Raw genomic sequence first — 115,343 nt, forward strand, 5'->3', positions numbered from 1 at the left:
CCGACGACGGCGCGTGGCGACCGTCGACGGCGCGCCGCGGGACGCCGTCGAAGGTCAGGACGAAGGTCCTGCGAGGCCGGGACGTGCGGCCGCGCGGACGGGGGACTCCGCGCGGCCGGAGCCGGCCGCCGCGGCGCTAGCCTCGGGACGTGGCCCGACGTCCGCCCGGCTGGGTGCCGAACCAGCACGGCGCGTGGCCCATGCTCCTGCTGCCGTTCGTGGTCGGCACGGTGCGCGGCGTGCAGGACCGCGCTCAGGCTGTGGGCGTCGGCGCGGCGCACCGAGCGGTCCGTCGCCGCGGGCGGCGCCCTGACGGTCGCGGCGTCGCTCATGACGGTCGTCGCCGACGCGGCGTGCCGGCCCACGGGTGCGTCCGTCCTCGCCGTCCCGGCCGTCGTCTGGCTGGTCGCCGCGCTGCTCCTCGCGTACCTGCTCGGCACGGTGCTCTACGTCAAGACGATGATCCGCGAGCGCGGCATGCTGTCGTACGTCGTCGCCTCGGTCGCGTACCACGCGGCGGTCACCGTCGCGGCGGGCGTCGTCGCCGTCGTGCACGACCCCACGTGGTGGTGGGCGACGGCGTTCCTCGCCGCCGCGACCGCGCGGGCGGCGCTCCTGCCGGGCCGGCCGCTGAGCCCGAAGGCCGTCGGGATCGGGGAGATCGTCGCGACGGTGCTGCTGCTCGCCGTCGCGCTCGTCGTGCGGTAGCCCTGGGCATTCGCCGGCCCGGCCCACCTCCTGCTGCTCGCGCGTTCCCAGGGCGTTCGACGTCGACGCGGCCGTGCAGCGCTCGTCGCTCGTGCGGGAGACAGGGCTCAGCGGTCGATCGCCGCGGCGATGACCCGGGCGCTCACGACGGCGCCGTCCTCGCGGGCGTAGGCGTCGCGCACGCGCCCGGCCGCCTCGCGGAACCGCGGCTCGGTGAGAAGGCGCGTCACGGCGTCGGGCAGGGCGGTCGTCCCGGCCTGCTTCGGAGAGAGCGCGACGGCGTTGCCCTGCCGGACGCAGACGTCGACGTTCCACATCTGCTCGGGCTGCAGCCCCATGCCGACGAACGGCACGCCCGTGGCGCACGCCGTCTGGACGGTGCCCTGCCCGCCGTGCAGGACGGCGGCGTCGACGAGCCCGCCCAGGCGGTGCGCGGGGAGCAGGTCGGTCACATGGACGTTCGGGGGCAGGACGTCGCCGTCGCGCAGGTAGTGCGCGACGGGCGCGACCACGTGGACGGGGAGATCGCCGAGCCGTCGCGCGGCGGCGAGCGTGAGGTCGCGGCTCGCCGACGACCCGAGCCCGAGGTAGACGAGCGGCTCGGGCCGCGCGGCGAGCTCGTGGACCACCTCGGGGAGCGGAGTGTCGAGGTGGGCGAAGATCGGCCCGACCCGCTCGTACCCGGCCGGGAGCGCGTACCCCTCCAGCTCGGACGGCATGACGGTGAGCAGGTTGCGGTCGGCCTCCAGCAGCGACACGACCGTCCGCAGCGGCGGGACGCCGTGCGCGCGGGCGACGGTGGTGAACGCGTGCGGGGCGAGAGGGGCGTGGTTGTACGCCCACCGCAGCGCGGTCGTCGCGACGCGGTCGAGCGTCCGTGCGGCGCGTCCCGTGCCGCGCACGAGGCCGAGGCGCGCCGTCTGCTCCACCTGCGGCCGAGTGAGGGCGAACGGGACGGGGTAGAAGAGCGGTACGTGCTCGGCGCGGGCCGAGATCATGGACGTGGGGTTGGTGCCGATGACGACCGCCGCCGCCTTCACGTCGCGGATCAGCGCGCGCTCGGCGTCGACGCGCGCGGCGACGAGCTCGGCGGTGAACGGGTTGCGCAGCGTCCGGCCCTGGTCGAACCGCAGTGCGAGCGCGCGCTCCTCGGGCGTGAACGCGGGGTGCTGGGGCCGGTACTCGAACCCGGCCTCGGCGACGAGGTGGGCGAAGTCGTCCTCGTAGCCCATGAACACCGGCGTGTGCCGGGCGGGAAGGGCGCGGGCCACCTCGATCATGCGCGTCACCTCGGCGAGGTTGAACGTGATCGGGCAGAACACGACGGCGGCCACGTCAGTCCCTCTCGGTCGGGCGGGTCGAGGGCGCGACGGCGTCGCGCAGCATGGCGAGCGCCGCGCGCGCGGCGTCCGCGCCGGCGTCGCCCTGGGCGAGGGCCCAGGCGTCGACCGCGAGGAGCGCGGCGAGCGCGACGTCGGTGAGCAGGTCGGGCGGGACGTCGTCGCGCAGCACTCCGAGCTCCTGGCCCCGCTCGACGTAGGCGCGGGCGCCGGCGGTCCAACGGTCGCGGAGCGCGCGGAGCGCCGCGTCGGGCTGTGCACGGTGGGCAAGGAGCCCGAGCGCGCGGGCCTCCGGGTGCACGGCGAGCGAGCGCTCGAGCCCCGCGGCCGCGCGGGTCAGGGCGTCGAGATAGGTCCTCGCGGTGAGCGTCGTCGGGTCGGGCAGGGCGAGTGCCTCGTCCACGAGCGTCGCGAGACGGGCCAGGAGGTCGTCGTAGAGCGCCCGCTTGTCACCGACGTGGTGGTACACCGAGCTCTTGGCGACGCCCGACGCCTCGACGATCCGGTTGAGCGACGCACGCTCGAAGCCGAGACGCGCGAACTCCTCCGCGGCGGCCTGCCGTAACCGCGCGCGGGCGGCGGGGTCCATCGGGGCGCGTGGGCGGGACATGCGCCGGACCGTAGCATTCCTGGACCGTTGCGGTCTAGGAATCGGCGCCTACGAGAAGGAGCCGCCGCTAGGGTGGCGCCGTGACCGACCACCGCACCGACCCGCCCGTCGCCGCCGACGAGGTGGCCACGCTGCGCGGCTTCCTCGACTTCCACCGCGACACGCTGCGGTGGAAGACGTCGGGCCTCGACGCAGCCGAGCTCTCCCGCCGCGTCCCGCCGTCGTCGATGACGCTCGGCGGGCTGCTCAAGCACCTCGCGTTCGTCGAGTCCCAGTGGTTCTCGCAGGTGCTCCTCGACGAGCCGCTCCTGGCTCCCTTCGACACCGCCGACTGGGCTGACGACCGGGACTGGGACTGGACGTCCGCCGCGGGCGACTCCCCGGCGGAGCTGCGCATGCTCTTCGACCGCGCCGTCGCGGCGTCGGACGCGATCCTCGACGACGCGCTCGCCGACGGCGGCCTGGACCGGCTGAGCGCGCGGCCCGACCGGCAGACGGGGGAGCGGTGGAACCTGCGCTGGATCCTCGTCCACATGATCGAGGAGTACGCGCGGCACAACGGTCACGCCGACCTGCTCCGCGAGGCGATCGACGGGACCGTCGGCGAGTAGCGCCCAGCCGCTACGTCGCCGAGTGCAGGCAACGGTCGCGGTCGGCTGGGCGCAAGCATCTCAGGCACTCTGCGGATCTTGCCGGGTCGACGGTTGCCCTCGGCTCCGGTGCCCGGGACGATGGCCCGCGTGACCGCTCCCGAGCAGCCCTCGTCCGTTCCCTCTCCGCGCCGCCCGCGCGTCGCGACGGTCGTCCTCGCGTCGCTCGTCCTGGTCGGGGTCACCCTGCTGGCCGTCGCGGCCTGGGTCGCGAGCCGCCCGACGTCGTCCGGGTGGTTCGCGTACGCGCCGCTGTCCGGGACCACGTTCGTCCCCACCGGGGCGTACCCGCTGGGCACTGCGGCGCTCCTCGCCGGCGCCGGAGCGCTGCTCGTCGGGGGCGCGATCGGGTTCGTCCTGGGTCGCCGCAGCGGCCCGGCCGCGGTGAAGGGCTCCGCGACGACCGCGTCCGGAACGTCGGGACCCGGGGGAACCGCGGGATCCGCCGGCGACGAGGCGTCGGCCGGATGAGCGCGAGCGACGACCTCGTCCTGCTCGACCTCGACGGCACGCTCACCGACTCCGCCCCCGGCATCCTCGCGTCGGTGCGGCACGCGTACGGCGTGCTGGGGCTCCCCGTCCCCGCCGAGCCGCTGCTCCGCGGATTCGTGGGGCCCCCGCTCGGGGAGTCGTTCACGGCGCACGGTGTGCCGGTCGACCTCGTGGCCGACGCCGTCGCTGCCTACCGCGACGTGTACGCGGCCGGGAAGCTGCTCGACAACGCGGTCTACCCGGGGATCCCGGAGTGCCTGACGGCGCTCCGAGGCGCCGGGCTGCGCCTCGCCGTCGCGACGTCGAAGCCGGAGCCGATGGCGCGGCGGATCGTCGAGCACTTCGGGCTCGGCGCGCACCTCGACCGCGGCCTCGACGACGTGTTCGGCGCGACGCTCGACGGGTCGCGCAGCACCAAGGGCGACGTCGTCGCGCACGCGCTCGCGTCGCTCGGCGCCCCGCGTCGCGCGGTCATGGTCGGCGACCGCGAGCACGACGTCCTCGGAGCCGCGGCCCACCAGATCCCGTGCGTCGGGGTCGCCTGGGGATACGCGCGCCCTGGCGAGCTGGCCGCGGCGGGGGCGACGGTGGTCGTCGGGACACCCGCCGAGCTCGTGACGCTCCTGCTCGACCGGGAGCTGCCCGCCGCCTGACGGACCTACGCTCGCCCGGGCGGCGCGGAAGCCGGGGCGGGCGCCGGGACGCGGCCGACGGTGAGGGGCGATCTTCAGGCGCGCGCGAGCACGACGACGGGCGCGAGGAGCCCCGCCCGGGTCGCGGCGACGTTGTTGCTGATCCGCGTGACGAACTCCTGGCCGAACACGACCACGAGGCCGTCCTGCCCCGGGCCTCCGGCCGCGGCGAGCGCTGCCCGGCGGTCGTCGACCCGTAGCACGTCGAACCCGGCCGCCGTCAGCGCGTCCGTGTAGGCGTCGGGGGTCTCGACGAACGACGACCCGGCGTCGACCGCCCACGGCATCGGGAACGGCAGGTCGCCGACGCCGACGCGCATCTGCTCGTACAGCCCGAACGGGCCGCCGGGTCGGACGACGCGGTGCACCTCCGCGAACAGGGCGGCCTTGTCGGGCACGTTCATGCCCACGTGCACGAGCATCGCGCGGTCGTGCGACGCGTCGGCGCACGGGAGCCGGTCCCCGTCACCCAGCGCGAACGTCACGAGGCCGGCGAGGCCGGTGCGCCCGGTGAGCTCGCGTGCCGCGTCCACGAAGTCCGGGCTGACGTCCACGCCCGTGACGGAGCAGGCATACCGGTGGGCGGCGAGCCGCGCCGGTCCGCCGATCCCGCACCCGACGTCGAGCAGCGAGACGCCCCGCGCGAGGCCGAGGAGGTCGAGGAGCGCCGAGGTCGCGGCGGCGCCTCCCGCGTGCAGCTGGTCGTAGGGGGACAGCGCGTCCACGGTCACCGGCCCGGCGTCGGCTCCCGCCGCGGCGAGGATGCGGGCGGCGAGGTCCGTCCCGGCGTAGTGCCGCCGTACCTGGTCCGTCGTGGCCATGGCGGCCTCCGTGCTCGTCGCGCACCCACCTGCGGGTGCTCTTTCGACGGTACGCCCGTCGACGCCACGTCGCTCGCGTCCGTCGGCCCGATCCGTTCGAGCCGGTTGACCTTGACGTAACGTCAACTTCTAGCGTGGTTCTCGTTGCCGCACGAGGCACGACCACCGAGACGCCGACAGCACGGGAGGAGGCAGAGATGCACCCGCCAGGGACGACGAGCGAGCGCACGGCCGACTGGTCCATCCAGGAGGTCGCGCGCCTCGCCGGCACGACGAGCCGCACCCTGCGTCACTACGACGCGGTGGGGCTGCTGCGCCCGAGCAGGGTCGCGTCCAACGGCTACCGCCACTACGACGCGGACGCGCTCGTGCGTCTCCAGCGGATCCTGCTCCTGCGCGACCTCGGCCTCGGGCTCCCCGCGATCCAGGAGGCGCTCGACGGGGCCTCGGACGCGGGGGCCGACGGACCGCCGTCGGGCGCCGCCGCGCGTGAAGCGCAGGTGCGCGCCCTGCGCGGCCACCTCGAGTGGCTCCGGGCGGAGCGGCAACGGCTGGCGCGGCAGATCGCGTCGGTCGAACGGACGATCACCACGATGGAAGGAGGTGGCGAGCTCATGGCGGACGACATGTTCGACGGGTTCGACCACACGCAGTACAAGGACGAGGTCGAGGCCCGCTGGGGCAAGGACGCGTACGCACGGAGCGACGCCTGGTGGCGCGGGCTGTCCGACGACGAGCGTGCCGCATGGCAGACCCGCACGCGCGAGCTCGGTGAGGACTGGACCGCTGCGGCCACCCGCGGGGTGGACCCGGCGTCCGAGGAGGCGCAGGCGCTCGCGCGCCGCCACGTCGAGTGGCTCGGCGGCGTTCCCGGCACGCCGGGTGCCGGCGCCGCTCCGGTCAAGGAGTACGTCGTCGGGCTCGGCGAGATGTACGTCGCCGACGAGCGGTTCGCCAAGAACTACGGCGGGGTCGAGGGCGCCACGTTCGTGCGCGACGCCCTGCTCGTCTACGCGGACGCCCACCTGTAGTCGGCGCCCGGGCCGGGACCTCCGGCCCGGGCACGAACCGCGCGACGTCACTAGCCTGGGACGTGGCGGGACACGGCGCCCCGCCCGCTCGCCAGGAGGCAGCCCATGGCCACGACGTCGACGTCCACCGGCCCGGCCACGACCCGCAACGTCGCCCTCGTGGGGCACAGCGGATCGGGCAAGACCACCCTCGCGGAGGCGTTCCTCCATCGGGCGGGCGCGATCCCGCGGGCCGGCTCCGTCGCCGAGGGCACGACCGTCTGCGACCACGAGCCCGAGGAGGTCGCCCGCGGCATCTCGGTCAGCCTCGGCGTCGCACATCTCGACTGGCGGGCGCCCGACGGCGTGACGCACCAGATCACCCTGCTCGACACGCCCGGATCGCCGGACTTCGCGGGCTCCGTCGACGCGGCGCTCGCCGTGGCCGACGTCGCGCTCGTGGTGGTGAGCGCCGTCGACGGGGTCCAGTCGGGCACGGAGGAGGTCTGGCGGCGCTGCGACGAGGCGGGGATCCCCCGCCTCGTCGTCGTCTCCCAGGAGGACCGCGCGCGGGCGAGCTTTCGCACCGTGCTCGGCGCGCTGCGCGGCGCGCTCGACGCGCCGTTCGTGCCGCTCGAGCTCCCGCTCGGCGAGGAGCAGTCGCTGCACGGCGTGGCCGACGTCCTCACGGAGCGCGCGCGGGAGTACGACGGCGCCGGGCGCACCCACGAGGAGGACGTCCCCGCGGACGTGCGCGACGAGGAGCACGCGCTGCACGACGAGGTCGTGGAGGAGATCGTCACGCACGACGACGACCAGCTCGAGGCGTACCTCGCGGGCGACGGGCCCGGTGCCGCGGACCTCGAGCGCACGCTCGCGCACGAGGTCCTCGCGGGCGAGGCCGTGCCCGTGCTGCTCGCCTCCGCGGTGACGGGCGTCGGCGTCGACCGGGTGCTCGACCTCGTGTGCGAGCTCGGTCCCTCGCCGGCCGACCGGGCGGCCGTCGTCGCGCTGCCCGACGGCGCGGGGTCGGGCGGCGCCGACGGCTCTCCCCAGGCGGGCGCGACGACGGAGGTCACTGCCGACCCCGCGGGGGACACGCTCGTGCACGTCTTCCGGACGGTCGTCGACCCGTTCGTCGGGCAGGTCTCGGTCTTCAAGGTGCTCTCCGGGTCCGTCGCGACGGGCGACCGCCTCGTGAGCACCGTGACCGGTGAGGAGGACCGCGTGCACGGGCTCTTCCGGCTGCGCGGGCGCGAGCACGTCGCCGTCGACCGGGTGGTCGCGGGCGATATCGCCGCCGTCGCGAAGCTCTCGGCCGCCTCGACCGGGACGTTGCTGGCGGCGCGGCGCGCGCCCGTGTCCGCGCGCGACCTGCCCCAGCGGCCCCCGGTGTACGCCGTCGCCCTGCGGCCCGTGTCGCAGTCCGACGACGACAAGCTGTCCTCCGCGCTCACCCGCCTGCGCGCCGAGGACCCGACGCTGCACGTCGACCTCACCGGGTCGCAGGCCGTGCTCGGCGGGCTCGGGGACACCCACCTCGCCGTCGCGGTCGAGCGGCTGGAACGCTCGTTCGGCGTGCGCGTCACGACCGAGCCCGTCCAGGTCGCGTACCGGGAGACCATCACGCGCGCCGTCGAGGTCGAGGGCAAGGTGAAGAAGCAGTCGGGCGGGCACGGGCAGTTCGCCGTCGTGCAGCTCCGGGTGTCCCCGCTCCCGCGCGGCGAGGGGTTCGCGTTCGTCAGCTCCGTCGTCGGCGGGTCGGTGCCGCGCCAGTATCTCCCCGCCGTGGAGCGCGGCGCGCGCGAGGCGATGGAGGGCGGCGGACCCCACGGCTACCCGGTCGTCGACCTGCGCGTCGAGGTCGTCGACGGCAAGGCGCACTCCGTCGACTCCTCCGACATGGCGTTCCGCACCGCGGGCGGCGTCGGGGTGCGCGAGGCGCTCGCGGCGGCGGGCACCGTCGTCCTGGAACCCGTCTCCGCGGTGTCCGTGACCGTCCCGTCCGACGCGCAGGGCGACGTCATGGGCGACCTCTCCGCACGCCGCGGCCACATCACCGCGACCGACTCCCTGCCCGACGGCCGCGTGCGCATCGACGCGCTCGTCCCCGAGGCCGAGCTCGCTCGGTACGTCCTCGACCTGCGCTCCCTCACCGGCGGGCGCGGGTCGTTCACGGCCGTCCCCGACCACTACGAGGTCCTCCCGGGCGGCGTCGGGGCGAGACGCTAGCCGATGCCCTCGTGCAGGTGCGAGCGGTCGGCCTCTGAGGTCGCCTCAGGGTGACGCTCGATGCCCGTCCGGGCGTGGTACGGGCGTCGCGCGCCCTCGGACCGCGCGCACGAGCGTCCCGACACCGACGAGCGCCAGCGCAGCGAGCACCGCGCCCCCGAGCCCCGCCCCGGTGAGCGGCAGGCCGTCGGCCGGGGCCGCGGCGTCGGCCGGGGGCGCCCCGGGTTGCGAGGGTTCCGCCGGGTCCCCCGGTCCCGGCGGCTGTGGATGCGGCGGCACGACGTGGGTGGTCGTCCGGCAGTCCGGCGCGCTGTCGGCGCAGGCCTCGGCCCCGTCCGCGGTGACCGCGTTGGTCAGGGTGACGTCGGTGGCGTCGTCGTCGACCACGACCTGGTAGGTGAGCGTCGCGGAGGGGTCCAGGAGCGGGACCGTCCAGGTGAGAGTCGTCCCGTCCAGGGCCGCCGTGCCGGCGCTCGCCTCGACGCTGGCCTCGACGAGCGTCGCGTGGGCGAGCACTCCCGAGAGGTCGTCGACGACGACGAGGTCGTGGGGGCGTTCCGCACCTCCGCCCAGGTCTGTCGCCGAGAGGGTGTAGGTGATCGTGCTCCCCGGCGTGACGCGGGAGCCGGGCTCCGGGTCGCTCGACTTCTCGACCGTCCAGGTCGATGGCTCGGCGACGTTGCGGAACGTGCAGATGATCCCGGCGAGGGGGTCGACGGTCACGGTCGCGACCGCGCGCGGGGTGGGCCCCGCACCGCACTGGATCCCGGCGAGGGCGTAGCCGTCGGGCGCGTCGGGCGCAGCGTTCTCGGAGAGCTCGTACACCGTGCCCGGTCGGACGAAGAACCGGAGGCCGAGCGGGGACGAGGTGCCGGGGACCGTCACGGGCTCCAGATCGGCCGGGAGGTCGTCGCCGACGGGTGTGGCCGTGAGTGACCATGCGCTCGGCGGCGCCGGCGACCCGTCGCCGTTCTCGACGACCTTGCGCAGCGCGAGCTGTGCGGTCCGGTTCACGATCTCGCAGGACGTGTGCTGCCCGAGCGGGGGTACGACGCCGCCGGTGAGACCGTCGACGACGGCGTCGAACACCGTGCCGTCGGCACTGACGGTGCGGCAGTACGCGGAGCCGGTCGAGCCGGGGTACTGGGAGCTGTCGCCCCGGAGGTCGTTCTGGACGTACCAGGGAGGCCCACCGGCCTCCGTGATCTCGTAGGGCACGTCGGGGGTGACCTCGACCTCGGTGACAGCGGGAGTTCCTGTCGCACCGCTGATGACCCCCGGTGCGGTGCCGTCGGGTCCGGTGGCCGTCAGGGTCCACGCTCCGGGGCTGGTGGCCCCGCCCAGCACGGCCTTCGAGAGCGTGAGCAGCGTGGGACACGTGAGGGTGTTGGTGACCGCGACCGTCGTCTCCGGTGCCGTGAGCGTCACGTCGTAGAAGGCGCTGACGGCCGGCGGAGCGCCCGGATCGCCGGGGTCGCGAGGGGCCGCCGGGAAGTCGTCGCCGACGGGCTGCCCGTTGATCGCGGTCACCGTCGCACTGTCGAGCGTGCACAGATCGAGCGACCCGACGTCGACCGTCTCGGCCAGACCGACCGTGTCGCCCTCGTTGAAGACCCGAGGTGGGCTCGGAGCCCACCCCGCGGTCGTGGGCGGGCGGACCCCCTCCGTGTCCGGAGGGTCCAGCCACAGCTCGGCGGAGAGACCGGGTGGTTGCTCGCCGTTCTCGAGCTCCACACCGTTGACCACCCATGTCTTGCTGACGCTCAGGCTCGCACGCGGGGCGGGCGCCTGGTTGTAGATCACGCAGCTCACCGCGCTCCCGGAGCTCATCGGGAACGAGAAGCCCGGGCTCTCGGCGTCTCCCGTGTTCGAGACCTCGAGGGCGACACCCTCCGGCTGGTCCGCGGTCCTGAGCGTGCAGACGGCGTTGGATCCCGCCACGGGGACGACCGTGTGACCCGGTTGCTGCGCCTCGGTCACGGTGACCGTGGTCTCGCCCGGAAAGTCCTCGAGGGGGAAGTTGACGGCGCCCGTGCCGTCGTCGGTGGTGGTCTGGGTCCCCGGGAGTCCGCCGATGTCGGGTGTCGAGTCGGCGGTGAACGTCCACCCCGGTCCTGCCGGTGCGGCGTCGTCGAGGGTGCCGCCGGGCGGGACGATCGCCTTGACCACGGAGAGCGAGGGAGCGCACTTGGCGAAGACCAGCTCACGGAGCGCGGCGCCGGCCTCGGCGAAGCCTGTCCGGTAGAAGTCGGCCGTCTCCGCGTTGCCCCCCGTGAACTCCTCGGTGCCGGACAGCGACGCGAGGTTGAGCGCGGCCTGGTCGCTCGCGACGCCGGAGCCCACGCCGACGGACAGCACACGCGTTCCCTCCGCCTTCAGCGCGTTGGCCGAGAAGATGCCGTTCTCCAGCTCACGGAAACGGGTGTTGGACCCGTTGCCCTGGTTGGGGTCGCCGTAGTAGGTGGGGTTGCCGTCCGTGATGACGACAGTGAGGTCGTAGGTCTCGCTCGCCTCGGCCACGGCCGCCACGCCACGGTCCCAGTTGGTGCCACCGCCCACGCCCCAGCCTGCGTACAGCGCCTTGAAAGCCTCGGCGTCCGCCGTCGTCGAGATCGGGAAGTGTCCGGGGTAGTTCGCCGAACCGTCGGCGGGCGAGACGCGGGAGAACGTGAACAGCGACATGCGCGACGGCGTGCCCGTGAGGGCGTCGACGAACGTGTCCGCCGAGGCCTTGAGGTCCGGCAGGTTCGCTCCCACCGACCCCGACAGGTCGAGGAGCAGCGCGACGTCGAGCCCGCACCGGCCGGGCAGCGGCGGATTGGCGCGCGACTGCTGCCAGACGCCGCTCGAGGCGTTTCGCGTCTGGCTCTGGGACACCATGAAGGTCGACGTACCTCCGGGTGAGCCCGACGTGACGACCTGGTCCGCGTACACCGCGGGGGTCTGGAACTCGTACCGGGTGGCCTGGGCCGAGCCGCTCAGCGTCGTGCTCAGCGAGTCGTTCGGGTACCAGCCGGGCGGGACGCCGACCTGGCGGACGAAGAAGCGGACGCCGCAGTTCTCGCCACCTCCCGCGCACGTGCCGGTCGGTCCCCGCTGTGCGTCGGGCACGACGAAGCTGCAGTCGCCCTCGGCGTCGGAGGTGCACGTGCCCCACTCCTGCGTGACCGGCGCGACGCCACCCGCGCCGCGGAAGAGCTGGAGGACGACGCCGGGCAAGCCTGCCACCGTGTTGACCCCGGTCCGGTCGCCGCCAGCGCGCACGCTGACGACCGCCTGGTTCACCGCGGGATCCGGCACCGCGGCCTCAGCGCGCGGTCCGGCGCCGGGCGCAGCCACCCAGGCGAGCAGGACGAGCAGGACGAGAGCCACCACCGTGCCGTGCGCGCGAGCCGCAGCCATACGATCTCCGATCGCCGGCGCCCGGCACCCCCGTGCACCGGGCTCCCGGCCTCAAGTGTCACCCGCGCTCGACGACCGCTCAACCGCGAGCCGGCGCCTGCACTTCGCCCCGCGGGAGCGTGCCGGGGCGACGCGGAGCGCTCGCAGGGCTCCCAGGTGCAGGGACGCTCCGGTGACCTGCGTCCGCGGCACCCGCGCCTTGCGCCCCGACCCGGATCCCGGTCGCGGTGGTCACCATGTCGCGGCGGAGGAAGCTGATTTCTGTTTGCGCGCACGAGGCGTTCGTGCGCGATCACCCGCCGTCCGTCCGAGGCGTCGGCTAACCTGCTCGCGATGTCAGCCTTCGGTGTCCTCCTGGTGGTCGGCGCGAGCGTCGCCGCGCTCGGTCTCATCTTCTGGCTCGTCGGCTTCGCTGTGGGCCGGGGTCGCCGGCGCGGCTGGGTACGGACGACGGGCACGTGGACCAGGTTCGAGACCCGTCTCGTGCGGTCGAGCCGGGTGACCTTCAGGACGCCCGACGGGCAGGAGCATCACGTCTACCCCGCCATGAACGCGACGTCCGTCCGCCCGAACGGCACCGTCCCGGTCGCGTACGACCCCGGTCACCCGAGCCGTGCCGTGATCGACACGTTCTACCACCGCGGAGACGTGCTGAAGACGATCGGCGCGGCCCTCGTCGGGCTGGCGGTGCTCACCGTCGTCGTCGCGGTGGTCGTGCTGCGTCCGGCACCGTAGGAGGCCGGCCGGACGGCCGAGCCCGCACAGCGGGTGCCACTCGTCACGGCGCGACATCGCTCAGCGTCTCTCGACGTGGGGACCACTGCCGCGGTGCTTGGTACGGATGGCGTCGATGAGCTCCCGGCCGTCGTCGTCGAGGGTGGTGGCTCCGCCGACGAGGACGAGGGTGGTGAGGAACAGGGCTGCGTCGCGCAGGAAGGCGACGTCGTCGCCGTCGTCCGGCCCGACGGCCAGGCTCATGGCGTCGTCGATGACGGCCCGCTGCTCGGGCGTCATGGGGCCGAGCGAGTCGATGTACGCGCCGACGTCGAACGGCTCGCTCACCTGGCCCCTCCCCCCAGAGGTCGCCATCGTCGCGATGGCCAGTTCTGCTGATCGTGCGGTCGTGCTCACCGGATCTGTCTCCGTGCCGAATGCTCCACGCACCCGTCGGTACGGCGACGCCGACGGGCGCGTGCGCGACCGCTTCTCGGGTGTGGCCGCACATTCACACCGTACGTAGTTGGACGGGTGTCCAGTACTATCACGAGCGTCCGGTGTCGGGTTGTTGCAGGTAGAGAGGGTGTCAGCCGGGCGCGGTGATGCATGCCACGACGCAATTTCACCCGGCGTTCCCCAGCAGGTTCATCAACGCGCGGTCACGTCTGGTCGAGGGCGTCGGTGGTGGTGTCGGCGTGCTGGTCGAGGGTGAGGTGGCGTAGTGCGGTGGCGGCGTCGAGGACCTGGGTGAGGTGGTGGTCGCGGGCGGCGTGGATGGCGCACCACACGAGCTGGCGGGCGAGGGCGTCGTGGGTCTGGGTGAGGTGGGCCTGCTCGGCGCGGCGCATGGCGCGCACGAGTGCGGCGAACGCGGCGTCGCGGGGTGTGGGTGCTGGGTTGGTGCGGTGCAGGGTCAGGGCGGTGGTGGTGCGCACGTCGACGGCGTGGCGTAGCAGGTCGTAGCGGCCGGCGGCGGTTGCGGCGGCTCGGGGTCGGCGTCGGTGGGCGGGGCGTAGCAGGAGGTAGGTGTGGAAGTTCTGGAGGTCGTCGGTGGTGAGGTCGGGGGGCAGGACGGTGTCGATGCGGCGTGTGGTGCCGGTGAGCAGGGGGGCGACGTCGTCGGTGGGGGCGAGGGGGCCGGTGGGGTGGGTGTCGCGGGTGCGGACGAGGGTGGCGTAGCCGAACGGGGTCGGGACGATGATGCGGTGGACGTCACGGTGCATGGTGGCCTCACAGGGCAGGGTGTGCGCGTCGACGGTGACGGGCGCCGGGACGAGGAAGCTGGGTGCCGCAGGTGCGCGGTAGCGGCGGTGTGGGGGTGGGGTGGCGGCCCGGCGCCCGGGCTTCTTCAGGCGCTGGGCCGCCGCCCCGTGGGGTGCCGGTTCGTGAGCGAGGGGCGGGCACGAACCGGTGTCGGGTGAGGCCCGCCCGCTGGTGGTGGGCGGGCCTCACGAATGGTCAGGGCACGGTCAGCTGGGTTGGCCGGTCGCCCCGCCCCCGTGGTCCGGGGCGACCGGCCATGCCTCAGCTGATCGTGGTGCGGCGGTTGCGGGCGACGACCAGCACGATCGCGCCGAGCAGGAGCAGCAACGCCGCCCCACCGGCGACCCAGGCGAGGGTCGCACCGGTGGTGGCGAGGGCCCCGCCGGGCTTGCCGGGCTTGCCCGGGGTCCCGGGCTTGTCCGGGGTGTCGCACGCCTCGGCGGTGTCGGTGAGCCCGTTGTGGGCGATGCCCGCGGTGTTCGCGAACCCGCCGTTGCCGTCGCTGCCCGGTGCGGGGCAGGCGAAGGTGGACTCGTTCACCGCGCCCGCGTCGAGGCTCGCGACGACCTGCACCTGGTAGGTGTGGGTCGCCCCCGCGGGCAGGCCCACGCCGCTGGCCACGACGTTGGCCGGGTCGCCCTCGGCGCCCTGACCCGTCCACGTGGACGACGCCGTGACGCCCTCGGGCGTCGCGGTCACCGTCGCTGTCTTGACCGTGATGCCCGCGCCGTAGCGCAGACGGTCGGTCAGGTCGTAGACCCCTGCCGTGGCGCCGTCGTTGCTGGCGGTGATGGTGTAGTTCACCGTCCAGGTCCCGTCGGCGTTCTTGGCGGGCTTGCCGTCCATGACCTTGGTGATGTCGATGGAGGGCACCGGGGCGCAGTCCGTGTCGGTCTGCGTCCCACCCGTCTCGTCCGTCAGCGTGGCCGCGTTGTTCAGACCCTGCTCCAGCGTGTTCGACCCCGCCGGAACCGTGCACGCAGGCGAACCGGTCCCGTCCTCGTCCACGTCGCCGTCGGCGAAGTGCAGGGGCACGTTCGCGACCACGGTCACGCGGTAGACGTGCGGGGCATACCCGTCGTCGTCCAGACCCGCGATGGCCACACCGGTGGCGATCCGCTGATCGCCGTCACCGTCGAACCCGCTGTTAACAGTCACACCCTGCGGGCCGGTGACGTTCACCGAGTCCACGGTGATGACCGGGGCGAAGAGCAGCTCGTCGTCCAGGTCGTACGTGGTCGCCTCGGTGCCGACGTTGCCCACGGTGAGGTCGTAGACGACTTCCCACTTGCCATCCCCGACGGGCTTGGCCGAGACCAGGGCCTTGTCCAGGGTCGGCTTGCCGGGACGCACGCACTCGTCGTCGGAGTCCTCGATCCCGTTCCAGCCGATGCTGGCGACGTTGTTCAGGCCACCCGGCACCGTGGAACCGTCACCGGTGGTGCAGGTGTCAGTCTCGGGGATCTCGACGTCGGTCAGGTCCGCGGAGTACCGGACCGTGACCGTGTAGGTGTGCACGACCGGGGCGGTGCCCGCGCCGTCGATCGGCTGACCCGTCACGACCCGGACGTCGCCGACACCGTTGAAGCCGGGGTTGATCCCCACCGACGCCGGAGCATCGGTGACGACGTCCTGGATCCCGACGATCGTGACCCCGTCGCCCGGGGCCAGGGTGTCGTCCAGGTCGTAGATCCCGGCGCCCGGGCCCCGGTTGGTCGCCGTGACCTCGTAGACCACGTCGTAGACACCGTCCTGCCCGGCCACGGGGGTGACCGCACCCGACAGGGACTTGGTGATCTCGATCAGCGGCAGCGGCGCGCAGTCCTCGTCCTCGGACGTCTCGCCGTTGTGCTCGAGCTCGACCGTGTTCGCCAGCCCGCCGTTCTCACCGGACCCCGGTGCAGGGCAGGTCAGGTCCGCGGGGGTGACAACGTCCAGGTCGAGAGACACCACGACCTGCACCTGGTACGTGTGCGTGCCACCGGCGTCCAGGTTGACGCCACCGGCGATCAGGTTGGCCGCGTCCTTGATGTCACCGCCCTGACCGGTCCACCCGGCCTCGGCCGTGACCCCTGCCGGCGTCGTGATGACGTCGGCGGACTCGACCGTGATCCCGTTGCCGTACCGGAGCTGGTCGCGCACGTCGTACTCGCCCGCGGCCTGGCCCGTGTTGGTCGCGACCAGGTCGTAGGTGATGGTCCACGTCCCGTCACCGTTCGGCGTCGGACCGTCCGAGATCGACTTGTCGATCCCGATCAGGGGCAGGGACGCGCACGCGTCGTCCTCGGCGATGATCCCGTTGTGGTCCAGGCTGACCGAGTTCGCCAGCCCACCCTTGTCACCCGACCCGGGGGGCGGGCACTGCAGGTTCACCGGATCGATCGTCGCCTCGTCCATCTCGACGACGACCTCGACCTGATAGGTGTGAACCCCACCGGCGGCCAGCGTCACGTCGCCCGCGATCAGGTTCTGCGGCGACCTCTTGTCCGGGCCCAGACCCGTCCAGGAGCCCTCCGCCGTCACCCCGGTCGGAGTGGTGACGACGTCGGCGGAGACGATGTCGATGCCGGTGCCGTAGTCGAGCCGGTCGAACACGTCGTACTCACCTGCGTCACCGCCCACGTTCTCCGCGACGATGTCGTACGTGATCGTGAACGTGCCGTCACCGTTCGGGGTCGGGCCGTTGCTGATCGTCTTGTCGACGGTGATGTACGCGATCGTGATGCACGCGGTCGCCTCGTCGGTCAGGTCGTTGTGCTCGACCCCGGCCGCGTTCGACAGGCCACCGTTGTCGCCCTCACCGAGCGCGGAGCACGGCGTGATCACCGGCACCCCGGTCACACCGTCGGCGATGCCGACGATGACCTCGACCTGGTACGTGTGGCTACCACCCGCAGGCAGGGCCACACCGGAGGCGATCACGTTCTCCGCCGCACCCTCGGCACCCAGACCGGTCCACGACGCGTTCGGCGTGACACCGGCCGGCGCCGTGACGACGCTGCCAGAGACGACCTCCAGGTCGCCGTCGGCGGTCATGCGGTCGGTGACCTCGTAGGTGCCCTCGACCTCGCCGTCGTTGGTGGCGACGATGTCGTAGGTCACCGTCCAGGTCCCGTCCCCGTTCGGGGTCGGGCCCGCGGACACGGTCTTGGTGATGTCGATCGACGGGATCGGCGCGCACGCCTGGTCGTCCTCGACCTCACCACGACCATCGGTCAGCTGGGAGGTGTTGTTGAACCCCTGCTCAGCGTCCGAACCCTCCGCGGGGCACGCCGTCGGCGCGTCCGAGCCGGAACCGGCGCCGTCGAGCTGCAGCGGGACGTCCGCGACCACCGTCACCTCGTAGTGGTGCGCCGCATACCCCGCGTCGTCGTTGCCCAGCAGGGGCACGTTCGCCGCGATCACGACATTGCCCTGACCGTCCCACGCCGGCGACGCCAACGTCACGCCCGCCGGTGCGGTCGTCACCTGTGCGGAAACGATGCTCGCCTCGGGGGCGAAGCGCAGCGTGTCGTCCAGCGAGTATGACGTCGACGCGGTTGACGTGTTGGTCACGTCGATCCCGTACACGACCTCCCACTGACCGTTGCCGATCGGCGTCGCCGAGAGCAGCGTCTTGACGTGGGTCGGGTCGCCGTCCACCTCGAACCCGGCCGGGTCACAGTTGATCGTCGGCGGCACCTGGGAGTCAGCGGGGACGTCTGCGGACGCGCACGCCGTGTTGACGAGCGTGTCGGGGGTGGAGGCGTCGATGACGATCTCGAACTCGTGCGACTGCGACTGTCCGGGATCCAGCGAGACGATCGGGAAGGACCCGAGGCCAGGCTGCTGGTCGTCGGTGACGTCGATGCCCGTGAGCGTGCCCTGACCGGTGTTCGTCACCGTGATCCGGTAGCGGACCGTGTCCCCCACCCTGAACGACGGGTAGTCGGTCACGTCGTTCGCGTCACGCCACACACCATCGGCGTCCAGGATCTCCTTCTTCAACGCCGCCGAGTAGTAGTTCGCGACCGTGATCGGCGCCGACGTGCGCATCACGAGCTCGGTGTGCTCCGCGACCGCCTGCGCCCGGTTGACCAGGACGTCACCGCCCTCGACCCCGTCCGTCGCGATCCGCACCTTGAACTGCTGCGTCGCCCCCGGGGCCAGCTCGGGACCGACCACGCGGATCGCCGTGGCGTCGGGGCTGTACGTCGTCGACCAGATCGACGACGGCGTACCCGGCGCACCGTTCTGCGGGTCCTCCGGGTCGTCTGACAACGTCGCCGGGTCCTCGGCCGTGTAGTACACCGTCGCACCCGCCACCGCGTCCACGCCCTCGAGCGTGTAGTCGCCGGTGAAAGCCGTCCCGCGACCGTCACCGTTGAACGGCAGGATGTCGATCGTGTCCGTGAACGCCTGCGACAGCGGGTCGAACGAGCGCAACGTCACCGTCCACGACCCCTGACCGACGCCGTCACCGGCGAGGTTCGGGATGAACGGCGTGTCAGCCGACTTCCCGATCGCGGTGTAACCGTTCGTGCTCACGGTGACCTGTGCCGTGTCGCTCGCCTCTCCGCCCGCGTAAGTGGCGTTGGCGGTGTTCGTCAGGATCGAGCCCGGGTCGACCGAGCTGTCGGCGACGGCCTGGTACGACAGGGGCACGTTGGTGTTCGTCGGCACGCCGTCCAGCGTCCAGGTGAGCACCTGCTGGCCTGACCCGTTGGTCGTGATCACCGGGGCCGGCGTGGCTGACCCGGCGACGTAGGTGACCCCCAGAGGGAGGGTGTCGATCAGCTCGTAGCCGTCAACGGTGGGCGGAACACCACCCGCACCGTTGGCCGAGTAGGTGAGCGTGTACGTGATCGGCTCACCCGGGCGCACAGCCGCGCGGTCCACGCTCTTGTCCACGGCCGGACTCGCGCTGACCACACGCAGGATGTCACGCAGCGACGTCGTCCGGGGGTAGCGTGCGTCGTCGATGTCCTGGATGGTCGGCACAGTGTTCCAGTTGAACCATGACCCGTTGACCATGGGTGAGCCCCACGACCAGATGTCCTGTCCGGCGGGTGCGTCGTCCTTGATGCGCGAGACCGTCTGGAGAGTTTCACGGGTACGCGGGTCCGCGATCGCCGCGGAGAAGGGGTAGATCGCCCGCACGGCCTTGACGGTGGAGAGGTCTGCCGGTGGGGTGGTGACCCAGCCGCCGCCCCCGGTCATCGAGTTGCCCCCCGTGGCGCAGGAGAAGCTGTTGGGGTCGTACGTCGCAGAAGTCGGGTCCACGGAGGGGTCGTTGCCGACGTAGTACTGCAGCGGGTACAGGGAGGTGTCGATGTCGGTCGGTGTCACGCTGACGAACTCGACGTAGCGGGTATCGAGTACCTCGCACACGCCGTAGAGCGACGTCGGAGTCGTACCCGGGTAGGACCGGACATCGATGCTGACGACCTGCCGCACCTCGGTGCCGGGGGAGACACGGTAGCTGTCGTCCCAGGCCGTGCCGCCGGCTCCCGTGTACCCACGCTCCCAAGCGGCGCTGTAGGCGCCAGGGAACTGGATGGCCTTGCTGGTGGTGTTGTTGCTCGGGTCGTCGGTCGCCGAGTCCCCGCTACCGGGTGCGACGTAGGTGGGCGCGTTCGACGTCAGGGTGGTGCCGGTGTTCGTGGTCGTCGCGATGCGGAAGGTGACCTGACCGCTGGCGACCGCCGACGCGTCGGAGCGCATCGGGTTGCCCTGCGAGTCCCGTGTCGGCACCTGAGCGAGGGAGTAGTCGATACCGGTGAGGGTGAGCGTGAACTGACCCGGGACGCCGGTCGGCGTCAGCGTGCACGAGGAGACGAACGGCGCCGTCTGATCGGCCGGGTGGCCACCGCCCGACCACGGGTGCCCCGGTGCGACCCCGGTGGTGAACGCCGAGCACGCACCGGGAGCGATCGAGACGGCCGACCCGTTCTGCGTGGACACGTCGATCGTGTACGACACCGAGTCGGGTCCCGCCTCGGACTCGTCCCCGAGGAAGAGCGTCCACTGGTAGTCGACGTCGACGTAGCCGGTCCCGAAGCTGAGGTTCCCCGTGGGAGTCCCCCAGGCCATGTCCATCGAGAACACGTTCTGGATCTCGATCGGCGTCAGCTGTGTCGAGCCGCCCTCGATCGTGCCAGAACCGGTCAACTCAGCGCCCGTGGGGCCGTCTGCCTTGATCGGTGTCTGCAGCACGTGGGCCGTGCCCTCGTCCTGGGTGCCGATGTTGCACACCATCGTCTTGCCGTCGGCCGAGATGCTCGAGGGCGGTGTGACGCCGGTGACGAGACAGGAGTCCGGCAGCTCCGCAAACGTGCCGTTGTCGATCGTGAGCGTGAAGTTCACGTTGTCAACCGGGTCGTTCGACGGTGCGGCCTGGTCGTCGTTGACGTTGACGCGCCACTCGGCGTTGACGACGTCACCGGTGCGTACCGTGGTCGGCGTCCCGTCGGCCCACCGGCCTTCGATCTCGTACACCGTCGCCGCCGCGGCGGGCAGCGCGGCCGAGGCCGCGATACCGGTGCCGGCTGTCGCGAGCGCGACGGCACCGGCGACGGCGCGCTTCCACGTCCGTGTCCGGTGCCTCGGTCGGGCGTGGCGTGCTGTCCTCGTCCCGGCGCGAGACCAGCGCCGAGGGGCGCTGTCGGCGCCCGTCGTGCTCCATGGTCGTGGTCGCATGAGCTCCCCATCGGTTCCGTGGCGCGCGCCCCTCGCGCGCTCGTCAATACCCCATGTGACCCAGGCGACAGCGGTCCGTGAAGGAAACGTGACGGAACCTCATCAACGGATTCATCCGTTCTGAGCAGAATTCACCCGTGCGTGTGCTCGTTCACACGTGGGGGTGGACCAGAGTTGATCTGGTGAACCCACCGCTCGGCGCTCAGCGCCGCGGCACGACGATCGGTGCGCCGCCGCCAGGGTGGTCGACGACCTCGACGGGGTAGTCGTAGACGCCGCTCAGCAGGTCGGCGGTGAGGACGTCGCGCGGGCCGCCGTCGGCGACGACGCGCCCGCAGGCGAGGACGGTGACCTGGTCGGCGTACGCGGCCGCGAGGGAGAGGTCGTGCACGACGACGACCACGGCACCGCCAGCGGCGCCGTGCGCCCGGGCGAGCTGGAGCACGAGCTCCTGGTGCTTGAGGTCGAGGGCGGCGGTCGGCTCGTCGAGCATGAGGAGCGCGGTGCGCTGCGCGAGCACCCGCGCGAGCGCGACGCGCGCCTTCTCCCCGCCGGACAGCGACGTGAAGTGTCGGTCGGCCAGGTGCTCGACGTCGGTCGCGGCCAGAGCCTCGGCGACCGCCGCGTCGTCCTCGTCCTCGAAGGGGGTTCCGCGCCAGGGCGAGCGTCCCATGCGCACGACGTCGACGGCGGTGAACGGGAAGCTCAAGGAGACCTGCTGGAGCATGACCGACCGCCGCAGCGCGAGCTCGGTCGGGGTCCACGCGGCGAGCGGGCGCCCGTCCACGGTGACGTCCCCGGCCTGGGGGCGCAGGTCGCCCGTGAGCACGGCGAGCAGCGACGACTTCCCCGCCCCGTTCGGGCCGAGCAGCGCGCGGACCTCGCCCGCGCGCACGTCGACCGACACGTCCCGCAGGATCGGCGCCTCGCCGAGCGTGAGCGACACGCCGTGCGCGGCGGTGACGACCTCGCCGGGCGCGGCCGGCCCGGGGAGGCGGGACCGCCGTCGGGCACCGGTGACCGCGGTGCGGAGGGAGCCGAGGAACGACGAGCCCTCGTGGCGCAGGTCGCTCATGCCCAGCCTCCCTGGCGCGAGCGCGTGCGGCGCAGGAGGTAGAAGAAGAACGGCCCGCCGACGAGCGAGGTGATCATGCCGAGCGGCAGCTCGACGTTCGCGACGGCGCTGCGCGCGAGGAGGTCGGCGGCGAGCAGCACGACGGCGCCGCCCAGTACGGACGCGGGGACGAGCGTGCGGTGGCTCGGCCCGCACACCATGCGCACGAGGTGCGGCACGACGAGCCCGACGAACGCGATGATCCCCGTGAACGCGACCCCGGCGGACACGAGGAGCGCGACGAGGACGATGACGAGCTGGCGCAGCCGCTCGACGTCGACCCCGAGGTGCTGCGCGGCGCGCTCGCCGAGCGCGAGCAGGTCCATCCTGCGGCGCACGAGCATCGCGCCCGTGACGCCCAGGACCGCGATCGGCAGCACGACCGCGACGGACCGCCACGTCGCGCCGCCGAGCGACCCGAGCTGCCAGAAGACGATCTGCTCGCGCGCGGCCGGGTCGGCGACGAACGTGAAGAACGCGAGCATCCCGCCCGCGAACGCGTTGACCGCGATGCCCGTGAGGACGAGCGTCACGACCTCGGTGCGCCCGCCGGCGCGCGCGAGCGCGTAGACGACGAACGTCGTGACGAGCCCACCGGCGAACGCGGCCGCGGCGACCCACGTCCCGGGCACGAGCGCGCCCGCGGTGACGATGACCGCGCACGCGCCCACGGCCGCGCCCGACGAGACCCCGATGACGCCGGGCTCGGCGAGCGGGTTGCCGAACACGCCCTGCATGAGCGCGCCCGAGCACGCGAGCGCCGCGCCCACCACGATCGCCATGACGACGCGTGGGAACCGCACGACCCACAGCGCGTTCTCGCCCTGCGGGTGCGACGGCATCGGGCCCCAGTCGAGCCCGACGTGGTGCGCGAGCGAGCCCAGTACCTCCGCGGGCGACACGGGCACCTGACCCGTCATCCCGGACACGACCGTGAGCACCGCGAGCGCGACGCCCAGACCGATCATCAGCCAGCGCGCGGCGCGGCGGCGCTGCTGCCCGACGGCGGGCCCCACCCGGGCGGGCCGACCACCGGGGCGCGGGGTGCCGTCGGGCACGGCGACGCCGGGACCGGGCGCGGCCTCGGGCGTGCCGAGGGGGCGGGTGGCGGGCGCGCTCACGACGCCGGGAGCTCCGGTGCGGGCACGCCGTAGAACGCCTCGACGAGCGACGCGATCGTGGAGCCGGTGCGCGGGCCGAACGTGAGCAGGCGCGAGCCGTCCATGTCGACGACGCGGCGCGCCTCGCCCGCGGGCGTCTGCGCGAGGCCCGGGATCGCCATCATGGCGTCGAGGCCGCCCATCGACTCGAGCCCGTCGGTCATGACGAGGTAGGCGTCGGGCGCGGCGCTGATGATCGCCTCGCTCGTGACCGGTGCGTACTGCTGCGTGAGGCCGATCGCGGTCCCGGCGTCCTCGCCGCCGATCTCGCGGATCAGGTCGTCGGCGCCCGAGCCGGGCCCGAAGAGCATCTTGATGTTGGAGCCGCGCAGGTAGAGGAACGCTACGCGCGGCGTCCCGGTGTCCTGCGGGACGGCGTCGAGCGCCGCGCAGATCTGCCGGTCCGTGCGCTCGACGAGCGCCTCGCCCTGCTCGGGCACGCCGAGCGCGGTCGCGACGGCGCGGATCCGGTCGTCGACCCCGTCGAGCGTGCGGGCCTCGTCGAAGTACACGACGGGGATGCCCGAGCTCTCGAGCTGGCCCCGCACGTCGTCGGTGAGGATCGTCGCGTCGGTGAGGATCACGGACGGGTCGAGCCCGAGGATCGCCTCGACGTCGAGCGCGTGGCCCGCTCCCGTGACGACGGGGACGTCGGCAGCCTCGGGGAAGCCGGTGGGCAGGTCGCGCCCGACGACGTTGTCGCCCAGGCCCAGGCTGTAGACGATCTCGCCGAGCGTCCCGTACAGGTCGACGGGGACGATGCGGCTCACGTCGGTGATCTCGACCTGGCGCCCGTCGACCGAGTCGACCGTCACCGGGAGCTGCGGGGCGGGCGCCTCGGCGACCGGGTGGATCGCGTCGTCGGCGAACGTCGCCGTCGCCGGTCCGGTGGGGAACGACGCCGGGTCGACGTCGGTGCCGCCGCCCGCGGCCCGCGACTCCTCGAGCGTCGTGCACGCCGGCGCGCCGGTCGTCGCGTCGGCGGTCTCCGTCGGCGCCGCCTCGACCGGCGCGGCGTCCTGGCTCGCCTCCGCCGACGGCGTCGCGGGCGGCTCGTAGGGGAGCGGCGAGCACGCGGCCACGAGCCCCAGCACGACGGCGGCGCCCGTCCCGGCCAGCGCCGACGCCGCCCGCCGCGCCCGACCGGGTGCGGTGCCTGCCGGACCCGAGCGCGACGTCGTCCGGCTCGTCGGCGAGCCGAGGTGCAGCACGGAACGGGCAGCGTGAGGCATGGGAGTCTCCAGGAAGGCGGTGCGCGGGAGGGCGCGACCAGGCGAGATCGTCGCCCGCCCCAGATAAGACGAGCCTAACCTGACTTGAAGGCGATCCCCGACCGTCTCACGAGTAACGCACCTCACGTGAAGGGCGCCGACCGGACCCGGCCGACGGAGCGGAAGTCCCGACTACCGCGAGGTAGAACCGCAGTCACCCGAGAGAGAACGCTGGTCGCGCGAGGTAGAACCGTGGTTACCACCCGCTCCGAACACCCGAGCCGACCGGGCGCCGTCGGGCACAAAGACCCACGGTTCTACTTCGCGTGACCACGGTTCTACTTCGCGCGACCAGCGTTCTACTTCGCGCGATCGGGTTCCCTCGGCGTTAGGGGTGGACGGCACCGAGGTCGGCGAAGAGGTCGCTGTTGAGGCGGAAGGCGTGCTTGGCCTCCGCGACGGTCTCGTCGAGCTGCTCGGGTGTGAGGACCAGGCCGTCGAGGCGCTCGCGGTAGACGTCCTTGAACGGCTTGGACTTGGGGATCTCGACGAACGTGTAGAACGCGAGGCCGTCGCCCGACAGGCCGTAGTGGCGCTCGAGCATGCGCTTGATGATCTGTCCGCCGGAGAGGTCGCCGAGGTAGCGCGTGTACGCGTGCGCGGCGTACGCGGGCAGCGACGTGCCGACGGTCCGCAGCCGCGCGACGTAGCGCTCGGTCGCGGGGTGGATGGTGATGCGCTCGGCCCAGTCGGCACCGACGAGGAACGTGAGGTCCTTCTCGATCTCCGGCGTGCGCGTGAGCTCGTCGAAGACGAGCGTGGAGCCCTGGGCGTCGGCGCGCATGTGCGCGCTCGCGTCCTCGAGCGCGCCGTAGACGGCCCACTGCTGCGCGGCGAGGTCGGCGTACGCCGCGACGTCGAGCCGCCCGGACATGAGCCGCTCGACGAACCCGGAGCTCTCCGCCTGCTCGTGCTCGGGGCGCGTGCCCTCGCGCAGGCGCTGGGACAGCGGCACGGTCTCGTCGGCGCGGTCGAGGTCGTGGGTGAGAGCAGTCACGGGTGGCTCCTGCGGGTAGCGTCGGGTCAGGGCGCCCGTCCTGACGTCCTGTCATGACGATGCGTCAGGAACTCTAACGCACTCAGGTGAGGCTTGCCTATCCTCTGTCCGGGATCTGGTCGACGTCCTCGGGGTCCGGGAGGCCGGTGAGGAACCGGAAGCCCAGCAGGGCGACCAGGGTGCCCAGCCCGCCGCCGACGACGAGCGGCGTCGTGAGGTCCGTGCGGGCCAGGAGCCCGCCGAGGAACGACCCGAGCGGCATGACGCCCCACAGGAGCGTGCGCCACGTGCCGTGCACCCGGCCGAGCAGGCGACCGGGGATCATCGCCTGGCGCAGCGACATGACGAGCACGTTCCACACGGTGACCGCGCCGAACCCGACGGCGAGGAGCACGGCCGCGACGGCGACACCCCCGTCGGGCAGGAGCGGCACGACCCCCAGGAGGACGAGCGCGACGGGCGTCACGAGGTTCGCGACGGCGATCGTCCGGCCGGTCCCGAAGCGCTCCTTCGCGGGGTTCGCGACGGCAGCCGCGACGAGCGACCCCGCCGCCCCGACGAGCAGGAACGTGCCGTACCAGCCCTCGGGGACGCCGAGCACGTCGAGGACGTAGAGGACCGTCGTCGCGGTCGCGGCGGAGAAGCACAGCCCGACGACGACGGACAGGATCCACAAGGGCCGCAGCGTCGGGTGCGCCCACAGGTAGCGGAACCCGTCGCCGAGCTGACGGAACCACGGCGGGGCGGGCTCGGCACCCTCGACGGCCGCGGCGCGGTGCTCGCCCGCCGCGACGGCGGGCAGGAACAGGGCGAGCGCGCCCGCGACGGCGTACGCGGCGGCGCCGGTCCCGAGCGGCACGACGACGGCGACCGCGAACAACGCCGACGTGAGCGGCGCGGAGAGGAAGTTCTGGACGGTGATCTCGCCCGCCTCGATGCGCGAGTTCGCGCGCGGGAGGTCGGCGGGCCGCACGATCGAGGGCAGCACCGCGCGGATCGCGCCGTCGTAGACGGTCTCCAGGGCGCCGTAGAGGAACACGACGGCGTAGAGCCACCAGATCGTCAGCGTGCCGGTCGCGGCCAGGGCGACGAGCCCGAGGGCGAGGAGCGTGCGCGCGCCGTTCGCGAGCGCGAGCGCGTGTCGGCGGTCGATGCGGTCGAGGAGGACGCCGGCGGGGATCGCGAAGAACAGCCAGGGCAGGAGCGAGACGGCGGCGACGCCGGACACGAGGAACGGGTCGTCGGTGAGCCGCGCGGCGAGCAGCGGCGACGCGACGCGCGCGATGCCGTCGCCCAGGCTGGAGCTGAGGTTCGCGGTGAAGACGTTCCGGAACGGCACGCCGAGGCCGCCGCGCACCCGGGAGGGGGCGTCGGGCGGCCTGCGGCGGCGGAGGGTCGGCACCTCCCGAGGCTAGGCGACCGTTGCCGCGGGCATCGCGCTGTTTCCGTCGCTTCTGCTCGGGGGAGAAGGGCCGGCGGCCGGGGCGGGCCGGGTCAGCGCGTGAGCGCGGGCGAGGTCGCGTCGGCCCCGACGGCGCGCAGCACGAACGCCTCGGTGGCCTCGATCGCCTGCTCGCGCGCGGCCGGGTCGTCGGGGACGAGCCGGCCGGACAGGCACGCGTTGACGAGCTGCACGGTGGTGTCGATGTCCTGCTCGGGGAACTCCCCGGCCTCGATCCCCGACGCCACGATGCGGCGCAGGATCGCCTCGACGAGCTCGGCGTGCTCGCGCAGGCGCTGGCGCGTCGTGCGCGAGAGCACCGTGCGCAGGTCCGGGCCGGGTGCGAGGTGGAAGATGCGCTTGAGCTGCGCCTGCTGGCGGATGTAGGTGCGGAGCTGCTCGACCGGGTCGTCGACGTGCTCCAGCGCCCGCTCGAGCGTCCCGACGTACTGCTCCGTCTCGTGGGTGATGAACCCGAGGAGCAGCGCCTCCTTGTCGGGGAAGTGGTTGTACACCGCGGTCCGGCCGACGCCCGCGGCGGCGGCGATGTCGGCGAGCGAGATGGCGTCGAAGCCGCGGTCCATCATGAGGGTCGAGAGCGCCGCGAAGAGCTTCTGCCGGGTCTGTGCGCGGTGCTCGTGGAGGGACCCTCCGATGATCTTGGGCATGCTGACATCATAGGGCGGTTGTGTCAGAACGCTAATCCGTCGACCGGGGACCGCCGGGGTGACGCGCCCTCCTGTGCGCGCTGCGCCGTCTGGCACACTGCCGCCATGGACACGACCGCCTCGCCCGACGGCGTCCCCGGGAGCGCCCCCGACCCCGACTTCCCGCCCGTCCCCGCGGACACCAAGGACTGGACGTGGGTCATGGAGCGTCCGTGCCCGGAGTGCGGGTTCGTGGCGGGCGAGGTGACGCCCGACCGCGTGGGCGCCGCGGTGCGCGACGCGGTCCCGCGCTACGTCGCCGCGCTGGGCCGCGAGGACGTGCGCGTCCGTCCCGACCCCGCGACGTGGTCCGTGCTCGAGTACGCGGCGCACGTGCGCGACGTCTTCTCGGTGTTCGACGTCCGAGTGCAGTCGATGGTCGAGGGCGACGACCCGCAGTTCGCGAACTGGGACCAGGACGCGACGGCGGTCGAGGAGGACTACGCGCACCAGGAGCCCGACGCCGTCGCGCGCGAGCTCGCGATCGCGGGCGAGCGGGTCGCGGGCCGCTTCGACGCGCTCGTCCCGGACCAGTGGGAGCGCCCCGGGCGGCGGTCGAACGGATCCGTGTTCACGGTCCGCACGCTCGGTCAGTACTTCGTGCACGACGTCGTCCACCACCTGCACGACGTCGGCGCCTGACCGGACGCGCGGCACCCGGCGGCGCCGCGCCAGGAGACGCACGGTCGTGACACGGGCGTAACATCCCGGCATTCCGGACCCCCTACGGTCCGGTCATGGACGCCACCGTCGCCGGCCTCGTGCCGGACGCGCACGCAGGAGCGCACCTCCTCGCGGTGCCTCGTTCCCGCGGAGCGGCGCGTACGCCCGTGGACACCCTGGCGCGAGCCTGGTTCCCCGATGCCGCGTGGACGACGCCCCCGGGCGGCGGGGGAGCGACCCGCCCGATGGTGGGCGCGAGGTTCCGTGGCGTGGTGCCGGACGGCGTCGTGGCGCCGGGCGAGCTCCGGCTCGCCGAGGGCGCACGCGTCGTCGGGCCGTTCCCGCTCACGCCGCCGCAGACGCAGGCGCTCGACCTCGCGAGCGGGAGCGCCGAGGTGTTCGCGCTGCACGTCGACGCCTCGGCGCCGCGCGGTGCGCCGGTGCCTCTCGCCGACGACCGCGACGGTCTCGCGCGGGCCTTCGCCGCCGGGCTGCCCCAGGGTCTCGAGCTCCAGGTGCTGGGCTGGGCCGTCGCGGCGGCGCGCCGCGTCGGGGGCGCCGTCGTCCCGGACGGCCGGACGGTGCTCACGCCGGACCCCGCCTCGGGGGTCGACCTCACGCTGTACAGCGCCCAGGTCCTCGGGCCCGACGACGCGCTCGGCGTCCTGCGCACGACGGTCCCGAGCGCGCGCGTCGTCGCGGTCCACCCCCGCCCGGACGGCCTCGCCGAGTACGTGCTGTCGGGGGAGACCCCGTACGACGGCGCGGTCCGCCTGACGGCGCAGCGCGTGCCGCAGGTGCCGCTCGCCCTCGGCGCGCTCGACTGGCGCGAGCACGGCCCGCACGCCTTCCGTCTCACGTGGGTCCCCACGGACCCGTACGAGCTCGAGGTCGAGCACCCGTCGGGACTGCACGTCATCGCGCGCTCGCGGGCCCGGGTGCTCGTCGCGCGCCTCGCGGCGATGCTCCAGGGGCGCCTCGCGGGCACGCTCGTCGACGACGGCGGGTTCGTGGTGCGCGACCTCGACCTGGACGAGCGGCTCGCGCCGGCGGCCACGCCGACGACGCACTTCTGGGTCTGACGGACGGGGCGTGCGCACGAGGCGCGCGGCGCCACCGAACCGGGCGTGTCGACCGGGCGAACTGTCCACAGATTTCATCCACAGGGTTGTGGGTTCCGTGGGAATGGCGCGGGGCCGCCTGTGGACGAACCTGTGGCCTTCGTGACCGGCCGAATGACATCGGTGGGAACCCTTGCAGGCCCTCCGGGTGAGGACTACAAACGTGCCTAACGGCCCGGACGGGCGCACACGGACGACGGAGTTCCGGCACGCATCACGCAGGGGTCTCACGGCCCCGCCAGGAGCCCACGGCATCCGGAGCGAACGCGAGGGCACGGCCGACCGGAGAACGGTGGACGACCCGCGACCCCCTGCTGCGGGCTGCGCGCGACGGCGCAGGCTCCGACCGGACCCGGAAGGCCGACCGCGATCGGCGTCACGTGCCCGCCCGGGACAGCCCGGGCCGGGCGCGACGACGCCGGGCCGCCACGTCGCGAGCGGCGCCCCGACGGGCCACGTGCCCGACCGCCCCGGGGTCGCGCGGACACGGCGAGGCCCCTCGGAATCCTGCTCCGAGGGGCCTCGTCGCCATTCTCCCGCGAGGGCGCCGTGCCGCGAAGACCCGTCCGCGGGCCGGAGGCCGCTCCCGCCCGGCAGGCCTACGCTCGGGGCATGAGCAACCTCGAGACCCGGCCCGAGGAGCGCGTGTGCTCCGCCGGTGCACTCCACGGCGCGGAGGCCGGCGGTCCGCCGGTGGTCGAGATCCTCGAGCACCGGGACGTCCCGCTCGGCGGTACGCGGGCGATGCGCGTGCGGCGCACGATCCCGCAGCGCGCGCGCTCGCTCGTGGGGGCGTGGTGCTTCCTCGACCACTACGGCCCGGACCCGCTGCCCGCGATCGGCGACGGGGCCGACGGGATGCAGGTGCCGCCTCACCCGCACACCGGCCTCCAGACCGTCACGTGGCTGTTCGCCGGCGAGATCCTGCACCGGGACTCCGTGGGGTCGCTCCAGACCGTCCGCCCCGGCGAGCTCAACCTCATGACCGCGGGGCGCGGCATCTCCCACTCCGAGGAGTCGCCGCGCGGCGTCCGCCCGCCGGTCCTGCACGGGGTGCAGCTCTGGGTCGCGCTCCCGGGCGACCGGCTCACGGACCCGCCCGCGTTCGAGCACCACGCCGACCTGCCGGTCGCGGACGACCAGGGGGCCCGGGTCCAGGTCTTCCTCGGGAGCCTGCGTGTGGCGGGCGCGGAGCTGCGCTCGCCCGCCACGACGTACTCGCCGCTCGTCGGCGCGCAGGTCGACCTGGAGCCGGGCGCGCGCGTCACGCTCGACGTCGACCCGGCGTTCGAGCACGGCCTGCTCGTCGACGACGGCGCGGTGCGCCTCGAGGGCGAGCCCGTCCCGCCGTCGTCGCTCGGGTACGTCGCGCCGGGGCGCGCGACGCTCACGGTCGAGGCCGGCCCTGACGGGCCCGCGCGGGTCGTGCTCGTGGGCGGCGAGCCGTTCGGCGAGGACATCGTCATGTGGTGGAACTTCGTGGGGCGGTCGCACGACGACGTCGCGCGCGCCCGCGCGGACTGGCAGGCGCAGCTCGTGGTCACCGGAGGAGAGGGTCCGAACCACGGCGGGACCCGGTACGCCGACGGCGCGCGCGACGGGCGCTACGGCGAGGTCGTCGGGTACGACGGCGGCCCGCTGCCCGCGCCCGCGCTGCCCGACGTCCGCCTGCGCCCCCGCACCCGTCCCGCGGGGCGCCAGTAGACTGCCGCGCATGGCCAAGAACACCACGCCCGACTTCGTGCTGCGCCCGTTCGAGGGGCTGCCCGGCGAGACCGACTGGGTCGCGATGCGCGAGGTCGTGCCCTCGGCCACCGCGACCGCCCGCACCACCGCGGAGCACGGCGCTCGCGACGTCACCGTCGTCACCGTCCTGCCCGCGGGCTGGGCCGCGCTGCACCGTCAGGACGGCGCGATCCTCCTCGCGGTCCAGACGCTCGCGGGCTCGGGTGACACGAGCCGCGACCTCGCCGCCGCGCTGCTCGAGGCGATCGACGCCGAGCCGGGCACGTCCATCGAGATGAGCGCGCTGCCCGACGCCGGCCCGCGCCTCCAGGACGTCCTCGACCTCTCGGTCCCGTTCGACGTCACCGTCCACGAGGACTTCGCGTTCTGGCTCGACCCGGCCGAGGAGATCACGCCGGACCTGCGCGCGTCGCTCGACCAGGCGGCCGAGTCGATGGTGCCCACGGTCAAGCTCGACGCGGTGCCCTCGGCGTACTGGTGCCGCATGTCGCGCGAGTTCCTGCGCTGGGCGCGCCCGGAGCCCGAGGACGCGCTCATCGACGCGATCTCGCGCCTGCACGCGCGGCGCGAGTCCGGGCTCGCGGACGGCAAGTTCGTCGGCGCCTTCCGGTCCAGCGGCCTGCTGGTCCCCGTGTGGGAGCTCCCGCGCGGCACGGAGGCCGACGAGCTCGAGGGCCCGGTCGCGGAGCTCGACGCGCGCCTCACCGAGGCGCTCGCCGTGACGGAGCCGCTCGACGCGAACGAGCGTCGTGCGCGCGCGGGGATCGTGTCGCGCCAGGTGACCCTGCGCTGACGGTCCCGCCTGCCCGACGACGGCCCGCCGGCACCCTGTCGGCGGGCCGTCGCGTCTTGTAGGATCCGGGGGACCTGGGAACGCAGCCCGGTCGTCCTGCGAAGATCCCGAGCGGATCCGCTGGTGGAACGACGACACTTCTGCGGCCAACTCTTTGCACTACTAGGCTGGACGGCGTGAACGCGGACCATCGGTCGACTGAGTCGGGGAACAACACGGGCAGTGCTCCTCCAAGTGCCCCTGCGGGCGCGGCGAGCACGCCGCCGACGTACCTCTCGGCGTCCGGCACGCGGGCACGGACGCCCCGCCCGGTGGTCGGGGACGGCCGGACCGGACGCGCGGTGCGGCAGCGCGTCGCCGTGATCATCCCGGCGAAGGACGAGACGCGGCGCATCGCCGCGACGGTCCGCGCCGCCAAGGCGATCCCGCACGTCGACCTCGTGCTCGTCGTGGACGACGGGAGCGAGGACGACACCCAGCACGTCGCGCGCGAGGCGGGGGCCGTCGTCGTGCGCCACTCGCACAACCGTGGCAAGGCCGCGGCCATGGAGACCGGCGCGGCCGTCGTCGCCATGCGCGACGCCGCCGACCGCCCCCCGCGCCTCCTGCTCTTCATCGACGGCGACCTCGGGGAGACCGCGGTGAACACCGCGCCGCTGGTCGCGCCGGTGCTCGACGGGTACGCCGACCTCGCGATCGCGCTGCTCCCGCCGCAGCCGGGCGCGGGCGGCCGGGGGATCGTCGTCGGAGCCGCGCGCCGCGCGATCCAGTCCCTCACGGGGTGGACCCCGACGCAGCCGCTCTCCGGGATGCGCTGCCTCACGCGCGAGGCGTTCGAGGCCGCGACCCCGCTCGCGCGCGGCTGGGGCGTGGAGACCGGCATGACGATCGACCTGCTCCGCAAGGGGTACGTCGCGGTCGAGGTGCCGTGCGACCTGCGCCACCGCGCGTCGTCGAACGACCTCAAGGGCCAGCTCCACCGCGCGGCGCAGTATCGCGACGTGCTGCTCGCGGTGAACGCGCGCAAGATGCGCTCCGCCGTCGACCGCGTGCGCGCGGGCGACCACTAGCCGGAGCGGCGGCTCGACGGCGGAGCTCAGGGCTTCGGCGCGCGGACCATGCCGTGCACGACGGGGCCGTCGTGCACCTGCGTGGTCGCGGTGCGCAGGAAGCCCAGCCGCTCGTAGAAGATGACGTTGCGCGCGTCCGACGTCTCGAGCGCGACGGGCGCGTCCCCGAGGGCGGGGTCGCGCAGCGCGGCCCGGCACACCGCGCTGCCGAGCCCGGTGCCCTGGCGCGACGGCAGGACCCCCACCGTCGCGAGCACCCAGGCGTCCGGGCGGGGCGGCGGGAGCTCCGCGGCGGCCACGGCCTGCAGGCGCGGGCCGTGCAGCGCGGCGACGCGCTCCTGGACGTCCCCGGGGGGAGCGGGGGCGTCGGGCGGCATGAGCGCGGCGACGGCGTCCACCGGCTCGTGGACGACCACGATCCCGTGCGCGAGGGCGTGCTCGAGGTAGATCTCCTGGAGCGCGGTGAGGCGCTCGGGGTAGCCGTCCTCCGGGACGGCCCAGCGGGTCCAGGGGTAGTCGTGGAACGCGGCGGCAAGGGTGCGAGCCGCGGCGGGCACGTCGGCGGCGGTGGCTCGACGGAACGTCGGCGTCATGGTGCGGTGCCTCTCGGGGTCGGGTCGGGCTGCGGCTCGATCGCGCCGGTGCGGGCGATCTGCTCGAGGGTGCGCACGTGCTGCCGGAACGCGTCGAGCCCGCGGTCGCTGATGCGGACCCACGTGCGCGTCCGGCGCCCGGCGGCCTCCTTGCTGATCTCCACGAGGCCCGCGTCGGCGAGCGCGGTGAGGGCCTGGGAGAGGGACGAGTCGCTCAGCTCGACCAGGTCGGCCAGGAAGCGGAAGTCCGCGCTCTCGACGTTCGCCAGGGCGGCGAGGATCGAGAAGCGGACGGGCGAGTGGATGAGCGCGTCGAGGCCCTTGCGCGGGTGGCTCATCGGCGTGCGCTCGCGAAGGCGCACGCCGCGAACGGCGAGGCGGCGACGACGCCGGCGAGGACCCACCAGGCGGGCGACGTCGCTCCGACGAGCTGGAGCGCCGGGTCGAGCATCGCGAAGTAGAGCACCACCCAGGCGATCAGGGCGATGCCCATGTCGCGCACCCAGTGCCGCGGGGCCGTGCGGTGGTTGCGCGCGACGGCGGACCACAGCAGGGCGAGGACGACCACGAGCACCGTGGTGGCGGGCCACCACGGTGCGTCGAGGACGTCGACCGCGATCGTGTAGGCGAGGGCGACGACGGCGTGCCCGACGCTGAGCCAGGGGTACCAGCGGGTCGCGCGGTGGGCCTGGGCGGCGACCTCCTCCGCCTGGCCGAGCTGACGACGGGCCTGCTCCGGGGTCATGGAGTTCTGGATCATGTAATCACTTTAACACTCATAAAGTGATTACTGTCCACCCGCCGCGGTCTCCTCCCGCATCTCCTCGAGCGGGCGGTTCGCCGTCTCGGGCAGCGCGCGGAGCACGAGCACGAACGACGCGGCCGCGAACACCGCGTAGAGGGCGTAGCTGCCGGGGAGCGACAGGTCCCGGAGCGAGGGGAACGTGAGGTTGACGGCGATGCCCGCCGCCCAGTTCGCGGCGGCGGCGAGCGACGCGGCGCGGGCGCGCAGCAGGTTGGGGAACATCTCGCCGACGAGGATCCACACCACCGGACCCCACGAGACGGCGAAGGCCACGACGAAGACGTTCGCCGCGACCAGGGTCACGACGCCCCACGCGTCGACGAACACGAGGCCGTCCGCGGCCTGCCGCGCCTGGGCGAACCCGGTCGCCATGACGGCCAGGGCGGCCGTCATGCCCACCGATCCCACGAGCAGCAGGCGACGCCGCCCCACGCGGTCGACGAGGAAGATCGCGACGACGGTCGCCGCGACGTTGACGAGCGACGTGAGGGCCGAGAGCCAGAAGGCCTGCTGCTCGCCGAAGCCCACCTGCGCCCACAGCGACGTGGAGTAGTAGAAGATGACGTCGATCCCCACGAGCGCCTGGAGCGCCGCGAGCGTGATCCCCAGCCAGACGATGGGCTTGAGGCGGCCCGGGCCGGAGAAGAGGTGGGACCACGCCGGTCGGGCCTCGTGGAGCGTCCCCTCGATGGTCGCGACGCCCAGCAGCGCGTCGCCCTCCGGGACGCGGTGGAGGCGCCGCAGCGTGCGGGCGGCGCCGTCCCGGTCGCCGCGCATCACGAGGTACCGCGGCGACTCGGGCAGGAGGACCGCCGCGACGACGTACGCCAGCGACGGCACGACCGCGACGAGGAACATCCACCGCCAGGCGGGCAGGCCGAGGGCCAGCTCGGCCTCGGCCCCGCCCGCGGCGCGGACGAGGAACGCGTTCGAGACGAGCGCGGCGAAGATGCCCAGGACGATCGACATCTGCTGCGCCGTCGCGAGCCGCCCACGCAGCCGGGCGGGCGCGATCTCGGCGATGTAGAGCGGGGCGACGACGGACGCCATCCCCACCCCCACGCCCCCCAGGAAGCGCCACAGCGCGAGGGTCGGGCCGTCGTGCGCGACGGCGCACAGCACCGACGTGGTGACGAACAGGGTCCCGGCGACCATCATGAGGCGCCGTCGTCCGAAGCGGTCCGCGATCGTGCCCGCGGAGAAGGCGCCCACCGCCGCGCCGAGGAGCGCGCTCGCGACGATCACGCCGACGAGCGCGCTCCCCACGCCGAGCTCGGCCTTGAGGGCGTCGACGGCGCCGTTGACCACGGCCGTGTCGAAGCCGAACATGAACCCGCCGAGCGCCGCCCCGACGGTCGACGCGACGACGAGCGGGGTGAGGGCGCCGTGGCCGAGGCGGCCCGTCGCGGCGTTCACGGCGTGCCCCGGCGGCGGGTCGTCGGGATGGAGGTCTGCGTCATCGGAGGTCCTCTCGGAAGGTGTCGACGGGGTGGGCGATCGTGCTGAACAGGGCGTTGGCGGCCTGTCGCGAGTCGAGCCGCGTGTGCTGGACGACGACGGGCGCCGACGCGAGGACGACGGCCGAGTAGTCGGTGCCGTGGGGCACGGGCTCGGGGTCGTCGAGGTCGTTGAGCGTCACGTGGCGCACCCGCTCGGCGGGCACCACCACGACGTACGGGCCGGCCGGCGGGCGGTCGGCGAAGTAGAGCCGGATCTCGACGTGCGCGTCGTCGGGACCGGCGTTGAGCAGGCACAGGCTCTCGTGGCTCGCGAGCGTCGGGTCGTCGCCCGTGCCGTACGGCGGGATCCAGCCGTCGCCGATCGCCCAGCACGTCGCCCCGACCCGGGGGCGACGTTCCGGGGCGTCCGGCGCGCTCATACGCTGATCGACGACTTGGCGAGGACGCCGCCGTCGCACCCGACGAGCGACCCGGTCGTGTACGACGAGCGGTCCGACAGCAGCCAGAGCACGGGCTCGGCGATCTCCTCGGGCCGCGCGAGCCGACCCAGCGGGACCTCGTGCTCGATCTGCGCGCGCGTGGCGGCGACGTCGGCGGCCGGCACGTTGGCCCACATGAGCGGGGTCTCCGTCGGGCCGGGCACGATCGCGTTCACCCGGACGCCGTGGCGCGCGTAGTCCACCGCGAGGGTGCGGACCATGGAGGAGATCGCGCCCTTCGACGCGCCGTAGGCGGTCGCGCCGCCGGCCGCGAAGCCGACCGACGCGGCAGGGGACCCGCACAGCACGACGCTCCCGCCGTCGCCGTCGATCATCGTGCGCAGCACCTCGCGCACGACGAGGAAGGTGCCCGTCACGTTGACGTCGAGCACGCGGCGCCACCTGGCCGGGTCGAGCTCGTGCGCCGCCCCGCCCACGTCGATCCCGGCGCCCGCGAAGAGCCCGCGCAGCGGCGGCCCGGCGTCCGCGACCGTCCCGACCGCCGCCGCGACGGCGGTCGCGTCGGTCACGTCGAGCACGTGCGCGCGCCCGTCCCCGCCCGCCTCCCGGACGAGGTCGACCGTGGTGGCGGCGCCGTCGGGGTCGAGGTCGAGCACGTGCACGAACCAGCCGTCCCGTGCCGCGCCCACGGCGACCGCGCGGCCGATCCCCGACGCCGCGCCCGTCACGACGAGCGACCGGGGGCTCATGCCGCGCTCCCGAGCAGCGCGTCGACGTCGCAGTAGCGCGCGAGGCGCTCGCGGTCGAGCGTGACGCCGAGGCCGGGCCCGTCCGGGATCGGGAGCATCCCGTCCGCGTCGAGCGTCCAGCGGTCGGTCGTCAGGTCGTCGATGTAGGGCGAGCCGGTGACGTACTCGACGAGGTCCGTGTCCGGCAGGGCGGAGGCGAGCTGGAGGTCGGTGGCGAGCCCGACGGCGGTGTTCCACCCGTGCGGCACGAGCTTGACGCCGTGGTCGTGCGCGGACCACGCGATGCGCCGCAGCTCGCTCGTCCCACCGACCTTCGTGACGTCGGGCTGCACGATGTCGAGGGCGCCCCCCTCGATCCACGGCTGGAACGCCTGGCGGCGCGTGAGCACCTCGCCGCCCGAGATCGGCACGGGCGAGCGCCGGCGCAGGTGCGTGTAGTCCTCGATCGCGTCCGGCGGCAGCGGCTCCTCGAACCACGCGACACCGTACGCGTCGAGCATGCGTGCGGTGCGCAGGGCCCACTTGTAGCCCTGGCTCCACGCGCTGTCGCTGCCGCCCGCGTCGACCATGAGCATCGCGTCGGGACCGACCGCGTCGCGCGCCGCGGCGACGATGCGCTCGTCGAGCCGCTCGTCGACCCGGCCGAAGGGGCCCCAGCCGATCTTGAACGCGGTCCACCCCTCGGCGCGCAGCGCGGTGAGGTGGTCGCGCAGCGCGTCGGGCTGGTCCATGAGCAGCGAGGCGTACGGGCGCACCCGGTCGCGGTACCGCCCGCCGAGGAGGCGCCCGACGGGCTGCCCCGTCGCCTGACCGAGGAGGTCCCACAGCGCGGTGTCGACGCCGCTGATCGCGTGCGTGATCGACCCGCCGCGCCCCATCCAGAACGTCGTGCGGTGCAGCCGCTCGCTCGTGCGCTCCGGCTCCAGAGCGTTCGCCCCCAGGAGCAGGGGCCGCAGGACGTCGAGCGCGCCGCGCACGAGGTCTTCGGTGGTGAACACGCTCCCGACGCCCACGAGTCCCTCGTCGGTGTGGACGGCGACGAGGGTGTGCACGACGTCGTCCTGGCGCAGCTCCTCCTGCCAGCCGCCCTCGGGGGTGGCGCCGCGCAGGCCGGCGGCGGTGATGGCGGTGATCCTCATGGGTGTCCTCTCGTCGGTGCCGTGGACCGCGACTCTAGGTCGCGCGGTGGTAGATGGTCAACCATCGGCCATCCATTAGGATGAATCCCTCCCGACTGAGAGGGTCGCCGTCGTGCACGTCCTGCCCGCATCGCCGCCCGAGTCCCGGCGCGACTGGGTCCTGCGCCACCTGCGCGAACGCATCGCCTCCGGCGACCTGGCCGCCGGGGACCGCCTCGTCGAGCGCGACCTCTCCGCCGCCTACGGCATCAGCCGCGGCCCGGTGCGCGAGGCGATCATGGTGCTCGAGCAGGAAGGGCTCGTCGTCTCCCACCCGTACCGCGGCGCCGTCGTGGTGGACATCTCCCAGGAGGAGATCGCCGAGATCCTCGTCCCGGTGCGGACCGTCATCGAGAAGGTCGCGTTCCGGTCGGCGGCGCGCGCGCAGGACGCCGCGCTCCTGGACGCGCTCGACCGCACGGTGGCCGCGATGGAGCGCGCGGCGGACCCGCTCGACGCCCGTCGCCTCGCCGATCTCGACCTCGCGTTCCACGAGGCGGTGATCGCCGCCGCGAGCCACACGCAGTCGCTGCAGATCTGGCGGCTCATCCAGCCGCGCGTCCGGGCGTACTTCGTCCGCGACGCGCCGCACCACGAGGACCCGCACGCCGTCGTCGAGCAGCACCGGGACCTGCTCTCGGCGCTGCGGTCGGGAGACCCGGACCGCGCGGAGCGCGCGGTCGAGGAGCACATCGCCGTCTACCTGCAGCCCTGAGCCGCATCCCTGCCGGTGGTCCCGGTCCGGGCCCGGACGCACCATGGGAGGACGGGGCACGGCGTCGTGACCCGGCGGTGCGCGGTCACGCGTGCCGCGCCGACGACGACGGGGGCAGCGCGATGTGCACAGGGATCAGGTTCTCGGACGACCAGGGCAGCGTGTACCTGGCACGGAACCTCGACTGGACGAGCGGTTACGGGCAGCAGGTCGTGGTGACGCCCACGGGCTACGCGCCGCGGTCGCCGTTCGGCGCGGTGCGCGCGATCGAGCACGCCGTCATCGGCATGGGCATCGTGGAGGAGGACACCCCGCTCTACTTCGACTGCGGCAACGACGCGGGCCTGGCCGTCGCGGGGCTCAACTTCCCGGGGTACGCCGCCTACGCGCCTGGGCCGGTCGACGGCGCGGTCAACGTCGCCGCGTTCGAGCTCCCGCTGTGGGTGTGCGCGCAGTTCGCGAGCGTGGACGAGGTCGAGGCGGCCCTGGCGGACGTGGTGGTCGTCGACCGTCCCATCAACGAGAAGTACCCCAGCTCGATGCTGCACTGGATCGTCGCCGACGGGCAGCGCGCGATCGTGCTGGAGCACACGGCGGACGGCCTGCACGTGTTCGAGGACGACGTCGACGTGCTCACGAACCAGCCCGGGTTCGACTGGCACCACGAGAACCTGCGGAACTACCTCAACACGTCGCCCGAGTTCCCCGAGGACACGGTCGTGGGCCGAGCCCACCTCGCCCCGTTCGGGTCGGGCTCGCACATGCGGGGGATCCCCGGCGACTACTACTCGCCGTCCCGGTTCGTCCGGGCCGCGTACGTCAACTCCCACTACCCGACGAAGGGCACCGAGGAGGAGAACGTCAGCCGCGCCTTCCACACGCTGCAGCAGGTCGCGATGGTCGACGGCTGCGCCGCGATGGGGTCGGGCGAGTTCGAGATCACGGTTTACACCGGGCTCTTCTCGTCCCGCACGTCGACGTACTACTGGAACACGTACGAGGACCCGGCGATCCGGAGCGTGGCCCTGGGCGAGCACGCGTCGGACGGCTCGGAGCTCGTGCTCGCGTAGGGGCCTCGGGGACGGGCGCCGACGTGCGTCAGCGGCCGAGCCGCGCCGCGGCCCGCCGCACGGTCTCCTCGCGCGTCGCGCGCGCCCACCCCCGCATCATCTCCACGCGCTCCGGGTCCGTGTCCGCGCCGTCGGGCGAGCCGGAGTCGAAGGGCGGCGCGGGCTCGTACTCCATCATGAGCTGGATGCCGCGAGCGACCTCGGGGCCGCACAGCTCGGCCGCGACGGTCAGGGCGAAGTCGATGCCGCTCGTCACGCCCCCGCCCGTGATGACGTCGCCGTCCCGGACGACGCGGGCCTTCTCGGGGACCACGCCGAGGAGCTCCAGCATCGGGTGGGAGGCCCAGTGCGTCGTGGCGCGTCGTCCGTCGAGGAGACCGGCCGCGGCGAGCACGAACGAGCCGGTGCACACGCTCGTCACGTACCTCGCTCCGGCAGCCTGCCGGCGCACGAAGTCGAGCGCGACCTCGTCCTCCAGCAGATCGAACGCCCCTTGCCCTCCGGGCACCATGAGCACGTCCGCCTGCGGGGCATCGTCGAAGGTCACCGTCGGCAGGAGGGAGAGCCCCGAGTCGCTCTCCACGGGCTCGACGCGGTGCCACGCGAGATGGCTCACGGCGCCGGGCACGCGCGCGAAGACCTCGAAGGGCGCGGTCAGGTCGAGCTGCGTCACCCGCGGGAACAGCACGGAGACGAAGCAGGTGCTCCCGGTCATGGCGCCACGCTCCCGACGCGCGACGCGGAGCCCGCCGCCCCGGTGCGTTCGTCCGGATCCTCGCCCGTGCCCTCGCCGGTGCCGTCGCCTTCGTCCGCCGCGTGGAGCGCGGCGACGGTGAGCAGCGGCACCGCCGGGATGAGCGCGACGAGCGCGATCCGCACGCCGAAGTCGTTGACGAGCGAGCCCGCGACGGCCACGATCCACAGCGCGAGCAGGGTCGGGCGCACGAGGGGCCACGCGGCCTCCGTGCGTGCGAACCAGCGCGGCGTGAAGCGCCGGGGCCAGAAGAGCAGCAGCGCGGCGCCGACGAGCACGGCGATCGTCAGCCACACCGGCACTCCGCCGAGCACGGACCGCGCCGCGTAGCCCGCCTTGCGGAGCAGCGTCTCCCACGCCGACCCGTCGACGACCTGCCCGACGAACCGGCCGAGGTGCGAGCGCTCGTCGGCCGGGCGCAGCCAGTCGAGCACGCCGACGGCGGCGACGAGCGCGACGCCCGCCGCGGCGACGAGCAGGAAGCGCCGCCACGTGACGCGCGCGCCCGAGGCGGCGAGCCCTAGCACCGCGAACGCCGGCACGACGACGAGCCCGCCGCCGAGGTCGGCGCCGAGCGTCGGCCACACGTCCACGACCATCGTCACGAGGCCGATGACGCCCACGGTCGCGGCGGCGGCGTACCGGTGGCCGCGCGCGACGAGCCACTGTGCGAGCGCCGCGGCGACGACGAGCGCGGCGACCGCGTACACGGAGAACGTCGGGTTCCCGAACCCGTAGAACCGCGCACCGAAGGTGGGCGCGGAGCCGAGCGGGCTCGCCCGGTTGAGCGGGGTGCCGACGAGCGCGTCGAGCGTGAGCACCGCGAACGTGAGTCCCGCGACGATCCCCGGGCCGAGCCAGACCGGGCGACGCGGGGCGAGCGCGCCCAGTCCGGCGACGGCGGCCGTCGCGAGGACCGTGGACACGACGATCGCGAGCGTCTGGTCACCGAACCGCCACCAGCCCGTGAGCGACACGAGGAAGGCGGCGGTGGGCACCGCGGCGACGACGAGCGCCGCCCCGCGGGCCCAGTGCGTCGCCCGGGCCCACCGGGCGCGTGCCCGGTCGCCCGTCGCGCGCGCGGCGCGCGGCGCGAGCAGGAGGCAGAGCCCGGCGACCACGAGTCCCGCGTAGAGCGGCACGTCGACGAACGCGGTGTAGACGGCGCGGCGCACGTGGTCGCGCGTCGTGAGGTCGGCGAGGGCGTCGGCGGTCGACGTCGCGTCCGCCGGGCGCGGCGAGCCCCAGGCGAGCGGCGTGTCCTGGATGCGCGCCGGCATCGCGGCGCCTGCGGCGTCGAGCACGGTCGCGGGCACGTCGAGCACGCGCGCGACGCCGTCGGTCCGGGTGGCGGCGCTCGTCAGGTAGCGCGACTGGTCGGGTCCGTCGGACGACGGGCGCACGAGCGCCGTGCCGAGCGCCGGCCGCGTGCCGGGCGTGCCGGCGACGTCGACGACGAGCACGGTCGTGCCGCTCGGGGCGGCGTCGAGCACGGCGCCGACGGTCGCGTCGACCGCGGTCAGGCGGTCGGCGCGCAGGGTGCTGCGCAGCGTGGCGCGCTCGTCCGCCGGGAGGTCGGGGTCGACGACGGGCGGGGTCGCGTCGCCCGCGTCCACGACGGTCACCGGGCACGCGAACGCGTCGGAGCCGGCGGTCGTCGCGGCCGGGAGGTCGCGGTAGCGCGCGACACGGCCCGTGGAGTCCGCGAGCACGACCGCCGCGCCCGGGCCGACCGCCGTCGCGCACACCGCGCCGTCGGCGCCGGCCGCGGCGAGCGCGTCGCCGAGGACGCCGAGGCGTGCCTGGTAGCCCGAGCCGCGCTGGAGCGCGACCAGGTCGTCCCAGCCCTCGACCTGCGCACCGTCCGCGCCGTCGGGGGCGGGCTGCGCCGTCGGGCACGCCCACGCGCCGTCGGGCGCGCGCTCGGTCGCGACCTCGGCGAGCTGGCCGGCGGAGAGCGCGAGCCAGCCGCCGACGGTGCAGCGGCTCGCCGCGCCCGTGGGCTGGGAGACGCCGCCGGCGCCCGCGCCATCGGTGAGCAGGGCGTGGAGGGTCGGGGTGGCCGACGACGTGACGTCGCCCCACGTGACGCCCGTGGTGCCGACGACGACGATCGGCCGGTCCGTCGCGATCGCGTCGGAGCGGGTCGCCGAGGCCTCGCCGCCCGCCGGGGCGGCGCTGGCCGCCGGCCGGAGCCCCGCGGAGGCGAGCACCGTCGAGGCGAGCAGGACGACGAGCAGGAGCCCGCCCCCCACGGTCGCGAGCATGGTCGGCATGCGCCGGATCCCCGGCTCGGGGACGGTGCCCGCAGGCTGCCGGGGCGCGGGGCGGGCGAGGAACCCCGGGACGATCATCGCGGTCGCGACGACGACGACCATGACGGCGATGATGACGCCCGAGTCGTTGAGGACGGAGCCGACGCCCGCGACGACGACGAGCGCCACGACCAGCGGGCGCAGCATCGGCCAGGTCTCGTAGGCCCGCGCGACCTCCGGGAGGCGGAACCGCTCGGGGCGCAGCACGGCGACGGCCACGAGGACCACGAGGACCGCGGCGACCGCGCCCAGCGGGTTCGCGAGGGTGGCCCACGCGCCGAGCGCCTTGCGGCCGATCACGTCGAGCGCGGCGCCGTCCACGACGGTCTGGACGAACCCGCCGAGGTGCGACCGCCCGCCCGGCAGCAGCCAGTCCACGACCGCGACGACCACGACGACGAGCACCGTCGCCAGCGCGACGACGAGCGCGCGCAGCCACGTGATGCGGATGCGGCCCACGAGCAGCGCAAGGACGGCGAACGCGGGGACGAGGGCGAGGATGCCGCCGAAGTCGGCGCCGAACGCGGGCCAGCCGTCGATGACGACCGTGACCGCGCCGACGGCGACGACGGCCCAGGCGGCGAGCCGGCGTCGTCCGCGGGCGATCGCGGCCGACGCGAGACCGCCCGCGAGGACGAGGCCGGCGACGGCGTACACGGCGAACGTCACGTTGTTGAAGCCGTAGAAGCGCGTGAAGCCGACGACGGCCGACGTCCCGAGCAGGGACGCCTGCTGGAGCGTCGTCCCGGTCGCGCCGTCGACCGTGAGCACGAGCCACGTGACCCCGGCCAGGGCCGACGGCAGCGCCCACGGGCGCCGTGGCAGGAGGCGCGAGAGGACCCACGCGACGAGGGCGACGGCGACCGCGCTCACCGCGAGCGCGAGCGTGAGCGCCGGCGCGGGCGCGCTCCACACCCACCAGCGCGACAGGCTCGCCAGCGACGCCGCGACCGGAGCCGCCGCCGCGACCATGAGGACGGCGGACAGCACGCGCAGGCCGCGCGGCCCCGGGCCGGGCTCGCGCCCGCGGCGGACGGCGGCGCGGCGCGCCCACAGGACGCCGCCGAGCGCGAGGGCCAGGGTGGCGACGAGGAGACCCACGAGCACGGGGTAGAGCGTGGGGATGGTGCTGGTGAGGACGTTGAGGTACTGCCGGTTCTCGACCGTCCGGGCGACGTCCATGCGCCGCACCTCGCCGTGCTCCAGGGCGGCGCCCTCGAGCCCTTCCGTGTTGCCGCCCACCGACTCCACGACGGTCGCCGTCAGGTCGGTGAGCTGGACGATGCCGTCCTTCTGCGTGCTCGGCGAGTGGAGCCAGCGGCTCGTCGGCTGCCCCTTGCGCCAGTCGACGACGACCTGGAGCCCCGTCTCGCCGACCGGTCCGGCGGACACGCCGGCCACGACGACGCGCGTGCCGCGGTCGACCTCGTCCATGACCCGGTCGAGCGCCTCGTCGAGCTCGTCGAGGCTCTCGCCGCGGCCGGTGGCCGAGTCGACGATCTCGCCCTGGTCCACGACGGTCACGTCGCACGCGTCGAGGCCGCCGTCGGGGAGCGTCGCGAGCGAGGGCACGTACCGCTCGACGTGGCCGGCGGCGTCCGCGAGCATCACCGCGGCACCCGGTCCGACGGCGGTCGTGCAGACGCCCGTCTCGGCGATCCGGGCCGCGGCGGTCCCGGGGTCGTGCCGCGCCGCCTGCGCGGGCGTCTCCTCCGTGGCGGGCGCCGTGAGGACGGCCCAGCCGGGGACGTCGGCGGGCCGCGCGTCGGGCGTGGTCGCGCTCGTCGTCGCGACGGTCGGAGTGGGCAGGGGGAGGCAGCCGCTCGCCGGTTCCTCCGCGTCGGCCGGGAGCGGCTCCCCGGGCTGCTCCGCCGTCTGGGCCGAGACCATGCGTCCCGCCGAGAGCGTGAGCCACGCGTCGGTCGTGCACACCGTGCGCCCGAGGTTGAGCGACGCGACGGACCCCGTCCGGATCATCGACCACAGCGTGGGCGTCGCGGTGGGGGAGACGTCGCTCCAGTACAGGCCGGCCACCGCGACGAGCACGACCGGCCGCGGGTCGTGCGTGGGTGCGGCGGCGAGCGGGTCTGCGGCGTCGACGGCGCCGGCGGTGTCGGTGCTGCCCGCGGCGTCGAGGACGCCGGGGGCCGCGGCGGTCTCGGTGGCGGCACCTCCCGGCGGGACGGCCGGAGCGGCCGCAACCGGGGTCGTCGCCGCCGCGGGCCCGGCTGTCGCGAGGAGCGTCAGCAGCAGCGCGACGGCCGTGGCGAGCGCCGCCGTCCGCGGCCCGAGGCTCCGCTCCCGGCGGGCGGGCTGGGTGCGGGCAGGGGGGAGCGCGGCGGCCGGGAACGTCACCGGACCAGCCTACGGGGGTGCGTCGCGCCACCCCCGACCGTCGCGGCGGCGTCGCCGCAGGTCCGCGCGCGACGCTCACGCGGCCTCCACGGCGGCTGCGCGCAATCCCCTGGACGTCCCAATCTGTACCCGTGTACAACTTGTACCCATGTACAAGTCTTGGATCCGGTCGTGCGAGCGCTGACCCGGGCGGAGGTGCGGGCCGCCGTCGTCAACGTCGACCCGACGGAGGGGAGGGTCCGCCTGCCCGGCCACTTCGACGAGCTGCGCTGGGACGAGCTCGACTACCTCGGGTGGCGTGACCCGCGCGCGCCGTCGCGCGCCTTCCTCGTGGCGGACGTCGACGGGCGGGCGCTCGGCGCGGTCCTGCGCCAGAGCCCGAGCCATGCCGAGGTCGGCTCGCGCGCCGTGATGTGCGCGCTGTGCCGGTTCTCGCGGCGGTTCAACGAGGTGGCGCTCTTCGCGGCGCACCGGCCGTCGACGGACCGGAGGAAGCGGCTCAGCAGCGTGGGCCTCCTGCTGTGCACCGACCTGGACTGCCACCGGAACGTCCGGGTCGTGCACGCCGGCGGCCCGCTCGACCCCTCGCCGGAGGAGGTCGTGCGGACTCGTCGGGAGGGCCTGCGGGCGCGTACCGTCGCGTTCCTGAACACCCTGACCGACGGCGCCCCCGCGGCGCGGACGAGGAGTCGTTGATGGCCTACCTGCCGCGCGCGGAGCGTCGGGACTCCATCGTCGCCGCGGCCGCCGCCGTCGTGCGCCGCGACGGTCTCGGGGCCGTCACCGCGCGCGTCGTCGCCGACGAGCTCGGCGGGTCGCCCGGGCAGATCCACCACCACTTCACGTCGACGGACGAGCTGGTCGCCGAGGCGTGGCGGCGGTACGCCGACGAGGAGGTCGCCCGCTTCGAGGACGTGGCACGCGGCCGCTCCGCGCGGGCCGCGGTGGAGCTCTTCTTCGAGGACCTCCTCGCACCCGGGGGCGACGGGCGGGCGCTCGCCCGCTGGGCGGAGGCCGGGGCGCACGCCCAGCTGCGGCCGGTCGTCGCGCGGGCGTACGTCGACACGCTCGCGCGGCTGACGGACGTCCTGGCCGACCACCTCGGCGACCGGGGCGACGGGGGCCGCCGGGAGGCCGCGGGGCGCCTGCTCATGGTCGGCGTCGGGCTCGCCGGCCTCACCCGGATCGGCGGGGACCGTGTGGTCCCCTCCTCTGCCGTCATAGGGTCGGCGATCGACGCGGAGACGGCCGCGGCGGGCTGACCGCGCGACGCCGTCCCGGCGACGCCGGGACAGCGGGTCAGGCCGTGCGCACCACGAGCGCCCCCGGGTCGACGCGCGACTCGATCTCGACCGCGAGGCCGAGCACGTCGCCGTCGACCTGCGCCTGCTCCCCGCCCTCGACGCGCACGCGCACGCGCCGTGCCCGCGCGTGGTCGATCCGCCCGATCTTGGCGGGCAGGTCGTTCCGGACGCCGAGACCCTGCATGACGACCTCGCCGAAGAGCTGCGCCCAGCCCACCACGCCACCGCGCGTGTCGACCGCCGCGACGTCGAGCACACCGTCGTCGATCACGGCGTCGGGCAGGAGCGTGATGCCGCCGGGGAGCCGGCCGCAGTTGCCGATCATGAGCGAGCGCAGGCGCGCGTCGACGGGCGGCGAGTCGTCGAGCTGGATGCGGGCGCGCATGCGCCGACCGTGCAGGTGGCGGATCCCGGCGACGAAGTACGCGACCCACCCGACCTTCGCCTTGAGCTCGTCGTCGGCGTCGGCCACCATCGCGGCGTCGAACCCGAGACCCGCGATGACGAGGAAGATGTGCTCCTTGCCGGGCTCCCGGGCGGGGTCGAGGGTCGTGCCCTCCACGTCCCCGGGGCCCGCGGGGTCCGCGTACCGCAGGACCGTGACCCAGCCGACGTCGACCGGGCGGTCCGACCCCGCGATCACGACGGCGAGCGCGGCGCGCGCGTCGCCCACCGGGAGGTCGAGGTTGCGCGCGAGGAGGTTGCCGGTCCCCACCGGGACCAGCCCCATGGTGCGGCCGCTGCCGACCATGCCCTCCGCGACCGCCCGGACCGTGCCGTCCCCGCCCACGGCGACGACGACGTCCGCCCCCTGGGCGAGCGCGGCGCGCGTCTGCCCGACGCCCGGGTCGGCGATCGTCGTCTCGAACCACAGCGGGTCCGGGAGGGCGGCGTCGGCGAAGGCGCGGCGCACCACGGCCTCCAGCCCCGCGACGTCGGGCTTCGACGGGTTGGCGACGAACGCGACGAGCTCGCGCGGGTCGTCCTCGACCGGGGGCTCCTGGGCGGGGGGCACGTCGCCGTGCGCGCGGCGCTGACGGGTCTGCTGCGCGCGCAGGCCCAGCGCGACGACGAGTGCCACGACCGCGACGGCGAGCGCCGCGATCGCGAGCCAGAGCGTCCAGGACATGGCGACACCGTAGCGGGGCCGGGGCGGGAAAGGACCGCGACCGGCGAGCGCGCGGTTCGTTAGGCTGCTGGCGTGATCGACCTCCGCCTCCTGCGCGACAACCCCGACATCGTCCGTGCCAGCCAGGTCACCCGTGGTGACGACCCCGCGCTGGTGGACGCCGCCCTCGACGCCGACGCCCGCCACCGCGCCGCGCTGAGCGAGTTCGAGAGCCTGCGCGCCGAGCAGAAGTCCCTCGGCAAGCAGGTCGCCCAGGCGCAGGGCGAGGAGAAGCAGGAGCTGCTCGCACGTACCAAGCAGCTCGCGGCCGACGTCAAGGCGCGCCAGGCCGACGCGGACGCCGCCGGGGAGGAGCTGCGCGGGCTGCTATATCGCATCTCCAACGTCGTCGCGGGCGCGCCCGCGGGCGGCGAGGACGACTACGTCGTGCTGCGCGAGGAGGGCACGATCCGCGACTTCGCCGCGGAAGGCTTCACCCCGCGCGACCACCTCGACCTCGGCGAGGGCCTGCGCGCGATCGACACCGAGCGCGGAGCCAAGGTGTCGGGCGCGCGGTTCTACTACCTCACGGGTGTGGGCGCGCGCCTCGAGCTCGCGCTGCTCAACGCCGCGATGGACACGGCGGTCGCCGCCGGGTTCACGCCCGTCATCACGCCGACGCTCGTGCGGCCCGAGGTCATGCAGGGCACCGGGTTCCTCGGCGCCCACGCGGACGAGATCTACCGCCTCGAGAAGGACGACCTCTACCTCGTCGGGACGAGCGAGGTGGCGCTCGCGGGCTACCACGCGAACGAGATCGTCGACCTCTCGGACGGGCCGCTGCGCTACGCCGGCTGGAGCGCGTGCTACCGCCGCGAGGCCGGCTCGCACGGCAAGGACGTGCGCGGCATCATCCGCGTGCACCAGTTCCACAAGGTCGAGATGTTCTCCTACTGCGACCCGGCCGACGCCGAGGCGGAGCACCAGCGCCTGCTCGGCTGGGAGGAGCAGATGCTGCGCCTCGTCGACCTGCCGTACCGCGTCATCGACACCGCCGCGGGCGACCTCGGGTCGAGCGCCGCGCGCAAGTTCGACTGCGAGGCGTGGCTGCCCACGCAGCAGCGCTACCTCGAGCTCACGTCGACGTCCAACTGCACGACCTTCCAGGCACGCCGCCTCAACGTGCGCGAGCGCGTCGAGGTGGACGGCAAGAGCGAGACGCGCACGGTCGCGACGCTCAACGGCACGCTCGGCACGACGCGCTGGATCGTCGCGATCCTCGAGAACCACCAGCAGGCCGACGGCTCGGTCCGCGTGCCGGAGGGCCTGCGCCCGTACCTCGGGGGCCTCGAGGTCCTCGAGCCGGTGGTGGCGTGACGGCTCCCCTGGTCCCGGACGACGCGTCCGGGCCGATGCTCGTCGCGCTCGACATCGACGGCACGCTCATGTCGTACGACCAGGAGCTGTCGGAGGACGTGCGCGACGCCGTCGCGGACCTGCGCGCCGCGGGCCACCACGTCGTGCTCGCGTCCGGGCGCTCGCTCATCGCGATCACGCCCGTCGCGGAGATCCTGGGGATCGACCGCGGCTGGGTCGTCGCCTCGAACGGTGCGGTGACGGCGCGGCTGGACCCGGACGAGCCCGAGGGGTACGCGTTGGAGGACGTCGTCACGTTCGACCCGGGCCCGGCCCTGCGGCTCCTGCGCGAGCACCTGCCCGACGCGCGGTACGCGGTCGAGGACGTCGGCGTCGGGTTCCGCATGAACGAGCTCTTCCCCGACGGCGAGCTCGACGGCGTGCACCGCGTCGTCGAGTTCGACGAGCTGTGGTCGGGCGAGGTCACGCGCGTCATCGTCCGCTCGCCGGGGTCGACGAGCGAGCAGTTCCACGAGCTCGTCGAGCGCCTCGGCCTGGACGACGTGACGTACGCCGTCGGCTGGACGGCGTGGATGGACATCGCGCCGCTGGGCGTCACGAAGGCGACCGGGCTCGAGCTCGTGCGGCGCGCGCTGCACGTCCAGCCCCACCGGACCGTCGCGGTCGGCGACGGGCGCAACGACGTCGAGATGCTCCGCTGGGCGGCCCGCGGCGTCGCGATGGGTCACGCGGACGCCGTCGTGCAGGCCGCAGCCGACGAGGTCACCGGCTCGATCGAGGACGACGGCGCGGCCCACCTCCTGCGCGGCCTCCTGCCCGCGAGGTAGAGCCCAGGTCCTACCTCGCGGTACCTGGGCTCTACCTCGGCGGACCGGGGCTCTACCTCGCGGGGACGGTCAGTCGCGGGGCTCGCGCGCGGTGAGGACGACGGGGCCGTCCTCCGTGATCGCGACGGTGTGCTCGCTGTGGGCGCCGCGCGAGCCGTCGGCCGAGCGCAGGGTCCAGCCGTCGGGGTCGGTGTAGATCTCGTCCGTGGTCTCGAGGAACCAGGGCTCGATCGCGATGACGAGGCCCGGCTTGAGCGGGAACCCACGCTTGCGGCGGCCGTCGTTGGGGATGTGGGGCTCGCCGTGCATCGTCCGGCCCACGCCGTGCCCGCCGAAGTCGGTGTTCACCGAGTAGCCCGCGGCGTGCGCGACGTCCGCGATCGCGGCGGAGATGTCGCCGACCTTCTTGCCCGGCTGCGCGGCCGCGATGCCCGCCTCGAGCGCGCGCTCGGTCGTCTGGATGAGCTTCGCGTCCGCTTCGCCGAGCGCACCCGCGCGCGGCGTGCCGACGACGAACGACAGCGCCGAGTCCGCGACCCACCCGTCCACGGACGCGGCGAAGTCGATGCTCAGCAGGTCGCCGTCGCGCAGCGCGTAGTCGTGGGGGAGGCCGTGCAGCACGGCGTCGTTGACCGACGTGCAGATCACCTTGCCGAACGGGCTCGCGCCGAACGACGGGTGGTAGTCGATGTAGCAGGACTCGGCCCCGCGGTCCCGGATCATCTTGTGCGCGACCTCGTCGAGCTCGAGCAGGTTCGTCCCGACCTTGGTGGCGGCGCGCACCGTGGTGAGGACGTCGGCGACGAACCGCCCCGCGGGTCGCATCTGGTCGATCTCCCGCGGGGTCCTGAGCTCGATCATCATGGTCCTTCCGGTTCGCAGGTGGGGCGCCCGACGGCGGCGCGGCCGGCTTGAGCGGTGCCGAGCGGTGGCGCGTGACGGGCCCGTCCACGATATCGGTCCACCGCGCCCGCGGTGGGCGGGTGCGAGCGCGGCGCGAGCCGACCGGCCGCGGCGCAAGCGCTTGCACCGATCTGCTCACGATGCGGCACGGCGCCTCGCCACCCGGCGTCCCGGCGTGGCAGCATCACCCGTCGTGGCAGGTATCGACGACGTCGCCCAGGCCGCCGGGGTGTCCACGGCGACCGTCTCGCGCGCCCTGCGCGGCCTGCCGAACGTGTCGGAGGCGACGCGCCTGCGCGTGCTCGCGGAGGCCGCGCGCCTCGGCTACGTGCCCACCCCGTCGGCGTCGTCGCTGGCCACGGGCCGCACGCGCACGATCGGCGTGCTCACCCCGTGGGTCAACCGCTGGTTCTTCGCCAACGTCATCGAGGGCGCCGAGCGCGCGCTGCGGGACCTCGGCTACGACGTGCTGCTCTACACGTTCGACGTGCGCCGTGCGTCGTCCCGCCGCCGGGTCGACCCGAGCGTCCTGCGCCACCGGGTGGACGGCACGCTCGTCGTGGGTCTGCCGCTGGACGACGACGAGGTGCGCTCGCTGGTCGGGCTCGCCCGGCCGCTCGCGTTCGTCGGGTCGGGACCGGCCGACCAGGTGACGGTCCGCCTCGACGACGTCGCGACGGGGCGGGCCGCGACCCGCCACCTGCTCGACCTGGGGCACCGGGTGATCGGCCACGTGACCGGCGTGCCCGACCTCGTGTCGTCCTGGTCCCCGCCCGTCGAGCGCGCGCGGGGCTACGTGCGCGCGCTGGAGGACGCGGGCGTCGCCGTCGAGCCCGACCTCGAGGTGAACGGGGACTTCGACGTCGCGGGCGGGCGTGAGTCGACGGCGGAGCTCCTGCGCCGCCGTCCGGACGTGACCGCCGTGTTCGCGGCGTCGGACGAGATGGCCATGGGGGCCATCCTCGCGGCGCGGGACCTGGGGCTGCGCGTGCCCGACGACCTGTCCGTCGTCGGGGTGGACGGCCACGACCTCGGCGAGCTCGTCGGTCTGACGACGATCGCCCAGGACGCGTACCAGCAGGGGTTCGACGCCGCGCTCCTCCTGCTCGAGATGATCAACGGCGCACCCGTGCCGGAGAGCATCACGTACCCGACCGAGCTGGTGCGGCGCGGCTCGACCGCGCCCCCGCGCGAGCGTCGGTAGGTCACGACGGCGCCGCCTCGCCGCGCGGTCCGGTCCTGACCGTGGGAGCGTGGCCAGGGGAGCGGGGCCGAGAGAGCGCGCACCCGGCGCACGTGACGGAATCGTTACGCAAACTCGCCTCTCCTGTGCTTGCGGCACCGCGATGCAACCGCTTGCATGGTGCCTAGGGCGAGAGCGCACCCGCGCTCGCGACGTCGCGATGCGCCCGGTCCTCACCGGACCGGGAACGCGGCGTCCGTACCCACGACGAGGTGGAGGCTGACATGACCAGGACCACGAGGACCAGCGCGGCGCGTCGCCGCACGCTGGCGGTCGCCGCCGGCGGCGCGAGCCTCGCGCTCGTGCTCGCGGCGTGCGGTGGCGGAGGCGACGGCGACGGGGGCGGTGGTGACGGCGGCGGGGACGCCGCGACGCCGGAGATCGACTGCTCCGCGTACGAGGAGTTCGGTGACCTCGAGGGGACGGAGGTCTCCGTCTACACCTCGATCGTCGAGCCTGAGCAGGCGACGCAGGAGGCGTCCTACGACCCGTTCGAGGAGTGCACCGGCGTCACCGTCAACTACGAGGGCTCGCGCGAGTTCGAGGCACAGCTCCTCGTGCGGATCCAGGCGGGCAACGCGCCCGACATCGCCTACCTGCCCCAGCCGGGCCTGCTCAAGACGATCGTCACGGACTTCCCGGACGAGATCGTCCCGGCGCCGGAGCAGACCGTCGCGAACGTCGACGAGTTCTTCAGCGAGTCCTGGAAGGAGTACGGCACCGTCGACGGCACGTTCTACGCCGCGCCGCTCGGGTCGAACGTGAAGTCCTACGTCTGGTACTCCCCGTCCATGTTCGAGGACGCCGGCTACGAGGTGCCGACCACGTGGACCGAGATGATGGACCTCTCGGAGCAGATCGTCGAGGACGGCTCCATGCCGTGGTGTGCGGGCGTCGAGTCCGGCGACGCGACCGGCTGGCCCGCGACGGACTGGATCGAGGACGTCGTCCTGCGGACCGCCGGGCCTGAGGTCTACGACCAGTGGTACACGCACGAGATCCCGTTCAACGACCCGCAGATCGTCGAGGCCTTCGACACCGCGGGCGAGATCCTCAAGAACCCCGAGATGGTCAACGCGGGTCTGGGCGGAGTCGACTCGATCGCCACGACGACGTGGACCGACGCGGGCTTCCCGATCCTCGACGGCACCTGCTGGCTGCACCGCGCCGCGAACTTCTACCAGACGCAGTGGCCCGAGGGCACGGAGGTCGCCGAGGACGGTGACGTCTACGCCTTCTACCTGCCGACCGACCAGACGGACATCAAGCCGGTCCTCGGCGGCGGCGAGTTCGTCGCGGCCTTCGACGACCGCCCCGAGGTGCAGGCCTTCCAGACCTACCTCTCGAGCGCCGACTGGGCCAACACGAAGGCGCTCACGACGCCCCAGGGCGGCTGGGTCAGTGCCAACAACGGCCTCGACCCGGAGAACCTGGCGACCTCGTTCGACCAGCTCTCCGCCGAGATCCTCGCCGACCCGGACGCCGTCATCCGCTTCGACGCCTCCGACCTCATGCCCGGCGAGGTCGGCGCAGGGACCTTCTGGACCGGCATGGTGAACTGGTTCACCGGCTCCGACACGCAGGAGGTCGTCGACACGATCGAGGCGTCCTGGCCGTCGTCCTGACCCGGCCGACCGACGGGGCTCTCCCCGTCTGAGGTGCGCACGACCGGACGGGGGGTCCGCCCACTGTGGCGGGCCCCCCGCTTCCCGGGCCAGGATGTAGACCACTCTCGCCCTCGATGCCGCGGGCGACCCGACCGGAGGCCACCATGGACTGGTTGACCGAACCGAGCTCTCCCGTGGAGAAGTTCGGCCTGATGTTCCTCGCGATCCTGCTCTTCGTCGTGGTGATGGGGGCGATCCTCCTCGCGGTGGACCGGCCCAAGCGGATCCCGCGCTGGGTCGTCGTCCTCGGCTTCGTCGGTCCGGCGGTGCTCGGGCTCGCCTGGGGGCTCGTCCGGCCCGCGATCATCACCATCTGGAACTCGCTCTTCGACCGACGCGGCAACGAGTTCGTCGGGCTCGACAACTACGTCACGGCGTTCACCACGGACCAGTTCCAGCTCGTGCTGCGCAACACGGCCATCTGGGTCGTCGTCGTCCCGCTGCTGTCGACGTTCATCGGCATCGTCTACGCCGTGCTCGTCGACCGCTCCCGCTTCGAGAAGTTCGCGAAGGCGCTCGTCTTCCTCCCGATGGCCATCTCGATGGTCGGTGCGTCCATCATCTGGGGCTTCGTCTACGAGTTCCGGCCCGACCAGCCGGGCGTCAACCAGATCGGGTTGCTCAACCAGGTGCTCGTGTGGCTCGGGCTCCCGCCGCAGCAGTTCCTCATCGGCCAGCCGTGGAACACGTTCTTCCTCATCGTGGTGATGATCTGGATCCAGACCGGGTTCGCGATGACGATCCTCTCCGCCGCGATCAAGGCGATCCCCGACGACATCGTCGAGGCGGCCCGTCTCGACGGGCTCAAGGGCTGGGGCATGTTCCGCTACATCACGGTTCCCAGCGTGCGCCCGGCGCTCGTCGTCGTCCTCACGACGATCGCCATGGCGACGCTCAAGATCTTCGACATCGTGCGCACGATGACCGGCGGCCAGTTCGGCACGCAGGTCGTGGCGAACGAGTTCTACACGCAGGCGTTCCGGCAGAACAACCAGGGCCTGAGCTCCGCGCTCGCGGTCATCCTGTTCATCCTGGTCATCCCGATCATCGTCTACAACGTCCGTCAGATGCGGCTCGCGGAGGAGATCCGATGACCAGCACGCCGATCCCCCCGGTCGTCCCCGACACCGACCTCACGACCGAGGCGGAGCTCGAAGGGCCGAGCCGACCGCGCAAGCTGACCCGGCTCGAGAAGCGGGCGATCGCCGCCAAGGGCAAGCTCAGCTCTCCCTGGGCGTCGTTCCTCGCGATCCTCATCGCCATCCTGTGGACCATCCCCTCGGTCGGCCTCCTCGTGACGTCCTTCCGTCCCGAGCTCGACATCCGCCGGAGCGGGTGGTGGACCGTCATCCCGGGCCTCTTCAACGGCGAGGCCGAGTTCACGCTCGACAACTACGAGCAGGCGCTCTACGGCAGCGGCAGCAACCTCTCGACCTACTTCGTCAACTCCTTCGTCATCACGTTGCCGGCCGTCGTCATCCCGATCACGCTCGCCCTCCTCGCGGCCTACGCCTTCGCGTGGATCGAGTTCCGGGGTCGCGAGATCCTCTTCGTCGCGATCTTCGCGCTCCAGGTCGTGCCCTTGCAGGTGGCGCTCGTCCCGCTCCTGCGCGACTACGTCAACGTGGGCCTCAACGGGACCTTCTGGACCGTGTGGCTGTCCCACTCGATCTTCGCGCTGCCGCTCGCGATCTTCCTCCTCCACAACTTCATGAAGGACATCCCGCGGTCGCTCGTCGAGGCCGCGCGCGTCGACGGCGCCGGTCACGTCAAGATCTTCTTCCAGGTGCTCCTGCCCCTGCTCGTACCCGCGATCGCGTCGTTCGCGATCTTCCAGTTCCTCTGGGTCTGGAACGACCTGCTCGTCGGCCTGACGTTCGCCGACACCTCGTCCTACCCGCTGACGGTGCGCGTGGCGGAGATGGCCGGCTCGCGCGGCGGCGACTGGCACATCCTCACGGCCGGTGCGTTCATCTCGATCATCGTGCCGCTCGTCGTGTTCGTCGCCCTTCAGCGCTACTTCGTGCGCGGCCTCCTCGCGGGGTCGGTCAAGGGCTGACCCTCTCGCCGAGCATGTGGTTGCGGCCCGTCGTCGTGCGTGACGGGCCGCAACCGCATGCTCGGCGGGCAACGATCCCGGGTCCGGAGCGGTCGTAGAGTCGGGCGGTGCCCACCCGACCCGCCGCCCTCGATCGCGTCCCGGTGCCGGCGCTGTTCGTCGTCTCGGGCCTGACGCAGTACCTGGGCGCCGCGATCGCCGTCGGGCTCTTCGCGGTGGCCGGGGCGGTCGAGATCGGCTGGCTGCGCGTCGGGGCGTCCGCGGTGCTGCTGCTCGCGTGGCGTCGTCCGTGGCGCCGCCGGTGGACCCGGCACGACCTCGCATGGGTCGCCGTCTTCGGCGTCGCCCTCGCCGCGATGAACCTCGCGTTCTACGTCGCGATCGACCACCTCCCGCTCGGGACGGCCGTCGCGATCGAGTTTCTCGGCCCCGTCGCCGTCGCCGCGGTCACGGGGAGCGGCTGGCGCGAGCGGGGGGCGATCGCCGTCGCCGCGGCGGGGGTCGTGCTGCTCGCGGGCGTGACGATCGAGTCCGACCTCCCGCGGGACGACGCCGTGCTCGGCCTGGCCGCGATCGGCGTCGCGGCGGCCTGCTGGGCGGCCTACATCGTGCTCGGGCGGCGGGTCGCGGTCTCGGGTTCGGGGGTCACGTCGCTCGCCGTCGCGATGACCGTCGGCGGGCTCGTGTTCGCGCCGTTCCTCGCGCCCGGCGCGGTCCCCGTGCTCGGCGACTGGCGGCACGTGGTCGCGATCGCCGGGATCGCCCTCTTCTCGTCCGTCGTGCCGTACGCGCTCGAGCAGGTGATCCTGCGCCGCGTCAGCGCGGCGACCTTCTCGGTGCTGCTCGCGCTGCTGCCCGCGACGGCCGCCGTCGTCGGAGCCGTGGTGCTGCGCCAGGTGCCCACGGTCCCGGAGCTTGCCGGCCTCGTCCTCGTGTCCGGCGCCATCGCCATGACCGCCGCGCGTCCGGTCGGCCGGGACGGCAGCCCGCCCGACGGCGTCGCGCCGCTCGACCCGCCGCCCGCCTGAGCGCAGGGCCCGGGCGGGCGGCGCGGTGCGTCAGAGGTACTGGCCCGGAGAAGGCCGCCCGTCGTGCTCGTCCGGCCGACCGGGGTGGCCGGGCATCCCGCCCGGCGCGCCCGGGCCCATGGGCGGGAGCGAACCCGGGGGCAGCGCGCGACGCATCTGCGAGAGCTGCGCCTGCGCCGCCATCTGCTGGGCGACGAGCGCCGTCTGGATGCCGTGGAAGAGCCCCTCGAGCCAGCCGACCAGCTGCGCCTGCGCCACGCGGAGCTCCGCGTCGGTCGGGACCGTGTCGTCCGAGAACGGCAGCGTGATGCGGTGCAGCTCCTCCACCAGGTCGGGCGACAGGCCCTCCTCGAGCTCCGTCAGCGAGCGCTCGTGGATCTCGGCGAGGCGCGACCGCGCCGCCTCGTCGAGCGGGGCGTCCCGGACCTCGTCGAGGAGCTTCTTGATCATGCCGCCGATGCGCATGACCTTGGCGGGCTCCTCGATCACCGTCGCGGGGTTGCGGTCGGGGTCGGTCGAGTCGTCGCTCTCGACGACGCTCACCCCGGTGCCGTCGGGCATCACCACGGTGGAGCGGCTGGGCTCGTCGGCATCGTCGGTCGCGGCGTCGTCCGCGCCGGTGGCGGGCTCGGTCGCGGTGGGCTCGTCGGGGCGGGGGTCGCGCGGTTCGTCAGCCATGGGTCCAGTCTGGCGTGCACCGCCCACGCGCGCACCGACGGAGCGCGTGGCCGAGGTCCGTCAGGGGACGAGCAGGACCTTGCCGAAGACCTCGCCCGAGTCGAGCAGCTCGTGCGCCCGCGCGGCCTCCTCGAGCGGGAGGCGCTCGTGCACCACCGGACGCACGCGCCCGTCCTCCACCATCGGCCAGACGTGCGTGAGCACCTCGTGCACGATCCGGGCCTTCTCGGCCGGGGGCCGCGCGCGCAGCGTCGTGCCGGCGACGGTGGCTCGGCGCGCGAGGAGCAGCCCGAGGTCGAGCTCAGCGCGTCGCCCCTTCTGCATGCCGATGACCACCAGGCGTCCGCCCGTGGCGAGCACCTCGAGGTTGCGCGGCAGGTAGGCGGCGCCGACGACGTCGAGCACGACGTCCGCACCGTGCCCGCCGGAGGCGTCCCGCAGCTCGGCGACGAAGTCCTCCTCGCGGTGGTCGACGGCGAGGCTCGCCCCGAGCGCGAGGCACCGGTCGGCCCGGTCGCGCCCGCCGGCGGTGACGGCCACGCGAGCACCGAGCGCGGCGCCGACCTGCACGGCGACGGTCCCCACGCCGCCCGACCCGCCGTGCACGAGCAACCACTCGTCCGGAGCGAGGCGCCCGACGTCGACGACGTTGCTCCAGACCGTGCACACCGCCTCGGGCAGCGCGGCGGCGTCCACGAGGTCCACGCCGGCGGGGACGGGCAGCACCTGGGTGGCCCGCACGCGCACCTGCTCGGCATACCCACCGCCGTCGAGCAGCGCGACCACACGGTCACCGACCGACCACCCCGCGACGGAATCCCCGACGGCCGCGACCGTGCCCGAGACCTCGAGGCCGGGCCAGTCCGGTGCGCCGGGGGGCGGCGGGTACGATCCGGCGCGTTGTAGCAGGTCAGCACGGTTCACGCCAGCGGAAGCGACGTGGACCACGAGCTCGTCGGGGTCCGGGGTCTGGTCAGGGAGCGCGGAAACCGTTAGTTTCTCAGGGCCACCGGGGCCCGATATCGTGACGCCTCGCACATCGCCGAGACTACGCGGGCGGGCCCGGGGGCGCCGGTTCGCCGACGGGGCGCCGCAGGGCACGGGACGAAAGTTCGTGCTCCTCGCGGATTAGGTGTCCGGGGGATGTGCACCGATAGTTAGTACGCACGACCGGGGAGCGGAGCCCGGGAGGCGCCGTTGCCACGCGCGCCGACCGCGCCGCCGAACGGGTGGACCAGGGTGATGGAGGCAGGTTCGTATGCTCCGCAGGTTGAGCGTTCGCGGGAAGATCCTTGCGGCTCTCGCGGTGCCCGTCCTCGTCCTCTTCGCGGCAGCCGCGATCATCTCGGCACAGGCCATCGCGTCGGCGCGCGACGCCAGCCAGACGAGCGCGCTCGTCGCCGCGCTCAAGGCTCAGGACACGGCCGGGACCGAGATCGCGGCGGAGCGCACGTACTCGTTCCTGGACGCGAGCGGGGGCATCGAGGACGCCGAGGCGCAGATGATGGCGCAGCGCGAGAAGACGGACCGGGCGCTCGACGCGCGCGACCGCGCGTACGAGAAGCTCGACACGTCCGCGCTCGACCCGCGCGTGCGCAAGGCGATCGCCGACACCATCTCCGACCGGTCCGACCTGCAGTCGATCCGGCAGGCGATCGACCGGTCGTCCATCGGTCAGCTCCAGCGCAACTCGATGTACGGCACCCTCATCGACGCGGCGCTGGACGTGCCTCGCGTGCTCGCCGACACGACCCCCGACCGTGACCTCGCGCAGTACCTCGACACGTACGTCCTCCTCGACGAGCTGCTCGCGCAGCAGTCGCTCGAGCAGCCCCTCGCGGGCGCGGTGCTCGCGGCGGCGCAGGTCGGCCAGGAGAGCGACACCACGAGCCAGCAGGCGGCAGTCCTCGTGACCACGGGCGACACCCTCGCCGCCCGTACGCGCACGGCCGTCCGGCAGCTGCCGGGCGACTACGTCCTGGCGACGCCGGGCGCGACCTACCTCCAGATCCGCCAGAACCTCATCGGCTCGCGCCCCGGTGCGACACCGGCGAGCCAGGCCGCGCAGTGGACGGACCTCACGCAGGCGGACCGCGACCAGACGACCCCGGTGCGTGACGGCATCCGCGACGACGCGGCCGAGATGGCCTCCGACCTCGCGAGCGCCGCGACGACCCGCGCCGTGATCACGATCCTCGCGACCCTCGCGGCCGTCGTCGCCTCGATCCTCGTGGCGGGCCTCATCGCCCGCGCGATCGTCAACCCGCTGCGCCGCCTCACCGACGCCGCGGAGGACGTGCGTGACCAGCTCCCGCGGCTGGTCGAGCAGGTCGCCGTCCCGGGTCAGGGCCCGGGCATCGACCTGACGCCGATCACGGTCGAGTCCACGGACGAGGTCGGCCAGCTCGCGACCGCGTTCAACGACGTGAACCAGACGACCATCAAGGTCGCCCGTGAGCAGGCCGCGCTCCGCGGCTCGATCGCCGAGATGTTCGTCAACGTGGCGCGCCGGGACCAGGTGCTCCTCAACCGGCAGCTCGCGTTCCTCGACGACCTCGAGCGCTCCGAGGAGGACGCGGGCACGCTCTCCAACCTCTTCCGCCTCGACCACCTCGCGACGCGTATGCGCCGCAACGCGGAGTCCCTCCTCGTGCTCGCGGGCATCGACTCCGGTCGTCGGGTGCGCCAGCCCATGCCGGCCTCGGACGTCATCCGTACGGCGTCCTCCGAGATCGAGCTGTACGACCGCGTCCGCCTGAACCTGGTCGTCGACCCGCTCATGCTCGGGCACAACGCGCTCAACGCCGCCCACCTGCTCGCGGAGCTCCTCGAGAACGCGACGATGTTCTCGGAGCCGCACACGCCCGTCGAGGTCACGACCGGCCGCGACGAGCACTTCGTCTACGTGACGGTCCGCGACCACGGTCTCGGGATGACGCCGGACGAGATCGCCGAGGCGAACCGCAAGGTCGCGACGCACGCGGCGTCGGACGTCGTCGGCGCGCAGCGCCTGGGTCTCTTCGTCGTCGGTCGCCTCTCCGACCGCCTCGGCGCGAAGGTCCGGTTCAGTGCCGGTGGCGAGGACCAGGGGACCGAGGTCGTCGTGTCCTTCCCGGCCGCCCTCTTCGTCCCGGACTCGAACGTCCCGCTCCCGCAGCCGACGGACCCGCTCGAGACGAGCACCCAGGCCGCGGCCCAGCAGCTCGCAGGCACGGGCGCGCTGCCGTCGCAGCCCGCGGAGATCGCGGCACCGCCCGCCCCGGCCGTCCCGACGCCGGCGGCGACGGCCTCGGTCCCGACCGTCGAGCCCGAGGCGCCCGTCGCGGTGCCCGTGGACCTCGACGCGCTCACGGACGGCACCACGCAGAGCGGCATGCCTCGTCGCCGCTCGCGCACGGTCGACCCCGCTGCCGCGGCGCCGAGCGCGTCCTTCGCGTCGGGTCCCCAGACCGGTGCGATCGTCCTGCCCCCGCTCGCCACCCCAGCGCTGCCGGAGCAGCTCCCGGCGGCGGACGAGGCCTGGAGCCCGCCCGCGGAGGTCGCCGACGCCGGCACCGCGCTCCCGAGCAGGTCGCGTCCGGCTGCGGCACCCGTCGAGCCGGTCTCCGCCGAGATCCCCGTCCTCGACGTGAGCACGCGCAGTGCGCTGTTCTCGAGCTTCCGTCCGGTCGGCGACCGTCCGGCCACCGAGAACCCGGTGGAGCTGCCTGCCGCGCCGGACGTCACGGCGACGGACATCCCGCTCGTCTCCGAGGCCCCCTCTGACGCCCCGGTCCAGCAGGACGTGTGGACGCCGCAGGACGCCCCGATCGCACCGGCCTCGGACACCTGGGCCCCCGCGCAGGCATGGACGCCGGAGCCGGCCGCCGACGCGTGGGCGCCCGAGCAGCCTGCCGAGCAGGCGTGGACGCCGGAGCCGGCCGCCGACGCGTGGGCGCCCTCGTCCGTGGCCGACGCACCGCTCGACGTGACCCGGGTGGCGCCCGCGGTGGCGGCCGAGCCCGTCGACGAGGCGACCGTCGCACGCGTCCCCCTGGTCGAGCGTGCTCCTGCGGCCGCGGCGCCCACGGCGGCTCCCGTGCAGACCCCTGTGCCGGCACCGGTGCCGACCGTGACCGACGTCGAGGCGACGGTCCCCGTCGTGTCGGCGAGCGACGACGCCGAGGCGGCGGAGGACATCCCCGCGGAGCTCACCTTCGAGGCGCTTCCCCGCTTCGAGGAGCTGATGGCCGACCTGCCGACGCGCCGCTCGCTGCGCGAGAGCCAGGCACGCAAGCGCGGGCTCTTCGGCAGGCGCCCCCGGACGACCGCGACGCCGCAGGCACGCCCGGCCGGGCCGTCCCCGGAGGCACTGGCGTCACGCCCCGTCGGAGCGCCTGCGGCGTCGGCGCCGGCAGCCCCGACGTCTGATCCTGCCCCCGCAGCCACCGCGGCCACGGCTCCTCCCGCTGCTCCTCCGGTCGCGGCACCGGCGGCCCCGTCGCAGGGGAACCAGATCCCCGTGCGGTCGTCGGCGTTCGCACCGCCGGCCGGGCAGCCTGCGGGCGGTGCGACCGCGGCGTCGTTCGCCCCGGAGCCGTTCGCCGCACCGGTGCAGGAGACACGCACGCTCGCCCCCGTGCAGGACGTGCCGTCCGCGGACGCCGGCCGTGCGGCGCCGGAGGCGTCCGTCACGGCCCCCGACCCCGCGCCGAGCCCGGCCGCGACGGGGTACGGCCCGCCGACACCGCTCGTCCGGAGGCAGGTGGGGGAGGCGATCGAACCGCTGGAGCCCGGGTACGTCGCCGACTCGGTCGAGGCGCGGTCGGACTGGATGGCGTCCGCGGTGCTGTACGAGGAGATGTCCACCCTGCTGCAGGGCAGCACCGACTTCCAGGAAGCGACCTTGGCGGACCCGAACGACGGCATCTACCAGCCCCTCAAGGTCGACGGTACGACGGCGTCGGGCCTCACGCGTCGCTCGCGCGGCGAGGATCGTGAGGGCTACGTCGACCGCTTCACGGCGCGCATCGATCGCGACCCGGAGCAGCTCCGGGCCCGGCTGTCGGCGTTCCAGTCGGCCACGGCACGGGGCCGTGTCGAGGGCCAGGACGAGACCAGTTCGATCTGGAGCCCCCAGGCCATGGATTATGTCCCTGATTCAGCGCCGCAGGCGCGGTGACGACATGCCGTCTGCGGCAACTGACGAGGAGGAAGAGTGAACGCGCTCAGCACCGAGGCAACCAACTTCGGGTGGCTGCTCGACAACTTCGTGCGGACGGTCCCGGGCAGCCGGCACACGCTCGTGGTGTCGGCGGACGGCCTGCTCATGGCGATGTCGGACCAGCTCGACCGCACGAGCGGTGACCAGCTCGCGGCGATCGTGTCGGGCATGTCGAGCCTGACCCGTGGGGCGGCACGCCAGCTCAACGGGGGGAACGTCCGCCAGGCCATCATCGAGATGGACAACGGGTTCCTGTTCCTCATGAACGTCTCGAACGGGTCGGTCCTGGGCGTGGTGGCGGAGGCCAACTGCGACATCGGCCTCATCGGCTACGAGATGGCGCTCCTGGTCTCGCGCACCGAGGCGACCCTGACGCCGCAGCTCATCTCGGAGATGCGGGGTAGCCTTCCCGTCGACGGCGCGACGCGAGCCCCGGTGGGATGAGGACTGATCGATGACGAACGTACCTTTCGGCAGCATGGGAGCACACGACGGGTACGAGGCGGCGACGGTCCGCCCGTACGCGGTCACGGGTGGTCGTGTGCGCTCCGCCACGTCCGACCTCCCGCTCGAGGCGCTCGTCGAGGTCATGCCGGGCGCTGTGAACAGCTTCGGCCTCCCGCCCGAGAAGCGCTCGATCCTCCAGCACGCCGCGCACACGTACGTCTCGATCGCCGAGCTCTCCGCGCTCCTGCGCCTCCCGCTCGGTGTGACGAAGGTGCTCGTCGCGGACCTGCAGGAGGACAACTACATCACCGTCCACACGTCGACCCCGCTCAACGTCCACACGGGTCACGGCAGCAACCACTCGGGTCTGTCCCTGAGCGTCTTGGAGAGTGTTCTCAATGGCATTTCCACCCTCTGACGGCTCGGGCAGCGCGCCGCAGGCCGGGCAGCCGTCCGGGGTGATCGGGGGTGCTCCCGGTGCCCCGACGACGGTGCGTCAGACGGCGTGGGCTCCCGTGAGCGCGCCGGCAGGGGTCCCGACCCAGGCGCCGACGGCACCGGCGGCAGCGCAGCAGGCGCCCACGCCTGCGGCTCCCACGCAGCAGCCCGCGCCCACGGCTTCGCCGCAGCAGCCCGCGCCCAGGGCTTCCGCGCAGCAGCCCGCACCCGCGACCACGCCGCAGCCCGCCCCCGTGCAGGCCGCGCCGGCGGCGGCCCCCGCACCGGCGCCGACCGCACCGGCGCCGACGGTGGCTCCGCCCGCGGCCGCGCCGACGGCCCCCGCTCCGGCTGCCCAGGGCACGAGCGCGCAGGCCGCGGCCCAGCCGCGCACCGCGCCGCAGCCGGTCGCGGCGCAGCCTGCGCCCCCGACGCAGCCCGCGGCTGCCCCGGCGGCGGCACGGACGGCACCGACCGTCGTCAAGATCGTCGTCGCCGGAGGGTTCGCCGTCGGCAAGACGACGTTCATCGGCTCGATCTCCGACGTCGAGCCTCTGAACACCGAGGCTGCGATGACGGAGCACTCGGTGGGCGTCGACGACGCCGGCGGCGTGTCCGACCGCAAGACGACGACGACCGTCGCGATGGACTTCGGTCGCGTGTCGCTCCCGGGGAACCTGTGGCTGTACCTGTTCGGCACGCCGGGCCAGGACCGCTTCCTCTTCATGTGGGACGACCTGGTCCGCGGTGCGATCGGTGCCGTCGTGCTCGTGGACACCGACCGCCTCGAGCAGTGCTTCCCGGCGATCGACTACTTCGAGTCGCGCAACATCCCGTTCGTCGTCGGCGTGAACTGCTTCGACGGCGTGGCCAAGCACAAGCTCGAGGACGTGCGCGAGGCGCTGCAGATCCCGGCGCACGTGCCCATGCTCTACACGGACGCCCGCTCGCGCGCGGCGACCAAGCAGACGCTCATCGCGCTCGTCCAGCTCGCGATGCGTCAGCTCCGCGGCGCCGCCTGACGGCCCGTCGCCGCTCCGTACGACCGCACGACGGCGGGTCGCCCTCGCGGGGGCGGCCCGCCGTCGTCGCGCGGGGCCGGGGCGTGCCACAATGGCTCGCCGGGAGGGCTGACAGAGCGGCCTAATGTGACGGTCTTGAAAACCGTTGTGCGGCAACGCACCGGGGGTTCGAATCCCTCGCCCTCCGCGCGACCCGGGCCGGGTCGGGGCGCACGCTCCGACCCGGCCCGTCGTGTCCCCCGCCCACCCTCGCGCGGCGCGCACGGCTTCGTACTATCGTCGGGATCGGGCGTCCGCTGTGCCTGTGGGCGGCCCACGAGGCCGGTTCGGGCGCCGCGCGCGACGCGACGGCTCGGGCAGGCCGGATGCCGCGCGACGACGCGCGTCCGAGCAGCGTGTGACATGCAGCCTCCGGGGGGAGCGGCACATGACGAGCACGATCGTGGTGGCGCACGGGCGCCGTCGTCCTCCGACACGTGCGGACGGGTGGAGGCTGCTCGCGGGACTCGTCGCGACCGTGCTGCTCGGTGTCGTGCTGGTGCCCGTCGCTCCGTCGCCCACGGCGAGCGCCGCCACGCTCGAGCCGTCGGGCCTGCAGACCGGGATGGAGATCGACGGCACGTCGGGCTCCGGGAATCCGCCCGAGACGTTCAACTGGGGCGACTTCATCACGGACGTCCAGCCGGACGGCGATTTCACGTTCACCCCCACCGGCCCCTACACGACGGAGCAGGGCTTCGCCTCGTCGGGGATCGTCCAGGCCAGCTTCGCCTGGGACAACGGGAGCCTCGCGCAGTCCTGCAACGCCAACCCCGACCAGACGGGCGCGCCGCCCAGCCAGAGCCCGAGCACCAACCCGTGGCGGCCCGGCCCGACCAACCCGAACGCGAAGGGCGACCTGTGCTCGAGCGCGTACGGGCTGGAGTTCGTCGTCGACGGCGACGGTGAACGGCACGCGATCCTCTATGGCTACTGGACCCGGTACGTGGGCGCGGGCGAGGTCAGCGTCTTCCAGCATCTCGTGGGTCCCGGACCGGGGCGCTGCGACGACGTGCTGCTCGAGTTCGACTACGCGTCGTCGGGGACGACGGCTGCCGTCCACCGCTGGACGCCGACCGCGGGCGACGGCTGCGCCAACCCCCTCGGACCGGGGACCTGGACCCCGGACCCCGGCTCGGTGGACTTCGCGTGGGCGGTCGGCGTGCGCTCGGAGGGGCCGCCGCTGACCAACCAGCCGCAGCAGACGTTCGGTGAGTTCGCGATCGACCTCAACACGGCCGGCGTCCTCGAGCCCTCCGAGTGCGCGACCTACGAGATCGCGGAGATGCTGACCCGGACGGGGAACTCGCCGAACGCGAACATCCAGGACTTCGCCGACCACGCGCCGGACCGGATGCGCATCGCCAACTGCGGCTCGCTGACGGTGACCAAGGCGACCGTCCCGCAGAGCGCGGACACCGGAACCCGGTTCGGGTTCACGGTCGCGAGCGACACGGGCCCGGTGCAGCCGGGGCCGCCGCCCGTGCCGACCGTCTCAGGCACGCTCGCGAGCGGCGAGACGGTGAGGTACGACGACGTCCTCTTCGGCTCCGGCTTCTCGCTCACGGAGACCGACGTCCCGCTCCCGTGGGACCAGCAGTCCGTCGTGTGCTCCGCGGTCCCGGCGGAGGGCGGTCCGCCCGAGCAGTTCGTGCTCGACGACCCGGCGGACCGGTTCCCGGTGCGACCGCTGAGCACGACCGACTGCGTGATCACCAACGCAGCCGCCGTCGTCACGGTGACCAAGCAGACCGTCCCGGACGGGTCCCCGCAGCCGTTCACCTTCGAGGCGACGGGGCAGCCGCCCTTCTCGCTCGCGGACGGCGAGAGCGCGTCCTTCCCCGTGCAGGCCGGCGTGCCGTTCAGCGTCACCGAGGCCCCGGCCGCCGGTTGGCTCCCACCCGAGATCGAGTGCACCGCGGCCGGTGCGGAGACCGAGCGGTCCGTGACCGTCACCCCGGTGGCCGGTCAGAACATCGAGTGCACGTTCACCAACACCCAGCTCGGCACGGTGGTCGTCTCCAAGGAGGCGCACGGCGTCGACGGGCGGACGTTCGACTTCGCGAGCGACCTCCCGGGCAACGACGAGTTCTCGATCACGGTCGAGCAGGGCGACGGGACGCTCTACGAGCACACGATCGAGGACGTCCCCGCGGGGACCTACACGATCGAGGAGCTGACGGACACGCAGGATCCCGCGACCCGGCTGGCCGACCTCGCGTGCACCTACGGCGGCGAGGACCACTCCGCCGACCCGGCGGGGCGCACGATCGACCTGACCGTCCTCCCGGGTGAGACCGTGCGCTGCTTCTTCACGAACGTCACGCCCGGCTCGATCGCGGTCGTGAAGCGAACCGTCCCGGTCGAGTACGAGCAGGAGTTCGACTTCCTCTTCACCCCTCCGACCGGCGACCCGACGCCGTTCAGCCTGAGCGGCAGCTCCACCCCGCCGAACGTCGCCCTGCGCACGTTCGACGGTCTCGCGGCGGGGACCTACACGATCACCGAGCCGGTGGACGCGATCGGGTGGTCGATCGCGCCCGACCCGCCCACGTGCAACGCGGACTTCTGGACCCCGACCCCGGACGGGCGCGGCGTGACGATCGATCTGCCCGACGGCGGCGTCATCGTCTGCTTCTTCACGAACGTGGCCGCGCCGGCGTCGCTGTCCCTGACCAAGACGGTCGACGGGGCCGACCCCGCGTTCGACTGGTCCGTCGACGTCGAGCTGGTCGCCTCGGACGGCACGGTCGAGGGCCGCACCGCGACGACCACCGCGCCGACGGTCGCCTGGGACGAGCTCGTCCCCGGCGCGACGTACACGGTGCGCGAAGCGGGGGAGGCGCCGCCGGGGTGGACCCGCGGTGAGATCACGTGCGAGGGCCTCACCGACGCCGACCCGGCCGCTCCCGGCCTCCAGGTCGAGGCAACTCCCGGGCAGGAGGTGTCCTGCGCCGTGGTGAACACCGTCGCCACGTCGAGCATCAGCGTGGCCAAGGTCGCGACGGGGATCGGCGGCGACCTGCCGTGGGCGTTCGACGTCGCGATCGACCCGGTGCCCGCGGGGGCGACCTCGCCGCAGACCGTCTCGGGCGAGGGGCAGGCAGCCGACGTCGTCACGTGGTCCGGGCTGGTCCCCGGGACCGCGTACTCGATCACCGAGCCGCCCGTCCCGGGTTGGGACACCGTCGAGGTCGTCTGCACGGGCATCTCGGACACCGACCCGCAGGCGCCGGGGGTCCAGTTCGTCGCGCCGGTCGGTGCGGACGTGTCGTGCACGCTGACCAACACGGCGGTGGAGGGCAGCGGCGTGCTGACGAAGACGTCCTTGGGCGGGGACGGCACGTTCGAGTTCGTGCTCACCGACCTCGACGGCGCCGTCGACCCGATCGTGGTGCCCGTGACGACGGAGGAAGGCACCGCGACGCTCGACCTCCCGCAGATCGTGCCGGGCGTGCGCTACTCCTTCGTGGAGTCGGACCTGCCGGGCTGGTCCGAGGGTGCCCTGTCGTGCCTCGTCACCCCGGCGGACGGTGGCGGGCCGTTCCCGATCCAGGACCTCTCCGAGTTCTCGGTCGGCCCGGGCGACGCCGCCGAGTGCTCGGTCGAGAACGCGAGGCACGCCACGATCGTCGTGGCGAAGGCCGTCGACGGCGCCGACGGCACGTTCGGCTTCACGGGCAACTGGCAGGACGCCGAGAACTTCTCGATCACCACCGAGGGCGGGCTGGGCGTCGCGACGTTCGACGACGTGGCTCCGGGGTCGTACACGGTCGAGGAGATCGCGCAGGACGGGTTCGAGAACACCGATCTGGCCTGCGTCGACGGCGACCCGGGCGGGGAGGCTTCTGGGGTGTCCGGCGGCGTCGGGACGATCGCCCTCGACCCGGGCGAGACGGTCGTGTGCACCTTCACGAACGCCCCCTGGGGGACGCTCGTGGTCGACAAGGTCACGGTGCCGGCCGGGTCGTCGCAGGAGTTCGAGCTCGCGTGGGCGCCGGCGGGTGGCGAGCCCACCCCCTTCACCCTCACCGACGCCGCCGAGCCGTTCACTCCCGGTCCCCTGGCGCCCGGGAGCTACACGGTGACCGAGACGCCGACGCCGGGCTGGACCCTCGCGGACCTGGAGTGCGTCGGCTCCAGCGGGTCGACGACGGTCGACGGCGCCACCGCGACCGTGGACGTCCTGTCCGGCGAGACGGTGCTGTGCACGTTCACCAACGAGCGGCCGGCGGCGCTCGACGTCACCAAGAGCGTGGTCGAGGGGCCCGACGAGGTCGAGCCCGGCGTGCTCCGCATCGCCTACGAGGTCGTCGTGAGCAGCACCGCGACCGTGGCGCGGACCTACGACCTCGTCGACCGGCTCGCGTTCGGCGGCGGCATCGTGGTCCGGGACGCGTCGGTGGAGTCGCTCGACGGGCTCCCGGTCGCGGACGACTGGGACGGCGTCGACCGGACGACGGTGACGTCGGGCGCGACGCTCGCGGCGGGCGCCGCGCACCGCTACCGGGTGACGGTCGTCGCGCAGGTGCCGGCCGACGTCGTCCCGGACGCGCTGCTGTGCGACCCCGCCGGGACGGAGCCGGGCGGCTTCCTCAACACGGTGGGGGTGGTCGGCGAGGACGGGGCGACCGAGTCCGAGGCGGCCGCGTGCGCGCCCGCACCGGAGCCGCCGGGACCACCGCAGCCCCCGGTGCCGCCGGACGACGGCGGGGGCGGCGCAGCGCCTCCGGCCGCCGGCCCGACCGCTCCGGCCGTGTCGGACCGCCCGCTCCCGGCGACCGGGGCGGACACCGGCTGGCTGCTCACGGCGGCGGCGCTGCTGCTGCTCGGGGGAGGGGGGCTCCTGGTCGTCCGCCGGGTGCGGCGCTCCTGACGGGCGCCGCCCGGGACGGCCGGTGCCCCGGCCGTCCGGCCGCTGGGCACGGTGGACAGGGACCTTCGGCGAGTGCCGCGCGCGCAGACCTACGCGATCATGGCGTCGTGACGCCTGAGCCCTCCCCGGCCGACGAGGCCGGTCTCGAGCCCGTCGACCTCATCCGGCGGTCGGGCACCGTGCTGCGGATCGGACGCCTCGCGCTCTCCGCGGGCACGGGCAGCTACCGCGTCAAGGCGCACATGGCGCGCGCGGCGCGAGCGCTCGGGCTCGACCACATCGCCGCGCACGTCACGCTCACGGAGATCACCGCGACGTCGTACCGGGGCCCGATCTTCCGCACGGAGCTCACCGAGGTCCGGTCGATCGGGATCAACGCCGACCGCCTGGCCCAGCTCGAGCGGTTCTCCGCCGCCCTGCCGGCGGGCGCGGACCTCGATGCCGTCGACGCCGAGCTCGACCGGATCGCGCACCGGCCGCCCCTCTACGGGGCGCTCCTCAACGCCCTGTGGGCGGGGATCGCGTGCGCCGCGTTCGCGTTCCTCAACAACGGCGGGCTCGTCGAGTGCGGCGCGGTGCTCGTCGCTGCGGCGCTCGGTCAAGGGGTGCGGCGCGCGATGCTGCACCGGGGGATCAACCAGTTCGGCGTGACGATGCTCGCGGCGGCGGTCGCGAGCCTCGCCTACCTGGTCCTCGTCCTGGCGCTGTCGGAGATCGCCGGGGTCGAGGGTGGGCACGAGGCGGGCTACGTCTCGGCGGTGCTGTTCCTCGTGCCCGGGTTCGCGCTCGTCACGGGCGCGCTCGATCTCGCGAAGCTCGACTTCTCGGCCGGGGTCGCCCGCGTGACGTACGCGCTCATGATCCTCGCGTCGGCGGCGCTGGCCGTGTGGGGGGTGTCGGCCGCCGCGGGGCTCGCACCCGACCCGGTGCCGCCGCCCGCCCTGGCGGAGCCCCTGTTGCTCGGCCTGCGGAGCGTCGCGAGCTTCCTCGGCGTGCTCGGGTTCGCGCTCATGTTCAACAGCCCGTGGGCCATGGCGCTCGGGGCGGCCTCGATCGGGATGGTCGCGAACGTCGGGCGGCTGCTCCTCGTGGACGCCGACGTCGTGCCCCAGGCGGCCGCGGCGGCCGCCGCGCTGCTCGTGGGCCTGCTCGCCGCGACGGTCGCCCCGGCGCTGCGCGTCCCGCGCATCACGGTGTCCGTGCCGGCCGTCGTCATCATGGTCCCCGGGGTCACGGCGTACCGCGCGGTGTACGAGTTCAACACCGGCGCGACGGCGCAGGCGCTCGCCTACGCCGTCGAGGCCGGGCTGGTCATCGTCGCGCTCGCGATCGGGCTCGCCGTGGCGCGCATGCTCACCGACCGCGAGTGGACGTTCGAGCGCTAGGTGTACCCGGGACGGCGTGACGACGCCGTCAGACGGCGGAGCCCGCCCGGCCGAGGGCGTCCAGGAGTCGTCGGCCGGACGGCTGCCAGCCGAACTGCTCCCGGGTGAGAGCGCTCGACGCGGGCTGGTCGACGGTCGCGAGCGCGCCGAGGAAGCCGAGCGACTCGGCGGGGACCGCCTGGACGGGAACGCCCAGAGCGCGGCCGATCGCCGTCGCGGTGTCCCGGAGCGCGACCCCCTCCTCGTCCACCGCGTGCACGACGCCGCGCGCTGAGCTCCGTTCGAGTGCGATCCGGAAGAGGCGTGCGGCGTCCGCGACGTGAACCGCGGGCCAGCGCGCCTCTCCGTCGCCGACGTAGCCCGAGACGCCGGTCTCCCGTGCGATCCGGACGAGCATCCCGGCGAACCCGCCGCGGCCCTCGTCGTCGTGGACGGTGCGCGGCAGGCGGACGCTCGTCGTCCGTACCCCCTGCTCGCTCAGCGCGAAGAACCTGCGGGCGGTCTCGAGGCGCGCGACCAGAGGCCCGTCCTCCGGGTCGTCCGTCTCGACCGAGGGCCGCCCCGGCACGATCGGTGTCCCGGAGGCGATGACGAACGGCTTGCCCGAGCCCGTCAGCGCCGACCCCATCGCGTCGATCGCGGCGCGGTCGCTCCGCACGGCGGCCTCGGCGTCGGAGAAGTCGTGCCGGTACGCGAGGTGCACGACGCCGTCGCTCGCCGAGGCGCCCGCCCGCAGCGTGTCGAGGTCGTCGAGCTCGCCGCGCAGGGGCTCGGCGCCGGCAGCCTCGACCGTGGCGGCGGACGCGTCCGAGCGCACGAGCCCGACGACGTCGTGGCCCGCTGCGATCAGCTCGGGGAGGAGTGCAGAGCCGACGAAGCCCGACGCACCGGTGACGAAGACCTTCATGAGGATTCCCTTCAGCGATGTCAGCGACAGACGTGACTCTACACCCGTGATGTCTGTGACTGACATCGACTAGGCTGGATCCGTGGCACGCTGGGAACCGGACACGCGCGGGCGCCTGTCCGCGGCCGCGCTGGAGCTGTTCGCCGAGGTCGGGTACGACGGCGTCACCGCGGCGCAGATCGCGGCCCGGGCCGGGCTGACCGAGCGCACGTTCTTCCGCTACTTCGCCGACAAGCGGGACGTGCTGTTCCAGGGCGGCGAGATGCTCGGGCGCGTGATGGCGGCGGCCGTCGCCGACGTCCCGCCGTCCGCCACGACGTACGGCGCGGTCCGCGCGGCGCTGGTCGCGGCGGCCGGGGTGCTGCAGGAGGACCCGGCAAGGTTCCGCCTGCGCGACGAGATCGTGGCCGGGCACGCGGATCTCCGGGAGCGCGAGCTCACCAAGCACGCAGCCCTGGCGGACGCCCTGGCGGACGCGTTGCGCGAGCGTGGGGAGACGCGCGAGAGCGCCGTCCTCGCGTCCCAGGCCGCGATGGTGACGTTCAAGGTGGCGTGCGCGCGATGGCTCGCCGCCGGGCAGGCGGACGATCTCGGCGAGGTGGTGGAGGGCGTCCTCGACGACCTCCGTACGCTCGCCGCCGCCTGACGGCCGTGGCACTGCCGCTGCCTGCCGCGCCCGACGAGCGCCAGGGGCCGGTGGGGCGCGCGGGTTTGGTCTCGCGGCGACGCCCTTGTACCCTGGGCGACGCAGGCTCTCCGACGAGCCTGCGAGGAGACGTCGCATAGTCAGGTCTAGTGCGCCACCCTGCTAAGGTGGTAACGGAGCAATCCGTTCGAGGGTTCAAATCCCTCCGTCTCCGCTCAGGAAGGTCCCGGTGCTCAGCGCCCGGGGCCTTTTCTGTTGCCCGGCGGAGCGCTGTCAGCGCCCCACGGGTCCGGGGACCAGCGGGGCGCCGACAGCTCCGGACGGCTACGCGCTCCCCGCGGTCGCGAGCGCGGACCGCACGACGAACCGTGACGCCCCCGCCCCGGCGAGCACGAGGGCCGACGCCGCCGCGACGCACAGCAGGAACTGCACGACGACCTCGACGTTCGCGAACGCGTTGAGACCGATCACCGGGACCATGAACAGCAGCGCGGCGAACGTCGAGACGCCGACGCTCACGACGAGCGGGACGAGCGTCTCGCGGAAGCGCGCCTGGTCGAGCGTGCGCAGGTCCGTCCCGGACAGGACGAGCGTGCGGTACTCGTTGCGCTGGTCGATGACGCGCCCCGCCTGCATGACGCCCGTCGAGACGGCGGCGAGCACGCCCGCGATGGCGAGGGTGAGGAACCCGCCGGTCTTCATGTCGGTGAGGTACTGCACCTCGTCCGGGTCGGCGCCCAGGCCGGGGTCGAGGAGCGCGAAGATGCTCGTCAGGCCGGCGATGAACGTCGCCAGCGCGACCCCGCCGACGGAGCGCCACGCCGTCCTCGGGTTGTCCACGATCCGCCGTCCGGCGAGCAGCGTCGGCACGCGGCGCGCCGAGCCGGCGGTCATCTTGCCCACGAGCCAGATGACGAACGGGCCGACGACGTTCACGGTCGCGAAGCCGACCAGCAGGATGACGGTGAGGACGGTGAGGACGACCGCCGTGGACCCGAACGACAGGTTCGTCGCGATGATCAGCGCGATGAACGCGACGCCCATCGACAGCAGCCGGACGGCCTTGAGCCCGGGGGGCGTCACACGGGCCGCGACGCCGAGCGGGGTGATCGCGACGCGGCGCAGGCTGACGAGCGCGGACGTGAGCGCGATCGCGACCACGAGCACGACCGCGCCGAGCAGCGCGGGGACACCCACCCAGAGCTCGCCGATCGCGAACGTGCGTCCCTGGAAGCGGAGCTGCGCGACGAGGGGCAGCAGCGCGCCGTAGCCGAGCAGGCCGGCGAGCGCGCCGATGACGGCCTGCGCGGCGGCGTCGAGGGCCGTGAGGGTGGTGACCTGGCCCGTCGTCGCCCCGGCGAGGCGCAGCGCCGCGAGGCGGGCGTCCCGGCGCGCGACGGCGAGGCGTGCGGCCGCCGCGCCGAGCGTCACGAGGGGGATGAGCAGCAGGAGCGACGCGACCCCGGCAAGGAGCGGGTACTGCGTGGCGTACGGGGTGATGGCCGAGTCCATGCCCTCGCGTATGCCGTCGATGCCACCGGCGCGCTCGAGGAAGGCGTGGCAGCCGCCCATGACGACGAGCAGGATCGCCGTGGTCACGGCGAACGCGATGATGGCGAGGACGGTGGTCAGGCCCTGCGGGTCGCGCTCGTCGGCGCTGCGGCGGCGCAGGAGCCACCAGAGGTCGACGGTCCTCATCGCGCGCTCTCCTGGCTCGGCACGGCGGGGGCGGCGGGCGTGGCCCCGGGCGCGAAGAACTCGCCGGAGATGCGCCCGTCGCGCATGGTCACGGTGCGCGAGCAGTGTCGCGCGACGCCCGCGTCGTGCGTGACGACGACGAGCGCGGCGCCCGAGTCACGGGTCGCGCGCGTGAGGACGTCGAGCACCTCGGCGCCCGTCGACTGGTCGAGCGCGCCGGTGGGCTCGTCCGCGAAGACGACGCCGGGCGACCCGACGAGCGCGCGCGCGATCGCGACGCGCTGGGCCTGACCGCCGGAGAGCTCGCCCGGGCGGCGCTGCTCCATCCCGGCGAGGCCGAGGTGCGCGAGCCACCGGGCGGCGACGGCCGTTGCCTCCGCGCGCGCCGTGCCCGCGAGCATGAGCGGCAGGGCGGCGTTCTCGACCGCGGGCAGCTCGGGCAGGAGCTGGCCGGACTGGAAGACGAAACCGAAGTCCTGTCGCCGCAGGACGGTGCGGCGGGCCTCGGAGAGCGTCGTGACGTCCTCGCCGCGCCACGACACCGAGCCGGACGTCGGGGTGATGATGCCCGCGAGGACGTGCAGGAGCGTCGTCTTGCCGGACCCGGACGGGCCCATGATCGCGAGCGACTCGCCCGGGTGGACCGTGAGGCTCACGCCCGCGAGGGCGTGCGTCGCGGTCTGGGCGGAGCCGTAGACCTTGGTGAGCGCGCTCGCGACGAGGGGCGAGCCGCCGGGGGCGGAGGAAGGGCCGGTGAACGTCATGGATCGATCGTCCGACGGCGGCGGGTGCCGCCGCGTCGGGCTGGGGGCGGGACGTCGTCGCGCTGGAGTCCGACCCTGGGAGGACCGCGTCCGGCGGCGCGTGCGGCGAGGGTCGGACGGCGTGGCGTCGGTCACGGTGACGCGATCGGGCGCGATCCGGTTTGGGATCGTGGCGCGGACGCGGTAGTGTTCTCGACGGCCGGTGAGCGATCAGCGGCGAGCAGGACCAGCGCCCGTAGCTCAACGGATAGAGCATCTGACTACGGATCAGAAGGTTGGGGGTTCGAATCCCTCCGGGCGCACAGCAGAAGCCCCGGAACCGTCACGGTTCCGGGGCTTCGTCGTTCCAGGCCTCGGGGCTCGGGGCTGTCGTGCGGCCGGACGCTGGGCCGGATGGAGGTCCGCCGCGAGAGCCTCCCGTTTCCCGCACGGTCGTGCTACGTTCGGCGGGTGAGCAAGGGCGACGAGACGCGGCAGGCGATCCTGCACCGCGGCGTGGAGGCCGCGTTCCGCGTCGGGCTGACCGGGCTCACCATCGGCGAGCTCGCGGCGGCCACCGGGATGTCGAAGTCCGGCCTGTACGCGCACTTCCGCTCCAAGGAGTCGCTCCAGCTCGCCGTCCTCGGCCAGGCGCGCGCGGAGTTCGTCGACACGGTGGTCGCTCCCGCACTGCGTGCCCCGCGCGGCGAGCCGCGGATGCGGGCGCTGTTCGAGGGCTGGCTCGCGTGCGACCTGCGCCAGGACCCGGGTGGCTGCCTGTTCGTCAAGGCCGCCACGGAGCTCGCCGCCCAGGAGGGCCCCGTCCGCGACCAGCTGGTGCGCGACCATCGCGACCTCTGCGACGCCGTCGCGCAGGTCTTCCGCACGTGCGTCGCCGAGGGAGGGTTCCGTGACGACGTCGAGCCGGAGCAGTTCGCCTCCGACCTCTACGGCGTCATGCTCGGGGCCAACCACGCGCACGCCTTCATGGGCGACCCGCGGGCCGAGGAGCGCGCCCGGCGCGCGTTCGAGGCCCTGCTCGACGCGGCGCGCTCGCCCGCGCCGGTGCCCGCCCCCTGACCGCCACCACACTCGCACCACCGACCGAGAGGAACCTCCCGTGGGCGTCCCAGGCTCGAAGAAAAGCACGACCGTTCGTGCCGACCGTCGTCGGGCCGCGCGACGTCGCAAGGCTGCGCTGCGGCTCGCGGTCGTCCGTGCGCGCCTCGCCGCCCTCCAGGCGGTCTCACCGCGCCGCGCCGCGCGCCTCGCGCTCGACCTGTGGTGCACACCGCCCGACGGCGCCGGGCGCCTTCGTGACGACCGCACGACCCGGGGCACGCTCACCACGGTGACGACCGACGCCGGAGCACGCGTCGTCGTCGAGTCGTGGAGGCCCGTCGGCCCGGGAGGCGGCGAGCCGACGCCCGGCGACGTCACGGCGTCCAGCGAGGTGGGCGTCGTCTACCTGGCCCACGGGTGGGGCGGGTGGCGCGGGCAGCTCGGCGCGTTCGTCGAACCCCTGCGGGCGGCCGGCTATCGCGTCGTCGCCTTCGACGCGCCGAGCCACGGTGACTCGGGTCCCGGCCGTCTCGGCCCGCGCCGCAGCACGATGCCCGAGCTCGCGGACACCCTCGCCGCGGTGGTCCGGGAGCACGGCGACGCGACGGCCGTCGTCGCGCACTCGCTCGGCACGGCCACGACCGTCCTCGCGGTCCGCGACGGGCTGCCCGCGGAGCGGCTCGTGCTCGTCGCGGCGATCGCCGACGTGCTGGGCGAGCTCGACGGGTTCGCCGACCTGCTCCGGCTCTCGGGCCCGACCCGCGTGCTGCTCCAGGGCCTGATCTCCGACGTCGCCGGGCGTCCGCTGGCAGAGCTGGACGTGCGGGAGACCCTGCGGACCCACCCGGTCCCACCCGCGCTCGTCGTGCACGACCGCGCGGACAAGGAGGTCCCGTACCCGGTCGGGGCCGCTCTCGCCGTGGCCTGGCCCGAGGGGGAGCTGCTCACGACCGAGGGGCTCGGGCACCACCGCCTGCTGCGCGACCCCGAGGTGGTGCGCGCCGTCGTGGACTACGTGACGCCGGTGCGCTCCGACGATCGCGTCGAGCACGACCTCGCGGGCCGCGGGGCCTGAGCGGCCCGTCCTCCCGAGTCTGCGGGACGAGCGCGGCGTCGCGTCAGGCGGGCGGCCGCAAGCTCGTCGCCCGCGCGAGGGCGCGGGCCCGGTTCGAGCGAGAGAGCATCACGCAGCCGGGGATGAACGCCCCGAGGAGCACGGGCCCGCCGACGAGCATGACGCCCCAGACGACGATCGCGAGGTAGCCCGCGGCGGAGTTCCGCGACGGGTCGCTGTCCGCGTAGACGAGCAGGGCGATGCTGAGGACCGCCGCCGCGACCATGAGCACGACGGGCACCCAGATCAGCGCCCACGCCGTCGTCCGGTACCGGCGTGTGAACGCCGCCGGCGGGATCGTGGGCAGCGGAGGGTAGCCTGCGGTCGCCGGCGGCGGGTAGCCCGGCTGCGGGTGGCCCGGATGTCCCGGGTGGCCGGGCGGTGGTGGCCCCGGAGCGGGGCGCGCGGGCGGGTACGCGGCGCGCGGGTCGTGCTGCGGGTACGGGGGCGGCGAGGCGGTCACACCGCGTGGATACCAGTCGGAGGACGGCCGCGCCAGCGCCGTCCGTGCCGGGCGGTGCTGGCGCCGTGGTCCGGGACGACCTGGAGCCCCGCGGCCGGGCCGTCGTCGGCGGCGGCGGGTAGCGTCGGGCCATGCCCTCGGACAAGGTGGACCTCAAGGCGCACTACCGCGAGCTGTACGCCCCGCCGCGCGGGCGGTTCGTCGAGGTGGACGTCCCGACCCTCGCCTACCTCGCGGTCGACGGCGAGGGCGACCCGAACACGTCGCCCGCCTACGCGGCGGCGGTCGAGGCGCTCTTCTCCGTCTCGTACGCCGTGAAGTTCGCGAGCAAGCGGGAGGGGCGCGACTACGTCGTCGGGCCGCTGGAGGGCCTGTGGACGGCCGAGGACCCGGGCACGTTCGTCCGTCGTGAGAAGGACGCGTGGCGCTGGACGCTGCTGGTCCTCCAGCCCGACTGGGTGGACGAGGACCTCGTGGTCGCGGCCACGGAGACGGTCCGGGCGAAGAAGGATGCGCCGGCCGCGCTCGACCTCGTGCGCCGCACGAGCCTCACCGAGGGCCGGTCCGTGCAGACGCTCCACGTCGGGTCGTACGACGACGAGGGCCCGGTGCTCGCGGAGCTGCACGACGTCTACCTGCCGGAGCACGGGCTCACGTTCGCCGGGCCGCACCACGAGATCTACCTGAGCGACGTGCGGCGCACGGACCCCGCCAAGCTGCGCACCGTGCTGCGCCAGCCGGTCCGGCCGGTCTGACGCCGCGGCGGCGGGTCGTCCTCAGGCGGCGGTCCGGCGCCGTGCCCAGGCGAGGTCGGCGTCGTCGAGCACGTCGGCGAGGCGGCGGCCGGCGAGCGTGCGCGCCCAGGCGGGGGACGCGCCGTCGGCTACGGCCTCCTGGAGGACCCACTCCCGCACGCCGAGGCGGCGCAGGTGCGTGCCGAGCGCGAGGAGCTCGGTGCGCGAGTGCACGCTCGGGTCGACCGTGGTCCGCACCTCGTGGTCGACGCCGGAGCGCAGGAGCACGGCCAGCGCCTCGAACGCGCGGCGTCCCGACGGGATCGTGCCCGTCACGACGGGGTAGCGGGACGGCAGGTGCTTGATGTCGAGCCCGACCCAGTCCACGAACGGCAGGAGCCGTGCGAGCCGTGCGGGCCAGGGCCCGGCGGTGTGCAGCCCGACGTCGAGGCCGAGGCCGCGCACGTCGTCGATCGCGCCGAGCAGGCCGGGGTGGAGCGTCGGCTCGCCGCCCGAGAACACGACGCCGTCGAGCAGCCGGCGGCGCGGGGCGAGGAACGCGACGACCTCGGACCACGGGACCGCGTCACCGGGCGGCGGCGTCCCGTGGGCCGCGACCGCGCACAGGGCCGGGTGGTGGCAGTACCCGCAGTGCCACGGGCAGCCCTGCGTGAGGACCGTCGCCACCCGCCTCCCGGGCCAGTCCGTGACGGACAGCCGGTTCAGTCCGGCGACCACGAGGCCGGGGCGGGTCATCGGGACTCCTTCCGACGCACGACGGCCCGGCAGTCCGGCGGGTCGGGGCCGCCCGCCGCGCTGCCAGGACCTCGAACGTAGCGCCGCGGCCCGGTGCGCCGGACCGGTCGAAGGTCCCGACCTGCCCGGCGCCCCGACGACGTCCCCGGTCGTGGCGCTCAGCCGGACGGCGGACCGCCGAACCCGCCGCCCCCCTGGGGGAAGCCGCCGCCCGGGAAGCCGCCGGGGACGTCGCCGACCGAGAAGCCCTCGCGCGCGTCCGACCCGCCCGAGCCGAGACCCGCGAGCCCCGACGACCCGTCGTCGTCCTGGACGAGCTCCTGGGTGAGGTCGGCGAGCACGACCTGGTCGCCCGCCGCGAGACCGTCGGTGATCTCGGTGAGCTCCGGCCCGACGGCGCCCGTCGTCACGGTCACCGTGCGGACCTCGGCGCCGTCGAGCACCCGGACCGTGCGCGCCGACCCGTCGGCCGTCACGGCGGACGTGGGGACGACGAGCGCGTCGTCCACCGCCGCGACGGAGATGGTGGCGGCGGCGGACGCGCCCTCCGGCAGCTCGCCGTCGACCGGGTCGAGCGCGACCGTCGCGGCGTACGACGGCGTCGACGTCTGCGAGTCGCTGAGCACCGCGACGCTGCTCACGGTCCCCGTGTACTCGGCGCCGGTCGCGGGCACGGTCGCCGTGACGGTCTGCCCGACGGCCACGAGCTTGACGTCCGCGAGGTCGAGCATGGACGACAGGACGTATCCGCCGTCGCCGAGGATCGTCACCGCGGCGTCGCTCGCGGCGACCGACGTCCCGGCGACCACGTCGACCTGCGCCACGGTCCCGGCGATCGGTGCCGTGAGCGTGCCCGCAGCAGCCGCGGCCTCCGCGACGTCCACCTGTCGCTCGGCGACCGTCACGGCGGCGCGGTCGGCCAGGATCCGCTCGGCCGTGACGGTGCCCGACGACGTCACGCCCCCGGCGGCGTCGGCACGCGACGGCGCGGAGCCTCCGGACGACTGCCCACCCGACGGCAGCGTCGAGGAGCCGTCCGACGGTGCGCCGGACACGCCGCCCGAGGTGCCACCTGACGGCGCGGCGGCGCCCGCGCCGGGCGTCGTCGTGGAGCCGTCGGACCCGCCGGCCGGGCTCGACCCGCCCGTGCCGCCGGCCCCGGTCTCCTGCGCGTCGAGGAGCGCGCGGACGGCGGCGTCGAGCGCGGCGGACCGCTCGCCGAGCGTGGTGACGGCGTCGTCGAGGTCCGCGACGAGGTCGACGAGCGCGCCCTGGGCGGTGCCGGTCGCCTGCTGGGCGGCGTCCGTCGCGACCAGCGCGTCCTGCGCGGCGACGACCGCCGCGGCGCACGCGGCGAGGTCCGCGGCGGTGGCCCCGGCCCCCGCGTCGTCACCGAGGACGGCGGTGCACGCGCCGCCGTCGCCCGTCGCGGCGTCGACCGCGTCTCCCGAGGCGCCGAGCGCCGTCGTGCCCGCGAGCAGCGCGTCCTCCACGGACTCGTACCCGGCCAGCAGGGCGTCCTGCGCGGCCTGCACGTCCGCCTGCGCGGCGTCGAGCGCGTCGCGTGCGCTCGTGACGGCCTGCTCCAGCGCGCCGGTGCTGCCCGCGTCCAGGGCGACGGCGCGGGTCTCCCCGGCGCTCGTCGTGCCGACGAGCAGCACCGCGGCGCTCGCGGCCGAGCTCGCGCCGGCAGCGCCCGAGCCGGACGCCCCGGACGCGGACGTCGTCGACTCACTGCTCGACGAGGTGCCCGACGCCTGCGCCTCGAGGTCGTCCGCGAGCGCCTGCTGCGCCTCGGCGAGCGCCTCGTCCGCCTCGTCGACGGCGTCCTGGAGCTCGTCGGCGTCGAGGGTCGCGAGGACGTCGCCCGCCGCGACGCGGTCGCCGGCCGCGACCTCGACGGTCGCGACCGTGCCCGACGTGCCGAACGTCGTGTCGGCGCGGGACGCCGACGCGACCGTGGCGCTCGTGGACACCTGCTGCGCGACGTCACCCGTGACGACGGTCGCGGTGCGGTACCGGGCGTCGTCCGGGCGCAGCGCGTACGCCGTGCCCCCGGCGCTCACGACCGCGAGCGCGACGGTCGCCGCGACGAGCCGCCGGCGCCTCGACCGGCGGCGACGGCGGACGACCGTGTCACGCATCGCTCTCACCGTCCCCCTGGTCGTCCTGCCCGTCCCGGCCGCCGAGGAAGCCGCCGCGGCCCCCGCGGAAGCCGCTCGTGCAGCCGTCGGTGCCCGGTGCCGAGACGCTCAGGCTCGTCGCGCTGAAGGTCCCGTCGTCCGCGCTCTCGCCCTGGGCGGTGAGGCACTGCCCGACGACGACGTCCGCGCCCGACCCGGCGCGCTGGACGGTGTAGGTGGTCGCGTCGTCGACCGTGACGCTCTCCTCGGTGCTCTCGCCCTCGGGAGAGGTCCTGCTCACGGTGATCGTCGCGCCGTCGACGGCGGTGACGAGCCCGGTGGTCAGGCCGCCGAACCCTCCGTCCGGGCGCCCCGCGCCGTCGGGTGCGCCGGAACGCACGTCGCTCGGTGCGTCGTCGGGTCGCTCGAGGTCGGTGGGCAGATCGGTCGGCGCGCCGTCGGGGCGCTCGCCGCCGGGGAACCCACCGTCCGGGAAGCCGCCGCCGAGCCCACCGGTGCACTCGCCGTCCACGGGCTCCGCCACGGCGACGCTCGCGGCCGCGTCGTCCTCGGCGGCGCCGGCCGCCGCGGCGCCGCTCGCGTCACCGCTCTCGTCGCCGGGCGTGCCGCCGGGGGAGCCGGAGAAGGCCACGACGCACGACCCGACGGCCACGTCGGCGAGCGTGCCGTCGACGGTCACGGTGACCGTCGTGCCGTCGGACCACGAGACCGCGGTCTGCGACTCGTCGTCCTGGACCTGCGCCGTCGTGCCGTCGACGGCGGCGACCTCACCGGAGACCCCGGGCGCGCGGCCTCCGCCGCCTGGGGATGCGGCGTCGGGCGCGTCGTCGTCGGCGGACGTGGCGGACGTCGAGGGGTCGGGGGTCGCGGCGTCGGACGCCGAGCACGCGGCGAGCGCGAGCACCAGGCCGACGGCGCCGGCGGCGACGAGCGCGGTGCGCCGGGGGAGCGGGGGGCGGGTGGAGCGCGAGGTCATGGGACTCTCCGGTTGAGGACGGACGGGTGCGGTGGTCGTGCGGTCACTCGCTGCGCAGCGCGTCGATGGGCGCGAGGCGCGCGGCGCGCACCGCGGGGTAGACGCCGAACACGAGCCCGATGGCCAGCGCGACGGCGATCGAGCCGCCGACCGCGAGCGGCGAGACGACGATCGACGACCCCAGCGCGGCGGGGAGCGTGATTGCGGCGACGACGCCGAGGAGCGCGCCGACGAGGCCGCCGGTGACGCCGAGGATCGACGCCTCCGTGAGGAACTGGCGGCGGATCGCGCCGGGCGGGGCGCCGAGCGCCTTGCGCAGGCCGATCTCGCGCGTCCGCTCGGTGACGGACACCAGCATGATGTTCATGACGCCGATGCCGCCGACGAGCAGGGACAGGCCAGCGACGCCGGCGAGCAGGACGGTCAGGGTGCGGTAGACCGACGTCGCCGCGGACACGAGCGAGTCCTGGGAGTCGATCGTGAAGTCGGCCGCGTCCGCGCTGCTCGCGCCGTGCAGCGCGAGGAGCAGGGACTCGGCCTCCTGGTACGCGGCGGAGATCGCGTCGGTGTCGGTCGCCTTGAGGTAGACGGTGCTGACCGACGTGTCGGTGCCGCCGGTGACGGCCGACGTCATCGCGGTCAGGGACACCACGGCCGTGTCGTCGAGGTTGGTCGACGTGCTCGACCCGGCCGGCTCGAGCACGCCGACGACGTCGAAGGTCGTGCCGGCGATGCTCACCGTGCGGCCGACGACGTCCGCCCGGCCGAACAGCTCGGTCGCCGTCTCGGGGCCGAGCACGACCTCGTCGGTCGAGGCGGCGTCGACGAACTCCCCGGACGCGAGCTCGCGCGAGCGCACCTCGAGCCAGTCTCCGGTGACGCCGACGACGGTCGTCGTCCAGTTGGCGTCGCCCGCCTCGAGCGACTGCGACGACTCCTTCTCGGCGGTGACGGCGGCGACGTCGGGCACCGCGACCCGCGAGGCGAGGGCGTCGGCGTCGGCGACGGTGAGCGTCGAGGCGGAGCCGAACCCTCCCCGGATCCCGGAGGAGTCCGTGGACGACCCGGGGGTGACGATGAGCAGGTCGGACCCGAGCGCGCTGATGTCCTCGGACACGTCCTTCTGCGTCCCCAGGCCGAGCCCGACCGTGAGGATCACGGCGGCGATGCCGATGAGGATGCCGAGCACCGTGAGGAGCGAGCGCAGCGTGTGCGCGCGGATCGCGTGCCACGCCGTGGCGGCGGTCTCGGTCCAGCTCATGCCGCGACCACCGGCTCGTCCGAGGTCACGAGGCCGTCGAGCACGCGCACGACCCGCCGGGACCGCTGCGCGACCTCGTGCTCGTGCGTGATGAGGACGATCGTGCGGCCCTGCGCGTGCAGCGCGTCGAGGAGGTCGAGCACGTCGGCCGTCGAGCGCGAGTCGAGGTTGCCCGTCGGCTCGTCCGCGAGGACGAGCGCCGGCTCACCGACGAGCGCCCGCGCGACCGCGACGCGCTGCTGCTGGCCGCCCGAGAGCTGGCCGGGGCGGTTCGCGGTGCGGTCCGCCAGCCCGACGCGCGCGAGCGCCTCCGCGGCCCGAGCGCGGCGCTCCGCAGGGGCGACGCCGCGATACACGAGCGGGAGCTCGACGTTCCGCAGCGCCGACAGGGACGGCAGCAGGTTGAACTGCTGGAAGACGAAGCCGATCTGCTCGTTGCGCACGCTCGCGAGGTCGGTCTCGTCCATGTCGTCGACGTCGTCGCCCGCGAGCCGGTACGTGCCCGACGTGAGCGTGTCGAGGCAGCCGAGCACGTTCATGAGCGTCGACTTGCCCGAGCCCGACGGCCCGACGATCGCGACGTACTCGCCGCGTTCGATCCGCAGGTCGACGCCGCGCAGCGCCTCGAACTCGAGGTCGCCCGTGCGGTAGGTCTTGCGCGCGCCGCGCAGGTCGATGACGGGCGTGGGGCCCGCGGTAGCGGTCGGGGTCGCCGGCCCGACGGCGGTCGTCGCCGCGGTCACGGGGTCCCGCCCTGGCCGCCGGGACGTGCGCCCGTCTGCGACGGGTCGAACCCCTCGGGGAAGCCCTGCCCGCCCGGGCGACGCTGTGACGGGTCGAAGCCCTCGGGGAACCCCTGCTCGCCGGTGCCGCCCTGCTGGCCGCCCTGCCCCCGGCCCGCGACCGGCGTGAAGGCCGTGTACTGCACCGTGTCGCCCTCGGCGAGGCCCGCGACGATCTCGACGGACTGGCCCGACGCCTCGCCGGTCTCCACGACCTGCTCGGACGTCGACCCGTCCTCGGCTACGAGCGTGACCACGGAGGCGCCGTCGTCGTTCGTCGAGACCGCCGCGGCGGGGACGGAGAGCACGTCGGTGCGGCGCTCTGTGACGATCGAGACGTCGACGCTCACGCCGTCGTACAGGCCCTCGGGGCTGCCGGTGACGCTGATCGAGACGGGGTACGCGACCGCGCCCTGGGTCGTGGACGGCAGGCGGCCGATCTCGCTCACCGTGCCGAACACGGTGCCGGGGAGGTCGTCCGAGGTCATCTCGACCTGGTCGCCCGTCTCGATCGTCGCGACGTCGGCCTCACCCACGCTCACGTCGACGGTCCACGCGTCGGTGCCCACGATCGTGAACGCCGCGGTGTCGGACGAGCCCGACGACGCACTGCTGCCCGACCCGCCGGTCGACGCCCCGGGGACGGTGCCGGTGCCGCCGGGCGAGCCCGACCCGGTCGAGGCGGAAGAGGCCGACGACGCGCCGACCGTGTCGCCGACGGCGACACCGACCGACGTCACGAGACCGGCGGCCGGGGCGGTCAGGGCCGCGTCGGCCATCGCTGCGGCGGCGTCGTCGTAGGCCTGCTGCGCGACCGCGACGGCGGACTCGCGCGCCTCGACCGCGGCCCCGCCGGCGTCGCTGCCGTCGTCCGACTCCTGCGCGTCGGCCAGATCGGCCTGCGCCTGCGCGAGGTCGGCGTTCGCCTGGGCGAGCGCCGCGTCGAGCTGCAGGGTGTCGATGGTGGCGAGCGTCTGCCCCACCTCGACCGTGTCGCCCGCGGCGACCTCGACCGTCTGCACGGTGCCGGCCGCCGCGAACGAGACGTCCTCCTGGACGCTCGGCGTGAGCGTGCCCGTGGTCGTCACGGTCTGCTCGAACGTGGCCGTGGCCGCCTGCGCGGTGACGGGCTGCGCCACCCCGGCCTCCTGCGCCGCCGACGCACGGGGTCGCAGGACCGTGAGGTAGACGACGAGCGCGGCGACGAGAAGGACGGCGACCGCGCCGACGACGAGCGCGCGACGGCGCGGGCGCGGGCCGCGAAGGCGACGCGCGAGGCGTTCGCGGCGCGTGCCGGCAGTGCCGGGCGGGTGGTCGGGGGACGTCCCCCTCGGTGCGGTCGCGGACGACCGTGTGCGCTGCTGCAGCACCCTCGTCTCCCTGGCTCGGCGCCGCCCGGGCGGCGGCGGTCGATCGGGAGGCTAGGGAGGCAGGTTGGGGCGAACGTAGCGCGCGGCTGTGCGCAGGCTATGAGCGCAGGTCCCCGGACGCGCCGAACCCGGGGTCGCTCCCCGATCCGGAGGTGGATCGGGGGCGGCCCCGGGTTCGGTGGGTGAGCCGGTCGGTCAGCCGCAGGTCGGCTGGCCGTGCTCCGGCGTCGCGACGGTCTCGCGCTCGTCGGCGGCGTCCGCCGGCGCGGCGGTGACCTCCACCGTGCCGTCGGCGTCGCCGCGGACCGCGAACGACTGGTACGCGTTCTTGCCGGGTGCCACGGACGGGAAGCTCTTCGAGCCCCACGGCGTGGCGATCTCGACGTCGAGGCGCGTGTCGTCGTCGTTCACGACCCGCACCGCGACGTGCGGCTTGCCCGCGAGGCACCGGACCTCGGCCGTCGCGGTGACGGCGACGGCAGCCGGCGATGACGGGTCCGCCGCCCCGGGCGCGAGCACGCGCAGCGCGGTGAGCCCGGGGTCGCCGTCCTGCCACGACGTGCTCAGCGCGACGTACCGCGCCGTGCGGTCGACGGCGAGCGTGCCGCGGACGTGACCGGCGCCGATCGTGCCGACGTCGGTGAAGGCCAGGCCGTCGTCGCTCACGGAGACGACCGACTCCGGCGCTCCGCCGCGCTCCCACGCGGCGACGACGGTGCCGATCTCGCGCGGTGCGCCCAGGTCGGTGACCATGCGGCCGTCCGGCCCGGGGGCCCATGCGGTCGTGGCGTCGTCGTCCACGGCGAGGGCGGGCGACGTCATGCCCTCGGGCAGCACCGACGCGGGGAAGGTGAGGGTGCTCAGCGCGTGGTCCGCGACCGGGAAAGGCGTCGCGTCCCGGAACGTGACGCGCGTGCCCGACGGCGTCGCCCCGACCGTGCGGGTCGCGCCCGTCTCGGCGTGACGCAGCTCGACCGGCGTCCCGTCGCCGCTCACGCGGAACGACCGGGCGTCGGCGACGGCGACCGTCACCCCCGCAGGGGTCTGCCCGGCGGGCGTGGCGACCGTCGCGCGCGGTGCGAGGACGACCGCGTCGCCGGCCGGGACGGTGACGTCGAGCGTCGAGGCCTCGGCGCCGACCGTCTGCGTGCCGGCGTACACCGGGACGGCCCCGCCGTCGTGCGGGACGGTGAGCGTCGTCGCGACGTCCGCGCCCGTGAGGTTGAACGCGACGACGTACCCGTCGACGGCGCTCACGAGCACCGCCGGGTCCGCGGAGGTCGGCACGCGGGCCCCGGCCTGCGCGGCGGTCGCCGCGGGGTCGCCCGGGACCATCTCGACGAGCCGGGGACCGGTCGCGCCGTCCGTGAGCCGGACGACGTGCCGGGTGTCGCTCGCGCGGGAGACGGTCACGGGGGCGTCCGAGCCGCGCACGACGAACCCGGCCTCGCCCTCGACGTTGAGCCAGTCGCCCTCGCTGCGCAGCACCTCGTCGCCCGTGTACCGGAACGACGCGGCGTCGTGCCACGTCTGCCCGTCGAGCGACGTCTGCACGCGGTACTCCTGGCCCGCGGCGACCTCCCAGCCGAGCTGCACCTGGCTCACCGCGGTGGGCGCCCCGAGGTCGACCTGGACCCACGAGTCGGGCCTGGTGCGGTCCGCGACCGCGACGGCCCAGCGGGTCGTGGCGGAGCCGTCGGTGACGGCGCTCGCGGGGTTCGAGCCGGCGGCGCTCGACGCGGTGGCCGGCTTGCCCGCGGCGACGTCGGTCCCGGTCGGGGAGAACGCGCGCAGGTGGTAGAGCGAGTAGCCGTAGGCCGCGTCGCCGCGCACGCCCTGCATGCGGACGTAGCGCGTCGTGACGGGGCCGGGCTCGTCCGCGCCCTCGGGCGTGAGGTCCACGGTGTCGAGGCGCGCGACGTTCACGTCCGCCGGGGCCTTGCCGTACGTGGTCGCGGTGGTCCACGTCCGGCCGTCGGTCGACGTCTGGACGAGGTAGCGTGCGCCCGCGCTCGCCTCCCACGCGAACCTCACGCCGCCCACGGTGGTCTCCTCGCCGAGGTCCACCTGGATCCACGAGTCGGGGCGCGTGCGCTCGCCGACCGCGACGGCCCAGCGGGTCGACGGGTTGCCGTCGGTCACGCGCGCCGCCGTGCGGCCGTTCGCGGAGTCCTCGCTCGACGCCGTCGCGACCTTGCCGGCCGCGAGGTCGGTCGTCGACCCCTCGGCGCCGTACGCGTGGAACGCGAACATCGAGTAGCCGTACTGGGGGTGGCCCTGCTGGCCGAGGAGCCGCACGTACCGCGCGGTGACGGGCGCGAAGGTGAGGTCGTCGACGCGCGCGGCCTTGGCGTCCGCCGGGTCGGCGGGCCGGGTGACGGGGAGCGTCGCGGTCGTCTCGCCCTCCGCGGTCGTGTAGGTGCGGGAGCCGTCGAGCCCGGAGTACCCGTTCATGTCGAGGTTCCGGACGGACAGGCTCGCGTCCTCCGTGCCGGCGCCGGTCGACGCGTAGACGGCGGCACCGGTCGGGAGCGTGACCTGTCCCGCGTACCCGCTGCCGACCCGGAACACCGACGACGTCCCCTCGAACCCGTCGCGCGGACCGGTGTACGTCCGTACGTGGCGGTCGTCGACGGTCGCGCCCGTGGTCGGGTAGAGGAACGGGGTCGAGCCCGAGACGTGGAACAGCCACGAGTCGTGCGCGGGGACCCAGGGGAACTTGACGAAGCCCTTGCGGCTCGACGCCGCGGCCCACGCGTCCGCCGTCTGCTGGACGGTCAGCCCCGGACCGGCGCCGAAGTCGCGCACCCCGGCGAGGCGCTCGAAGAACTCGTCCTGCGGCGTCGGCTCGACCGGGCCCTCGGGGGACTCGGCGGCCTCGACGTGCAGGAGGTAGGAGATGGCGATCTCCGCGCGCGCCTCGGGCTCGTACTTGGGCTCGCCCGAGAACTTCGCGAGGCGGTAGACCGGGGCGTACGACTGGTAGTCCTCGAGCGCGGCGGCGAGGTTCGCCTCGGCGCGCGCGGCGTCGGGGTCGCGCAGCACCTGGGCGAGGAACGCCATCGGGATCGCGTCGCGCCCGTAGAGGAACTCGCGGTCGGCGACCATCGGCATGAACGGCTCGCCGGCGTCGGACATGACGAGCTTGATGGACTCCCAGAGCTCGGCGGAGTTCGGCTGGTGCGTGAGGATCTCCGGCAGGGGCTCGTCGTGCAGCAGGAAGTGGATCGCGTTGCGCCCGCCGGACCGCCAGATGTCGGACTGGTAGTGCGGGCCGAACGACCCGTGGTTCTCCACGAGGTAGGTGTCGTGGATGGTCTGCATGGTGTTCGTCGAGACGGGCTTGCCCGCCACGACCGCCGGGTTGTTGCGGTCGGCCGTCGGCTGGCCCGCCGCGTTGCGGCCCCAGTCGGCGAGCTGCTCGGCCCAGCGCGCGGCGTCGGGGTCGTCGGGCGCCCACGCGAGGCCGGGCGCGAGGGCCTGCGTGTAGACGCCGACCTCCTCCTGCGCCGTGTCGCCCTCGTGCTTGCCCGTCGGCCAGTCCGCGGTCCACGACCCGGAGAGCGGGTCCTTGCCGAAGTCGAGGTCGGCGGTGTACTTCGACTGCCCCGTCGCGATGGTCGTGAGGTGGGCCTGCGTGGTGGCGTCGAGCTGGTCCCACAGCAGCGTCCCGGCCGCGAGGAAGTACGACTGGAACGTCGAGTCCCAGAACAGCTTCTTGCCCCACGTGCCCGCGGGGTCGACGAAGCGGTTGGTCGCCGCGTAGTGCCGGATGGTCGCGAGCGTGTGCGCGCGGAGCGTCTCCTCGGAGACGCCCGCGAGCTCGGCGTCGTACTCGCCGTGGGTCAGGAGCACGGCGTTGCCCAGCACGACGGCGAAGTTGAAGTCCTTGAGCTGGTACACGCCGGCGGACTCGTCCCACACGGTCTCGACCCAGCGGGTGTGGCGCAGCAGGGCGCCGTAGTAGTCGGCGGCGGTCGCGTCGGGTGCGCCGAACGCGGGGGCGGCGTCGCCCGCTGCCGTGGCCGACCCGGTGGTGGACACCGCGGTGGAGGGCGCGCCCTGCGCGACCGCGGGCGCGAGCAGGAGCGCCCCGGCGGTCGCGAGCGCGACGGCGGCGGTCGCGCGGCGTCGCGCGCGCCGCCCGGGCGGTGGGGCGGGTGGTCGGGTCATGGGGGCCTCCGGGCGTCGTCGAGCGGCAGCAACGGTGCTGGTGCTCGGGCGGGTGGTGCGGGGGTTCGCGCGGGGAGCGCCGGTCCAGGGTCGGACGACCGGCGCCCCCGCGCGGGTCGGGGGTGCTGTCAGGCAGCGGTGCGGGTGCTCACTCGATGCGTCCTCTCGGGGTGGTGCGACGTCGCACGCGGTGGGGCGAGGCCACCTGACAGCGCTGTCGACATGGAGTATAGGCGGCGTTCTCCCGGGAGTGAAGGGAGCGTCGCGGACTTCGCCCGGTGGACCGCCGTGCGGTGGGCGGCGGGACGACGCAGGGGCGGGCGGGGCCTGGTGCCACCAGGTCCCGCCCGCCCCCGCGTGCTCGGCTCGGGTGAGGTCAGCCCTTGACCGAGCCGGACATGAGGCCCCCGACGAAGTACTTGCCGAGGACGATGTACACGAGCAGCGTCGGCAGCGACGCGAAGAGCGCGCCGGCCATGGAGACGCCGTAGTTCTGCAGGAGCGCGCCGTTCGCGAGGTTGTTCAGCGCGAGCGTCACGGGGCCGTTCTGGCTGGAGGAGAAGAACACGGCGAAGAGGAAGTCGTTCCACGCCGACGTGAACTGCCAGATGAGCACGACCACGAAGCTCGGGATCGAGATCGGCAGGATGATCGACCAGTACGTGCGCAGCATCCCGGCGCCGTCGACGCGCGCGGCCTCGACGAGCTCGTGCGGCACGGTCATGTAGTAGTTGCGGAAGATGAGCGTCGTGATCGGGATGCCGTAGATCACGTGCAGCAGGATCAGCGACGGAACGCCGCTCGGGATCCCCATGTCCAGCACGAGCTGGTTGAGCGGGATCATCACGGCCTGGTAGGGGATGAACATCCCGAAGAGGATGAGCGTGAAGACGATGTTCGCGCCCTTGAAGGACCAGCGCGAGAGCACGAACCCGTTGAGCGAGCCGAGGAACGCGGCGATGATCGCCGACGGCACGACCATCTGCACGGTGCGCCAGATCGCGGGCGACAGCGCGGTCCACGCGGTCTGCCAGTTCTCGAGCGTCCACACCTGCGGGAGCGACCACGCGCGCGCCGGGGAGGCGTCGCCCGCGCCCTTGAAGCTCGTCACGAAGAGCACGTAGACGGGGATGAGGACGATGACGAGGAAGAAGATCAGCGCGGCGTACTTGAGCGTGCGGCCGACGGAGAACCGCTCGCGGGTCAGGCGACGCGCGGCGTCGCGCGGGGTGCCGAGGACGTCGGGAGCGGGGACGGCCGGCGTCGAGGTGGTCGTCATCGCTTCTCCTGACGGTTGGTGCGGATCAGGTAGGGCACGATGACCACGGCCACGATGATCAGCAGGATCGAGCCGACCGCCGCCGCGTTGGCGTAGTCGAAGCTCGACTTGAACACGTACATGTCGACGGCCGGCACCTTGGTCTGGTAGTTCGCGGGCTTCGAGATCGACATGATGAGGTCGAACGCCTTGAGCGACATGTGGCCGATGATGATGAGCGCCGAGAGCGCGATGGGCGAGAGCTGCGGGAAGAGCACGTGGCGGTACAGCTTCCACTCGCTCGCGCCGTCCATGCGCGCGGCCTCGCGGAGCTCGTCGGGGATGCCGCGGAACCCGGCGAGGAACAGCGCCATCACGTAGCCGGAGAGCTGCCAGATGGCGGGGATCGCGATGGCCGTGATGCCCCACGTGACGTTGTTCCACCAGTTGTTCTGCAGGAAGTCGAGGCCGACGATCTGGAACAGCCGGTTGAGGCCGCTGGCCTGCTCGCCCTGGTTCGAGTTGAGCAGCCAGCGCCACACGACACCGGAGGCGACGAACGACACGGCCATGGGGAACAGGTAGATCGAGCGGAAGATCCCCTCGCCCTTGACGGGCTTGTCCAGCATCCACGCCCAGAGGAAGCCCATGACGAGCGTCCCCACGAGGAAGACGACGGTGTAGAGGACGAGGTTCTTCAGCGAGTGCTGGAACGCCTCGCTGCCGAGCAGGTCGGTGTAGTTCTCGAACCAGACGACCACGGACGGCTTCTGCCCGGTGGCCTGCGCCGCGGTGTGGTTGTCCGTGATCGACGTCCGGAAGTTCGCGCCGATGAGGCCGTAGACGAACACGCCGACGAGGATCAGCGAGGGGGCGAGCAGCAGCAGCGCTGGGCCGGCTCGTCGCAGTGACTTGAGCATGGTGGGTCTTCCCGGTCGTGGGGGCGTGGGACGCGGCGCTCGGGGGCACGGGCGTCCCGGGGAGGGGTCCGGTCGCGCGGGGCCGCCGCGCGCCGTCGGGGTGCTCCCGACGACGCGCGGCGGATCCGGTGGACGGGTCTCAGCCCTCGGTGGCGGTGACGAGCTCGGACTGGAAGGTCGCGAGGTCGGAGCCGCCGGACGTGAACTTGCTCGTCGCGTCGGAGATCGCGTTGAGCGTCGCGACGGGTGCGGCGGCACCGTGCGCGAGCGACGACACGATGGTGTCCTGGCCGAACGACTCGATCGCGGTCTGCTGGTACTCCGAGAACTCCGACGGGTCGGCGTCGGTGCGGGCCGGGATGGAGCCCTTGGCCTTGTTGAACGCGACCTGACCCTCGAGCGAGCCGACGGTCTCGAGCCACGCCTTGGCGCCGTCGGGGTGCGGCGCGCCCACCGGGAGGGTGAACGAGTCGGCGAGGAAGTCGAACACGCCGTCGGTGCCCGGGACGGGAGCCGCGGTGAAGTCGGTGCCGAGGGTCTTGCCCTGCTCCTCGAACGCCGCGACGGCCCAGTCGCCCATGACGTTGAACGCGGCGTTGCCGTCGATCACCATCTGGGTCGCCTCGGGCCAGTCGAGCCCGTCACGGTCGGTGTTGGTGTAGCTCATGAGCTTCTCGAAGTCCTCGAGAGCCGCCGTCACCTCGGCGCCCGACCAGTCGGTCGAGCCGTCCCAGAGGCCGTTGTACGCCTCCGCGCCGAGGTCGGCGAGGAGCACGGTCTCGAGCAGGTGGACCTGGGTCCACGTCGTCGCGACCGACAGCGGCGTGACGCCCGCGGCCTGGAGCTTGTCGAGGTCGGCCATCCAGGCGTCCAGGTCCTCGTACGTCGCGGCGGGGTCGACGCCGTTGGCCTCGAGGACCGTCGGGTTGGCCCACACGACGTTCGCGCGGTGGATGTTCGACGGGATCGAGTAGATCGCGCCGTCGTCGGACTTGAGGCGGTCGACGAGGTCGGCCGGGAAGACGTCGGTGAGGCCGAACTCGTCGTACAGCGACGAGACGTCCTCGATCTGCGCGGCGTCGATGTAGTCCTGGAGCTCCGCGCCGGCGTGCGCCTGGAACGTGTCCGGCGGGTCCTGCGCCTGCAGGCGGGACTGGAGGAGGTCCTTCGCGGCCGAGCCGGCGCCGCCGGCGACCGCGCCGTTGATGAACTCCACGTCGGGGTGCTGCTCGTTGAACACGCCGACCAGGGCGTCGAGACCCGCCTTCTCCGAACCCGCGGCCCACCAGGTGAAGACCTCGACCTCGTCGCCGCCCCCCGAAGCGCCTCCGTCGCCGGTTCCCCCGTCACCGGAACCTCCGCCGCTGCACGCGGCGAGTGCGAGACCCACGAGGGCGGCCGTGGCCACCGTCGCGCTCGTCCTGCGATCGATTCGCATCGTGATTTCCCTACGCCTTCTTCGGTCGTGGGGGACCGGCAGGACGACCACGTCGCGCCGGCCGGGCGCACCGGCGCGCCCTCGAACCCGATGCCCATACAACGTCCCGGGACGCTTGGTGTCAAGAAATGAACGCAAGCGACGCTGAATCGTGATCTTCGCGTCAGGTCATGGATCCAACCTGCGGTTCTACCGAGACTCACTCATTCTGACAGCGCTGTCCAGTCCGGATGCGGTATCCCTGACCTGTCCAGACCCCGGGGCGTCCCACCTGCCCGGGGGTGCCCCGGCGGTATCCTGACCTGCGTGCGCGCTGACCGGGTGACCCCGGGCTCGCAGACTTCACTGCGTGAGGCCAACCGAGCTCGGATCGTGAGCGCCGTCCAGCAGCGTGGCTCCCTCACGCAGATCGAGCTGGCCGGCGTCACCGGGCTGTCCCCGGCCACCGTCTCCAACATCGTCAAGGAGCTCACCGGCGCCGGCGTGCTCCACACCTCGCCGTCCACCCGTAGCGGGCGGCGCGCGCTGCAGGTCACGCTCGCGCGCAACCTCGGGCTCGTCGCCGGCGTGCACTTCGGTACCCGGTCGATGCGCGTCGCGCTCGCGGACGCCTCCATGCGCGTCCTCGCCGACCAGCGCATGCCCCTCGCCCCCGACCACCGCGCGGACACCGGGCTCCAGCGCGCCGCGCTGCTGGTCGAGGAGATGGTCGCGTCGGTGGACGCCGCGCCGGACGAGCTGCTCGCCGTCGGCGTCGGGGTGCCCGCGCCCGTGGACGTGCGCGCGGGGCGGATCGCGACCGTCGGGATGATGCGTGGCTGGGACGGCGTCGTCGTGCCCGAGGTGCTGGAGGCCGAGCTCGGCGCGCCCGTGACCGTGGACAACGACGCCAACCTCGGCGCGCTCGCCGAGACCCGGTTCGGGGCCGCCGTCGGGCACGACGCCGTCGCGTACCTGCGCGTGTCCCACGGCGTGGGCGGGGGGCTCGTCCTCGGCGGACGGGTCGTGCACGGGCGCGCGGGCGTCGCGGGCGAGATCGGCCACGTCACCATCGACGAGAACGGCCCGGTGTGCCGGTGCGGCAACCGCGGCTGCCTCGAGATGTACGTCGGGGCGGGCGTCCTGCTCTCCATGCTCTCCGAGAGCCGCGGCCCGCTGACCCTGCGCGACGTCATCGCGCGCGCCCAGGAGGGCGACCCGGGGTGCCGGCGGGTCCTGTTCGACGCCGGCCAGCACCTGGGCGTCGCGGCCGCCAACCTGTGCAACCTCGTCGACCCGGAGATCGTCGTCGTCGGGGGACAGCTCGCCGAGGCGGGCGAGGCCCTGCTGGGACCGCTGCGCACCGCGCTCGAGCAGCGCACGGTGCCCAGCACCGCGGGCCCGGTCCAGGTCGTCGCGTCCGAGCTCGGGTCCGCCGCCGAGGTGCGCGGCGCGCTCGCCGTCGCGCTCGACCTCGCGCGCGTCAGCGGGTCGCTGGGGGTGAGCGCATGACGGGGCCCACCCCCCTGCGGCCGGGGCAGCCCCGCCGTCGTGCCCGCAGAGCCCTTGCGACCGCCCTGGCCGCCGTCGTCGTCGCGCTCCTCGCGCTCGGGGGCTGCGCGGCGCCCGAGGCGCCGGCCGGCCCGTCGGAGGGGACCATCGGCCTCCTCCTGCCGGAGGCGAAGACCGCGCGGTACGAGACGTCCGACCGCCCGACGTTCGTCGGCGTCGTCGAGCAGCGCTGCCCCACGTGCGAGGTCCTGTACGCCAACGCCGCCCAGGACGCCGCGAACCAGCAGCAGCAGGCCGAGTCGATGCTCGCCCGCGGGGCCGACGTCCTCGTCCTCGACGCCGTGGACGCCGTCGCCGCGGTGAGCATCGTCGCGGAGGCGCAGCGGCTCGGGGTGCCCGTCATCGCCTACGATCGCTTCGTCGACGGCGCCGACTACTACGTGTCGTTCGACAACGAGCTCATCGGGTACCTCATGGGGGAGGCGCTCGTCGGCGCGGTGCTCGACCGTGCGGAGCAGGACCCGCCCCCCGACGGGCGGCGGCCGGGGGTCCTGTTCGTCCAGGGCTCGCCGACCGACCCCAACGCGGCGGAGTACGCGGCGGGTGCCCACCGAGCCTTCGACGGAGAGGACATCGACGTGCTCGCCGAGTACGACACCCCCGACTGGAGCCCTGACAAGGCGACCGAGTGGGTCGAGGGACAGCTCACGCAGTACGCCGGTCGCGTCGACGGCGTCTTCGCGGCGAGCGACGGCATCGCGGGCGGCGCGATCGCCGCGATGAAGGCCGCGGGCCTCGACCCCGTCCCGCCGACCACGGGCCAGGACGGCGAGCTCGCGGCGGTCCAGCGCATCGTCTCGGGCGACCAGTACATGACCGTCTACAAGGCGACCGCCCAGCAGGCGCGCACGGCGGCCGAGCTCGCGGTCCGCGTGCTGCGCGGCGAGGACCCGCGCGCGACCGCGAGCATCGACGGCGTGCCGAGCCTCCTCCTCGCGCCGCGCGCGGTCGGGATCGACGACGTGCAGCGCGTCATCGTCGACGGCGGCGTCCACACGGTGGACGAGATCTGCACCCCGTACTACGTCGACGCGTGCGTCGAGGCGGGCCTCCTGGAGGCCGCCCCGTGAGCGCACCCGTCCTGTCCCTGCGCGGGGTCTCCAAGAACTTCGGCGGCGTCCGCGCGCTCGTCGACGTCGACGTGGACGTGCACGAGCACGAGGTGCTCGCCGTCGTGGGCGACAACGGCGCGGGGAAGTCGACGCTCGCGGGCGTCGTCGCGGGCGCGTTCCGCCCCGACGCGGGCGAGGTCCTGCTCGACGGCGCGCCCGTCGTCCTCGACTCGCCCGCCACCGCGCGCGCGCACGGGATCGCGGCGGTCTTCCAGCAGCTCGCGCTCGTCGACGACCTCGACGTGGTCGAGAACGTGTTCCTCGGCCAGGAGACGCTGCGCGGCCCGTTCCTCGACGAGATCGCCATGGAGCGCGAGGCCTGGGGCCTGCTCGACCAGCTCGCCGCGACCGTGCCCTCCGTGCGGCAGCCCGTGCGCACGCTGTCCGGCGGGCAGCGCCAGGTGGTCGCCGTGGCCCGGGCCCTGCTCGGCGCCCCGCGCGTCCTCGTCCTGGACGAGCCGACGGCGGCCCTCGGCGTCCGCCAGACGGCCGAGGTGCTCAACCTCATCGAGAAGCTGCGCGAGCGCGGGCACGCGGTCGTGCTCATCAGCCACCAGGCCGGTGATCTGCAGGCCGTCGCCGACCGCATCCTCGTCCTGCGGCTGGGGCGCGTGCACGGCGAGTTCGCGGGTGACACGTCCTACGAGGACCTGCTCGCCGCGATGACCGGCGCGGTCCGGCCCGAGCGGCCGGGCGGCGCCGTGCGGCCGTCGACCGGCCCGGGGCGCGAGCGGCGCTCCGGTGGCGCCGGGGCGGTGCACCGATGAGCGTCCCCGGCCGCACCTCCGGCGCGGCGCTCGACCGCTCGGGCGTCCTGTCCGGCAGCGTCGTGCGCCAGCTCCGTGGCGCCCACCTGGGCATGCTCCCGATCGTCGGCGCGCTGCTGCTCATCTGGGTCGTGCTCGGCGCCGTCAACCCGGCGTTCCTCTCGGCCGAGAACCTCGTCAACCTCACGCTCCAGAGCGCTCCCACGGGGATCATCGCGCTCGGGGTCGTGCTCGTGCTGCTCGTCGGCCAGATCGACCTGTCGGTCGGATCCGTGAGCGGGCTCGCCGCGGCGGTGCTGGCGGTCGGGACCGTCAACCTCGACTGGCCGGTCGGGCTCGCGATCCTCGCGGCGCTCGCGGTGGGCGTCGTGGTCGGCCTCGGGTACGGGCTGCTGTCCACGCGCCTCGGGCTCGCGTCGTTCGTGTTCACGCTGGCCGGGCTGCTCGTCCTCGCGGGCGTGCAGCTCCGGGTGCTCGGTCCCTCGGGCTCGATCAACATCCCGTTCGAGTCCTGGCTCGTGCGCACGGTGCAGCAGGGCTTCCTCGCACCGGCCGCCGCCTGGGGCCTCGTGGTCGTGGTCGTGGTCGGCTACGCCGGGCTCCGCGTCGTCGACCACCTGCGCCGGGTGCGCGCGGAGCTGCCGAGCCCCGGGCTGGGCCGCATCGCGATCCGCACCGCCGTCCTCGCCGCGGTCCTCGTCGGCACGGTCGCCTACCTGGGGACCGCGCGCGGGATCGGCTACACGGTCGTGCTGTTCGTCGCGCTCGTCGTGGTGGTGGACGTCCTGCTGCGCCGCACGCGCTGGGGCCGGTCCGTGCGCGCGGTCGGGGGGAACCGGCGCTCCGCGCTCCTCGCGGGCGTCGCGGTGCGCCGGACCGTCGTCTCGTGCTTCGTCGCCTGCTCCACGTTCGCCGCGCTGGGTGGCGTCCTCGCGGCCGGTCGCCTCGCCGCCGCGAACCAGGGCACCGGGGCCGCGGACACCTACCTCACCGCGATCGCCGCGGCGGTCATCGGCGGGACGAGCCTGTTCGGCGGCCGGGGCAGCGCCTGGTCCGCGCTGCTCGGCGTGCTGGTCATCCAGTCGATCGCGAACGGGCTCACGCTGCTCAACCTCGACACGGCGACGCGGTACATCGTGACAGGAGCCGTGCTCCTGCTCGCTATCGTCGTCGACATGCTCATCCGCGGTCGACGGGAGGTCTGATGATGGTGATGCAGGGGGAGAGCACGGGCACGCTCCCACCGGGTGAGGTCCCGGCCACGGCGCCGGACGGCTCGACGGGCGGTTCGACGGGCGGTTCGACCGACCCGGCGGCGCGCCCCCACTCGGGACGAGGGGGCCGCCGGCCCACCCTCGCGGCCGTCGCGGAGGTCGCGGGCGTGAGCCTCAAGACGGCGTCGCGCGTGCTCAACGACGAGCCCAACGTGGCGCCGCAGACGCGGGCCAAGGTGCAGGAGGCCGCGCAGCGCCTCGGCTTCCGCCGCAACGCGGTCGCGGCCGACCTGGCGCGCGGCGGCTCGTCGCGGCTCGTCGGCTTCGTCACCGGCGACCTCGCGAACCCGTTCTACTCCGCGCTCGCGAGCGGGATCGAGCGCGAGCTGCGCCACCACGGGCTCCAGCTCATCACGACGAGCTCCGACGAGGAGCCCGAGCGCGAGCGCTCGCTCACCGAGGCGCTCGTCGAGCGCCGCGTCGGCGCGCTCGTCGTGACGCCGACGTCGACCGACCACTCGTCGCTGCGTCGCGAGCTCGACGACGGCCTGCCCGTCGTCTTCATCGACCGTCCGGCGCAGGGTGTCGACGCGGACACCGTCGTCATCGACAACCGCGGCGGCGTGCGGGACGCCGTGACCCACCTGCTCGCGCACGGGCACCGGCGCATCGCGCTCGTCGGCGACGTCTCGCGCCTGTGGACGTTCCAGGAGCGCCGCGACGAGTTCGTCGCGACGCTGCGCGGCGCCGGGGTCGAGGACCCGACGCGGTACGTGCGCGACGGCGCCCACGACGCGGAGCTCGCGCACGCGTTCGTGGCGGAGCTCCTGGCCCTGCCCGAGCCGCCGACGGCGTTCGTCACGGCGAACAACAAGATCACGGTCGGCGCGCTCCACGCGCTGCGCGACCGGGCGGCCGCGGGCGGACCGAGGGACGTAGCGCTCGTGGGTTTCGACGACTTCGAGCTCGCCGACCTCCTCGACGTGACCGTCGTCGGGTACGACGTGGTCGAGATGGGTCGCCAGGCCGCGGCGCTCGCGGTGTCGCGGGCGGAGAACCCGGAGCTCGCCCCGCGCCTCGTCGTGGTGCCCACGCGGCTCGTCGTGCGCGGGACGGGCGAGATCCCCGGGCCCGGTGCGTAGCGAGGGGCGTCGCCCCCGGGGCGTCCCCGGGGCCGCCCACGTCGCGCGGACGGCGGTCCTCGTGGACGTCCCGTCCGGGCGTCCGGCCGCGTTGACAAAGCCCGGTACCGCCACATAAGTTCAGGTCGCCCCTGACAACGCTTCCCCCCTGCGCGTTGTCAGGGGCACCCCTGCAGCCTGACAGCGCTGTCACGATCGAAGGAGATCGCGAGCATGACCAGACCCCAACCGCCCGGACGCGTGGTCGCCACGCGCTCCGGGAGCCGCCGCGCACGGCCCCTCGGCCTCGCGCTCGCCGCGGCCCTCACCGTCCCGCTCGCCGTGCCTCTCGCAGCCCCTGCGGGAGCCCTCACGGCCGCCCCTGCCGCCGCCGCGGAGCCCGGGGACTTCTCGTCCTCCTTCGAGTCGGGAGACCCGGCCGCGCTCGCCACCACGGTGGCCGAGCGCGACGGCGCGCCCTGGCAGGCCAACGTCGGCTCGTTCACGAGCGGGCTCCCCGGCAGCGTGCTCGGCACGCTCGAGGCCGTCACGGCGAGCGCCCAGAACCTGCCGAACGAGGGCGCCGCGAACCTCGCCGACGGCAGCTCCGGCACCAAGTGGCTCGCGTTCGCCTCGACGGGCTGGGTCCGGTACGAGTTCGCCGAGCCCGTCTCGTTCGTCGCCTACTCGATGACGTCGGGCGACGACGCCGCCGGCCGCGACCCGAAGAACTGGACGATCGAGGGCTCGAACGACGGCTCCACGTGGACCCCGCTCGACCAGCGCACCGACGAGGACTTCCCGAACCGGCAGCAGACGCGCACGTTCGAGCTCGACGGGCCTACCGAGGCGTACCGGTACCTGCGCCTCGACATCACGGCGAACTCGGGCGACGGGATCGTGCAGCTCGCCGGGTGGGACCTCTCCTCCGACCTGAGCGCCGGCCCGTCGGCCGCGCCCATGACGACCAAGGTCGGCACCGGACCGCGCGTGAGCTTCACCAACAAGGCGGGCGTCGGGTTCTCCGGTCTGCACTCGCTGCGGTACGACGGCTCGCACCTCGCCGACGGCGAGGCCTACGCGACGAACGTGCTCTACGACGACGTGGACGTCGTCGTCGGCGAGGACACGCGCCTGAGCTACACGATCTTCCCGGAGCTGCTCGACGACCTGCAGTACCCGTCGACGTACGCGGCGGTGGACGTCCGGTTCACCGACGGCACCTACCTGTCCGACCTCGGCGCGCGCGACGCGCACGAGACGGTCGCGACCGCGCAGGCGCAGGGCGAGGGCAAGATCCTCTACGCGGACCAGTGGAACTCCGTACGGATCGACCTCGGCGACGTCGCCGCGGGCAAGACCGTCGACCAGGTCCTGCTGGGCTACGACAACCCGGGCGGGCACGCCGGGACCAAGTTCGCGGGCTGGCTCGACGACGTCGCCATCACGGCGGACCCGGCGACGATCGACGGGTCGAGCCTCGTCAACTACGTGGACACCCGCCGGGGCACGCACGCCTCGGGCAGCTTCTCGCGCGGGAACAACATCCCGGCGACGGCCACGCCCAACGGCTTCAACTTCTGGGTCCCGCTCACCAACGGGTCGTCCGGGTCCTGGCTGTACGAGTACCACAAGGACAACAACGCGCAGAACCTCCCGCAGCTCGAGGGCCTCGGCATCTCGCACGAGCCGAGCCCGTGGATGGGCGACCGCAACCAGCTCGCGTTCGCGCCGGTCGAGGGGGCGGGCACGCCGGACGCGACGCTCAGCACCCGCGGCCGGGCCTTCTCCCACGACGACGAGACCGCGCGTCCCGACTACTACGGCGTGACCTTCGTCGACGGGGGCGCGGCCGAGATGACGCCCACCGACCACGGCGCGGTCCTGCGGTTCCGGTTCGCCGACGACGCGGGCAGCGTCGTCGTCGACCGTGTCCAGGGCGAGGACTGCATCAAGGGCAGGGACTCCTCCAACAACTGCCTGCCCTCCACGTCCGACCTCACGGTCGACCCGGCGACGGGGACGCTGAGCGGCTGGGTGCTCAGCTCGTCGGGACTGTCGGCCGGCCGGACGAAGATGTTCGTCGCGGGTTCCTTCGACCGTAGTCCGACGGCGGTCGGGACCGCGACGGGCAACCGTGCCGGCGCGCGCTTCGCGTCGTTCGACACGTCGTCCGACGACACGGTCGAGCTGCGCGTCGCGACGTCGTTCATCAGCCTCGACCAGGCGCGCAAGAACCTCGACCTGGAGGTGACGGGCAAGACCTTCACGGAGGTCAAGGCCGCCGCCGCGCAGGCCTGGAACGAGCGCCTCGGCGTCATGGAGGTGGAGGGCGCGAGCGAGGACCAGCTCGTCACGCTGTACTCCAACCTCTACCGCCTGAACCTGTACCCCAACTCGCAGTTCGAGAACACGGGCACGGCCGACGCGCCGGTGTACCGGTACGCGAGCCCGGTCTCGAACGCCGCGGGCTTCGCGGCGGGGAACGCCGAGGTGAAGGACGGCAAGGTCTACGTCAACAACGGCTTCTGGGACACGTACCGCACGGCCTGGCCGGCGTACTCGTTCCTCTACCCGGAGCTCGCGGGCGAGCTGGTCGACGGGTTCGTCCAGCAGTACCGCGACGGGGGCTGGGTCGCGCGCTGGTCCTCGCCGGGCTACGCCGACCTCATGACGGGCACGAGCTCCGACGTCGCGTTCGCGGACGCCTACCTCAAGGGCTCGCTCCCGACCGAGACCGCGCTCGACGCGTACGACGCCGCGCTGCGCAACGCGACCGTCGCGCCGCCGAACAACGCCGTGGGCCGCAAGGGCCTGCAGACGTCGCCGTTCCTCGGGTTCACCCCGGAGTCCACGCACGAGTCCGTGTCGTGGGGCCTGGAGGGCCTGATCAACGACTTCGGCATCGGCAACATGGCCGCGGCCCTCGCCGAGGACCCGGCCACGCCGGACGAGCGCCGCGAGACGCTGCGCGAGGAGTCCTCGTACTTCCTCGAGCGTGCCACGCACTACGTCGAGCTGTTCGACCCCGAGGTCGACTTCTTCGTGCCGCGGCACGCGGACGGCACGTGGGCCGTCGACCCGGAGACGTACGACCCCGAGGCCTGGGGCGGTGGGTACACCGAGACGAGCGGCTGGAACTTCGCGTTCCACGCGCCGCAGGACGGCCAGGGCCTCGCGAACCTCTACGGCGGCAAGCAGGGCCTCGAGGACAAGCTCGACCTGTTCTTCTCCACGCCGGAGAAGGGCGCGGGCAACGGCGGCATCCACGAGCAGCGCGAGGCGCGCGACGTGCGCATGGGCATGTGGGGCATGAGCAACCAGGTGTCCCACCACATCCCCTGGCTGTACGACGCCGCGGGCGCGCCCTCGAAGGCGCAGGAGAAGGTCCGTGAGGTCACCCGCCGTCTGTTCGTGGGCAGCGAGATCGGCCAGGGCTACCCCGGCGACGAGGACAACGGCGAGATGTCGTCGTGGTGGATCTTCGCCGCGCTCGGCTTCTACCCGCTCCAGGTCGGCTCCGACCAGTACGCGGTCGGCTCGCCGCTGTTCGACAAGGCGACCGTGCACCTGCCGGACGGCGACCTCGTCGTCAACGCCGAGAACAACTCGGTCGACAACGTCTACGTGCAGTCCCTCGCGGTGGACGGCGAGGCCCGCACCTCCACGTCGCTCTCGCAGGCCGACCTCACGGGCGGCGCGACGCTGGACTTCGTCATGGGCCCGGAGCCGTCGGACTGGGGCACGGGCGAGGACGACGCGCCGCCGTCGCTCACCGAGGGCGACGAGCCCCCGACGCCGGTCAAGGACGCGACCACGGCGGGCATCGGCACGACGACGGTCACGGACGGCGACGCGTCGACGAGCGCCGCGGCCCTGACGGACAACACGTCCGGCACGCGCACGACGTTCGCCACGGCGACGCCGTCGATCACGTGGCAGGGCAACGGCATCCGGCCGACGGTCGGGTCGTACACCCTCACCTCCGGGGCGAGCGGGACGGCGTCGCCGTCCGCGTGGACCCTCGAGGGCTCCGACGACGGCGAGACCTGGACGACGCTCGACGAGCGGTCCGGCGAGCAGTTCCGCTGGGCCCTGCAGACGCGGCCGTTCACGGTCGCGGAGCCGAGGGCGTTCGCGCAGTACCGCGTGACCGTCACCGCGACCGCCGGGTCGGGGGCGCTGTCGCTCGCCGAGGTCGAGCTGCTCGCCGACCCGAAGGACTCCGGGGCCGAGGAGCTCACGCTCTCGGCCGCGCCCGACCGCGACGCGGTCACCGGGCGCGAGGTCTCGGGCTCGTTCGCGACCCTCACCGGGGTCGAGGGCGACGTGGCGACGCTCGACGTGCAGGTCGCGTTCGGCGACGGCTCCGACCCCGTCGCCGGGACGCTCCGCGCCGGCGCGTTCGGCGGCTACGCGGTGGAGGCCGCGCACACGTGGGCTGCGCCGGGCGTCTACCCCGTGACCGTCACGGTCTCGGGCGAGGGGGTCGAGCCGGTCTCGACGACGTCGTACGTCTCGGTCTCGCTCCTGCGCGAGGGCTCGCTGCTCGCGGCGTACGACAACGTCTGCATCGGCGACGTCGGCACGACCGTCGGCTCGTGCGACGGCCAGGGCGTGTTCTTCGACCGGGCGCAGCTCGAGGCGAAGGGCTTCGTCCAGGGCGAGCGCATGACGGTGCCCGGCACCGACCTCGCGTTCGACGTCCCGACGGTCCCCGCCGGGCAGCCGGACAACGCGACGGGCGACGGCCAGACCATCGAGCTCGAGGTCCCCGCGGACGCCGAGCAGCTCTCGGTGGTCGGCACGGGCACGGAGAAGAACCAGCAGGCCCAGGGCGTGCTGACCTTCGACGACGGCTCGTCCCAGCCGATCGACCTGAGCTTCGGCGACTGGTCGGGCGCGGCGCGCAACCCCGTGTACGGCAACATCCCCGTCGCCGTGACGGACAGCCGCCTGCGCGGCGGCAGCCCGCAGACCGGCACCCCCGCCGCGTTCTTCGCGACGGCGCCGATCACGCTCCCCGAGGGCAAGCGGGCCGTGAGCCTCACGCTCCCGGACCAGCCGGGCGAGCTCGCGCGCGACGGCCGCATCCACGTGGTCGCGGTCGCGCACGACGGCACGTTCGCCGAGCACCCCGCTCTCGAGGTGACGGCCGCGGACGGCGTGACTCTCACCGTCGGGCAGTCCACGGACGCGGTGCTCGCCCAGGTGACCGGTGGCCGCGAGGGCGCCGAGCTCCGCGCGGCGGTCACCTGGGGCGACGGGTCCGACGTCGCGGCGGGCACGGTGACGGACGGGTCCGTCTCCGGCTCGCACGCCTACGCGACGGCCGGGTCGTACACCGCGTACGTCGTGGTCGACGACGGCTGGACCAGCCAGGCGGTCCAGGTCCCCGTGACCGTGACCGAGGGCCAGCCGACGCTCGCGATCGACGTCACGGTGAGCGCGCGGTGCCTCGCCGGCAAGGCCTACGTCGCGGTCCGCGCCGAGAACGACGAGGACACGCCGGTCGCGGTCCGGCTCGTCACGCCGTTCGGCACCAAGGAGTTCGCGGCCGTCGCGCCGGGGGCCAACGCCTACCAGTCGTTCGCGACGCGGGCGACGTCGGTCGAGGCCGGCACGGTCACCGTCGAGGCGACCCGCGGCAGCGGCGACGAGGAGGTGACGGCGTCGATCACGGCGGACTACGCCGCCGTGGCCTGCGGCTGAGCCGCTGAGCCCGCCTCGCGCCCCGCTCCCGGGGCACGGGGCGGGCATGCACCACCGTCGGTGCCCCGGGATGATCGTCCCGGGGCACCGCGCCGTACCGGCACCGCGCCCGGTGCGGCACCACGTTCCCAGCACGAGAAGGACCGAGACATGACCGAGCACCCGTCCGAGCAGCCCACGCCCGCCCCCGACCCGCGGGGCGGCCTCACGGCGGGCAGCGCGCGCTGGCGTCGCGACCAGCTGGCCGACCTGCTGCGCTTCGGCGAGGCGTCGCTGCGCGCGGACGGGGCCGCGCAGTGGCTCGACGACGACGGGCGGCCCGACCTGGCCCGGCCGGTGCACACCTGGATCACGTCGCGCATGGCGCACGTGTACTCCTTCGCGTCGCTGCTCGGCGTGCCGGGGGCGGGGGAGCGGGCGGACGCCGCGCTGCACGGCCTGCGCGCGGTGCTCGTGGACGCCGAGAACGGCGGCTGGGTGTCCTCGCGGGGCCCGGCGCGGCGCCCGGGTGATCTCGAGGCGGGGGAGGGCGTCCCGGTCGACGGGACGAAGAGCGCGTACGCGCACGCCTTCGTGGTGCTCGCCGCGGCGTCGGGCACGATCGCGGGCCGCGAGGGCGCGCGCGAGCTGCTCGACGCGGCGCTCGCCGTCCTCGACGAGCGCTTCTGGGAGCCCGGCCCGCGCATGCACGCGGACGAGTGGTCGCGCGACTGGTCGGTCCTCGAGGAGTACCGGGGCGTCAACGCGAACATGCACGCGGTCGAGGCGCTGCTCGCCGCGCACGACGCGACCGGCGACGCCGAGTGGCTCGGCCGCGCCGCGTCGATCGCGGATCGCGTGATCGGCTGGGCGAGCGAGAACGAGTGGCGCATCCCCGAGCACTTCGACGCGGACTGGAACCCGCTGCCCGACTACAACGCCGACCGTCCGCGCGACCCGTTCAAGCCGTACGGGTCGACCCCGGGCCACGGGCTGGAGTGGGCGCGCCTCCTGCTCCAGCTCGACGTCGCCGCGGGGACGCCGGGCGTGCGCACCGACGCCGCGGTGGCCCTGTTCGACCGCGCCGTCGCCGACGGCTGGGACGGCGCGCACGACGGTGGCTTCGTGTACACGGTCGACTGGTCCGGGACGCCGGTCGAGCCCCGCCGCTACCACTGGGTCGCGGCCGAGGCCGTCGCGGCCGCCGACGTGCTCGGCCGCGTCACGGGCGACCCGCGGTTCGCCGAGGCCGCCGCCGGCTGGTGGGCGTGGATCGACCGGTACCTCGTCGACCACGAGCGCGGGTCGTGGCACCACGAGCTCGACACCGCCAACCGGCCCGACGGCGTCACGTGGGTCGGCAAGCCCGACGTCTACCACGCCGCCCAGGCCGTGATCCTCCCGGACCTGCCCCTGACGGGCTCGCTCGCCGCATCGGCCAAGGCCGCGGGCAGCATCCTGGGCTGACGCCCACCCTGACCGCCGAGCCCGGGGTCGTTCCTCGCGTCACCGCCGCCGTGAGGAGCAACCCCGGGCTCGGCGCTGCTACCCCCGAAAGGTTTACTATTCTCGATGAGGGTTCGATCTGAGGGGGTCTTGTGGCGGGATTCATCGGGCGCGCGACGGAGCTGCACGAGCTCGCGCAGCAGCTGGACGTCGTTCGCGCGGGCGGAAGGGCGGACGCCGGCGTCGCCGTGCTCCTACGAGGCCGCCGCCGCGTCGGCAAGTCGCGGTTGGTGACCGAGCTCATCGCGCGAGAGGCGGTGCCGTCGGTCTACTTCCAGGCGGCGCGGCACGCTCCCGCGGGCGACGAGCTCGCCGCGTTCGCCGAGGCCGTGGCACGGTCCGACCTGCCCGGTGCGGTGGTTGCCGAGGGGAACAGGCCCGCCTCCTTGACCGCCGCCCTCCGGCTGCTGGCCGCCGCGCTCCCCGCGGAGTCTCCGGCGATCGTCGTCGTGGACGAGCTGCCCTGGCTGCTCGAGGGGATCCAGGGTGGCGCCGGGGAGCTGCAGCGCGTCTGGGACCGGGAGCTCTCGCGACGGCCCGTGCTGCTGCTCCTCCTCGGGAGCGACCTGGCGATGATGGAGGCGCTCGGGCGTCCGGACCAACCGTTCCACGGGCGCGCGACCGAGATGCTGCTGCGTGCTCTCTCTCCTCGGGACGTCGCCCGGATGACGGGACTGACGGGAGCCGACGCCTTCGACGCGTTCCTCGTCACGGGCGGGCAGCCGCTCGTCGCGCAGGAGTGGCAGCCGGAGGAGCCGCCCGCGGCGTTCGTGCGGCGCGCGTACGAGCGGCCGACGAGTGCGCTGGTCGTCTCCGGGACGAGGGTCCTCGACGGCGAGCTGCCCTCCACATCGCACGCCCGGTTGGTCCTGACGGCGATCGGCGGCAAGGGCGAACGGACCTACTCGCGGATCCTCCAGGCTCTCGACGGCTCGATCTCCCCGACGACGCTCGACCGGTCGCTCGGGCTCCTGGCCGAGAAACGCGTGATCGCCGCCGACGAGCCGCTCTCCACACGGGCCGCGACGAAGGATCGGCGCTGGCGGGTCTCCGACCCGGCGCTGCGGTTCTGGCTCGCGATGGTCGAGCCGGCGCTCCCGGACATCGACCGCGGTCGACCCGACCTGGCTGCCGCCCGGTTCGAGACGACGTTCTCGTCCTGGCGCGGTCGCGCGATCGAACCCGTGGTGCGGGAGGCTCTCGCGCGGCTGCTGCCTGACGAGGCCTGGCCCGGTGCCCGAGAGGTCGGAGGGTGGTGGCCGCGGAACAACACCCCCGAGATCGACCTCGTCGCTGCGGACGCGCGCCCCGCGCGCACCATCGCGTTCGTCGGGAGCATCAAGTGGCACGCCCGCACACCGTTCACGTCGCGGGACGTCGCCGCGCTCGCCGCCGACGCCGTCCACGTGCCGGGCGTCGGTGCCGCGACCCCGCTCGTCGCGGTCTGCCCGGCCGGTGCCGACGACGACCCGCGCCTGTCCCGGGTGTGGACGGCCGACGACCTGCTCGCCGCCTGGCCATGACGACAAGAGCCCCGCACCGGACCGGTGCGGGGCTCTCGAACGCTGAGCGGGTGACGGGAATCGAACCCGCGCTGTCAGCTTGGGAAGCTGAAGTTCTACCATTGAACTACACCCGCGCGGCGCTGGTGGCGTCCGCCCCGGGCCCTCTGGGAGGATCCTCGGCGAACCAGCGCGCGCCCCGATCATAGCGGACGTCGCCGGTGATGCCAGAACCCGACCGCACGACGACCCTGACCCGCGCCGATGAACGGTGCGCCGCCCGAGGAGCCGCCTTGTCCGAGAACCCGTACCAGCAGCAGCCCGATCCCGCGCAGGGGACCCCGGCCCCGGGCGACCCGGTCCACGGGGGCGGGGCGACGCCGTCGGGCACGACGCCGGGCCACGACCAGCAGCCCGTCTACGGCGACGCGTACGGCCAGCCGCAGCAGGGGTACGGGGACGCCTACGGCCAGCAGCCGTACGGGACGCCCGGCGCTCAGGCAGGGTACGGCCAGCCGCAGGGGCAGCCCTACGGCGCCGACCCGCAGCAGGGCTACGCGCAGCAGGGCTACCCGCAGCAGGGCTACGGCCAGCAGCCGGGATACGCCCAGCCCGGCGCGTACGGCCAGCCCGGCTTCGACCCCGCGTACGACCCCCAGGCCAAGTCCCGGCTCGCGGCGGGCCTGCTCGGCATCCTCGTCGGGAGCCTCGGCATCCACCGGTTCTACCTGGGCTACACGGGCATCGGCCTGACGATGCTGCTCGTGTCGGTCCTGTCGTTCGGCTTCGCCGCGCCGGTCATCGCCATCTGGGGCCTGGTCGAGGGCATCCTCTACCTGACGTCGAAGACGGGCTACTACTCGGTCGACTCGACGGGCCGCCCGCTGCGCGCCTGAGACCCGCCGAACCCGGGGATACGGGTGGGGTCGCCCGGCGAACCCACCCGTATCCCCGGGTTCGGCAGCGTCGGGCAACCACGGATCCAGGGTTCGGCACCCGGTCCGGGCAGGCGCCGTCGTCGGCTAGCGTGGGCCCGTGCTGCTCTCCGACCGCGACATCCGGGCCGAGCTCGACGCCGGGCGCGTCCAGCTCGAGCCGTACGACCCGGCGATGCTCCAGCCGTCGAGCATCGACGTGCGCCTCGACCGGTTCTTCCGGCTGTTCGACAACCACAAGTACCCCTTCATCGACCCGTCGCAGGACCAGCCGGACCTCACGCGCCTGGTCGAGGTCGACCCCGCGGAGCCGTTCGTGCTGCACCCGGGGGAGTTCGTGCTCGGGTCGACCTACGAGACGGTGACGCTGCCCGACGACGTCGCCGCGCGCCTCGAGGGCAAGTCGAGCCTCGGCCGGCTGGGCCTCCTCACGCACTCCACGGCCGGGTTCATCGACCCGGGCTTCTCCGGGCACGTGACGCTCGAGCTGAGCAACGTCGCGACGCTGCCGATCACGCTGTGGCCGGGCATGAAGATCGGGCAGCTCTGCTTCTTCCGCCTGTCGTCGCCGGCCGAGAACCCGTACGGCTCGAGCGTCTACGGCTCTCGCTACCAGGGCCAGCGCGGCCCGACGGCCTCCCGCTCGTGGCAGAGCTTCCACCGCACCGACGTCTGAGCGCGGCACGCCGCGTCGGACGTCGTTCGACCCCGCAGGACCCGAGGATCGGAGGACCGCACCGCATGAACCCGCTCCCGCCGCTGCCGCAGCCCGACGGGCTCGGCGCCGCGCAGTCGTACCAGGCGCGGCACCTGCTCGGGCTGCCGGCCGACGTCGTCGTCGACGAGGTCGAGACGCTCGCGCTCTCGCGGTTCGCCGGCGCGCGCTGGGACGTCGCGCCGGAGGGGACCGAGCCGCTCGTGCCGCCGGCCCGCACCGCGCCCCCGGGGGCGCCCGGCGTGCTGCGCACGTCGCGCCACACGACGATCACGGGTCCGTACGCCGGCCCCGGGACCGGCCTGCCGCCGGGCACGACGCTCGTGTTCGACGTCGTGTGCCCGCGCGAGCGCGGCGACGTCCCGTACCCGGGCGGCGGGGACCGCGACGGGATCGGCCGCGCGTTCCCGGGCGGGCTGCCCGTGCGCGAGGAGGAGCGGGTCGTGGCGTTCCTCGTCGCGGCGGCGCGCCGGCTCGGCGGCTCGGTGCGGACGGACGTCGGGAACCCGGCCGGCCCGGGCGTCGTCCTCACGCCCGACCCGGGCGTCGCGATCGACATGACGCTGTACTCGGACGTCTGGCTGGACCCCAACGCCGCGCTCGCGCTCGTCGCGCGGCTGCACCCCCGCACGCGGCTCGCGACCGAGGGGAAGCCGTACGAGGGTCCCCCGAAGGGCATCGCCGACCTGCCGCTGTACCCGGGCGAGAAGATGGACCCCGAGCTGCGGCGCGCGATCCACGCGGCCGCCGACGACGTCGACATCAAGGCGCTGACGACGGGCGCGGTGCTCGACGGGTACGGCCTGATCGTCGACCTCGGCATGGACGGGCTCGTCGCCGTCGAGGTGGGCGGCGAGGAGGCCCTGCCGCTCCTGCTCCGCGGCCTCCCGTGGACCGTGGACGGCGCCGTGAGCTACCGCGTGCGCTGGGAGCCGCGCGACCTCGTCGAGTCGCAGCAGGAGCAGCCGTCGCTCGACCACCAGGTCGCGCGCAAGCGTGCGGCGCAGGTCGTCACGCAGGTGGTCCGGACGCTGCACGACGCCGTCGGGGGCGAGATCGCGGACGAGGCGGAGTTCCTCGTGGACCCCGAGGATCTCTGACGGGAGACTGAGGAATCGGTCACGGTCCGGGCTGCGGGGCAGGTGCAGGGCTGAGGAGTCGGTAAAATGGCTCTCGGCACGGCATCGCCGTCGCCGTGAACTGTCGTGCCCTGCGGCTCCCTCCCGCGGGTGCGACGATGACAAGTCCAGCAAGACCCGCCCACCCGCCCCCGACCCGGACGGAGCGGCCCGTGCTCTACGTGCTCGTTGCCCATCTCGTGATGGCACTGGGCGCGCCCGCACTCGTCTCGTTCCTCGGCCGCCGGGCGTTCCTCGTCATGGCGCTCGCACCGGCGTCGGCCGCGGTCTACGCGCTCGCCTGGACCGACCGCGTGATGGCGGGGCAGCACCCGACGCAGGTCGTCGAGTGGGTCCCCGGCCTGGGGCTCGAGCTGGCGTTCCGCATGGACACGCTGTCGTGGCTCATGCTGCTGCTCGTCGGCGGCGTCGGCGCGCTCGTCCTCGTCTACTGCTCGGCCTACTTCTCGCCCACCGCGCAGGGCCTGCGCCGGTTCGGCGGCGTGCTCACGGCGTTCGCCGGGGCCATGGTCGGGCTCGTCACCGCGGACGACATGCTGCTCCTGTTCGTCTTCTGGGAGCTCACGACCGTCTTCTCCTACCTGCTCATCGGCCACTACGCCGACCGCAAGGCGAGCCGTCGTGCCGCGATGCAGGCGATCGTCGTGACGACGGCGGGCGGCCTGGCGATGCTGGTGGGCGTCGTGATCCTCGGCGTGCAGGGCGGGACCTTCCGGATGTCGGAGATCATCGCCGACCCGCCGACGGGCGGCGCGGTGACGGCCGCGATCGTGTGCCTCCTGGTGGGCGCGGCGAGCAAGTCCGCGCTCATCCCGCTGCACTTCTGGCTGCCCGCGGCGATGGCCGCGCCGACCCCGGTCAGCGCCTACCTGCACGCCGCGGCGATGGTCAAGGCCGGCGTCTACCTCGTCGCGCGGTTCGCGCCCGCCTACTCCGACACGACGGTGTGGCGGTCGATGGTCATCGCGCTCGGCGCGGGCACGCTGCTCGTCGGCGGCTACCGCGCGCTGCGCCAGTACGACCTCAAGCTCGTGCTCGCGTTCGGCACGGTGAGCCAGCTCGGCCTCATCATCCTGCTCGTCGGCCTCGGCACGCGCGGCGCCGCGCTCGCCGGGCTCGCGATGATCGGCGCGCACGCGATGTTCAAGGCGTCGCTGTTCCTCGTCGTCGGCGTGGTCGACGCCGCGACCGGCACGCGCGACCTGCGTCGCCTCACGGGCGTGGGCAAGGCCCTGCCGTGGACGGCGGTCGCGGGTGGGCTCGCGACCGCGTCGATGATCGGCCTGCCGCCGTTCGCGGGCTACGTCGCGAAGGAGGCGGCGCTCGAGTCGCTGCTGCACGGCGAGGGGCCCGTCTGGGTCGACACGGTGGTGCTCTGGGCGGTCGTCGTGGGCTCGATGTTCACCGTCGCCTACGGCCTGCGCTTCTGGTGGGGCGCGTTCGCCTCCAAGCCGCACCTCGGCACGCCCCCGGCGCGCGCCAACGAGCACGTGAACCTGCGCGCCCTCGCCGCGCGCGGCCCCGCGGTCGCGGCGGAGGAGCCGCCGATCGACCCGGCGCGCATCCACCGCCAGCCGTTCCTGCTCGTGAGCCCGGCCGTCGTGCTCGCCGTCCTGGGCCTCGCGACGGCGCTCGTTCCCCACTTCGGTGAGGACCTCCTCGCGCCCTACGCGGACACGTACCCCGTCGGCGAGCCCGGGCACCTCGTCCTGTGGGCGGGCTTCACGCCCGCGCTCGCGCTCACCGTCCTGGTCCTCGTGGTCGGCGTCGTGCTGTTCTGGCAGCGGGCCCGCGTCGAGCGGTTCCAGGCGTCCCTGTGGACGGGGCCCGAGGCCGACGTCACGTACCGCAAGGTCATGCGCAAGCTCGACGACCTCGCGGCGGACGTCACCGCAGTCACCCAACGTGGTTCGCTGCCGTTCTACCTGGGCGCGATCCTCGTGGTCCTCGTGCTGGGGCCGGGGATCGTCATGGTCGCGCAGACGGCGTGGCCGGAGCAGCTCAAGGCCTGGGACCGTCCCGCACAGCTCGTCGCGGTCGCCGCGATCTGCATCGCCTCGGTCCTCGCCGCGCGCTCGCGCCGTCGGCTCAAGGCCGTGATCCTCGTCGGCATCGCGGGGTACGGCAACGCGGTCCTCTTCCTCCTGCAGGGCGCGCCCGACCTCGCGCTCACGCAGGTGCTCGTCGAGACGATCACGCTCGTCGTCATGGTGCTCGTGCTGCGCCGCCTGCCCGCCTACTTCTCCAACCGGCCGCTCGCGGCGAGCCGGTGGGTGCGCCTGGGCATCGGCCTGGCGGTGGGCGTCGTCATGATGGGCTTCGCGGTGGTCGCGCCGCTCGCGCGGGTCGCGACGCCGATCTCCGTCGACTTCCCGGCCGAGGCGTACGAGTTCGGGCACGGCAAGAACATCGTCAACGTGACGCTCGTCGACATCCGTGCGTGGGACACGATGGGCGAGATCTCGGTCCTCCTGGCCGCGGCCACCGGCGTCGCGTCGCTCGTGTTCCTGCGCACCCGCAGCGGGGAGATCCTGCGGGCGTCGGGGGCCAAGCCCGTGACGACGGCGTCCGGCTCGGGCGTGTGGAGCGACACCGAGGACCCGGGCGCCGCGCTGCGCCGTCGTGGCGTCACGGAGAAGGACCAGCCGCGCATGCTCGTGTGGCTCAGCGCGGGCCGCACGCTCGCGCCCCAGAGACGCTCGGTGATCTTCGAGGTCGTCACGCGCGTGCTGTTCCACGCGATGATCGTCTTCGCGCTCTTCCTGCTGTTCTCCGGCCACAACGCGCCGGGCGGCGGGTTCGCGGCCGGGCTCGTGGTGGGGATCGCGCTCATCGTGCGCTACCTCGCGGGCGGCCGGTACGAGCTCGGCGAGGCAGCGCCGGTGCACCCGGGTCTGCTGCTCGGCACGGGACTCTTCCTGTCCGCGGGCGTGGGCCTCGTCGCGTTCCTGCTCACCGGCAACGTGCTCGGCAGCGACGCGTACGACATCGCCCTGCCGCTCGTCGGCGAGATCCACCTCGTCACGTCGCTGTTCTTCGACGTCGGGGTGTTCCTCGTCGTCGTGGGCCTCGTCCTCGACATCCTGCGCACGCTGGGCGCGGAGATCGACCGCCACGCCGAGCGCGCCGCGGCCGGACGCGAGCCGGGTGAGGACACCGGGCCGTTCGAGGCCATGGAGCCCGACGCGATCGGGGGTGGCCGCCGGTGAACGTCATCGACATGACCCCGAACGTCGTCCTCGTGCTCGCCGTCGGCGTGCTCTTCGCGACGGGCGTGTACCTGCTGCTCGAGCGCAGCCTCACGCGTGTGCTGCTCGGCTTCATCCTCATGGGCAACGGCGCCAACCTGCTGTTCCTCGTCGCGGGCGGACGGGCCGGCGGAGCACCGCTCATCGGCACGACGCCCGAGGGTGAGATGAGCGACCCGCTCGTCCAGGCGATGGTGCTCACCGCGATCGTCATCACGCTCGGCATCACGGCGTTCGTGCTCGCGATGGCCTACCGGTCGTGGCAGCTCCACGGCCACGACGAGGTGCAGGACGACCTCGAGGACCGCCGCGTCGCGCGGCACGCCGCACGCAACGCCCCCGCGTTCGAGGACGCGGACACGGAGGAGAGCGGCGCGAGCCTGGACGACGAGGCCGCCGAGGTCCGCGACGAGACCGACGGCGACGGCGACGGGATCACCGACGGCCAGGAACCGTCGTCGTCCCCGGCCCCGCAGGCCCCGGCAGACGACGGCGCCCGGCGCGACCGCCCGGACGACCCACGACCTGACGACCGCAGCGACGGGAAGGAGCCGCGATGACCCTCACCGCCGCGGCCCTCGTCCCGCTCCCCGTGGTCCTCCCGCTCGTCGCGGCCGGGCTCGCGCTCGCGCTCTGGCGTCACCCGCGCGCCCAGCGGATCATCACGGTCGCCGCGCTCGCGCTCGTGCTCGCGGCGTCGATCGGCCTCCTGGTCGCGGCCGACTCGGGGCCGATCGTCGTCGACGTCGGCGGCTGGGCCGCGCCGGTCGGGATCGACCTCGTCGCGGACCGGTTGTCCTCGCTCATGCTCGTGGTCTCGAGCTTCGTCATGCTGTGCGTCCTGCTCTACTCGCTCGCGCAGGGCGTGGCGGACGGCGACGAGGAGGCGCCGGTCGCCATCTACCACCCGACGTTCATGGTGCTCGCCGCGGGCGTGTTCAACGCGTTCCTCTCGGGCGACCTGTTCAACCTCTACGTCGGGTTCGAGATCTTCCTCGCGGCGAGCTACGTGCTCCTGACGCTCGGCGGCACGGGCGAGCGCATCCGGGCCGGGTCTATCTACGTCGTCGTGGCGCTGCTGTCGTCGATCGTCTTCCTCGTCGCGATCGCGCTGACCTACGCGGCGACGGGCACGGTCAACCTCGCGCAGCTCTCCGAGCGCTACGCCGAGATCGACCCGGGCGTGGCGCTGGCCATCCAGCTCCTCCTGCTGCTCGCGTTCGGGATCAAGGCGGCCATCTTCCCGCTCTCCGCGTGGCTGCCCGACTCCTACCCGACGGCGCCCGCGCCCGTCACGGCGGTGTTCGCCGGCCTGCTCACCAAGGTGGGCGTCTACGCGATCATCCGCACGCAGACGCTGCTGTTCCCCGAGGACAGCGTGGTCGACGACGTGCTCATGTGGCTCGCGCTGCTCACGATGGTCGTCGGGATCCTCGGCGCCGTCGCGCAGAACGACATCAAGCGACTCCTGTCGTTCACGCTCGTCAGCCACATCGGCTACATGATCTTCGGCATCGCGCTCGCGTCCGAGCCGGGCATGGCCGCGGCGATCTTCTACGTGGTGCACCACATCACCGTCCAGACGACGCTGTTCCTCGTCGTCGGGCTCGTGGAACGTCGCGGCGGGTCGACGTCGCTCGACCGGCTCGGCGGCCTCGCCA

At 74.0% G+C, this 115,343-nt stretch carries 87 protein-coding genes and 4 tRNA genes (1 of these 91 cut by a window edge); 50 read left to right on the forward strand and 41 right to left on the reverse strand.

The features are described 5' to 3' along the window. The first annotated feature begins 330 nt into the window (after positions 1-330). Positions 331-708: a hypothetical protein gene (locus JN535_RS02710; RefSeq protein ID WP_205201773.1), complete on the forward strand. Its 378-nt coding sequence runs from the start codon at positions 331-333 to the stop codon at positions 706-708. Positions 709-815: 107 nt separating this feature from the next. Here the strand turns inward: JN535_RS02710 and JN535_RS21430 are convergent, their stop codons facing one another. Further along, complete coding sequence (locus JN535_RS21430) at positions 816-2,042, reverse strand: glycosyltransferase (RefSeq protein WP_205201775.1); 1,227 nt, start codon at positions 2,040-2,042, stop codon at positions 816-818. 1 nt (position 2,043) lies between these two features. Beyond that, complete coding sequence (locus JN535_RS02720; RefSeq protein WP_205201777.1) at positions 2,044-2,658, reverse strand: TetR/AcrR family transcriptional regulator; 615 nt, start codon at positions 2,656-2,658, stop codon at positions 2,044-2,046. Between the two features lie 80 nt (positions 2,659-2,738). Between JN535_RS02720 and JN535_RS02725 the strand changes: the two genes are divergently transcribed. The 3 genes from JN535_RS02725 to JN535_RS02735 all read left to right on the forward strand — a co-directional run bounded on the left by JN535_RS02725 (position 2,739) and on the right by JN535_RS02735 (position 4,453). Beyond that, positions 2,739-3,269: a DinB family protein gene (locus tag JN535_RS02725; RefSeq protein WP_205201779.1), complete on the forward strand. Its 531-nt coding sequence runs from the start codon at positions 2,739-2,741 to the stop codon at positions 3,267-3,269. A gap of 129 nt (positions 3,270-3,398) precedes the next feature. Then, positions 3,399-3,779 carry a hypothetical protein gene (locus JN535_RS02730; protein ID WP_205201780.1) on the forward strand — a complete coding sequence of 127 codons (381 nt, stop codon included), beginning with the start codon at positions 3,399-3,401 and terminating at the stop codon, positions 3,777-3,779. Next, positions 3,776-4,453, forward strand: a complete 678-nt coding sequence (locus tag JN535_RS02735; protein ID WP_205201782.1) for an HAD family hydrolase — start codon at positions 3,776-3,778, stop codon at positions 4,451-4,453. Before JN535_RS02730 ends, JN535_RS02735 begins: the two co-directional genes overlap by 4 nt. A gap of 74 nt (positions 4,454-4,527) precedes the next feature. Here the strand turns inward: JN535_RS02735 and JN535_RS02740 are convergent, their stop codons facing one another. Continuing rightward, complete coding sequence (locus JN535_RS02740) at positions 4,528-5,313, reverse strand: class I SAM-dependent methyltransferase (RefSeq protein WP_205201784.1); 786 nt, start codon at positions 5,311-5,313, stop codon at positions 4,528-4,530. 197 nt (positions 5,314-5,510) lie between these two features. Here JN535_RS02740 and JN535_RS02745 point away from each other — a divergent pair, with 197 nt between their 5' ends. Next, a complete protein-coding gene (locus JN535_RS02745; RefSeq protein ID WP_205201786.1) occupies positions 5,511-6,344 on the forward strand; it encodes a MerR family transcriptional regulator in 834 nt (277 codons plus the stop codon). Positions 6,345-6,449: 105 nt separating this feature from the next. After that, entirely contained in the window at positions 6,450-8,555 is a 2,106-nt protein-coding gene (locus JN535_RS02750) for an elongation factor G (protein WP_205201788.1), read from the forward strand. A 45-nt stretch (positions 8,556-8,600) separates the two neighbouring features. Here the strand turns inward: JN535_RS02750 and JN535_RS02755 are convergent, their stop codons facing one another. Next, positions 8,601-11,957 carry a DUF7927 domain-containing protein gene (locus JN535_RS02755; RefSeq protein ID WP_205201790.1) on the reverse strand — a complete coding sequence of 1,119 codons (3,357 nt, stop codon included), beginning with the start codon at positions 11,955-11,957 and terminating at the stop codon, positions 8,601-8,603. Positions 11,958-12,290: 333 nt separating this feature from the next. On the opposite strand from JN535_RS02755, the gene JN535_RS02760 reads away from it, so the two are divergent. Further along, positions 12,291-12,692 (forward strand): DUF3592 domain-containing protein, encoded by a 402-nt coding sequence (locus JN535_RS02760; protein ID WP_205201792.1) that lies wholly within the window; start codon positions 12,291-12,293, stop codon positions 12,690-12,692. A 60-nt stretch (positions 12,693-12,752) separates the two neighbouring features. On the opposite strand, the gene JN535_RS02765 is transcribed toward JN535_RS02760, so the two are convergent. The 9 genes from JN535_RS02765 to JN535_RS02805 form a co-directional block, all read right to left on the reverse strand. Next, positions 12,753-13,019, reverse strand: coding sequence for a hypothetical protein (locus tag JN535_RS02765; RefSeq protein WP_205201794.1), 267 nt, complete (start codon positions 13,017-13,019; stop codon positions 12,753-12,755). A 314-nt stretch (positions 13,020-13,333) separates the two neighbouring features. Beyond that, positions 13,334-13,897 carry a hypothetical protein gene (locus JN535_RS02770; protein WP_205201803.1) on the reverse strand — a complete coding sequence of 188 codons (564 nt, stop codon included), beginning with the start codon at positions 13,895-13,897 and terminating at the stop codon, positions 13,334-13,336. A 301-nt stretch (positions 13,898-14,198) separates the two neighbouring features. After that, positions 14,199-20,414 carry a DUF7507 domain-containing protein gene (locus JN535_RS02775; protein WP_205201813.1) on the reverse strand — a complete coding sequence of 2,072 codons (6,216 nt, stop codon included), beginning with the start codon at positions 20,412-20,414 and terminating at the stop codon, positions 14,199-14,201. 403 nt (positions 20,415-20,817) lie between these two features. Beyond that, entirely contained in the window at positions 20,818-21,690 is an 873-nt protein-coding gene (locus JN535_RS02780) for a heme ABC transporter ATP-binding protein (protein ID WP_205201815.1), read from the reverse strand. Continuing rightward, on the reverse strand, positions 21,687-22,697 hold the full coding sequence (locus JN535_RS02785) for a FecCD family ABC transporter permease (protein ID WP_205203014.1): 1,011 nt from the start codon (positions 22,695-22,697) through the stop codon (positions 21,687-21,689). The genes JN535_RS02780 and JN535_RS02785 overlap by 4 nt, the downstream gene beginning before the upstream one ends. A 149-nt stretch (positions 22,698-22,846) precedes the next feature. Then, on the reverse strand, positions 22,847-24,121 hold the full coding sequence (locus tag JN535_RS02790) for a heme/hemin ABC transporter substrate-binding protein (RefSeq protein WP_205201818.1): 1,275 nt from the start codon (positions 24,119-24,121) through the stop codon (positions 22,847-22,849). A 367-nt stretch (positions 24,122-24,488) separates the two neighbouring features. Then, positions 24,489-25,157 (reverse strand): biliverdin-producing heme oxygenase, encoded by a 669-nt coding sequence (locus tag JN535_RS02795; RefSeq protein WP_205201820.1) that lies wholly within the window; start codon positions 25,155-25,157, stop codon positions 24,489-24,491. Positions 25,158-25,254: 97 nt separating this feature from the next. After that, positions 25,255-26,559, reverse strand: coding sequence for an MFS transporter (locus JN535_RS02800; protein ID WP_205201822.1), 1,305 nt, complete (start codon positions 26,557-26,559; stop codon positions 25,255-25,257). A gap of 92 nt (positions 26,560-26,651) precedes the next feature. Continuing rightward, positions 26,652-27,266 (reverse strand): TetR/AcrR family transcriptional regulator, encoded by a 615-nt coding sequence (locus tag JN535_RS02805; RefSeq protein WP_205201824.1) that lies wholly within the window; start codon positions 27,264-27,266, stop codon positions 26,652-26,654. A gap of 105 nt (positions 27,267-27,371) precedes the next feature. On the opposite strand from JN535_RS02805, the gene JN535_RS02810 reads away from it, so the two are divergent. From JN535_RS02810 to JN535_RS02830, 5 genes are all read left to right on the forward strand, one after another. Continuing rightward, positions 27,372-27,947 (forward strand): DinB family protein, encoded by a 576-nt coding sequence (locus JN535_RS02810; RefSeq protein ID WP_205201826.1) that lies wholly within the window; start codon positions 27,372-27,374, stop codon positions 27,945-27,947. Positions 27,948-28,042: 95 nt separating this feature from the next. Then, positions 28,043-29,050: a hypothetical protein gene (locus tag JN535_RS02815; protein ID WP_205201828.1), complete on the forward strand. Its 1,008-nt coding sequence runs from the start codon at positions 28,043-28,045 to the stop codon at positions 29,048-29,050. A 651-nt stretch (positions 29,051-29,701) separates the two neighbouring features. Beyond that, entirely contained in the window at positions 29,702-30,793 is a 1,092-nt protein-coding gene (locus tag JN535_RS02820; protein ID WP_205201830.1) for a pirin family protein, read from the forward strand. A 10-nt stretch (positions 30,794-30,803) separates the two neighbouring features. After that, positions 30,804-31,628: a DUF5926 family protein gene (locus JN535_RS02825; RefSeq protein WP_205201833.1), complete on the forward strand. Its 825-nt coding sequence runs from the start codon at positions 30,804-30,806 to the stop codon at positions 31,626-31,628. Positions 31,629-31,939: 311 nt separating this feature from the next. Further along, on the forward strand, positions 31,940-32,698 hold the full coding sequence (locus JN535_RS02830; protein WP_307868237.1) for a glycosyltransferase family 2 protein: 759 nt from the start codon (positions 31,940-31,942) through the stop codon (positions 32,696-32,698). 26 nt (positions 32,699-32,724) lie between these two features. Here JN535_RS02830 and JN535_RS02835 read toward each other — a convergent pair whose 3' ends face one another. The 7 genes from JN535_RS02835 to JN535_RS02865 are packed head-to-tail and all read right to left on the reverse strand — an operon-like array spanning position 32,725 to position 37,884. After that, positions 32,725-33,291: a GNAT family N-acetyltransferase gene (locus tag JN535_RS02835; protein WP_205201835.1), complete on the reverse strand. Its 567-nt coding sequence runs from the start codon at positions 33,289-33,291 to the stop codon at positions 32,725-32,727. Further along, on the reverse strand, positions 33,288-33,629 hold the full coding sequence (locus tag JN535_RS02840) for a transcriptional regulator (RefSeq protein ID WP_205201837.1): 342 nt from the start codon (positions 33,627-33,629) through the stop codon (positions 33,288-33,290). Before JN535_RS02840 ends, JN535_RS02835 begins: the two co-directional genes overlap by 4 nt. Then, on the reverse strand, positions 33,626-34,051 hold the full coding sequence (locus JN535_RS02845) for a hypothetical protein (protein ID WP_205201839.1): 426 nt from the start codon (positions 34,049-34,051) through the stop codon (positions 33,626-33,628). Before JN535_RS02845 ends, JN535_RS02840 begins: the two co-directional genes overlap by 4 nt. A gap of 27 nt (positions 34,052-34,078) precedes the next feature. After that, positions 34,079-35,512 (reverse strand): sugar porter family MFS transporter, encoded by a 1,434-nt coding sequence (locus tag JN535_RS02850; RefSeq protein WP_205201841.1) that lies wholly within the window; start codon positions 35,510-35,512, stop codon positions 34,079-34,081. Positions 35,513-35,552: 40 nt separating this feature from the next. Continuing rightward, the gene (locus JN535_RS02855; protein WP_205201843.1) at positions 35,553-35,975 is read right to left on the reverse strand and encodes a sensory rhodopsin transducer; all 423 of its coding nucleotides are present in this window, start codon (positions 35,973-35,975) and stop codon (positions 35,553-35,555) included. Next, positions 35,972-36,745: an SDR family NAD(P)-dependent oxidoreductase gene (locus JN535_RS02860; protein ID WP_205201846.1), complete on the reverse strand. Its 774-nt coding sequence runs from the start codon at positions 36,743-36,745 to the stop codon at positions 35,972-35,974. Before JN535_RS02860 ends, JN535_RS02855 begins: the two co-directional genes overlap by 4 nt. Continuing rightward, complete coding sequence (locus JN535_RS02865) at positions 36,742-37,884, reverse strand: mandelate racemase/muconate lactonizing enzyme family protein (protein ID WP_074805142.1); 1,143 nt, start codon at positions 37,882-37,884, stop codon at positions 36,742-36,744. The genes JN535_RS02860 and JN535_RS02865 overlap by 4 nt, the downstream gene beginning before the upstream one ends. A 112-nt stretch (positions 37,885-37,996) precedes the next feature. On the opposite strand from JN535_RS02865, the gene JN535_RS02870 reads away from it, so the two are divergent. Both JN535_RS02870 and bsh read left to right on the forward strand, forming a co-directional pair. Next, on the forward strand, positions 37,997-38,638 hold the full coding sequence (locus JN535_RS02870; RefSeq protein WP_205201848.1) for a GntR family transcriptional regulator: 642 nt from the start codon (positions 37,997-37,999) through the stop codon (positions 38,636-38,638). Positions 38,639-38,760: 122 nt separating this feature from the next. Beyond that, on the forward strand, positions 38,761-39,708 hold the full coding sequence (gene bsh, locus JN535_RS02875) for a choloylglycine hydrolase (protein WP_275892127.1): 948 nt from the start codon (positions 38,761-38,763) through the stop codon (positions 39,706-39,708). Positions 39,709-39,736: 28 nt separating this feature from the next. Here the strand turns inward: bsh and JN535_RS02880 are convergent, their stop codons facing one another. Together JN535_RS02880 and JN535_RS02885 are read right to left on the reverse strand one after the other, a co-directional pair. Further along, a complete protein-coding gene (locus tag JN535_RS02880) occupies positions 39,737-40,423 on the reverse strand; it encodes a DJ-1/PfpI family protein (RefSeq protein WP_205201858.1) in 687 nt (228 codons plus the stop codon). After that, positions 40,420-45,132, reverse strand: a complete 4,713-nt coding sequence (locus JN535_RS02885; protein WP_205201860.1) for a hypothetical protein — start codon at positions 45,130-45,132, stop codon at positions 40,420-40,422. The genes JN535_RS02880 and JN535_RS02885 overlap by 4 nt, the downstream gene beginning before the upstream one ends. A gap of 171 nt (positions 45,133-45,303) precedes the next feature. Here JN535_RS02885 and JN535_RS02890 point away from each other — a divergent pair, with 171 nt between their 5' ends. Both JN535_RS02890 and JN535_RS02895 read left to right on the forward strand, forming a co-directional pair. Further along, positions 45,304-45,828: an FBP domain-containing protein gene (locus JN535_RS02890; protein ID WP_205201862.1), complete on the forward strand. Its 525-nt coding sequence runs from the start codon at positions 45,304-45,306 to the stop codon at positions 45,826-45,828. After that, positions 45,828-46,394: a TetR family transcriptional regulator gene (locus JN535_RS02895; protein ID WP_205201864.1), complete on the forward strand. Its 567-nt coding sequence runs from the start codon at positions 45,828-45,830 to the stop codon at positions 46,392-46,394. The genes JN535_RS02890 and JN535_RS02895 overlap by 1 nt, the downstream gene beginning before the upstream one ends. A gap of 37 nt (positions 46,395-46,431) precedes the next feature. Here JN535_RS02895 and JN535_RS02900 read toward each other — a convergent pair whose 3' ends face one another. Then, positions 46,432-47,565: a diacylglycerol/lipid kinase family protein gene (locus JN535_RS02900; RefSeq protein WP_205201866.1), complete on the reverse strand. Its 1,134-nt coding sequence runs from the start codon at positions 47,563-47,565 to the stop codon at positions 46,432-46,434. 72 nt (positions 47,566-47,637) lie between these two features. Here JN535_RS02900 and serS point away from each other — a divergent pair, with 72 nt between their 5' ends. Continuing rightward, on the forward strand, positions 47,638-48,921 hold the full coding sequence (serS, locus tag JN535_RS02905; RefSeq protein ID WP_205201874.1) for a serine--tRNA ligase: 1,284 nt from the start codon (positions 47,638-47,640) through the stop codon (positions 48,919-48,921). A gap of 35 nt (positions 48,922-48,956) precedes the next feature. After that, on the forward strand, positions 48,957-49,748 hold the full coding sequence (locus tag JN535_RS02910; RefSeq protein ID WP_205203018.1) for an HAD family hydrolase: 792 nt from the start codon (positions 48,957-48,959) through the stop codon (positions 49,746-49,748). Positions 49,749-49,817: 69 nt separating this feature from the next. On the opposite strand, the gene map is transcribed toward JN535_RS02910, so the two are convergent. Beyond that, on the reverse strand, positions 49,818-50,609 hold the full coding sequence (map, locus tag JN535_RS02915; protein WP_205201876.1) for a type I methionyl aminopeptidase: 792 nt from the start codon (positions 50,607-50,609) through the stop codon (positions 49,818-49,820). Positions 50,610-50,844: 235 nt separating this feature from the next. Here map and JN535_RS02920 point away from each other — a divergent pair, with 235 nt between their 5' ends. The 5 genes from JN535_RS02920 (at position 50,845) to JN535_RS02940 (ending at position 56,648) form a co-directional block, all read left to right on the forward strand. Beyond that, complete coding sequence (locus JN535_RS02920) at positions 50,845-51,855, forward strand: LacI family DNA-binding transcriptional regulator (protein ID WP_205201877.1); 1,011 nt, start codon at positions 50,845-50,847, stop codon at positions 51,853-51,855. 263 nt (positions 51,856-52,118) lie between these two features. Further along, a complete protein-coding gene (locus JN535_RS02925; protein WP_205201878.1) occupies positions 52,119-53,519 on the forward strand; it encodes an ABC transporter substrate-binding protein in 1,401 nt (466 codons plus the stop codon). Between the two features lie 146 nt (positions 53,520-53,665). Continuing rightward, positions 53,666-54,655: a carbohydrate ABC transporter permease gene (locus JN535_RS02930; RefSeq protein WP_205201879.1), complete on the forward strand. Its 990-nt coding sequence runs from the start codon at positions 53,666-53,668 to the stop codon at positions 54,653-54,655. Continuing rightward, positions 54,652-55,620 (forward strand): carbohydrate ABC transporter permease, encoded by a 969-nt coding sequence (locus tag JN535_RS02935; protein WP_205201883.1) that lies wholly within the window; start codon positions 54,652-54,654, stop codon positions 55,618-55,620. Before JN535_RS02930 ends, JN535_RS02935 begins: the two co-directional genes overlap by 4 nt. A 107-nt stretch (positions 55,621-55,727) precedes the next feature. Then, on the forward strand, positions 55,728-56,648 hold the full coding sequence (locus tag JN535_RS02940; protein WP_205201885.1) for an EamA family transporter: 921 nt from the start codon (positions 55,728-55,730) through the stop codon (positions 56,646-56,648). A gap of 30 nt (positions 56,649-56,678) precedes the next feature. On the opposite strand, the gene JN535_RS02945 is transcribed toward JN535_RS02940, so the two are convergent. Together JN535_RS02945 and JN535_RS02950 are read right to left on the reverse strand one after the other, a co-directional pair. Further along, positions 56,679-57,326, reverse strand: coding sequence for a bacterial proteasome activator family protein (locus tag JN535_RS02945; RefSeq protein ID WP_275892128.1), 648 nt, complete (start codon positions 57,324-57,326; stop codon positions 56,679-56,681). A 60-nt stretch (positions 57,327-57,386) separates the two neighbouring features. Further along, complete coding sequence (locus JN535_RS02950; RefSeq protein WP_205201887.1) at positions 57,387-58,364, reverse strand: NAD(P)H-quinone oxidoreductase; 978 nt, start codon at positions 58,362-58,364, stop codon at positions 57,387-57,389. Positions 58,365-58,596: 232 nt separating this feature from the next. Here JN535_RS02950 and JN535_RS02955 point away from each other — a divergent pair, with 232 nt between their 5' ends. The 7 genes from JN535_RS02955 to JN535_RS02985 all read left to right on the forward strand — a co-directional run bounded on the left by JN535_RS02955 (position 58,597) and on the right by JN535_RS02985 (position 70,736). Next, positions 58,597-62,487 (forward strand): sensor histidine kinase, encoded by a 3,891-nt coding sequence (locus tag JN535_RS02955; protein WP_205201888.1) that lies wholly within the window; start codon positions 58,597-58,599, stop codon positions 62,485-62,487. A 36-nt stretch (positions 62,488-62,523) separates the two neighbouring features. Beyond that, complete coding sequence (locus JN535_RS02960; RefSeq protein WP_024839165.1) at positions 62,524-62,973, forward strand: roadblock/LC7 domain-containing protein; 450 nt, start codon at positions 62,524-62,526, stop codon at positions 62,971-62,973. A gap of 34 nt (positions 62,974-63,007) precedes the next feature. Continuing rightward, a complete protein-coding gene (locus JN535_RS02965) occupies positions 63,008-63,394 on the forward strand; it encodes a DUF742 domain-containing protein (protein WP_031317001.1) in 387 nt (128 codons plus the stop codon). A gap of 505 nt (positions 63,395-63,899) precedes the next feature. Further along, positions 63,900-64,436, forward strand: a complete 537-nt coding sequence (locus JN535_RS02970; protein ID WP_082141054.1) for a GTP-binding protein — start codon at positions 63,900-63,902, stop codon at positions 64,434-64,436. A 102-nt stretch (positions 64,437-64,538) separates the two neighbouring features. Continuing rightward, positions 64,539-64,623: transfer RNA gene (locus JN535_RS02975), tRNA-Ser, on the forward strand. A gap of 240 nt (positions 64,624-64,863) precedes the next feature. Further along, positions 64,864-69,351: a prealbumin-like fold domain-containing protein gene (locus JN535_RS02980; protein WP_205201890.1), complete on the forward strand. Its 4,488-nt coding sequence runs from the start codon at positions 64,864-64,866 to the stop codon at positions 69,349-69,351. Positions 69,352-69,458: 107 nt separating this feature from the next. Next, a complete protein-coding gene (locus JN535_RS02985) occupies positions 69,459-70,736 on the forward strand; it encodes a threonine/serine exporter family protein (RefSeq protein ID WP_205201892.1) in 1,278 nt (425 codons plus the stop codon). 28 nt (positions 70,737-70,764) lie between these two features. Here JN535_RS02985 and JN535_RS02990 read toward each other — a convergent pair whose 3' ends face one another. Next, positions 70,765-71,643 (reverse strand): SDR family oxidoreductase, encoded by an 879-nt coding sequence (locus JN535_RS02990; RefSeq protein WP_205201894.1) that lies wholly within the window; start codon positions 71,641-71,643, stop codon positions 70,765-70,767. Between the two features lie 82 nt (positions 71,644-71,725). Between JN535_RS02990 and JN535_RS02995 the strand changes: the two genes are divergently transcribed. Beyond that, positions 71,726-72,289, forward strand: coding sequence for a TetR family transcriptional regulator (locus tag JN535_RS02995; protein ID WP_205201896.1), 564 nt, complete (start codon positions 71,726-71,728; stop codon positions 72,287-72,289). Positions 72,290-72,414: 125 nt separating this feature from the next. Continuing rightward, positions 72,415-72,503 (forward strand) — tRNA-Ser (locus tag JN535_RS03000). 110 nt (positions 72,504-72,613) lie between these two features. On the opposite strand, the gene JN535_RS03005 is transcribed toward JN535_RS03000, so the two are convergent. Beyond that, positions 72,614-73,987 (reverse strand): hypothetical protein, encoded by a 1,374-nt coding sequence (locus JN535_RS03005; RefSeq protein WP_205201898.1) that lies wholly within the window; start codon positions 73,985-73,987, stop codon positions 72,614-72,616. Next, positions 73,984-74,751, reverse strand: coding sequence for an ABC transporter ATP-binding protein (locus JN535_RS03010; RefSeq protein ID WP_205201900.1), 768 nt, complete (start codon positions 74,749-74,751; stop codon positions 73,984-73,986). The genes JN535_RS03005 and JN535_RS03010 overlap by 4 nt, the downstream gene beginning before the upstream one ends. 229 nt (positions 74,752-74,980) lie before the next feature. On the opposite strand from JN535_RS03010, the gene JN535_RS03015 reads away from it, so the two are divergent. The 3 genes from JN535_RS03015 to JN535_RS03025 all read left to right on the forward strand — a co-directional run bounded on the left by JN535_RS03015 (position 74,981) and on the right by JN535_RS03025 (position 76,867). Continuing rightward, positions 74,981-75,053 (forward strand) — tRNA-Arg (locus JN535_RS03015). A 148-nt stretch (positions 75,054-75,201) separates the two neighbouring features. Next, entirely contained in the window at positions 75,202-75,810 is a 609-nt protein-coding gene (locus tag JN535_RS03020) for a TetR/AcrR family transcriptional regulator (RefSeq protein ID WP_205201903.1), read from the forward strand. A gap of 40 nt (positions 75,811-75,850) precedes the next feature. After that, positions 75,851-76,867 carry an alpha/beta fold hydrolase gene (locus tag JN535_RS03025; RefSeq protein WP_205201905.1) on the forward strand — a complete coding sequence of 339 codons (1,017 nt, stop codon included), beginning with the start codon at positions 75,851-75,853 and terminating at the stop codon, positions 76,865-76,867. Positions 76,868-76,910: 43 nt separating this feature from the next. On the opposite strand, the gene JN535_RS03030 is transcribed toward JN535_RS03025, so the two are convergent. Continuing rightward, the gene (locus JN535_RS03030) at positions 76,911-77,369 is read right to left on the reverse strand and encodes a hypothetical protein (protein ID WP_205201907.1); all 459 of its coding nucleotides are present in this window, start codon (positions 77,367-77,369) and stop codon (positions 76,911-76,913) included. A gap of 131 nt (positions 77,370-77,500) precedes the next feature. Here JN535_RS03030 and JN535_RS03035 point away from each other — a divergent pair, with 131 nt between their 5' ends. Beyond that, positions 77,501-78,124: a GyrI-like domain-containing protein gene (locus JN535_RS03035; protein WP_205201915.1), complete on the forward strand. Its 624-nt coding sequence runs from the start codon at positions 77,501-77,503 to the stop codon at positions 78,122-78,124. Between the two features lie 21 nt (positions 78,125-78,145). Here JN535_RS03035 and JN535_RS03040 read toward each other — a convergent pair whose 3' ends face one another. The 10 genes from JN535_RS03040 to JN535_RS03085 form a co-directional block, all read right to left on the reverse strand. Next, positions 78,146-78,859, reverse strand: a complete 714-nt coding sequence (locus JN535_RS03040; RefSeq protein WP_205201925.1) for an anaerobic ribonucleoside-triphosphate reductase activating protein — start codon at positions 78,857-78,859, stop codon at positions 78,146-78,148. A 158-nt stretch (positions 78,860-79,017) separates the two neighbouring features. After that, entirely contained in the window at positions 79,018-81,003 is a 1,986-nt protein-coding gene (locus JN535_RS03045) for an HlyD family efflux transporter periplasmic adaptor subunit (protein ID WP_205201927.1), read from the reverse strand. Beyond that, positions 80,996-81,979, reverse strand: a complete 984-nt coding sequence (locus JN535_RS03050) for a hypothetical protein (RefSeq protein ID WP_205201929.1) — start codon at positions 81,977-81,979, stop codon at positions 80,996-80,998. The genes JN535_RS03045 and JN535_RS03050 overlap by 8 nt, the downstream gene beginning before the upstream one ends. Positions 81,980-82,022: 43 nt before the next feature. Beyond that, complete coding sequence (locus JN535_RS03055; RefSeq protein WP_205201938.1) at positions 82,023-83,240, reverse strand: ABC transporter permease; 1,218 nt, start codon at positions 83,238-83,240, stop codon at positions 82,023-82,025. Further along, on the reverse strand, positions 83,237-83,983 hold the full coding sequence (locus JN535_RS03060) for an ABC transporter ATP-binding protein (RefSeq protein ID WP_307868139.1): 747 nt from the start codon (positions 83,981-83,983) through the stop codon (positions 83,237-83,239). The genes JN535_RS03055 and JN535_RS03060 overlap by 4 nt, the downstream gene beginning before the upstream one ends. Then, positions 83,980-85,392: an efflux RND transporter periplasmic adaptor subunit gene (locus JN535_RS03065; RefSeq protein ID WP_205201941.1), complete on the reverse strand. Its 1,413-nt coding sequence runs from the start codon at positions 85,390-85,392 to the stop codon at positions 83,980-83,982. Before JN535_RS03065 ends, JN535_RS03060 begins: the two co-directional genes overlap by 4 nt. A gap of 195 nt (positions 85,393-85,587) precedes the next feature. Beyond that, on the reverse strand, positions 85,588-89,565 hold the full coding sequence (locus JN535_RS03070) for a discoidin domain-containing protein (protein WP_205201943.1): 3,978 nt from the start codon (positions 89,563-89,565) through the stop codon (positions 85,588-85,590). Between the two features lie 376 nt (positions 89,566-89,941). Beyond that, positions 89,942-90,844 (reverse strand): carbohydrate ABC transporter permease, encoded by a 903-nt coding sequence (locus tag JN535_RS03075; RefSeq protein ID WP_205201945.1) that lies wholly within the window; start codon positions 90,842-90,844, stop codon positions 89,942-89,944. After that, a complete protein-coding gene (locus tag JN535_RS03080; protein ID WP_047233561.1) occupies positions 90,841-91,743 on the reverse strand; it encodes a carbohydrate ABC transporter permease in 903 nt (300 codons plus the stop codon). The genes JN535_RS03075 and JN535_RS03080 overlap by 4 nt, the downstream gene beginning before the upstream one ends. A 139-nt stretch (positions 91,744-91,882) precedes the next feature. Continuing rightward, positions 91,883-93,181, reverse strand: coding sequence for an ABC transporter substrate-binding protein (locus JN535_RS03085; RefSeq protein WP_205201947.1), 1,299 nt, complete (start codon positions 93,179-93,181; stop codon positions 91,883-91,885). Between the two features lie 372 nt (positions 93,182-93,553). Here JN535_RS03085 and JN535_RS03090 point away from each other — a divergent pair, with 372 nt between their 5' ends. The 8 genes from JN535_RS03090 (at position 93,554) to JN535_RS21435 (ending at position 107,666) form a co-directional block, all read left to right on the forward strand. Beyond that, entirely contained in the window at positions 93,554-94,672 is a 1,119-nt protein-coding gene (locus JN535_RS03090; protein WP_205201949.1) for an ROK family transcriptional regulator, read from the forward strand. Beyond that, positions 94,669-95,802 (forward strand): substrate-binding domain-containing protein, encoded by a 1,134-nt coding sequence (locus JN535_RS03095; protein WP_205201951.1) that lies wholly within the window; start codon positions 94,669-94,671, stop codon positions 95,800-95,802. The genes JN535_RS03090 and JN535_RS03095 overlap by 4 nt, the downstream gene beginning before the upstream one ends. Continuing rightward, positions 95,799-96,611 carry an ATP-binding cassette domain-containing protein gene (locus JN535_RS03100; RefSeq protein ID WP_205201953.1) on the forward strand — a complete coding sequence of 271 codons (813 nt, stop codon included), beginning with the start codon at positions 95,799-95,801 and terminating at the stop codon, positions 96,609-96,611. The genes JN535_RS03095 and JN535_RS03100 overlap by 4 nt, the downstream gene beginning before the upstream one ends. Beyond that, a complete protein-coding gene (locus JN535_RS03105) occupies positions 96,608-97,816 on the forward strand; it encodes a sugar ABC transporter permease (protein WP_205201955.1) in 1,209 nt (402 codons plus the stop codon). Before JN535_RS03100 ends, JN535_RS03105 begins: the two co-directional genes overlap by 4 nt. Continuing rightward, positions 97,816-98,967, forward strand: a complete 1,152-nt coding sequence (locus tag JN535_RS03110) for a LacI family DNA-binding transcriptional regulator (RefSeq protein WP_205201964.1) — start codon at positions 97,816-97,818, stop codon at positions 98,965-98,967. The genes JN535_RS03105 and JN535_RS03110 overlap by 1 nt, the downstream gene beginning before the upstream one ends. A gap of 213 nt (positions 98,968-99,180) precedes the next feature. After that, positions 99,181-104,658: a GH92 family glycosyl hydrolase gene (locus tag JN535_RS03115; RefSeq protein ID WP_205201973.1), complete on the forward strand. Its 5,478-nt coding sequence runs from the start codon at positions 99,181-99,183 to the stop codon at positions 104,656-104,658. A gap of 150 nt (positions 104,659-104,808) precedes the next feature. Beyond that, entirely contained in the window at positions 104,809-106,104 is a 1,296-nt protein-coding gene (locus JN535_RS03120; protein ID WP_205201975.1) for an AGE family epimerase/isomerase, read from the forward strand. Between the two features lie 131 nt (positions 106,105-106,235). Continuing rightward, positions 106,236-107,666, forward strand: coding sequence for an ATP-binding protein (locus JN535_RS21435; protein WP_205201977.1), 1,431 nt, complete (start codon positions 106,236-106,238; stop codon positions 107,664-107,666). A gap of 45 nt (positions 107,667-107,711) precedes the next feature. On the opposite strand, the gene JN535_RS03130 is transcribed toward JN535_RS21435, so the two are convergent. Continuing rightward, positions 107,712-107,782 (reverse strand) — tRNA-Gly (locus JN535_RS03130). Positions 107,783-107,938: 156 nt separating this feature from the next. On the opposite strand from JN535_RS03130, the gene JN535_RS03135 reads away from it, so the two are divergent. The 6 genes from JN535_RS03135 to JN535_RS03160 all read left to right on the forward strand — a co-directional run. After that, positions 107,939-108,541 carry a TM2 domain-containing protein gene (locus JN535_RS03135; protein ID WP_240200428.1) on the forward strand — a complete coding sequence of 201 codons (603 nt, stop codon included), beginning with the start codon at positions 107,939-107,941 and terminating at the stop codon, positions 108,539-108,541. A 139-nt stretch (positions 108,542-108,680) separates the two neighbouring features. Continuing rightward, entirely contained in the window at positions 108,681-109,256 is a 576-nt protein-coding gene (dcd, locus tag JN535_RS03140) for a dCTP deaminase (RefSeq protein ID WP_205201982.1), read from the forward strand. Positions 109,257-109,321: 65 nt separating this feature from the next. Then, complete coding sequence (locus JN535_RS03145; protein ID WP_205201984.1) at positions 109,322-110,395, forward strand: hypothetical protein; 1,074 nt, start codon at positions 109,322-109,324, stop codon at positions 110,393-110,395. Between the two features lie 191 nt (positions 110,396-110,586). Then, positions 110,587-113,643, forward strand: a complete 3,057-nt coding sequence (locus JN535_RS03150; protein ID WP_205201991.1) for a Na+/H+ antiporter subunit A — start codon at positions 110,587-110,589, stop codon at positions 113,641-113,643. Positions 113,644-113,654: 11 nt separating this feature from the next. Beyond that, positions 113,655-114,242 carry a Na(+)/H(+) antiporter subunit C gene (locus JN535_RS03155; protein WP_205201994.1) on the forward strand — a complete coding sequence of 196 codons (588 nt, stop codon included), beginning with the start codon at positions 113,655-113,657 and terminating at the stop codon, positions 114,240-114,242. After that, a protein-coding gene (locus JN535_RS03160) for a Na+/H+ antiporter subunit D (RefSeq protein WP_205202002.1) crosses the window boundary here: on the forward strand, positions 114,239-115,343 show its 5' portion. It continues 494 nt past the right edge of the window; 1,105 of the gene's 1,599 nt are visible here — the first part of the coding sequence; it begins with the start codon at positions 114,239-114,241; its stop codon lies off the right edge, out of view. Before JN535_RS03155 ends, JN535_RS03160 begins: the two co-directional genes overlap by 4 nt.

It is taken from the genome of Cellulosimicrobium cellulans (assembly GCF_016921195.1).
GTDB classification, from domain to species: Bacteria; Actinomycetota; Actinomycetes; order Actinomycetales; family Cellulomonadaceae; genus Cellulosimicrobium; species Cellulosimicrobium cellulans_F.

Coding starts and splice junctions, on each gene's coding strand:
- JN535_RS02710 (WP_205201773.1), top strand. CDS start 331: ATGACGGTCGTCGCCGACGCGGCGTGCCGGCCCACGGGTGCGTCCGTC.
- JN535_RS02720 (WP_205201777.1), bottom strand. CDS start 2,658: ATGTCCCGCCCACGCGCCCCGATGGACCCCGCCGCCCGCGCGCGGTTA.
- JN535_RS02735 (WP_205201782.1), top strand. CDS start 3,776: ATGAGCGCGAGCGACGACCTCGTCCTGCTCGACCTCGACGGCACGCTC.
- JN535_RS02740 (WP_205201784.1), bottom strand. CDS start 5,313: ATGGCCACGACGGACCAGGTACGGCGGCACTACGCCGGGACGGACCTC.
- JN535_RS02745 (WP_205201786.1), top strand. CDS start 5,511: ATGCACCCGCCAGGGACGACGAGCGAGCGCACGGCCGACTGGTCCATC.
- JN535_RS02750 (WP_205201788.1), top strand. CDS start 6,450: ATGGCCACGACGTCGACGTCCACCGGCCCGGCCACGACCCGCAACGTC.
- JN535_RS02755 (WP_205201790.1), bottom strand. CDS start 11,957: ATGGCTGCGGCTCGCGCGCACGGCACGGTGGTGGCTCTCGTCCTGCTC.
- JN535_RS02760 (WP_205201792.1), top strand. CDS start 12,291: ATGTCAGCCTTCGGTGTCCTCCTGGTGGTCGGCGCGAGCGTCGCCGCG.
- JN535_RS02770 (WP_205201803.1), bottom strand. CDS start 13,897: ATGCACCGTGACGTCCACCGCATCATCGTCCCGACCCCGTTCGGCTAC.
- JN535_RS02780 (WP_205201815.1), bottom strand. CDS start 21,690: ATGAGCGACCTGCGCCACGAGGGCTCGTCGTTCCTCGGCTCCCTCCGC.
- JN535_RS02785 (WP_205203014.1), bottom strand. CDS start 22,697: ATGATCGGTCTGGGCGTCGCGCTCGCGGTGCTCACGGTCGTGTCCGGG.
- JN535_RS02790 (WP_205201818.1), bottom strand. CDS start 24,121: ATGCCTCACGCTGCCCGTTCCGTGCTGCACCTCGGCTCGCCGACGAGC.
- JN535_RS02805 (WP_205201824.1), bottom strand. CDS start 27,266: ATGCCCAAGATCATCGGAGGGTCCCTCCACGAGCACCGCGCACAGACC.
- JN535_RS02810 (WP_205201826.1), top strand. CDS start 27,372: ATGGACACGACCGCCTCGCCCGACGGCGTCCCCGGGAGCGCCCCCGAC.
- JN535_RS02815 (WP_205201828.1), top strand. CDS start 28,043: ATGGACGCCACCGTCGCCGGCCTCGTGCCGGACGCGCACGCAGGAGCG.
- JN535_RS02820 (WP_205201830.1), top strand. CDS start 29,702: ATGAGCAACCTCGAGACCCGGCCCGAGGAGCGCGTGTGCTCCGCCGGT.
- JN535_RS02825 (WP_205201833.1), top strand. CDS start 30,804: ATGGCCAAGAACACCACGCCCGACTTCGTGCTGCGCCCGTTCGAGGGG.
- JN535_RS02835 (WP_205201835.1), bottom strand. CDS start 33,291: ATGACGCCGACGTTCCGTCGAGCCACCGCCGCCGACGTGCCCGCCGCG.
- JN535_RS02840 (WP_205201837.1), bottom strand. CDS start 33,629: ATGAGCCACCCGCGCAAGGGCCTCGACGCGCTCATCCACTCGCCCGTC.
- JN535_RS02845 (WP_205201839.1), bottom strand. CDS start 34,051: ATGATCCAGAACTCCATGACCCCGGAGCAGGCCCGTCGTCAGCTCGGC.
- JN535_RS02855 (WP_205201843.1), bottom strand. CDS start 35,975: ATGAGCGCGCCGGACGCCCCGGAACGTCGCCCCCGGGTCGGGGCGACG.
- JN535_RS02860 (WP_205201846.1), bottom strand. CDS start 36,745: ATGAGCCCCCGGTCGCTCGTCGTGACGGGCGCGGCGTCGGGGATCGGC.
- JN535_RS02865 (WP_074805142.1), bottom strand. CDS start 37,884: ATGAGGATCACCGCCATCACCGCCGCCGGCCTGCGCGGCGCCACCCCC.
- bsh (WP_275892127.1), top strand. CDS start 38,761: ATGTGCACAGGGATCAGGTTCTCGGACGACCAGGGCAGCGTGTACCTG.
- JN535_RS02880 (WP_205201858.1), bottom strand. CDS start 40,423: ATGACCGGGAGCACCTGCTTCGTCTCCGTGCTGTTCCCGCGGGTGACG.
- JN535_RS02895 (WP_205201864.1), top strand. CDS start 45,828: ATGGCCTACCTGCCGCGCGCGGAGCGTCGGGACTCCATCGTCGCCGCG.
- JN535_RS02900 (WP_205201866.1), bottom strand. CDS start 47,565: ATGTCCTGGACGCTCTGGCTCGCGATCGCGGCGCTCGCCGTCGCGGTC.
- JN535_RS02910 (WP_205203018.1), top strand. CDS start 48,957: ATGCTCGTCGCGCTCGACATCGACGGCACGCTCATGTCGTACGACCAG.
- map (WP_205201876.1), bottom strand. CDS start 50,609: ATGATCGAGCTCAGGACCCCGCGGGAGATCGACCAGATGCGACCCGCG.
- JN535_RS02925 (WP_205201878.1), top strand. CDS start 52,119: ATGACCAGGACCACGAGGACCAGCGCGGCGCGTCGCCGCACGCTGGCG.
- JN535_RS02930 (WP_205201879.1), top strand. CDS start 53,666: ATGGACTGGTTGACCGAACCGAGCTCTCCCGTGGAGAAGTTCGGCCTG.
- JN535_RS02935 (WP_205201883.1), top strand. CDS start 54,652: ATGACCAGCACGCCGATCCCCCCGGTCGTCCCCGACACCGACCTCACG.
- JN535_RS02945 (WP_275892128.1), bottom strand. CDS start 57,326: ATGGCTGACGAACCGCGCGACCCCCGCCCCGACGAGCCCACCGCGACC.
- JN535_RS02965 (WP_031317001.1), top strand. CDS start 63,008: ATGGGAGCACACGACGGGTACGAGGCGGCGACGGTCCGCCCGTACGCG.
- JN535_RS02980 (WP_205201890.1), top strand. CDS start 64,864: ATGACGAGCACGATCGTGGTGGCGCACGGGCGCCGTCGTCCTCCGACA.
- JN535_RS02990 (WP_205201894.1), bottom strand. CDS start 71,643: ATGAAGGTCTTCGTCACCGGTGCGTCGGGCTTCGTCGGCTCTGCACTC.
- JN535_RS03005 (WP_205201898.1), bottom strand. CDS start 73,987: ATGAGGACCGTCGACCTCTGGTGGCTCCTGCGCCGCCGCAGCGCCGAC.
- JN535_RS03010 (WP_205201900.1), bottom strand. CDS start 74,751: ATGACGTTCACCGGCCCTTCCTCCGCCCCCGGCGGCTCGCCCCTCGTC.
- JN535_RS03035 (WP_205201915.1), top strand. CDS start 77,501: ATGCCCTCGGACAAGGTGGACCTCAAGGCGCACTACCGCGAGCTGTAC.
- JN535_RS03040 (WP_205201925.1), bottom strand. CDS start 78,859: ATGACCCGCCCCGGCCTCGTGGTCGCCGGACTGAACCGGCTGTCCGTC.
- JN535_RS03045 (WP_205201927.1), bottom strand. CDS start 81,003: ATGCGTGACACGGTCGTCCGCCGTCGCCGCCGGTCGAGGCGCCGGCGG.
- JN535_RS03050 (WP_205201929.1), bottom strand. CDS start 81,979: ATGACCTCGCGCTCCACCCGCCCCCCGCTCCCCCGGCGCACCGCGCTC.
- JN535_RS03055 (WP_205201938.1), bottom strand. CDS start 83,240: ATGAGCTGGACCGAGACCGCCGCCACGGCGTGGCACGCGATCCGCGCG.
- JN535_RS03070 (WP_205201943.1), bottom strand. CDS start 89,565: ATGACCCGACCACCCGCCCCACCGCCCGGGCGGCGCGCGCGACGCCGC.
- JN535_RS03075 (WP_205201945.1), bottom strand. CDS start 90,844: ATGACGACCACCTCGACGCCGGCCGTCCCCGCTCCCGACGTCCTCGGC.
- JN535_RS03080 (WP_047233561.1), bottom strand. CDS start 91,743: ATGCTCAAGTCACTGCGACGAGCCGGCCCAGCGCTGCTGCTGCTCGCC.
- JN535_RS03085 (WP_205201947.1), bottom strand. CDS start 93,181: ATGCGAATCGATCGCAGGACGAGCGCGACGGTGGCCACGGCCGCCCTC.
- JN535_RS03095 (WP_205201951.1), top strand. CDS start 94,669: ATGACGGGGCCCACCCCCCTGCGGCCGGGGCAGCCCCGCCGTCGTGCC.
- JN535_RS03105 (WP_205201955.1), top strand. CDS start 96,608: ATGAGCGTCCCCGGCCGCACCTCCGGCGCGGCGCTCGACCGCTCGGGC.
- JN535_RS03110 (WP_205201964.1), top strand. CDS start 97,816: ATGATGGTGATGCAGGGGGAGAGCACGGGCACGCTCCCACCGGGTGAG.
- JN535_RS03115 (WP_205201973.1), top strand. CDS start 99,181: ATGACCAGACCCCAACCGCCCGGACGCGTGGTCGCCACGCGCTCCGGG.
- JN535_RS03120 (WP_205201975.1), top strand. CDS start 104,809: ATGACCGAGCACCCGTCCGAGCAGCCCACGCCCGCCCCCGACCCGCGG.
- JN535_RS03145 (WP_205201984.1), top strand. CDS start 109,322: ATGAACCCGCTCCCGCCGCTGCCGCAGCCCGACGGGCTCGGCGCCGCG.
- JN535_RS03155 (WP_205201994.1), top strand. CDS start 113,655: ATGACCCCGAACGTCGTCCTCGTGCTCGCCGTCGGCGTGCTCTTCGCG.